Annotated in this window: 110 protein-coding genes and 1 pseudogene (1 of these 111 running past the window's edge); 60 read left to right on the top strand and 51 right to left on the bottom strand. The window is 42.8% G+C overall.

Going from position 1 to position 115,343, the window contains the following annotated elements:
* Positions 1 to 501 carry the 5' end (the start) of an outer membrane beta-barrel protein gene (locus BM202_RS26805; protein ID WP_177236692.1) on the bottom strand. The gene continues 1,935 nt to the left of window position 1, outside the view, so 501 of the gene's 2,436 nt are visible here — the first part of the coding sequence; its start codon is at positions 499 to 501; its stop codon lies beyond the left edge, outside the window.
* A gap of 101 nt (positions 502 to 602) precedes the next feature.
* A complete protein-coding gene (locus BM202_RS26800; protein WP_093832002.1) occupies positions 603 to 1,154 on the bottom strand; it encodes a hypothetical protein in 552 nt (183 codons plus the stop codon).
* Positions 1,155 to 1,838: 684 nt separating this feature from the next.
* Between BM202_RS26800 and BM202_RS26795 the strand changes: the two genes are divergently transcribed.
* Positions 1,839 to 2,426 (top strand): hypothetical protein, encoded by a 588-nt coding sequence (locus BM202_RS26795; protein WP_093832000.1) that lies wholly within the window; start codon positions 1,839 to 1,841, stop codon positions 2,424 to 2,426.
* Between the two features lie 26 nt (positions 2,427 to 2,452).
* Here BM202_RS26795 and BM202_RS26790 read toward each other — a convergent pair whose 3' ends face one another.
* From BM202_RS26790 to BM202_RS26715, 16 genes are all read right to left on the bottom strand, one after another.
* Complete coding sequence (locus tag BM202_RS26790; RefSeq protein ID WP_093831998.1) at positions 2,453 to 2,860, bottom strand: TraQ conjugal transfer family protein; 408 nt, start codon at positions 2,858 to 2,860, stop codon at positions 2,453 to 2,455.
* A gap of 12 nt (positions 2,861 to 2,872) precedes the next feature.
* Positions 2,873 to 3,460, bottom strand: a complete 588-nt coding sequence (locus BM202_RS26785) for a conjugal transfer protein TraO (RefSeq protein ID WP_093831996.1) — start codon at positions 3,458 to 3,460, stop codon at positions 2,873 to 2,875.
* A gap of 2 nt (positions 3,461 to 3,462) precedes the next feature.
* Entirely contained in the window at positions 3,463 to 4,473 is a 1,011-nt protein-coding gene (traN, locus tag BM202_RS26780) for a conjugative transposon protein TraN (protein ID WP_093831994.1), read from the bottom strand.
* A gap of 57 nt (positions 4,474 to 4,530) precedes the next feature.
* Positions 4,531 to 5,946, bottom strand: a complete 1,416-nt coding sequence (gene traM / locus BM202_RS26775) for a conjugative transposon protein TraM (RefSeq protein WP_093831992.1) — start codon at positions 5,944 to 5,946, stop codon at positions 4,531 to 4,533.
* Positions 5,947 to 5,952: 6 nt separating this feature from the next.
* Complete coding sequence (locus BM202_RS26770) at positions 5,953 to 6,252, bottom strand: hypothetical protein (RefSeq protein ID WP_093831990.1); 300 nt, start codon at positions 6,250 to 6,252, stop codon at positions 5,953 to 5,955.
* The gene (traK, locus tag BM202_RS26765) at positions 6,252 to 6,908 is read right to left on the bottom strand and encodes a conjugative transposon protein TraK (protein WP_093831988.1); all 657 of its coding nucleotides are present in this window, start codon (positions 6,906 to 6,908) and stop codon (positions 6,252 to 6,254) included. The genes BM202_RS26770 and traK overlap by 1 nt, the downstream gene beginning before the upstream one ends.
* A gap of 32 nt (positions 6,909 to 6,940) precedes the next feature.
* Complete coding sequence (locus BM202_RS26760; protein WP_093831986.1) at positions 6,941 to 7,957, bottom strand: TraJ family protein; 1,017 nt, start codon at positions 7,955 to 7,957, stop codon at positions 6,941 to 6,943.
* Between the two features lie 18 nt (positions 7,958 to 7,975).
* A complete protein-coding gene (locus BM202_RS26755) occupies positions 7,976 to 8,899 on the bottom strand; it encodes a hypothetical protein (RefSeq protein WP_093831984.1) in 924 nt (307 codons plus the stop codon).
* 28 nt (positions 8,900 to 8,927) lie between these two features.
* Positions 8,928 to 9,719: a hypothetical protein gene (locus tag BM202_RS26750; protein WP_093831982.1), complete on the bottom strand. Its 792-nt coding sequence runs from the start codon at positions 9,717 to 9,719 to the stop codon at positions 8,928 to 8,930.
* 21 nt (positions 9,720 to 9,740) lie between these two features.
* On the bottom strand, positions 9,741 to 12,248 hold the full coding sequence (locus BM202_RS26745; protein ID WP_093831980.1) for a TraG family conjugative transposon ATPase: 2,508 nt from the start codon (positions 12,246 to 12,248) through the stop codon (positions 9,741 to 9,743).
* Between the two features lie 46 nt (positions 12,249 to 12,294).
* Positions 12,295 to 12,621: a DUF4133 domain-containing protein gene (locus tag BM202_RS26740; protein WP_018622902.1), complete on the bottom strand. Its 327-nt coding sequence runs from the start codon at positions 12,619 to 12,621 to the stop codon at positions 12,295 to 12,297.
* A 7-nt stretch (positions 12,622 to 12,628) separates the two neighbouring features.
* Entirely contained in the window at positions 12,629 to 13,189 is a 561-nt protein-coding gene (locus tag BM202_RS26735; RefSeq protein ID WP_093831978.1) for a DUF4134 family protein, read from the bottom strand.
* A 57-nt stretch (positions 13,190 to 13,246) separates the two neighbouring features.
* Positions 13,247 to 13,579, bottom strand: a complete 333-nt coding sequence (locus BM202_RS26730; protein ID WP_018622904.1) for a DUF4134 family protein — start codon at positions 13,577 to 13,579, stop codon at positions 13,247 to 13,249.
* A gap of 117 nt (positions 13,580 to 13,696) precedes the next feature.
* Positions 13,697 to 14,671: a hypothetical protein gene (locus BM202_RS26725; protein ID WP_093831976.1), complete on the bottom strand. Its 975-nt coding sequence runs from the start codon at positions 14,669 to 14,671 to the stop codon at positions 13,697 to 13,699.
* A gap of 12 nt (positions 14,672 to 14,683) precedes the next feature.
* Positions 14,684 to 15,280: a DUF3408 domain-containing protein gene (locus BM202_RS26720; protein ID WP_093831974.1), complete on the bottom strand. Its 597-nt coding sequence runs from the start codon at positions 15,278 to 15,280 to the stop codon at positions 14,684 to 14,686.
* Positions 15,281 to 15,325: 45 nt separating this feature from the next.
* A complete protein-coding gene (locus tag BM202_RS26715) occupies positions 15,326 to 16,024 on the bottom strand; it encodes a ParA family protein (protein ID WP_143100764.1) in 699 nt (232 codons plus the stop codon).
* Positions 16,025 to 16,948: 924 nt separating this feature from the next.
* On the opposite strand from BM202_RS26715, the gene BM202_RS26710 reads away from it, so the two are divergent.
* The 4 genes from BM202_RS26710 to BM202_RS26695 all read left to right on the top strand — a co-directional run bounded on the left by BM202_RS26710 (position 16,949) and on the right by BM202_RS26695 (position 23,953).
* Positions 16,949 to 17,440 carry a plasmid mobilization protein gene (locus BM202_RS26710; RefSeq protein ID WP_093831970.1) on the top strand — a complete coding sequence of 164 codons (492 nt, stop codon included), beginning with the start codon at positions 16,949 to 16,951 and terminating at the stop codon, positions 17,438 to 17,440.
* A 24-nt stretch (positions 17,441 to 17,464) separates the two neighbouring features.
* Positions 17,465 to 20,938: a relaxase/mobilization nuclease domain-containing protein gene (locus tag BM202_RS26705; protein ID WP_177236691.1), complete on the top strand. Its 3,474-nt coding sequence runs from the start codon at positions 17,465 to 17,467 to the stop codon at positions 20,936 to 20,938.
* A gap of 334 nt (positions 20,939 to 21,272) precedes the next feature.
* The gene (locus tag BM202_RS26700) at positions 21,273 to 23,408 is read left to right on the top strand and encodes a YWFCY domain-containing protein (protein ID WP_093831966.1); all 2,136 of its coding nucleotides are present in this window, start codon (positions 21,273 to 21,275) and stop codon (positions 23,406 to 23,408) included.
* 143 nt (positions 23,409 to 23,551) lie between these two features.
* On the top strand, positions 23,552 to 23,953 hold the full coding sequence (locus tag BM202_RS26695; RefSeq protein ID WP_093831963.1) for a helix-turn-helix domain-containing protein: 402 nt from the start codon (positions 23,552 to 23,554) through the stop codon (positions 23,951 to 23,953).
* A 75-nt stretch (positions 23,954 to 24,028) separates the two neighbouring features.
* Here the strand turns inward: BM202_RS26695 and BM202_RS26690 are convergent, their stop codons facing one another.
* Positions 24,029 to 25,063, bottom strand: coding sequence for a M23 family metallopeptidase (locus BM202_RS26690; RefSeq protein ID WP_093831961.1), 1,035 nt, complete (start codon positions 25,061 to 25,063; stop codon positions 24,029 to 24,031).
* An 80-nt stretch (positions 25,064 to 25,143) separates the two neighbouring features.
* Between BM202_RS26690 and BM202_RS26685 the strand changes: the two genes are divergently transcribed.
* The 20 genes from BM202_RS26685 to BM202_RS26590 all read left to right on the top strand — a co-directional run bounded on the left by BM202_RS26685 (position 25,144) and on the right by BM202_RS26590 (position 46,106).
* Positions 25,144 to 27,234, top strand: coding sequence for a DUF3945 domain-containing protein (locus tag BM202_RS26685; RefSeq protein ID WP_093831959.1), 2,091 nt, complete (start codon positions 25,144 to 25,146; stop codon positions 27,232 to 27,234).
* A 48-nt stretch (positions 27,235 to 27,282) separates the two neighbouring features.
* Positions 27,283 to 28,152: a DUF3945 domain-containing protein gene (locus BM202_RS26680; RefSeq protein ID WP_093831957.1), complete on the top strand. Its 870-nt coding sequence runs from the start codon at positions 27,283 to 27,285 to the stop codon at positions 28,150 to 28,152.
* Positions 28,153 to 28,204: 52 nt separating this feature from the next.
* Complete coding sequence (locus tag BM202_RS26675) at positions 28,205 to 29,725, top strand: toprim domain-containing protein (RefSeq protein WP_093831955.1); 1,521 nt, start codon at positions 28,205 to 28,207, stop codon at positions 29,723 to 29,725.
* Positions 29,726 to 29,772: 47 nt separating this feature from the next.
* The gene (locus BM202_RS26670; RefSeq protein WP_093831953.1) at positions 29,773 to 30,060 is read left to right on the top strand and encodes a hypothetical protein; all 288 of its coding nucleotides are present in this window, start codon (positions 29,773 to 29,775) and stop codon (positions 30,058 to 30,060) included.
* A gap of 148 nt (positions 30,061 to 30,208) precedes the next feature.
* Positions 30,209 to 30,622, top strand: a complete 414-nt coding sequence (locus BM202_RS26665) for a hypothetical protein (protein WP_093831951.1) — start codon at positions 30,209 to 30,211, stop codon at positions 30,620 to 30,622.
* A 117-nt stretch (positions 30,623 to 30,739) separates the two neighbouring features.
* Positions 30,740 to 31,093: a hypothetical protein gene (locus BM202_RS26660; RefSeq protein ID WP_143100763.1), complete on the top strand. Its 354-nt coding sequence runs from the start codon at positions 30,740 to 30,742 to the stop codon at positions 31,091 to 31,093.
* A 118-nt stretch (positions 31,094 to 31,211) separates the two neighbouring features.
* Positions 31,212 to 32,057, top strand: a complete 846-nt coding sequence (locus BM202_RS26655; protein WP_093831947.1) for a DUF5131 family protein — start codon at positions 31,212 to 31,214, stop codon at positions 32,055 to 32,057.
* Between the two features lie 5 nt (positions 32,058 to 32,062).
* Positions 32,063 to 32,395: a hypothetical protein gene (locus tag BM202_RS37395; RefSeq protein ID WP_093831945.1), complete on the top strand. Its 333-nt coding sequence runs from the start codon at positions 32,063 to 32,065 to the stop codon at positions 32,393 to 32,395.
* A gap of 33 nt (positions 32,396 to 32,428) precedes the next feature.
* On the top strand, positions 32,429 to 32,680 hold the full coding sequence (locus BM202_RS26645) for a hypothetical protein (protein ID WP_093831943.1): 252 nt from the start codon (positions 32,429 to 32,431) through the stop codon (positions 32,678 to 32,680).
* 8 nt (positions 32,681 to 32,688) lie between these two features.
* Positions 32,689 to 34,641 (top strand): type I DNA topoisomerase, encoded by a 1,953-nt coding sequence (gene topA, locus BM202_RS26640; RefSeq protein WP_177236690.1) that lies wholly within the window; start codon positions 32,689 to 32,691, stop codon positions 34,639 to 34,641.
* 24 nt (positions 34,642 to 34,665) lie between these two features.
* Positions 34,666 to 34,890 (top strand): topoisomerase C-terminal repeat-containing protein, encoded by a 225-nt coding sequence (locus BM202_RS26635; RefSeq protein ID WP_093831939.1) that lies wholly within the window; start codon positions 34,666 to 34,668, stop codon positions 34,888 to 34,890.
* A gap of 265 nt (positions 34,891 to 35,155) precedes the next feature.
* Complete coding sequence (locus tag BM202_RS26630; RefSeq protein WP_093831937.1) at positions 35,156 to 35,539, top strand: LytR/AlgR family response regulator transcription factor; 384 nt, start codon at positions 35,156 to 35,158, stop codon at positions 35,537 to 35,539.
* Between the two features lie 36 nt (positions 35,540 to 35,575).
* Positions 35,576 to 36,184 carry a phage replication initiation protein, NGO0469 family gene (locus BM202_RS26625; protein WP_093831935.1) on the top strand — a complete coding sequence of 203 codons (609 nt, stop codon included), beginning with the start codon at positions 35,576 to 35,578 and terminating at the stop codon, positions 36,182 to 36,184.
* Positions 36,185 to 36,373: 189 nt separating this feature from the next.
* Positions 36,374 to 37,858 carry a type IV secretory system conjugative DNA transfer family protein gene (locus BM202_RS26620; protein WP_177236689.1) on the top strand — a complete coding sequence of 495 codons (1,485 nt, stop codon included), beginning with the start codon at positions 36,374 to 36,376 and terminating at the stop codon, positions 37,856 to 37,858.
* A 35-nt stretch (positions 37,859 to 37,893) separates the two neighbouring features.
* Entirely contained in the window at positions 37,894 to 38,472 is a 579-nt protein-coding gene (locus BM202_RS26615; protein ID WP_093831931.1) for a YWFCY domain-containing protein, read from the top strand.
* Between the two features lie 147 nt (positions 38,473 to 38,619).
* On the top strand, positions 38,620 to 38,946 hold the full coding sequence (locus tag BM202_RS26610) for a DUF6922 domain-containing protein (protein ID WP_093831929.1): 327 nt from the start codon (positions 38,620 to 38,622) through the stop codon (positions 38,944 to 38,946).
* 160 nt (positions 38,947 to 39,106) lie between these two features.
* On the top strand, positions 39,107 to 39,892 hold the full coding sequence (locus BM202_RS26605) for a nucleotidyl transferase AbiEii/AbiGii toxin family protein (RefSeq protein ID WP_093831927.1): 786 nt from the start codon (positions 39,107 to 39,109) through the stop codon (positions 39,890 to 39,892).
* A 105-nt stretch (positions 39,893 to 39,997) separates the two neighbouring features.
* Positions 39,998 to 40,264 carry a hypothetical protein gene (locus BM202_RS26600; RefSeq protein WP_018621604.1) on the top strand — a complete coding sequence of 89 codons (267 nt, stop codon included), beginning with the start codon at positions 39,998 to 40,000 and terminating at the stop codon, positions 40,262 to 40,264.
* Between the two features lie 128 nt (positions 40,265 to 40,392).
* Positions 40,393 to 40,677, top strand: a complete 285-nt coding sequence (locus tag BM202_RS26595; RefSeq protein WP_093831925.1) for a hypothetical protein — start codon at positions 40,393 to 40,395, stop codon at positions 40,675 to 40,677.
* Positions 40,678 to 40,994: 317 nt separating this feature from the next.
* Entirely contained in the window at positions 40,995 to 46,106 is a 5,112-nt protein-coding gene (locus BM202_RS26590; RefSeq protein WP_093831923.1) for a DEAD/DEAH box helicase family protein, read from the top strand.
* A gap of 614 nt (positions 46,107 to 46,720) precedes the next feature.
* Here BM202_RS26590 and BM202_RS38370 read toward each other — a convergent pair.
* From BM202_RS38370 to BM202_RS26555, 6 genes are all read right to left on the bottom strand, one after another.
* A complete protein-coding gene (locus BM202_RS38370; RefSeq protein WP_245776796.1) occupies positions 46,721 to 46,843 on the bottom strand; it encodes a hypothetical protein in 123 nt (40 codons plus the stop codon).
* Between the two features lie 561 nt (positions 46,844 to 47,404).
* Positions 47,405 to 47,941 carry an IS3 family transposase gene (locus BM202_RS26580; protein ID WP_093831921.1) on the bottom strand — a complete coding sequence of 179 codons (537 nt, stop codon included), beginning with the start codon at positions 47,939 to 47,941 and terminating at the stop codon, positions 47,405 to 47,407.
* Positions 47,942 to 48,304: 363 nt separating this feature from the next.
* Positions 48,305 to 48,700 (bottom strand): hypothetical protein, encoded by a 396-nt coding sequence (locus tag BM202_RS26575; protein ID WP_093831919.1) that lies wholly within the window; start codon positions 48,698 to 48,700, stop codon positions 48,305 to 48,307.
* A gap of 270 nt (positions 48,701 to 48,970) precedes the next feature.
* Positions 48,971 to 49,672 (bottom strand): class I SAM-dependent methyltransferase, encoded by a 702-nt coding sequence (locus BM202_RS26565; RefSeq protein ID WP_093831914.1) that lies wholly within the window; start codon positions 49,670 to 49,672, stop codon positions 48,971 to 48,973.
* A 204-nt stretch (positions 49,673 to 49,876) separates the two neighbouring features.
* A complete protein-coding gene (locus tag BM202_RS26560) occupies positions 49,877 to 50,851 on the bottom strand; it encodes a M43 family zinc metalloprotease (protein WP_245776795.1) in 975 nt (324 codons plus the stop codon).
* 658 nt (positions 50,852 to 51,509) lie between these two features.
* Positions 51,510 to 52,241 (bottom strand): hypothetical protein, encoded by a 732-nt coding sequence (locus BM202_RS26555; RefSeq protein WP_093831910.1) that lies wholly within the window; start codon positions 52,239 to 52,241, stop codon positions 51,510 to 51,512.
* 282 nt (positions 52,242 to 52,523) lie between these two features.
* Between BM202_RS26555 and BM202_RS26550 the strand changes: the two genes are divergently transcribed.
* Both BM202_RS26550 and BM202_RS26540 read left to right on the top strand, forming a co-directional pair.
* Complete coding sequence (locus BM202_RS26550; RefSeq protein WP_093831908.1) at positions 52,524 to 52,916, top strand: hypothetical protein; 393 nt, start codon at positions 52,524 to 52,526, stop codon at positions 52,914 to 52,916.
* A gap of 223 nt (positions 52,917 to 53,139) precedes the next feature.
* Positions 53,140 to 53,691: pseudogene (locus tag BM202_RS26540) on the top strand (plasmid recombination protein).
* 305 nt (positions 53,692 to 53,996) lie between these two features.
* Here the strand turns inward: BM202_RS26540 and BM202_RS26535 are convergent.
* The 5 genes from BM202_RS26535 to BM202_RS26520 form a co-directional block, all read right to left on the bottom strand.
* Positions 53,997 to 54,461: a hypothetical protein gene (locus BM202_RS26535; protein WP_093831902.1), complete on the bottom strand. Its 465-nt coding sequence runs from the start codon at positions 54,459 to 54,461 to the stop codon at positions 53,997 to 53,999.
* Between the two features lie 283 nt (positions 54,462 to 54,744).
* Positions 54,745 to 57,864 (bottom strand): lantibiotic dehydratase, encoded by a 3,120-nt coding sequence (locus BM202_RS26530; RefSeq protein ID WP_093831900.1) that lies wholly within the window; start codon positions 57,862 to 57,864, stop codon positions 54,745 to 54,747.
* A gap of 77 nt (positions 57,865 to 57,941) precedes the next feature.
* The gene (locus BM202_RS37390; RefSeq protein WP_177236688.1) at positions 57,942 to 58,082 is read right to left on the bottom strand and encodes a hypothetical protein; all 141 of its coding nucleotides are present in this window, start codon (positions 58,080 to 58,082) and stop codon (positions 57,942 to 57,944) included.
* A 377-nt stretch (positions 58,083 to 58,459) separates the two neighbouring features.
* Positions 58,460 to 59,224, bottom strand: coding sequence for a LytR/AlgR family response regulator transcription factor (locus tag BM202_RS26525; RefSeq protein ID WP_177236687.1), 765 nt, complete (start codon positions 59,222 to 59,224; stop codon positions 58,460 to 58,462).
* Positions 59,225 to 59,228: 4 nt separating this feature from the next.
* A complete protein-coding gene (locus BM202_RS26520) occupies positions 59,229 to 60,515 on the bottom strand; it encodes a sensor histidine kinase (RefSeq protein ID WP_093831896.1) in 1,287 nt (428 codons plus the stop codon).
* Between the two features lie 8 nt (positions 60,516 to 60,523).
* Between BM202_RS26520 and BM202_RS26515 the strand changes: the two genes are divergently transcribed.
* Positions 60,524 to 63,010, top strand: coding sequence for an outer membrane beta-barrel family protein (locus BM202_RS26515; protein WP_093831894.1), 2,487 nt, complete (start codon positions 60,524 to 60,526; stop codon positions 63,008 to 63,010).
* Positions 63,011 to 63,106: 96 nt separating this feature from the next.
* Entirely contained in the window at positions 63,107 to 64,648 is a 1,542-nt protein-coding gene (locus tag BM202_RS26510) for a serine hydrolase (protein WP_093831892.1), read from the top strand.
* Positions 64,649 to 65,239: 591 nt separating this feature from the next.
* Here the strand turns inward: BM202_RS26510 and BM202_RS26500 are convergent.
* The gene (locus BM202_RS26500; protein WP_093831888.1) at positions 65,240 to 66,391 is read right to left on the bottom strand and encodes an acyltransferase family protein; all 1,152 of its coding nucleotides are present in this window, start codon (positions 66,389 to 66,391) and stop codon (positions 65,240 to 65,242) included.
* 219 nt (positions 66,392 to 66,610) lie between these two features.
* On the opposite strand from BM202_RS26500, the gene BM202_RS26495 reads away from it, so the two are divergent.
* From BM202_RS26495 to BM202_RS26470, 6 genes are all read left to right on the top strand, one after another.
* Entirely contained in the window at positions 66,611 to 67,093 is a 483-nt protein-coding gene (locus BM202_RS26495; RefSeq protein ID WP_093831886.1) for a hypothetical protein, read from the top strand.
* A gap of 66 nt (positions 67,094 to 67,159) precedes the next feature.
* The gene (locus tag BM202_RS26490; protein ID WP_093831884.1) at positions 67,160 to 67,660 is read left to right on the top strand and encodes a hypothetical protein; all 501 of its coding nucleotides are present in this window, start codon (positions 67,160 to 67,162) and stop codon (positions 67,658 to 67,660) included.
* Between the two features lie 175 nt (positions 67,661 to 67,835).
* On the top strand, positions 67,836 to 68,480 hold the full coding sequence (locus tag BM202_RS26485; RefSeq protein WP_093831883.1) for a DUF2306 domain-containing protein: 645 nt from the start codon (positions 67,836 to 67,838) through the stop codon (positions 68,478 to 68,480).
* A 373-nt stretch (positions 68,481 to 68,853) separates the two neighbouring features.
* A complete protein-coding gene (locus tag BM202_RS26480) occupies positions 68,854 to 69,051 on the top strand; it encodes a hypothetical protein (protein WP_093831881.1) in 198 nt (65 codons plus the stop codon).
* 34 nt (positions 69,052 to 69,085) lie between these two features.
* A complete protein-coding gene (locus tag BM202_RS26475) occupies positions 69,086 to 69,913 on the top strand; it encodes a Fic family protein (protein WP_177236686.1) in 828 nt (275 codons plus the stop codon).
* 38 nt (positions 69,914 to 69,951) lie between these two features.
* Positions 69,952 to 70,938: a site-specific integrase gene (locus BM202_RS26470; protein WP_093831877.1), complete on the top strand. Its 987-nt coding sequence runs from the start codon at positions 69,952 to 69,954 to the stop codon at positions 70,936 to 70,938.
* A gap of 705 nt (positions 70,939 to 71,643) precedes the next feature.
* On the opposite strand, the gene BM202_RS26465 is transcribed toward BM202_RS26470, so the two are convergent.
* Genes BM202_RS26465 through BM202_RS26455 form a run of 3 tightly spaced genes read right to left on the bottom strand, consistent with a single transcriptional unit; the run spans position 71,644 to position 77,205 of the window.
* Positions 71,644 to 74,115 carry a hypothetical protein gene (locus BM202_RS26465; protein ID WP_093831875.1) on the bottom strand — a complete coding sequence of 824 codons (2,472 nt, stop codon included), beginning with the start codon at positions 74,113 to 74,115 and terminating at the stop codon, positions 71,644 to 71,646.
* Between the two features lie 13 nt (positions 74,116 to 74,128).
* On the bottom strand, positions 74,129 to 75,682 hold the full coding sequence (locus BM202_RS26460; protein ID WP_093831873.1) for a hypothetical protein: 1,554 nt from the start codon (positions 75,680 to 75,682) through the stop codon (positions 74,129 to 74,131).
* Positions 75,683 to 75,693: 11 nt separating this feature from the next.
* The gene (locus BM202_RS26455) at positions 75,694 to 77,205 is read right to left on the bottom strand and encodes a S8 family peptidase (protein WP_093831871.1); all 1,512 of its coding nucleotides are present in this window, start codon (positions 77,203 to 77,205) and stop codon (positions 75,694 to 75,696) included.
* 549 nt (positions 77,206 to 77,754) lie between these two features.
* Between BM202_RS26455 and BM202_RS26450 the strand changes: the two genes are divergently transcribed.
* From BM202_RS26450 to BM202_RS26395, 12 genes are all read left to right on the top strand, one after another.
* Positions 77,755 to 78,408 (top strand): recombinase family protein, encoded by a 654-nt coding sequence (locus tag BM202_RS26450; protein ID WP_093831869.1) that lies wholly within the window; start codon positions 77,755 to 77,757, stop codon positions 78,406 to 78,408.
* Positions 78,409 to 78,472: 64 nt separating this feature from the next.
* Positions 78,473 to 79,555, top strand: a complete 1,083-nt coding sequence (locus BM202_RS26445; protein ID WP_093831867.1) for a phosphoribosyltransferase-like protein — start codon at positions 78,473 to 78,475, stop codon at positions 79,553 to 79,555.
* 11 nt (positions 79,556 to 79,566) lie between these two features.
* Positions 79,567 to 80,406: an NADAR family protein gene (locus tag BM202_RS26440; RefSeq protein WP_093831865.1), complete on the top strand. Its 840-nt coding sequence runs from the start codon at positions 79,567 to 79,569 to the stop codon at positions 80,404 to 80,406.
* Between the two features lie 149 nt (positions 80,407 to 80,555).
* On the top strand, positions 80,556 to 82,661 hold the full coding sequence (locus BM202_RS26435; RefSeq protein ID WP_093831863.1) for an AAA family ATPase: 2,106 nt from the start codon (positions 80,556 to 80,558) through the stop codon (positions 82,659 to 82,661).
* A 127-nt stretch (positions 82,662 to 82,788) separates the two neighbouring features.
* Positions 82,789 to 83,127 (top strand): helix-turn-helix domain-containing protein, encoded by a 339-nt coding sequence (locus tag BM202_RS26430; RefSeq protein ID WP_093831861.1) that lies wholly within the window; start codon positions 82,789 to 82,791, stop codon positions 83,125 to 83,127.
* Between the two features lie 5 nt (positions 83,128 to 83,132).
* Positions 83,133 to 84,098, top strand: coding sequence for a PD-(D/E)XK nuclease family protein (locus BM202_RS26425; protein ID WP_093831859.1), 966 nt, complete (start codon positions 83,133 to 83,135; stop codon positions 84,096 to 84,098).
* The gene (locus tag BM202_RS26420) at positions 84,073 to 86,502 is read left to right on the top strand and encodes an argonaute/piwi family protein (protein WP_093831857.1); all 2,430 of its coding nucleotides are present in this window, start codon (positions 84,073 to 84,075) and stop codon (positions 86,500 to 86,502) included. The genes BM202_RS26425 and BM202_RS26420 overlap by 26 nt, the downstream gene beginning before the upstream one ends.
* An 11-nt stretch (positions 86,503 to 86,513) precedes the next feature.
* Positions 86,514 to 86,879 carry a hypothetical protein gene (locus BM202_RS26415; RefSeq protein WP_093831855.1) on the top strand — a complete coding sequence of 122 codons (366 nt, stop codon included), beginning with the start codon at positions 86,514 to 86,516 and terminating at the stop codon, positions 86,877 to 86,879.
* A complete protein-coding gene (locus BM202_RS26410; RefSeq protein ID WP_093831853.1) occupies positions 86,880 to 88,013 on the top strand; it encodes a hypothetical protein in 1,134 nt (377 codons plus the stop codon).
* A gap of 11 nt (positions 88,014 to 88,024) precedes the next feature.
* A complete protein-coding gene (locus tag BM202_RS26405) occupies positions 88,025 to 88,297 on the top strand; it encodes a hypothetical protein (RefSeq protein WP_093831851.1) in 273 nt (90 codons plus the stop codon).
* Positions 88,298 to 88,300: 3 nt separating this feature from the next.
* Positions 88,301 to 88,627 carry a hypothetical protein gene (locus BM202_RS26400; protein WP_093831849.1) on the top strand — a complete coding sequence of 109 codons (327 nt, stop codon included), beginning with the start codon at positions 88,301 to 88,303 and terminating at the stop codon, positions 88,625 to 88,627.
* Positions 88,628 to 88,728: 101 nt separating this feature from the next.
* On the top strand, positions 88,729 to 89,487 hold the full coding sequence (locus BM202_RS26395; RefSeq protein WP_093832053.1) for an abortive infection family protein: 759 nt from the start codon (positions 88,729 to 88,731) through the stop codon (positions 89,485 to 89,487).
* 419 nt (positions 89,488 to 89,906) lie between these two features.
* Here BM202_RS26395 and BM202_RS26390 read toward each other — a convergent pair whose 3' ends face one another.
* From BM202_RS26390 to BM202_RS26375, 5 genes are all read right to left on the bottom strand, one after another.
* On the bottom strand, positions 89,907 to 90,695 hold the full coding sequence (locus tag BM202_RS26390) for a hypothetical protein (protein WP_093831847.1): 789 nt from the start codon (positions 90,693 to 90,695) through the stop codon (positions 89,907 to 89,909).
* Positions 90,696 to 90,794: 99 nt separating this feature from the next.
* Positions 90,795 to 91,121, bottom strand: coding sequence for a hypothetical protein (locus tag BM202_RS26385; protein ID WP_093831845.1), 327 nt, complete (start codon positions 91,119 to 91,121; stop codon positions 90,795 to 90,797).
* 66 nt (positions 91,122 to 91,187) lie between these two features.
* A complete protein-coding gene (locus BM202_RS26380; protein WP_093831843.1) occupies positions 91,188 to 92,864 on the bottom strand; it encodes a hypothetical protein in 1,677 nt (558 codons plus the stop codon).
* A 32-nt stretch (positions 92,865 to 92,896) separates the two neighbouring features.
* Positions 92,897 to 93,091 carry a hypothetical protein gene (locus tag BM202_RS36770; protein ID WP_143100761.1) on the bottom strand — a complete coding sequence of 65 codons (195 nt, stop codon included), beginning with the start codon at positions 93,089 to 93,091 and terminating at the stop codon, positions 92,897 to 92,899.
* Between the two features lie 11 nt (positions 93,092 to 93,102).
* Positions 93,103 to 93,720, bottom strand: a complete 618-nt coding sequence (locus BM202_RS26375; RefSeq protein WP_093831841.1) for a hypothetical protein — start codon at positions 93,718 to 93,720, stop codon at positions 93,103 to 93,105.
* Positions 93,721 to 93,832: 112 nt separating this feature from the next.
* Between BM202_RS26375 and BM202_RS26370 the strand changes: the two genes are divergently transcribed.
* Positions 93,833 to 94,018 carry a hypothetical protein gene (locus BM202_RS26370; protein WP_093831839.1) on the top strand — a complete coding sequence of 62 codons (186 nt, stop codon included), beginning with the start codon at positions 93,833 to 93,835 and terminating at the stop codon, positions 94,016 to 94,018.
* A gap of 901 nt (positions 94,019 to 94,919) precedes the next feature.
* On the opposite strand, the gene BM202_RS26365 is transcribed toward BM202_RS26370, so the two are convergent.
* Together BM202_RS26365 and BM202_RS26360 are read right to left on the bottom strand one after the other, a co-directional pair.
* On the bottom strand, positions 94,920 to 95,408 hold the full coding sequence (locus tag BM202_RS26365; RefSeq protein WP_093831837.1) for a hypothetical protein: 489 nt from the start codon (positions 95,406 to 95,408) through the stop codon (positions 94,920 to 94,922).
* A 187-nt stretch (positions 95,409 to 95,595) separates the two neighbouring features.
* Entirely contained in the window at positions 95,596 to 96,723 is a 1,128-nt protein-coding gene (locus tag BM202_RS26360; RefSeq protein ID WP_093831835.1) for a replication initiation protein, read from the bottom strand.
* A 1,575-nt stretch (positions 96,724 to 98,298) separates the two neighbouring features.
* Here BM202_RS26360 and BM202_RS26350 point away from each other — a divergent pair.
* From BM202_RS26350 to BM202_RS26340, 4 genes are all read left to right on the top strand, one after another.
* A complete protein-coding gene (locus BM202_RS26350; RefSeq protein WP_177236685.1) occupies positions 98,299 to 99,213 on the top strand; it encodes a hypothetical protein in 915 nt (304 codons plus the stop codon).
* 617 nt (positions 99,214 to 99,830) lie between these two features.
* The gene (locus BM202_RS37385; RefSeq protein ID WP_093831833.1) at positions 99,831 to 100,028 is read left to right on the top strand and encodes a hypothetical protein; all 198 of its coding nucleotides are present in this window, start codon (positions 99,831 to 99,833) and stop codon (positions 100,026 to 100,028) included.
* 84 nt (positions 100,029 to 100,112) lie between these two features.
* Entirely contained in the window at positions 100,113 to 100,268 is a 156-nt protein-coding gene (locus BM202_RS38365) for a hypothetical protein (protein WP_245776794.1), read from the top strand.
* Positions 100,269 to 100,502: 234 nt separating this feature from the next.
* Positions 100,503 to 101,738 carry a hypothetical protein gene (locus BM202_RS26340; protein WP_093831831.1) on the top strand — a complete coding sequence of 412 codons (1,236 nt, stop codon included), beginning with the start codon at positions 100,503 to 100,505 and terminating at the stop codon, positions 101,736 to 101,738.
* 371 nt (positions 101,739 to 102,109) lie between these two features.
* Here BM202_RS26340 and BM202_RS26335 read toward each other — a convergent pair whose 3' ends face one another.
* Together BM202_RS26335 and BM202_RS26330 are read right to left on the bottom strand one after the other, a co-directional pair.
* Positions 102,110 to 102,661, bottom strand: coding sequence for an ImmA/IrrE family metallo-endopeptidase (locus tag BM202_RS26335; RefSeq protein ID WP_093831829.1), 552 nt, complete (start codon positions 102,659 to 102,661; stop codon positions 102,110 to 102,112).
* Positions 102,658 to 103,011: a helix-turn-helix domain-containing protein gene (locus BM202_RS26330; RefSeq protein ID WP_093831827.1), complete on the bottom strand. Its 354-nt coding sequence runs from the start codon at positions 103,009 to 103,011 to the stop codon at positions 102,658 to 102,660. Before BM202_RS26330 ends, BM202_RS26335 begins: the two co-directional genes overlap by 4 nt.
* A 672-nt stretch (positions 103,012 to 103,683) precedes the next feature.
* Here BM202_RS26330 and BM202_RS26325 point away from each other — a divergent pair.
* The 7 genes from BM202_RS26325 to BM202_RS39105 all read left to right on the top strand — a co-directional run bounded on the left by BM202_RS26325 (position 103,684) and on the right by BM202_RS39105 (position 109,931).
* The gene (locus BM202_RS26325; RefSeq protein ID WP_093831825.1) at positions 103,684 to 104,196 is read left to right on the top strand and encodes a Pycsar system effector family protein; all 513 of its coding nucleotides are present in this window, start codon (positions 103,684 to 103,686) and stop codon (positions 104,194 to 104,196) included.
* Between the two features lies 1 nt (position 104,197).
* Positions 104,198 to 105,307 carry a hypothetical protein gene (locus tag BM202_RS26320; protein WP_093831823.1) on the top strand — a complete coding sequence of 370 codons (1,110 nt, stop codon included), beginning with the start codon at positions 104,198 to 104,200 and terminating at the stop codon, positions 105,305 to 105,307.
* Entirely contained in the window at positions 105,288 to 105,791 is a 504-nt protein-coding gene (locus tag BM202_RS37380; RefSeq protein ID WP_093831821.1) for a type II CBASS E2 protein, read from the top strand. Before BM202_RS26320 ends, BM202_RS37380 begins: the two co-directional genes overlap by 20 nt.
* 513 nt (positions 105,792 to 106,304) lie before the next feature.
* On the top strand, positions 106,305 to 106,727 hold the full coding sequence (locus BM202_RS26310) for a hypothetical protein (RefSeq protein WP_093831819.1): 423 nt from the start codon (positions 106,305 to 106,307) through the stop codon (positions 106,725 to 106,727).
* Positions 106,728 to 106,761: 34 nt separating this feature from the next.
* The gene (locus BM202_RS26305) at positions 106,762 to 107,676 is read left to right on the top strand and encodes a hypothetical protein (protein WP_093831817.1); all 915 of its coding nucleotides are present in this window, start codon (positions 106,762 to 106,764) and stop codon (positions 107,674 to 107,676) included.
* Between the two features lie 104 nt (positions 107,677 to 107,780).
* Positions 107,781 to 109,409, top strand: a complete 1,629-nt coding sequence (locus BM202_RS26300) for a P-loop NTPase fold protein (protein WP_093831815.1) — start codon at positions 107,781 to 107,783, stop codon at positions 109,407 to 109,409.
* 249 nt (positions 109,410 to 109,658) lie between these two features.
* Positions 109,659 to 109,931, top strand: coding sequence for a GNAT family N-acetyltransferase (locus tag BM202_RS39105; protein WP_093831813.1), 273 nt, complete (start codon positions 109,659 to 109,661; stop codon positions 109,929 to 109,931).
* Between the two features lie 511 nt (positions 109,932 to 110,442).
* On the opposite strand, the gene BM202_RS26290 is transcribed toward BM202_RS39105, so the two are convergent.
* From BM202_RS26290 to BM202_RS26260, 7 genes are all read right to left on the bottom strand, one after another.
* A complete protein-coding gene (locus BM202_RS26290; protein WP_093831811.1) occupies positions 110,443 to 111,639 on the bottom strand; it encodes a rhomboid family intramembrane serine protease in 1,197 nt (398 codons plus the stop codon).
* A 276-nt stretch (positions 111,640 to 111,915) separates the two neighbouring features.
* Complete coding sequence (locus BM202_RS26285) at positions 111,916 to 112,176, bottom strand: transposase (protein WP_093831809.1); 261 nt, start codon at positions 112,174 to 112,176, stop codon at positions 111,916 to 111,918.
* 283 nt (positions 112,177 to 112,459) lie between these two features.
* A complete protein-coding gene (locus tag BM202_RS26280) occupies positions 112,460 to 112,864 on the bottom strand; it encodes a hypothetical protein (RefSeq protein WP_093831807.1) in 405 nt (134 codons plus the stop codon).
* 13 nt (positions 112,865 to 112,877) lie between these two features.
* Entirely contained in the window at positions 112,878 to 113,348 is a 471-nt protein-coding gene (locus tag BM202_RS36760) for a transposase (RefSeq protein ID WP_143100760.1), read from the bottom strand.
* Positions 113,326 to 113,649, bottom strand: coding sequence for an integrase core domain-containing protein (locus BM202_RS38360; RefSeq protein WP_245776793.1), 324 nt, complete (start codon positions 113,647 to 113,649; stop codon positions 113,326 to 113,328). Before BM202_RS38360 ends, BM202_RS36760 begins: the two co-directional genes overlap by 23 nt.
* 31 nt (positions 113,650 to 113,680) lie before the next feature.
* Positions 113,681 to 114,070 carry an IS3 family transposase gene (locus BM202_RS38355; protein WP_449448521.1) on the bottom strand — a complete coding sequence of 130 codons (390 nt, stop codon included), beginning with the start codon at positions 114,068 to 114,070 and terminating at the stop codon, positions 113,681 to 113,683.
* 209 nt (positions 114,071 to 114,279) lie between these two features.
* Positions 114,280 to 114,513 (bottom strand): transposase, encoded by a 234-nt coding sequence (locus BM202_RS26260; RefSeq protein ID WP_093831799.1) that lies wholly within the window; start codon positions 114,511 to 114,513, stop codon positions 114,280 to 114,282.
* 90 nt (positions 114,514 to 114,603) lie between these two features.
* Here BM202_RS26260 and BM202_RS36755 point away from each other — a divergent pair, with 90 nt between their 5' ends.
* The gene (locus BM202_RS36755) at positions 114,604 to 114,795 is read left to right on the top strand and encodes a hypothetical protein (protein WP_143100759.1); all 192 of its coding nucleotides are present in this window, start codon (positions 114,604 to 114,606) and stop codon (positions 114,793 to 114,795) included.
* A 261-nt stretch (positions 114,796 to 115,056) separates the two neighbouring features.
* On the opposite strand, the gene BM202_RS26255 is transcribed toward BM202_RS36755, so the two are convergent.
* Positions 115,057 to 115,343, bottom strand: a 287-nt coding sequence (locus tag BM202_RS26255) for an integrase core domain-containing protein (protein ID WP_143100758.1), incomplete at its 5' end; no start/stop codon positions are given.

Raw genomic sequence — 115,343 nt, 5'->3', positions numbered from 1 at the left:
AAGCAGGGATATTGACTGACTGATTTTATCTACTCGTATACCAGGAATTTTATCAAGTAATTCCAATAAATTTAATCCACTAGCCAAGGAACTATGTACTACATTATAAATTACTTTACCATTTTCAACGTTTATAAGGTTCTTATTAGCTACTACCTGAACCTCTTTTAACATGAGACTGCTTCTTTTTAAATAGACTGGCGAAATTGTTTTCGTTGTATCATAAAATTCAAACAATATATTTTGCGACTCGAAACCCACCATTGATATGAATAAATAATAAAGGCCAGCTTTAGGCCGATTAAATTCATACATGCCTGTTGAGTTTGTTACACTCCCCTCCGATGTTAAGGAGTCTGGTTGACTGTATAGTAGTACATGGGCAGATTGAAGCGGCGAATGGCTTTCGTCGTATACTAATCCTTTAATTTTGTGTTGTCCAAAAAGAGAATGACTTAAAAAAATTCCTAAGATTAAACTATAACAATGCAGTAGGCTCATTCTTGTTACTGAATAGAAACATTTGCTAAATGTATTAATAAATATCAATTGACACATATATACATATTAATTGATATTTTGTGCTACAAAATAGTTTTTTCTTACATCAATTCATTACTGGAATCGTCAGGATCATCTTCATAGATGGAATATTGGCCATTCTGGTCAACATAATGTAAAAAAGCCTGCGTGCAAGAACCAAAATTATTTATTTCTCTTCCATGGAGAAGTTCAATACCATTAAAGACTGCCGCATCTCCAGGCTCTAAATAAATAGGATGTCGAACATTTTTTTTATCAATTATCCATAGCGGCCATATACTGCCTTCGTAACCAAGAGACAGACTCACTGTGATTTCGCAGGATTTTCTATCTTTATGAAATTTAAGCTCATCTCCTAAATGATATATTCGAGCATAACTATATGTTTTATAAAGTTTTAATTGCGTAATTTCTTCGACAAAAGGAAGAAGATATTGTAGCAATTTTTCAAAGATAGGCTCTTTGTAAAAACCTAGGGCACCTGGTATCGACGGATCCGCCTGACCATAAGATTTAATTTTATGTAGATACGTGTTTAATTTCGCTGGATTAATCAGTTCCTTAATCAAAGTAAAGCCTTCATCCTTAAAGTTATGTACCAAGGTCGTCATGGAATTAAACTATAAATATTAAAAATCTTGATTTGCTTATGAAAAATTCTAAAAGTGCCTGTTTAAAGTTTATGATACCAACTGCGTAATGCAAATTATTGATTAGCCAAAAAATTAATTTAGGTATTCTTATGTTAAATAGCAATTTATTGAATAACTTTTAGATAGTCAGTTAATACTTGATCATTTTTCTAGTCACATTCATATATGTAAAGTTATAACATTTCTGTATTTTAATAAATAACCTAATTTGATTCATTTGAAACCATTTTCAAATCATTTCGGATTGTAAGATTTACAAGGTGGATAGGAGGGGGGAGCTAATAGAGGGCTTAAATGTAGTTCATAAGCGATATTGCTTGACAGTTGTAGTTGTCTTGTGTACCTTTCGAATGAGTTAAGTTATAGGTTTATCTTAGTAAGTTATGTTCATCTTTGGATTGTTTGCAGTGGGAGGATTTTTGGCCGTTTCGGGCTTCATTAGCTTAATTTTCAACGCGATCAAGCCGGATTTACCTCGAAAAGTCCGTCATTAGGCGAAACTAACGTCTATTTGTGTGGCTCTCCTATGGAGTCCAGACGTTGGTATATGCTAACGGGTTTGGCAGGAGCTTCAAGCTGATCTTTCATAATTGACCCAGCCCAGCCAGCTTGGGTCATTTTTCTTTTATCCATACGGTTTCAATGAATCAATTGTCAACGAATTTTTACCAAGAGGTTGCTCAAGCTTTTTCAAAACTTGAAGAGGAGCTAAGAACGATGCTTGTAAATTCCTCTTACTATGATTTTGCGGGTTATAAGTGGCCATCAATGGCCGCTTACCAGAATAAACGAAACGGACACACCCGGTTTACCATGGAAGAAGTGACAGCCATTGTGAAAGCGACGCCAGAGTTGGGGGAACGCATGCTCATCGTTAACAATTATGATAAACTACGGCGCCGGTTGGCTGATGATTTATTGGCCACTCAAATACAACTCAAACTCCTGTTTGCGAAGACACCCAAACAGCCAGCAATTATTAATACCTGGAAAGGCCCTGCAGTCATCTCTTATAATCAGTTTATTTTCAGAGTACTAGATTACACACTATGGACACCCGATGAAATAAGTGCTGTAGTCATCAGACTTGAAGAGTTCGGGAAGGCTCTATCCACCCTTTATAATCCTGCCAATCATCTAATTACTGAGCCAGATCCCTCACTTCAAGAAAGTAATCGGGCTAGGTATAAAAAAGGAAACAACAAAAAAAAGTCAACGAGTTCACGTTGACTTTAGGCTATGCATGCTTAATTAGTTTATTGAGCGTTGGTAGTGACTGTCACATTGAGCGTTTGGCTCACATTATTCTGATCCGTGATGATCAACTCAAAGTTATTGGAGCCGGCCACCGACGAGGTAAAGCGCAAGGTGGGTGTTAGCGTTTTTAGCGCGGTTGCTTTATTTTCGACGACATTGGAATAATCAATATACAGCGTACCGGGCGTATTCGTTTGATTACGCCAACGTAGCGAATACTGGCTTAAGCTCGTCAGTCGCTCGGGCGTAATGGTGATGCCAAACGTCGCGGGTGCACCAACTTTAACGGTCGTTGGCAATGGTTCATTGGTGATGGTAAAGGGAAACTGAGTCTGAATAGTAAGAGAATCCGTATTACAGCTCAGCATGAGTAGACTTACTAGCAGGGACAATAAGAGTGGTCGCATTGGCGTAAGGGCTTAATGTTTGAAAAAACTGAATCGTACTCCGATCGTACCATAGGTGCGAAAGCTGCCAACTTCTGAATAGGGAAGCCACCGCTCCGAAACGGCAAGAAACAACGCGGTTCGTTCCAGAAAGTATAGTTCCCCCTCCAGACCCGTCTGCAACCCCATCGTGCCCGTCGACCTATTCAGGATTGTACCTTGGGCCAATTCCAGGTTATTACGATTGACCATCTCAACGCCTACATTAGCCCCAATCAAAGGCATGATGTAGTAGTTTCGGCGCAGGTCATGAAACGTGATAGGAGCCCAGTCGAAGGAAAGCAGATGCCGCTCTGTCATCAGCCGGTCATCAAAAAACTGGTAAAATTTCCGGTCATACTGATAGGCAACCTTCCAATACGTTTCGGTTTTGGTGTAGCGAACCAGGTCGATACCGCCAGCATAACCCTGGCCATCGCCGTTGAGGGGTTTTGCCGGAAATTTATCAACGATGCCTACGTAAGGCGTGAGGGCCAGCTGTCCTTTGATATGACGCTGAGGAAAGGCCTGGTGAAAGGAAATCACCAGCAGGAAACTGAATAGAATGAGTCGCAGGTTCATAATTATAGCTTATCAGCGTTCATGATGTCTTCGTTATTGATGACAAACGAGAGGGTACGTCCCCCGTTTATCTCCCCGGCCATGACCAAAATCCGTTTCTCGTCGGGAATAGTAAATTTTTGAAAAGCAAATACGCGCTCGACGGCCATATGCCCCTTAATTGTCTTGATTGCGTCGTTGTAGACGTAGAAAGGCAAAACTTCTACTTCCTGAAGCGATGAGCGTTTAGCAACCGTCTTGTCGACGACAAAAAATCGGATGTAGTCTACGTCATAATTGATGTTAGACTTATTTTGCATGTTCATTTTATAATAAATGACATTATCCTTGACGTACACACCCCTCAGGGTTGCTTCCATGCGGTTGGCCTCCATGCCCAGATGCCGGATATCACGGCTCTTTTTAAGAATCGTCGTGCAGTTATAGACCACCTCAGACTGCGTAGCGTTGACACCCGAAAATTGAATGATACCGCCTTTGGGATCCGATCCGTTGATCGATACGTTACTGGCCGATTTACTGATGGTTTCACCCGTCAGCGTGTTAGCCGCCAGGTTTAGCGCCAGCACCGTGGGTTGCTCGTTGTAGTTGGCCACGAATGACCAGAATTTTCCATCCGTCGTGATAACTGAGAAGTTGGTTTCATTAAAACCGTTGCGGGTAGCCTTGACCTTCAGAACATTCTCAACCTCACTTGCTTTGTCAGCGATAATATCCCGACTGCCTAAATCGACAGAACGAATCGTGGTAGGGAAAATGACCGATACCGTCTTGTTGAAGGGCAGCTCCACGTAATACGAGCGTACAACATTATTTTCCTGAATGGGTATCGCTGGGGCAGACGGAGTAATGATGGTCGAAATAGGGGAGGGTACTGACGGCATTTCCCCGACTGCCTTGGCTGGCACTGATTGGCTCGTATCAGCTACCGTTTTATGGAAAACTGTTTGGGCAAACACCGGCGCGGTGTTCAAACCTGCGAAAAGGAGTACATTAATGATGGAAATCTTCATAGTCCGAAATAAATTTTAGTTTTTTATTGAAATTTTATTTTGAGTAGATCAAAAAAATTACTGGTTAGATGAATAGTCATACCGACCGCCGGGCGTATTGATAGACGCTGGATAGCCATTTGGCGGGCGATTCACCGGATAATTTTGGGGAGCCTGCTGATAATTTGAATTGGTAGTGGTCGGAGTTTCCGTCTGACGCAGATAAATAATGTGGTTGTTTTTCAGATGAGCCCGCTGAAGCGTTGTTTTTTTGGTTGCAATGGCTCGAACGCCCTGAATGCCGGCCTGCGCTGCCGATGCACCGGCCATTGCCGCTACATTACCAGTTGTTGCGCCATAGGTGTTCATGTTGATGTTGCCTACGCTCTGACCCAGGGCTTGACGGGCTTCGGGCAACCCTTGAATTTCGGGTACATACACGCCGGCGATCCCGTCGATGTCAAGGGCCGTCATGTTAACGGGAAAGATATGATCTTCATAAACCACATCCGTAATTTTTATCTGAACTCGCTGCGTAGAGAAACTGCCTATTCCAAACAGAAGTGTATTTTCGGGAATAACAACTCCCCGTACTTTGATGTACTGTAGCAGCCGTAATTTGATTCGGCTACCGCTCATTATATCCTGATTTCCGTACACCATTGCCCGAATGGTGCCGACTTCAGCTTCCAGTAGTCGGCGTTCGTTTTTTTTCTGATCTTCAGAATATAGTCCATAAAAGGTATTGCCCCCCTCTGAGCGGCCGTTCAGTGAACTGATTACTTCCGACTGATCAACTTTGTAAACGGTTCTTTTTTCTTCCTCCGCAGTTTTTTGATTCGCTTTATCCCGGTTGTATTGCTCCAGTAAGCCCGTTAACCGCTCCTGCTTGCGAAGCGCTTCTTTGTATTCCGCCTTTTTACGCTCCTCCTCACCAGCTGAGACTGTACTCCGACGTTCGGATGGTTCGTCAGCGAGCATCACATCCTTTTCCGAAAGAGGAGGTCTATTAACAGACGACCGAGATCCACCTGGTCGGAGTGACTGTGGCAATGACGGATTCCCCCGACCATAGCCGGCCGATACTTCGTTGGGACTAGTCACCGGGTTGTAGGTGGAATCAATACGTCGTAGGGCTTTTGGATCATGAACAGGCCTATATTTCTGCCCATACATATACCCATCTAATTCACCTGGTACGGTTGGGTTCATGGCCTTGCCTGCAGCGGCAATGGCGGTTTCCGAACTTGGATTGCGGTCCAACGCTTGCTGCTGTAAATCCAATCGATTATTAGCATGGGATGTATCGGTTCGAGCCAGAGGGACGGTACTATTCATGGCTGAAATGGGCTGGTTAGTAACGGCCGACGAGGTATCATCTTTCAGTACGTACCACAGAAACAGACTGGTAACAATCAAAAGCACCGGAAGGCTCATCAAGAATTTCTTGTCCTGGAACAAATCCTTGATTGATTTTTTTTCTTGCGTATCCATAGGGACTTAGCGGGTAGGCGTTAATTTGTGAGTATGTAATTCGTTCATATAAAGCTGGTGGTGCGCGGTAGAGTCCGCTAGCCTGGCTGGGGAGTACTCTTTAGCTGACGCTGGAGAAGGCTTTAACTGTTGACTTAAATTCGCCAACAAGACCAAAAACAAACTGCCAAAGAGCAGCAAGACCTCTCGTTTGCGCTGGGTCAGCGGTCGTTTTTCCCACACTCTTATCCAGCGCGTGAATTGAATCAGGCTGTAGCGCCGAATGAGAGCCACTTGATGAACCGGATTGCGCAGGTGTAATTTCATTAGTAAGTGCTCTGGTTATTTCGGTTAACCGTTTCGATGTCCGTGTTATCAACCGGCAGAAACCGTTCGATCTGAAATCCGTGGGGATTGTTATCGGTCCGCGCAACATCAATCAGGTAGCCTTCAACGACCAGATTTCGAACGGTTATTGTCGTTTCCCGAATTAGAATTTCCCGGCCTTTAGCCCGAAACTTATATGGGCTCTGCGTGAAGTCTACTATAATGTTGTTCTTGTCAATTTCGACTTTCTGATGCACATTACCCTGAATCAGGTTTTGGTAATAGCCCTTCTCGGACAAGTCTTTGTACAGCCGCCCGACGGATTCGTCCCCCAAGTAAGAAGCCTCTTTAATGCTATTTTTGATTTGGTTTTCGTCGGGCTCTAGTTCAAAGAAAGCTTTCATAAACACGCGGATGTGATCACGAGCTTCAGCGGGACGGTTCATATTGTGTTCCTGAGCCATGGCCAGCATAATGCTTTTGCCCCCATCCATCACGTAAACCTTTTGCCGGGATTTCTCAACGGCATCAAACGCCCAGAAACTGATGGCCGAGGAAAATCCCAGACAACCGATGATAACCACAAGCATAAATAAACGCATCAGGCTAAAGCTGGTGTCTATATCCTTGAGGGACTTAAAGTTTGGTGCTTCCATAATGAAAATGATTGATTAAAGCGTTAAAAAAGTTAAATGGAACTAACCGGAGATGGTATGGATGAACCCGCTCTGGCGACGCCGGACACGCCACCGGTGGCCGCGCCAACTACGGCGCCAGTACCTGCACCCATTGCCTGACCACCGCCTGCCAGACTTTTCACGGCTGAATCAGCCCCCGCCGATTCAATCACCCAGGAAGCTACTTTGGGTACCATAAAGTAGGCTACCGTACCGATGATGTAGAAAACGATCAGGCCGAAGTCGGAAGACGAGAATGAATCCTTAGGGGTGTTGACAATCTGAACGATGTCCGCTTTAAGCATGACAATGTGAATTTCTTCCAGAATGCCGCCCAGTACGTTGACAATTGGTATCCAAAGCAGTAAGTGGATCACCCGACTAATCCAGGCCGCCAGCCCCCCGTAAAACCATTCGAAGCAGGCTAAGCCAAACGTAATAGGTCCCATGATGAGGAGAACCAGTAAAAAAAACGTCATCAAAAATTTAATCGTTAATGACGCCACGTTATAAGCCAGTTCTCCCAGCGTTAAGAGAAACTCATCAAAGTATTTCTGGATAGCATAGGATATTGCATTTGAAGCATACACACTTATCGAACCCGCCGGTAAATAATCCATCAACTTCTCGTACATAGTCAACTCACCATCACCATTCAGATCCGGGTTGGCATTGATGATATCCTTTTTCTTTTGTTCCAAGGCCTGGTCTTTTTGATCGTTAAGTTGTTGGACCAGGGCAGACTTGGAGGTAACCAGGGGCTTGGTCCCTTCATTAAGGTAACCCGACAGGATAACGATGGAGCCGGCAATATTACCGTAGAATAGCAGGCAAAGCCCCATGGCAAATGGCCGCATCAGACCATATATGTCGACCTTTTCGTTCCGGGCCAAATGCGCCCACACCCGGTAGAAAATGTATAAAAGCGATCCAAGACCGCCAATAGCCTGCCCTAAATCAATAAACGTTGAGTAATCATCGGCCATTGATTCGAGTACGGCAGCTAACGCTTTCTCCATTGAATCCATACGAGTAATAGGCTCTGGTTAAAGTTTAGTGGAGGGTAGGGAGATCTGCTGGGAATAGCTTTTCTGATTCAGCTTTCTGAACTTGTACTTCATGTTTGCGTTAGAGCTCGCGACGATGGCCATCAAGGCCCGCTTGCGCTTCATCACTTCTTTTGACACCTGTTGACGTAACTTCATCCGTTCGTAGGGAGTCATCGCTACCAGTTCGGTCGACGTCCGGTCGGAGGGGTCAAACTCCGCTGACGACAAGGCTTGTTTTGACCTCAGCGCATCCCCATTGTTCAAGTCGATAGCGGCCGCCGTCATCGCAAACGTTAGGGAAGGATCGACACCCTGTTCAAAAATTTTCTGATTCGAGGAAGGGTAGTAGTATACACCTGTCACCTTGGCGAAGTCGCCGAACAGGGTGGTAATATCCTGTTTCAGACCCGCATTTCGAATGCTGTTTTTAATGGCCTCACCCTGACGAGCTTTGGAAGCGAATTTTTCGTACTGCACTGCGTATTCCTGATACTTGGACTTGATGTTACGTGACATCGCGTCCTTCATCAAGCGCTTGACCTTGTCAATCTCTTCTGCCAATTCGTTGTTTTTCTCGGAGATAAAGGCATCGTACATTTCCATCGTCACCGGTACCCCCACCGGGGCATAAACCAGCGCTTCACCCACCGCTTCGGCAATGGCTTTACGGATTTCTTTCTCTACGTATTCGCTGATTAAATCGCCTACGTTTAGATCGTACCCACTAATGCCAGCCATCATTTCTCCAGGACCGGCTTTTAACAGATTGTCAATTTCACGGGTGACCCAGCCAGTACCCGTCGACGTATTGTAGAGTGTATTGGGAGCGGGAATGTTAGTATTTTGCGCCCGGCAGAGGGGTGGTCCACTTAACCCTGTTACCAATAGGCAGACCAGTGTTGTCTTTATGTTCGCTTTCATACGAATGTTAGGTTACGACGAAGTAGTATTAATAGCTTTTAGGTGCAATACCGATCGTACGGTTGAGCGATGTATTCTTATCGTATAGATTGCCCAGGGTGGTATTATGGGCTAATTGCCGCACCCGGTAGGCATACGCATTCACGATCTGAGATCTGACGGCCATGAGCGTTTTTAAGCGGTCCGAAATTTCTTCCTTAGCGCCGTCGAGCACATTCGCACGCTCGGCATCGGACATCCACACTTCCCCCGAATTCGATAAGTTACAGGCTGTCTTTACGTCATCAACGATGTCATCCGTCTTTGCCAGTTCACTCAGCGTTTGACTCATTACGGACTGTTCACTAGCGGTAAAGAGTCGACTTTGCACGACTTTATTGACACCCTGCTTCACCTTAACCAGCTTGTCGAGATCCCCTTTCAGGTTTAAATTATTGTAGTAATCAACAAACCCGTTTGACAGCGTAGTAGCCGCCCGTTTCTCTTCGTAACCAACCTTGTACTGCTGATAATTTATTTTCTGCAGTTTTGAGTGAGCATCCTTTAGCATGTCCTTCAGCTTTTCTACTGATTTGACGGGCGATACGCCTAAGGCATCGGCCACTGCACCTATAGCCATATTGATAATAGCATCTTTAATTCCCTGCATGATATCCTGTTCTGACTCCCCTAAAATGGATTCAATTTCGGACTGCAGGGAAGAGCCTCCACCAGTTGGGGTCAACTGATTCGGCAAGGATTGGGCCAGTATTGTTCCGGGAGCCAGAAGAATAGCCAATCCCGCTGCCAGCGAAAAGAAGCGTTTACTAATTACGTTCATGATATAAGCTGATTAAGATTACTAAAGTGAATCTTTGTCCATAGCCACTTGCTGACGAATAGCTGAATCCCAGTCTCCACCGTTAACAAGCACGCGATCGGTAATTTTCTTTTTTTGCGTTTGTTCGGTGGTGAAGGCGTACTTTTCGGCTGCAGAAGCTTCTAGCCCATAGACTGCACAATGATCACCCTGAAAAACCGCAAATTCCTTATATATAGGACCGGGCCGATTATCCCGATTAATGGAAAGTGCCAGGTTCTTTTGCTTAGGCGTCAGCGATAAAAATTCCTGCACCTTATCGAACTTATTGGCATATTCCCGCATGTCCATCAGGATCTTGGTGGGCGCATTATTAATAATGGTATCCTTGATGATGGGCGATGAGGTTAGATCATCGACCTCCTGGGTCACGAGCCAGGCTTCGCCAAAATGTTTCCGTACCGTTTTATAGAGGTACAGAATATACTCAGCCATGTTGGGCCGCATAATCGCTTTCCATGCCTCTTCGATTAGCATTATTTTACGAATACCCTCCAGTGTACGAAGCTTGGTGATGTAGGTATCCATAATGATAATCGTGATTATGGGCATAAGGACCTTGTTATCTTTGATATTATCCAATTCGAAGACCACAAACCGATCGTTAGTCAGATCAAGATTTGTTTTCGAGTTGAGCAGATAATCATATTCCCCACCCATGTAATACGGTTCCAGACATAACCGAAAAGAGTCAAACTCAAAATTTCGTAAGTTGACCTTCTTATCATCCAGAATTTTTTTGAAACCGGTATTGATGTGTTCGAAGAACGTATTGAAACAAGGCTCTATGTTATGATCTGCGTCGAGCAGTCGGAAATAACTGAAGACACATTCACCGATTAGTGTCTGTTCCGCCATAGATATGGGGTCGTTCTCTTTTTTCCACAGCGTAGTGATGAGCCCCTTTATGGCTTCAATTTTCTCCTCCTCAGGGTACCGTCGTCCATCAATGTAAAAAGGATTAAAATGAATGGGTTTTTCCCGTGAGTAAGTCAAGTACTTCCCCTTCATCATCTGGCATAATCCCAGGTAACTGTTTCCTACGTCGACAATGACAACATGGGAGTCCATCATTAAATAAGAACGAACCAAATGGTTTGTCAGGAATGATTTGCCGGAGCCACTAGGGCCAATCACGAATTTATTCCTGTTGGTGATGATCCCCTTATCCATTGGTAAATCTGAAAGATCTACAATAATTGGTTTGCCATACACCCGTTCACATAGGCGTATTCCTTTCTCCGAAAGAGAATCAGTGTTCAACGACTCCTGATTCAGCATGCAGCAAGCCTGGGGAATAAACGTTTGAAATTTCTCCTCCGATGGCAAATCCGCAGCATTGCCAGGAATGGCCGCCCAGAATAAACTCATTCCTTCAACCGCCGAACTCTCACGGGGACGAATACCCATTTTAGCGATTGCAGAGGTTGTTAAATTCCGGATCGCGTGCATCGACGACCGGTCATTGGTCCAGACCATCACATTAAAATGCGTTCGAACGGGTGGGTAGCCCGTATCAGCTTGGTATTCCAAATACTGGGTAATCTGACGAGCATTCGATTCATTGTTTTTTGAGAAGGATGACAATGCCGTCATCTGGGTCATCCGCTGCTCTAGTTTCGGCAGTATATCATGCTTGTTCTCTAAGAAGATGTACTGATTATACACATGATTAACTTTCAGCATTAGATTTACCGGATAAGCAAAACATACGGAAACCGCTGAATTTTCGGTAGAAAGTGCATCAACTTTAGAGAATGTATACACTTGTTCGGGCATATCATCCACGTCAGTTAGTCCATAAAACTGTATAGACTTATTGCCTAATGACAATTCCGGATCGCGCATAAGATCGCAGAGAGGAACAACCGGATCGCGCATTTCTAAACCCATGTAGCGTTCCAGCAATCCGGGTTTGCCCGTTTCACCGCAGAGGTCGTCGTCACGCAGCCGGGTTAGCTTGATCTTGCGAGTTGACTCTAAAATGGAAACAAACTGCTCCAGACTAGAAAAAAACTCGTTTAGAACTTTTCGATCCGTAATTGTTCTGGGGAGAATCTTTCCCGTGGCAAGCGTAGTCTGGAGGGAGGAGATATCCTTTCGGTTTGGATGTGTTTTGGTAATATTGACGAAGCAATTGTGGTACAAAAAAGGGCGCTCGTTAAAATGTAGCTGTCCCGCCTGATCAAGATAATTATCAACCGAATAATCTGGCTTATACTTTTCCTCCGTATACCAATCTTGTTTGTGAATAATCACATTATCCGGTAAGACGCTAATGGCCTTTTCCCAACTCTGAATCAGATCCTTAAACTCCCCGCTTTCCAACCGGTCCCGGCCGTGCATTTGTACATTGCCAGTCAACGTATAAATTTCCGGTAACGATACCTTATATACGACAGTGATATCGCCGTACCCAGATATTAAACAATCGTGGTAAACGGATTTAATTGGAAAGACTTTTAGTAAGTCTGTTGCTTTAAACACCATATTGCATTTGAGATTTCAGTGAAGCGATGTCAAACCGAGGACATCCTTATTTCTTCGTCGATTGGCGTAAAGCCTTGTAAACCGACGAATCGCGCGCAGTAATTAGTGTCGGCATCCGTTTGTGAGCCTGATTTTTTTTGTATCCTCGTTCACCGTGCTTTTTCGATAAGCCAACCAGTTTCGTGTACAAAACCATGACCAGGGTCAAATAAATACCAAAACCGTACATAGGAGTAAGGCCCGAAATACCGCAGATAATGGCCGTCAAAATAATCATGATGACGGCCCCCGCCCCGAGGATTGTTAAATACTGCATACCCCGGATGCCCATCACTTCCGGGGGTCGATCGACGCCCTTGTTAACTTTGTACATGATCTACTCAGAGAGTACCAAAAATTCCTGATTCTAAAATTCCTAAAACAAGGCCCCCAAAAAACAGAGAACCAATCCAGTAAAGCGCTAACCGTTGTGTATCAGGATCGCCGGCCTGCCACCGTGAATAGACGGCGATTGCTCCCAAACAGGCGTAAATGCCAAAAAAGGAAAACATGATTTTGGTCATATGGGACCACCCATTTCGGATTGCTGTATTCGAAGTACCTAATTCAGAAGCCAGTTCAGACGATGCGTGAGGACGGTAAATAACATCAAGTACCGATGGAAAAAGTGCAGTAATAAAAACGGCGCTGGACCAAATGATCAATGAGCGTTTTGCATCATGATCTCCATGCGAGAACTTCGAGAATACTTCAGTTGCGCCGATGACGGCACAAATCCCCGCTACCCACATGCCTATAGGCTTGAATTTTTTATAGACGTCCGAAACTTGTCTGGTGGCGCTTGAAACATCAGCCCCACCCGCCAAAGCGGGTAGGGCGATGATCAGTAGTAAGGCTAGTAGCAAAAGCGACGGAGTGTAGCGGTGCCAGTTGTTATGCATGTGCTGAAAATGAATTTTGATTAATTAATTTAAAATTCATTTCGACCGCTCAAAAAATTAAGCTACGCCGAAAACTGCTTTGATAACTAACAGGACTAAACCAGCAAAGATGAGCGCGCCAAACCAGCTAGCCGCAGATTTACGGGTATCTGGATCACCATTCGACCATTTACCGTACACGGCAATGGCGCCAACAACAGCTACAATAGCCATAACAGCGAGCATAATCTTGGAAACAGGCGCAAAGGAGGCCCGAATCTCCGTATCCGCTCCAGTTAAAGCAGAACTCACGGTTCCAGAGGCATACGTTTGCAAAACAGTGACCAACACGAGTGCCAAAGTAGCCGCTAAAACACGACCGTTTTTGCTAAAGAAAACTGATTTTTTCATGGAAATAGAAATTGCTTATGGTTGAAAAATTATTTTGACGAACTAAATTACAAATTAAAATGAACACACAAAAAAACTTTTTTAAACTTTCGAAAACAAGTAGGTCAATCTAGTACACTAAACGTACGCAGCTTCATCAACCATATCGGTCACTTCGCTTTCTTCCTCATTGGTTTCTTCATCTTCCTCCTCCTCAAGGCCCATACTCTCACGCTGCACCTGCATGAATAAATGGGCGTAATCACTGAGCTGCTCGGGTTTCAGGACATTGTTTAACCGGGTAACTACGTTTTTATCGTTGATCATGCCATAGTATCCAAGAACAGCAGTGAATTGAGTACATAATTCTTCGACTGATTGTCTAGACTGTTTTCGTCTTACTTGTTTTCGGATATCATCTAGTATCGATTCCACGGTTTGGAGCTGAGAAAAGTACTTATCAAGTGGCACGTCGGTCGCGGCCGTTTCTTCGTCCATTAACTCGTCCAGCGAAACTTGCTCTATTCCGTTATCTCCCTCAGTCGGTAAATCAAGCGGAATCATAAATTCATTGGGTTGTGTTAATGACTCCCCTTCAGGATACGAATTGAGTTGATCACTAAACGTGTTGAGTACGACTCCTTCTGACCCATTTATCAATTCATCATCAGCATCCTGGTCTCCATCTTCTGGTTCGGTTGAGTCAGGGTCCGATTCTGTAGCATCAGGATTAAAAGAATAATCTGGCTGATCGCCAGCTCGCTCACCCGGCTCATCCCCGAACTGGGTGAATTCGGTTGTCGAGGAGTTTTTAGTTGAAGAGTCGGGACTTTCCAGAAGTTCATGTTCCTGACTACCTTGGCTTTCCACTGGGGGAGGGGCAATACTTTTGACAGGTGGAGACACATCAAACACCGTTCTTGACTTACCCAATAATGAATCTTCCTCGACTGGCTGGGCGACAGGTATTAGCTGGTCTGCTTTTGCCGGATCACCTGAAGTGGGAGCGGACTGCCACCGTACTTTAGGCAGTGTAAATTCCAGACGATTTTTTAGCAAAAGCTGGGCTAACCAAACCACGCCAACAATAAATAAAAGGTAGGCTACTAACATAGCTTTAAGGTTTTAATCGCTCATTTGTTGGTTTAACAGGCGCAACAGCTGCTGATCAATTTGCTTGATGTCCGAGGCATACTGCTCAAAATGATGATGCAAAATATTGTCGAGTATAGCCTGTAGACTCACGCGTCGGTTCTTACTCTCACAGTACAAAGCCAATCGTTTTAAGGATCGTGCATGACTTGGATTAATATAGAGCCGTTGATCGGATGTGAACTGATTGCTCTTTATTAAAAAGAGATCTTCATAGAGCCCTGCCAACTTCTTGGATTTTCCCGTGGTAGGGACAGCCCGTTTTGTTAGGGAGGCCGATTCAGATTGATCACCATTACTAGCTTTGGTCGATTCTATTTGTTCGGCTATATCTGTTAGACCTATCGCCTCTTTAGCCTTTTGTAGCACTTCTTCCAGGCGGGTACCTGCCTGGACTTGATCAACTGCGGATGGGGTGTCACTCGTACCATTTACCTGCTGATCATCGCTATTGGTTTCAGTAGGTATAGTTACAGTAGTCTGCTGGAGGAATTTATCAAAAGCCGGCGGGCGAGTAGACATAAATCCTGCAGCCAAATTATCTAAATCGTTTTTTTTATTACCTGCCATAAGTTGTTGTCGTTAAATGGCCTTAGGAACGGATTCAGGAGCAGTCTAATTCAAAGCCATTGACGTATGTGTAGGCGCTTTATTCAACAGTTCATCCACAATGTTTTGAGAAAAGTGCTTTAACGGAAAGATGGTTGATATTTGCTTGGCAATCGAACTTCCCGCTTCTTTTAAAACCGACTCAAAAACGTACACCCCTTTCCCCTTTATGGCCGATTCTAGCTGCTCTTTCATTTTGACATTATGGGGCGTTTTTAGCTTGGTCCAGATGGCACTGATTGGTATGGTTGAGTTATGGAGTTGATAAAAATCAATCGTATCCATGCCGGCAACAAACGACTTAAACTCCAATTCAAATGGAATGATAACCTGGTCAATTTGCTTGGCCAGCAAGGCAAAATTATCGACGTTGAGCGTGCCTGGTAAATCCAGGAAAATAACATCAATATTGGTTGAGGTTCGAATATGCGGCAACACCCGAATTAGATCATCCATCGTCATGGTTTCAATAGGATAGGGAACAATCCCTTTTTCAGCCATTGATGCCAGTAAATCAGGACTTGTTATCGATGGTAACAAATCCCGTTGTCGACTTCGGGAAAAGCTATGCTGGGGAAAGTCGGTATCAATGACGAGTACTTTGACCTGCTGGGAGAACAGATAGGTCGCCACTAATTGGGTTAGGGTTGTTTTGCCAGCTCCTCCTTTTTGAGAGGAGAAGGCAATTACTTTTGATTGACTCATAATTAAATAAATTTTAAATAGTGATTTGACAAATATATTGAAATTTAGAAATACAAAACCTATTCAAATACTGAAAAATGTTCAAAAAAATTATGCTTGGCATTGAGAGAATTATTAACTATCAACTAATCAGTTAATTACCCTACCGCCCAGCATCCCTACCGCCCAGCATCCCTAACGCCCGGCATCCCTAACGCCCTAAAGCCCAACCACCTTACCGCCCAACCGCCTAGCATCCCTAACGCCTTACAGCCTTACAGCCCTACAGCCCTAACGCCCGGCATCCCTAACGCCCAACCGCCTTACAGCTCAACATCCCTAAAGCCCAACCACCTTACCGCCCAACCGCCTTACCGCCCAATAGCCCTACATCCCTAACGCCCAACCGCCTTACATCCCTAACGCCTTGCAGCCTTGCAGCCTTGCAGCCTTGCAGCCCAACCGCCCATAGCACATATATAATATATTGAATATCAGAATATTATATGAGAGGTAAGCGATTTTCTTAGTCTGTTGCTGACAGCTTAAGTGTTGTCTTGAGGTTAGTTAAACCAATAATTTCTTGACATACCTACAATAGAGTATAGCCCCATTAGCGACTAGATCCAGATTATATATTCGGTCAGCTAGTGGTAAATATAAATTTTATTTAGAGAAACTATATTTTATTTAAAAAGACGGCTATATTCGCTGGAAATACTCTTCGTGAGAAGAGAGCAAGATATGTTTTCCTGGTAACAAAACTCCGGCTATCGCCTTCGTTTTACTCCCCAGAAAACGGTCTTGCCCTACGGGGTTATCAGCGAAAAATGCCCTACGCTAACGCATCCGGGCATTTTCGAGTCAATCCAGCGAGTTAAGACATCGCTGTAGGAAGAATTCTTTCGAGAAAAAGCAGGTAAAGGCGACAAAGCAGGAAAAAATATGGTCACCAAATCAGAAACTTCAAACGCTGATCAGCGAAAAAAACGAACTAAAGGCGGTAGGCCTAGCAAGGTGGCTGATGAAAAGATTGAAAAAACTAAATCCATCGGAACCACCGAAGCCGAACGAATCCGGTTAAATCGGATTCACAAAATCTACACTGCGGGTCAAACCAAGTCGTTTAGCGTCTTCGTCAAGGAAGTAATTTTTGCCTTAGAAACTTCGGCCAAACTACCGACTACGTCCAGCAAAGACCCCACCTATATCAACACTGTTATCATTCAACTTACGCAAATTCGTCAGGACATACGATCAGTAAACACCTTGCATAACCAGGTAGTCAAACGAATTAACAGTTTGTTAGTGGCCGCTGAGTTAAAAAAGCAAGTGCATGAGGCCAACGATATAATCAGACAGTTGGCTCCCTTGGTACAACAATTAACCAGCTTGTTGGATGACCTAACGAGGCAGCAAAATGGAACGGATAAATAGATAATTTAAACAGTTTGGATGCGAATGATTGTCAGAATTAATACGGGCAAAAAACCGGCTGGTGCCGTTCGATATAATGAAGAAAAAGTGTCCAACGGACACGCTCATTTAATTGGAGTTAGTAACTATCCAAAAGATAATCCGGATGAATTAGGCATGCGATCAAAAATAGCCATGCTAGAAACTTATGCCGGTTTCAATCAACGCGTGTCAAACCCAACATTACACATTTCAATTGCCTTTCATCCGTCAGAGAAATTGGATGATGAACAACTAAAAACGATGGGGGAGGAGTATATGCAAAAAATGGGGTATGGTAATCAACCCATGTTAATTTACCGCCATGAAGACACTCATCATCCGCACATCCATATCGTGTCGGTTTCAGTCGATATAGATGGTAAGAAAATATCGGATTCTAATAACAGGCCTCGTTCCAATGCCATCCGAAAAGAAATGGAAATTGCCTATAAATTAGTAAAAGCTGAAGAACAGGGAAAACAACAGCTCCTGACAATTCCCTTACCCGAACAGATGCTTTCGTACAGCGAAGGAGAAACCAAAAAAGCAATCGGTTCTATCGTTCGTACTGCCTTTACCGATTATAGCTTTTCCTCCACCGAGACATTCTCGCAATTTCTATCCAGCTATAACATTCAGCTCAATCAACTGCAGGGTGAATCCAAATCAGGAAAACCCTATCAGGGAATCAGTTTCCAATTGACCAATGGGGACGATGCCATCAGTCCCGCGATCAAAGCATCGAGCTACAGTTTTGCCCCCACCCAGGAGCGATTGAACAACCGGTTCAAACACGGCCAAAAGCGAATCGAACAGGCCAAACCCCACCTCCTTCAGAACGTACAAAAAGCGCTGGAAGGGTACCAGAAAGTGAGTGAAGTCGATTATAAAAATCAGTTGCGTTCAGCCGGCATTCAAGTACTGGATACGGGAAAAGAATTTATGTATGTCGACCACCACCGGCGAACAGTCTATGGCGAATCTGAACTGGACTCGCGCCTGAGCCGAAAGCATTTGCTGGGAGCCTTTGTTGAAACGAGCCAGGTAAAATTAGCTCAGCCATTACCCCCTCAACCGGTTCATACGGTGAACGAACCGAAACCAGTTGCCCAAAAAAGCCATGCGGCAAAGACCCTTTCCGAAAAAGAATCAATTTCTCTTCGTAAACAGGTCGGACGTCATTATCAGACCTATCGCAAAGAGGCTGGCCAGTATTTCGAGAGTCAAACCATCGAGCGGTTTCCTTTCGAAGTGCTGGTGGGAAAGCTCCAGCAGGAAGGCATCGAGCGGGGCCACGCCCAAACCGCCGTGCGTTTATTCGAGCACTACAAACAAAGTCAACTTGCGGAGATAAAAAGTAAGGAGGAGAGTTACTTTTTGCAAACAGGTGGGATTTACGTAAAACTTGCCACCCAGATGCCCATTACTGCCCAAAGCCGGATAAACTTTCTGGAATCGGTAAACCTGCGAACAGCAAGCAACGAGGAAGGGCAGACGCAGCTGGTCCATCGGCATAACCCCGCGTTTAAATTAAGTATGACGGCCGACCAAACGCAGGCGCTTCTAACAGGAGGCAGCCGAGCCGTGGCCTTCCCCGCCACGCTGGGCAAAGCCGATCGGGAGGTATTTTTGGCTGCGGCCAGTGGCCAGCTACCCGAAACCGCATCGTTTTACGAGATTAACGGATCCTTGCTCAAAGGCTGTTTACCTCCTCCACTCTATGAGTCGATCAGCACGGTCCTCAACAAGAATTACCTGCAGCAGGTCATGGGCCATTGCCAGCATTCGGATCGAAGCTTAGCCGAGCAGCTTCTGGATCGAGGCATCATCGTGGAAAAGAATGAGCAGGGTTTCCGGGCAGGGTTCAGCCAAACAAATCCGGCAACGTTTACCCCCCTACCATCCGTTTACAGCCATCAACTGGAACGGGAGGGTCTGCCCAACGAGTACGCTCAGTTGGCAGCAGGTCTTCATACCGTAAATGGACGGTTATTAGTTCAGGCGGCTCAGAGCGCAGACACCGGCAATCAATCCCGTCTGGAGCGCCTCCGACGCCAGTTGCCCGAGTCGGTAGGAGGAAACTCCCTGCCGAATGCGGAGGTCATTGCCAACCTACGCGAGCAGTTACTTAAACCAGCCGCCCCAACCTCCATGCGTTCCCCGCAACAAACGAAGCAGGGAATTAATCGATCGGAATCTGATTCCACAGCCAAAGCCTTACAGGATGCATTATGGAAAGATTATTTTCAGTTTCGAGGTCGCAACGGTTATTTCTACGAGAGTGCCCTGTTACAAAAGCCAGCGGAATTTCCCATCACTCGATTGGTCCAATTGCTGACTAGCCCTCCCCACCAGATAGAGCCCATGGACGCTATTCATCTGGTACAAGCCTTCCAGCAAAATCGACTGAACCGACTCGACTCGATCATCAAACGAGATCAGGATCATTTTGCCCTGACAAGTCAAGGGTTTCTGACGATGATTAATCAGGCTCCGCTGAGTGGTTCGGATCGACAAAAAGCCCTGAAAGCGTTCTATCTGGATATCCACCGGAATGCCAGGGGTGAACTGGAATTGGTTCACCATCAACACAAAACGTTTCGAACTCCTCTTTCCGAAACGGATACCCAGTCGCTAATAAAAGGGGCTCCACCCGATCAGATCAGATCCATCGCCTTGCCAACTCAGGAATTTCCGCGTCATGAACGGGCACTGTATGAACAAATTGTCCTGGGTAAAAACCTGACAAAATCAAAAGTTGATAAAGAGAAACGAGTGGAGAAACCCAGCTTCCGAAATATAATGGGTGAGCGAGCGAAAATTTTGTTGTCTGATGAACAGTGGGAGCGGGCCAGTCGATTATTAAATGAGCATACAGCCGAGAGTTTGCTTAAAGATGCTCCCCTGGCAGTGGAAAGAAAAGCGGACTGGCTTTATCAGCGCGGAATGGTCATTGCGCCAACCAGGGAAGGCTATAGAATGGGTCACTACTTGACGGATCCTAAATTCTACCATCCAGTGCCGGAAAGTCTGGTGAAGCTCCTGGAATCACACCGGTCCGCCGGAGCCCATGCAGACCACCGTATGGAAGCCCTGTTGCAAACCGATCGTCGACTTACGGGCCTGACCACTGAGCGGGTAAAAGCGATGCTTAATCTGGCTCAGGCGCTGGATCAAAAAAATAATAAACGGGTTGACTATATACTCCATCAATTAGTTCATAAAGTACCCTCATTAGCGCCGTTGGCTACGCAGCCCGAAAAAGTCCTGGATTATCTATCCAACTCCTACGGTCCCCTCCAGGAGAATAAAGTGAATAAAACCGATGCGGTGACGAATCAACCAGCGATGCCGGTTCCAGCTCAAGATCAACCGGGAGGCTTACTTGAGGCGCTAGCAGAGGGTACGGATACGTCACAAATGCGGAAGAAACAGCGGGTAGGACAACCCCTTCGTAAGCTCAGACCAAGGCGGTAAGCTTAAAAATCAACGAAATATACGTGCCTGACTGGTGATCAACTTAACCATTTGATAACACTTTTATCCGTTTGAAAAAATGAATTATAAATTGTTTGCCGATTACGGTGCTTGATGACTTTTCTAAATACGGTCGAATTTTTCACCTTCATTCCAGGGTCAAGCTTCCATAGCCGGATGAAGAGTTAAAAATTTACCGTTATGGAAGCTAATTTTTGCCATGCAAAAATGTATTTTAGCGTTTTCATCGGTAAAAATTTAAAAATTAGCTTATTCTGTGTAACTAAAGGGCATCAGGTTCCGTACTCATGGACATTCTAAATTTATAACTGCTATGAGCCAAACAGAACATGACAAAGACTACCGGGGGATCTTAAACACGATCCTCTACATTGGGTTTGCTATTCTTTTATTTCATCTCTACGTATTCTGCCACAATGTCTTTACTAAGCTGGGAATTCCGTTATCGATTTTAACCAATTTTATCCGCTCACTTAATGATGTAACGCATTTATTTAACAATACCTGGGCCAGTAAACTCGCTGCACTGGCTATACTGATTCTCTACTGTTTCGGTAATAAGTCTAAGAAAGACATTGGAGCTACCTGGAGTGAAGTGTATTACCTGGCCTTAGCTGGGTTGTTTTTTTACTTTGGCAATTCCCTCTTACTAGACATGCGACAACTAAACGTCGACACCGTCAATATTCTTTATACGGTGACTACGTTTGGGGGGTATCTGTTACTTATGAAAGCAGGTTCCAAAGCAACAAGCATCATACCTATTACCATTGGCAATGATGCATTCAATGAAGTTAATGAAAGTTTCATGCAGGAAACGGAGTTGATTGAGAATGAATATTCAATCAATATTCCTACCTTATTTACCTATAAACAGAAGGTTCATCAGGGGTGGATTAACGTCGTTAATGCTTTTCGGGCGACAATGGTGCTTGGCACGCCAGGGTCCGGGAAAAGCTATGCGGTGGTCAATAATTACATTCGCCAGATGATCGAGAAAGGATTTTGTTTATTTATCTATGACTTCAAGTTTCCAGACTTATCCAGAATAGCTTATTTCTATCTTCAGAAGAATAAAGACGTATACCAAAAACTGTATGGTAAAATACCACAGTTCTACATTATTAATTTTGACGATCCCCGACGGTCTCACCGCTGTAATCCGTTACTGCCTGAATTGATGACTGATATCATCGATGCCCAGGAAGCCAGTTCTGCCATCCTGTTAAATCTCAATAAAGTCTGGATACAAAAATCGGGTGAATTTTTTGTGGAATCTCCCATTAGCTTTCTGACAGCGTGTATCTGGTATCTAAAACGGTACAATGATCGCAAGGTGGAAGAATACCTGGACACACTATCCGAAGAACAGCGAAATGAGCCAAGAGTAACCGATCATATCAATTACTGTACGCTGCCGCATGTAATTGAATTTGCCTGCCATCAATATGATGAAATTTTTCCTATCATGAAGGCAGAGCCAGAACTTGATCTGGTCATCGAACCTTTTTTCAGTGCCTTAAAGAACGATGCCAAGGAACAGCTGGAAGGGCAGATTGCTTCGGCTCGTATCCCCCTTTCCCGAATGGCATCACCGACCTTATACTGGGTAATGACTGGGAACGATTTTTCACTGGATATCAATGACCCAAACGATCCAAAAATTTTATGCGTTGGCAATAACCCTGACCGACAATCGGTGTATGGCGCAGCATTAGGCCTATATGCGTCTAGACTTATTAAGCTTATTAACAAAAAAGACCGTATCAAATGCGGCTTTATCATTGATGAATTGCCTACCGTCTTATTACGTGGGCTTGATAATTTGATAGCGACCGGTCGGAGTAACAAGGTAGCTGTTGTGCTAGGTCTTCAGGATTTGAGTCAATTGATCCGTGACTATGGAAGAGAGGTTGCCAATGCCATATTCACAACGATTGGTAATATTTTTACCGGTCAGGTAAAAGGAGAAACCGCTAAAAACCTAAGCAGCAGTTTTGGGAAAAATGTGCAACAGCGTCAAAGTTTTAATATCACTGATAAAGAAACAACAACCAATTTATCGACGCAAATGGATTCAGTGATACCTGAATCCAAACTCAGCAATCTATCACAAGGCCGTTTTGCTGGTGCCATAGCTGACAATGTAGATCAGGAAGTAAAACAGAAAATGTTCCACGCTAAGATTGTCATTAGTAAAACTATGGAAAAAGAACTGAAGCAGCTGCCCCAAATACCTCCGCTGCCACATTACCAACAGTTTTCAGATCAGCAAATACGCCTCATGGTGGACAACCAGTATAAGCAGGTGAAGCAAGATGTTCGAAACATCATAGCCGAGCAACTAGGGGTTATACGAACTGGACCTGATAGTCATTTATTACGGGGTTTGGTAACGGCCAATCCCAATTATCTTATGGACAGTATTCAGGAGCCGGTGAATGCCTGATGGGTATCAATACAACGCTGAACCGGCGGCTACAAAAACGTGAAATATCTGTGCTATGGCCAGAGGCTGTCCCATTAATTTAAATGATTGACGAGCTCCTCGCTGGTTGACCAAAATCATACTTAACACGAACCATTACTTACATGAAAAAGAAAAAAGATTCGGAAGTCGTGAAATGGAAATCACAATTTGCTAAGCGATTTGAACTGATTCGGGAAGCATCCGGAATGAGTCAGGTTGAGATGGCCGATACGATTGGCATGAGCCAAAATTTAGTTTATCGCTCTGAGAAAGATTGTGACATTTCGTTGAATTCATTTTTGCTCCTGTTCGTCCATTACATGAAAAATTATAAGATGAACCCGGAATGGTTCTTTGCCGAAGACAATTCCGGGTTTACCCCTTATGAGATGGAATCGAAAAAAACAAAACGAGTGTCCTCAGCCGTCGAACGCAGGCGGAACAAAATCATTCTGGACATGTTCAACATGTTGCAGCGGGATGGCCTTATGCCGCAAGCTGAAACCAATACGACTCAGGAGTAAACTTATCCTAGTAAGAAAATAAAGCCCCCAAATAGACTAAATCCATATTGGGGGCTACGTTTTAATGCCTGGTTATTACCGCCCAACGGTTAGGATTCGTTTGCCCAAACCCGAGGCCATCAAGCTGGAAGAGCGCGGCATGGTTACTTGTTTTATAGGTTCGATAAACTCGGCCTTAATTAGGCTTCTAGGAACGTTCTGGGGTTTGAAGCCCGTACTAGCCAGGCGTACTTTCCCTACATATTTCCGTTGCTGAGTAACGGTCAGGGGAGTTGTTATCAACGTAGCTGCCTGTAACCGTTTCATTAAGAGAAAACAATATTCAGTTGGATCAACCGGCTCATTTCCCCAAAGTACACTGTAATGTAAGTGGGGCCCTGTCGTCATGCCTGTTTCTCCGATATGGCCAATAACCTGCCCCCGAGTGATCGACTCACCCACAAGAACCGAATGGTCTTCTAAATGGCCATAGCCCGTTAAGTAGCCAGAGGCATGTTTAATATAGATGGCTAAACCCATGCCATCCGGTTGCCAAACCACCCTGTCGACAATCCCATCCGCAGTAGCATAGACTGGTGAATACTTTGCCTGGGGTAAATCTATCCCGGCGTGATTATGAACAGTGCCCCGCACGGGATGGTACCGAAGCCCAAAACCACTACTAACTCTATAATCCGACCAGGAGCGAATACGAATGGGTAGGATCGATGGGATGGTCCGTAATAAGTTGTCGGGTGACAGTGATTTAGGGGTTGTGAAGTTTCGCAATTGAGTCCGGATTTTACTTAGTGAATCCTCCAGTAACAGGACTACTAAAGAGTCTGATTGGCTCAGACTTTTGATGTTGACGGCTTTAAAATGAGATGGTGCCGTCGCCGGTGGCATGGCTGCTTTTTCCGTGACTGGGTATATCGATTGGCCCATAAAGGTCACTACAAAAGAGGCTTTATCGGGTTGATTAAGCTTAGTCGCTTGATTAGTCATTAGACTATCTGAGTTCCCAAGCTGGATAGAATGGCGCACGGGCCTACTGAACATGACCTGACCAGCGGCTGAATGGATAGCGCCGGTCAAAGCGATTGAGAAAATAAATCGAAAAATATTTTTCATTTCAAATACAGTATAAATAATATTAATTTTAATATTACATAATAATATTGTCAGGTCAAGAGAAAACTAAAAAAACACGTATGGAATCTACTGCAACTAAAAATCCTGATACCCATAATAGCTCCTATAAGTTAACTACTAACGATTTAAAGCAATTTGCTGCTAAGGGTATCGTCCCGGCACCCGTGTACAAAGCGTACAAAGAAAATGGTAGAAAGCTGTTACCCGAGCATAGGACGCCCTTAGTTAATGAAATAGTTTCTAGATATTTAAAAGGAAATACGAGTTTCTCGACGCCCGAATTTGCCGATATTCTAATAAATGATCTTGACACGAAGCGCCTTGTTGAAAGCCAATATAAGAATGCCCAAAACTCCGTCCCTCCTGTAAGTACCGACCTTGGACAACCTGGCCAACCCGTAAAAAATGAGATCGATTCAGGGACTAAAGCCCAGCCAACTTCTGAAGTAATTAGTTCGCAGGCTCCTCAAAGGGAAGAAGTTGTCCAACCCAGTTATCAACCCATTGGGTTTACTGTTGGTGCTACCGAGCGTGCTGACCAGTTGTCAGATGCGGACTCAAAGTATGGACAGACTGTTGAATTTCGCTTTAATCCGGTATCTCACGAGACTCCCTTAAATCAACCAGGCGGATCGGATACCGAGGCTTTGAAGGTATACGAACAGATTGAAGCGACCAGGTATGAGTTGTTGCTACCTCCTGAAGCCGAAGAGATACGGCAGTTTTTACGCAATGACGGGTATTTGTCCAATGAGGAAATTTCCAAGGCGTTGTACGATGCCGGTTTGAAACGGGAGGAACTGCAGCATACGGTAGAAACGCTGGATTCGTCAAAAAACCCGGATATCATCGCCAAAGTCACCAATTACCTGTGGGACGTCCACGAGTCCGTGATGGACAGCCCCTTGCGCGAACATTTAGCCCCGGATGGTAAATATGAGCTGGTTGCCATTATTCATAATCCGGATGGCCTTCGCGAGCAGGAACAGCTTGTCCAGAGCGCCGATGAACTTACGCGTCGTGAAACGCAACGGGAAGACGGTATCGTGTCTAAACTGCTCTCACTGAAAACGTTCGATGGAGGGATGGTAGCTAATATGCTCCACAACCACCAGATGATGCAGGAAATCATTGAAAAACTTTTAGGTGTACATAATCAATCTCAATCACAAACAAGTATGGAAATTCCAACCGCTACAAGGTATGACTGGAATCAGATTAAAGATCAGATGGAGAGGAACGGAGTTACTCGGGAAAGCCTGGAAAAATCTGGTAATCTTGATAACCTGTTGAATGGACGGCGGACTGAAACGCTGCAACTGAGTCGGCGTGATGAACAAGGCGCTGAAACGCCGGTTTCCGGTCGACTCTACATTGCTGAAGTCCCCAGTAAAGGGCCAGTCGTATACCTCTCACCGGAACGGCAGGAGCTGAAACTGCCAGTCAGCTATCAGGGCCATGTATTCTCCAAACAGGATCAGGAGAATTTGTTGAAGAATGGCGAAATGGGACGTGTCGTCACACTGAAAGACAAGATTACCCAGGAACCCTATCAGGCGTTTATTGGTGTGGACCCGGCCAACAAATCCCTGACGGTGATGAGACAGGAACGGTTTACGCCCCCAACCAAGCTGCTGGGAGCAGAACTCAGCCCAGATCAACGCGAGGCCCTGCGTAATCACCAGGTGGTACGCGTCCGCAATATGGTTGGCGATGATCAAAAGCCTTTTACGGCCGATGTGCAGATTAACGTCAATAAACGAAGCTTCTCCTTTAAACGCGTCAATGAACAGGACGAAAAAATTAAAGCGGCAAATCAAAAAGACGTAAAGCAGGCCAGCCCTAAAACCAGAAAGAAGGTAGATCCCAACCTTAAGCCTGAGCAGGCGACTCCAGCCAAGCAAACAAAAAAGCAAGTCCAGCCGGCGGGAGCAGGCAAAGATGCCGATACCAAGCAAGCTGTTAGTGTAGCGGCTAAAAATGGTCAACAGCGCATTACAGTGGATAAATCAACCAATAGTCCTTCGCTTACGATAACTAATCCCACGAAAGGGCAGCAGGCTGGAAAAAAAGAAACCCAGACGATGGTCAATGGCACGGGTGTTCAAAAGCAGGACACGCCTAAAAAGAAAAAAGGTCCAAAATTATAGTCGATTCCATAACCACTCCCTTCGTGTATACCAATCCATAACAGCCACATGAGCGCCATTCGTACACCGGGCCCATTGGTCGACAACGCTGTCGATCGGGTAAATCTGAATTCCATCGTTGGCAAACGCTATCAGATGGATTCATTTAATAATATGATCTGCGATAAGTTTCAGGTAATTAATAATTCAGTTTACCCGCAAACGGCCCAACAACTGGAAAAACTGCTGTCTGGAAAGCAGACCGATGTAGTGATACTTAACGATGGATCAACCGCTAAACTGGTAATACTTAGTACGCCGGATAAAGGTCCTAGAATCCATCAGATGGATGTACGAGCGGAACTAACCCTGGGTAAGACGTACCTGGGGCATACCTTCACCGAACAGGATAAACAGTATTTACATAAGTACGGTGATATGGGCCGTCCCGCTCAACTCATTGATCCGAATGGAGGGCAACCCTTTAAGGCTTTGATTGGTGTCGATCAGGATACCAAACGGTTGAGACTCCTTAACATCGATACGTTTAGAATGCCGGATGAAATCCTGGGTAAAAAATTAACCCCTGTTCAGAAACTGATGCTACTGGAGGGGAAAGCTTTACGGTTAGATAATATGGACTACAAGGGAACAAAATTCTCAGCGTATACCCGCCTATCGGCGGCCAAAGGTGGGTTCAAATACAATAAGATTCAGACCCAGCAAAATAATCTACCACTGGCCAGCCTGCCATCTCAAGTCCTGTCGGTAAGCTCACCAGCCCCCCAGCCCTCGAACCAGAAGCTGACGCCAGCATCCCAATCTAAAGAGTCATTCTTATCAACTCGCCAGTCGAACGTTACTGCCAATACCCAAACGGCTACTGGTGACAAACCAAAGCCAGACGTCAAAAAGTCAAAAGTCAAACTTCGTCGCTAACCTAAAACGTGCGAGGGGAAATTGTACCACCCTTTTCTTATTGTAAATACGTATGGCTGATTCAACTAGCATCTCATCTAGACCCCTAAATCGCGAACAGGTAGAACAGAAAAAAGCGGCTGATGATGAATTAATTCGGCGCTATAAATCCGATATAAACCTGGCCACGTTTGCAGAGAATCTTGGTTATGCCTATGATAAAAAACACTCAACCCGCAATGTTCCAGTACTGGATAATCCAGCCACTGGGCAAACCATCATCGTTCGAAGAAACTCAGCATCGGGCGAGTACTTTTACACCAATCCTAAGGATAATTATGATAAGGGAAATATCATAAACCTAGCTAGCCGGCACTATAATCTTGATTTGAGTACTCGATCCGGCTGGGACGAGCTGCATAAAAAATTAAGTGACCGGCTGGGAAATGTGTATTTTACCAAACATGAAGTCATTCAACCCCACCGGTTCAAACAACTTGAACAGGGCAGCGAGTCGCTCGTAAAATATTTCAATCTAAAGCCTTTGACGGACACGTCCTATCTGGAAAATGAGCGTAAAATCGATAGAGCGACCATTGAGGCACCCGAATTTGCGGGCAAAATTTTGAACAAACCATTCAATGATACCAAAGCGGGTATATCAGGAACCAATACGGTATTTCCCCTAGAAAACGAGAAGGGAATCATTGCCATCAGCACCCGGAACACCGACTGGAATAGTATGGTCGGCGAGAAACAGGATGGTATCTGGGTATCTAACATCAATCCGGCTGTAAAACCAAAAGAGATAGTTATTCTGGAAAGCCCGATCAATGCGCTTTCCTATCATCAGTTGCATCCGCCCAAAAATGAGTTTGACCGCGTTTATATTGCCACGTGTGGAAATGCATCCGCAACCCAACCGCTTACGATTCAAAAGTTAATCAATAAACTCCAACCGGAAAAGCTTATTCTTAGTAATGATAATGACCCGGCGGGCATTCGTCATAATATTAATATGATGAGTAAGCTTCATATGCCGCAGCAACCGGTAACGGGCATCTCTGTGGCAATCGGGAGCAGTAAATTTCGAAATACGCTCTACGTTGAAGTGAAACCCGAATTGCCAACAAGCCCAACGCCACCAGTTGAGCAAATCAAACTGCGCATCGGGGACGTACTAAACCGTCGTTTACATAATGAAGGTGACCAGGCCACTTTGTCCACTATTACCAGCCGGGATGACATTACACAAATACGCGCTGATTTCCCCAATCAACGGCCACTGCTTATCCGCGCTGAAAACCTGACGAAAGAATTACGTCAGTCCGGAGCGTCAATCGAAATAAAACGCTCAATGAATAAAGACTGGAACGATGATTTAAAAGAAAAACAAGCCCGTTTACTGAGCCAGAAACAATCCGCCCCCACACTAAATCATCAACCCGTCCTAGTTCAGCCGCAACGAAACCAGCCAGGTGTACCCAGTTTACCCACTCCGGTTAAACCTGCCATACCCAAATCGATAACGCAGCCAATGCCCGATCGCTCAGCTGGTGAGGATAGCCGACGGAAAACTAAACTTAAACCCTAGCGCACACTGTAGTTCAAAAATTTTACGGCTTTAACGCATATATCCGTATGAACCCGATCGTACAATCGAACGCAAATCCACTTCAAGCGGCAGCCATATCGTATTCATTGACAATTCCGGCAGCTATTCCGAACCTTTCCGGCTCAACCTGTTTGTTTGTTCAAAAAACATTGACCGACCTGCCTGACCGGTTAAAGGCACTGAACCAGAGTGGCCATCTTAATAACTATGAAGTTGTTTTCTTACAACAGGCCCTGTTACTGTTACAGGTTGAACTATCGCTCTTGCCGGAATACCAGGTCTCATTAAACTACCAAGAAGTGGTTGCAACCTAGCTAGCGCGGACTAAGGGGGAAAAGACCTACGATTATTATCTTGTATTTGATTTAAATATTAATTTATTGAAAATAGACGTGTATATTTAACCATTAAGAACTAGGCATGACTATTAACTGATAACTGGCTGAAAAGTCCTCTGAACTTATGGAAGAATACTTCATTAAGATCGACCCCTATTCCGAAACGATCGATCAAATAATACGTTCGGATAGTTACGCTTACCTGGCTCATCAACTGGGGTGTCGGCACATGGGCATATATGCCAAGCAGCCATTTTTGGATGCCGCCATGATGAACGCGGAAGCCTTGGAAACCGATTTACTGCCAGCCGCCTGGCGTTACCTACCTACTGGTGAAGTCTACTTTGGACCAGCCGTCTGGCTTAACATTTCAGAGAACGGAGAGCTGCGAGTGCCGCTTCGACGAATTGATCAGTTGGAGGATGAGATTGAGTTTTTAGGCTTTATAGAAGCCTGTACTGATTTCTTACCCCTTGGTGAAAACCTGCTGGATGATTCGGAATGTGGAGACGAACAATCTCCCGATATTGAGTTCTGACTATAAGTGGGTTTGGCAACGAATGATAAGCTGAGTGTTAGTTTATCAGACTTATTTACAATGAAAAGTAAATTAGTTTTTTCGCAGACTGTAGATCGATATTACGTTAAACATTATATGGAGCTCGTCATCAAACCATATATACCCTTTACCAATTCGGGTACATTCAGACTGGGTGCATTACTTCGATTTACAGAACCAATCTACCAAATTTCACCGGGTACGGTAGGGCTTGTTTATGAATCGGTTCAGGAGAACGGGATCGACTACTGCGGGGTCATACTCGAAAATGGGATGGATATTGGTCTGGTAATGAGTTGTGATTTGGATTATCTGGCTGAAAAACTACTTCAGATACCCACCACCTATCAATTTACAACGCCGGCCGAACTAATGCGGCATTACAAGCAGGGGACATTCAGAAAAGCATTTTCACTGGTGTATCCTCCCTCTTCGACGGTTCAGGTTTAGGTTGACTGCTCCTGCGAAGTATGTCCAGGCCGGAAAACCCGTTCAACGAGTGGACGGACTTTTTTTGGGCTTTATTGATTTAAATTATAGTTTTTTAAGCTAAATTTTATTTAATCTAATGGGTGCAAATACATTAATCGGTTGGGCCAAACATTCGTTTAATCCCTGGAAAGGTTGCGAGATGAAAAGCCGGGGTTGCGCCCGGTGCTATATGTTCAGGCATGCCAACCGCTGGGGACAGGATCCTACACTTGTCAGTCGAAGCAGTGAAGATGTCTGGAAGTCGCCCTACCGCTGGAACCGGCAATTACAAGGCAATGAACCGGTAAAAGATCGAATTGTATTCATGAATTCGATGAGTGACTTCTTCATTCCTCATGCGGATGCCTGGCGTGAGGAGGTATATCCCATACTGGAGCAAACCTCTAAGCTATTATACCTGATTCTAACCAAATATCCTGAGCGCGTGATGAATCGGTTACCCCAAAACTGGAGTACAAAGGATCATCCAAACGGCTATCCCCACGTGATTATAGGAACCTCAGTGGAGGATCAGAAAGCCGCTGACTTGCGAATCCCAGAGTTGATAAATATTCGGGCTAACTACAAAGTCATTTCGTTTGAACCGCTTTTAGGTCCGATCGATCTGAACCCGTTCCTTCAGCCCTCAACCTCCGCTTCTTCCAAACGGTTACCCTTCGACTGGGCCATACTGGGGGGCGAGTCAGGCTATAAAACCAGGCAGCCAGGAAAAAAAGATTTTCGCTATCGAAGGTGTCAACTTGAATGGTTGATTTCACTACGTGATCAGTTGGAAGCGGCTGGCATACCGGTATTTGTCAAGCAACTTGGCTCACATCTGGCTCACGAATTTAAGCTTTCCGCTAAAGCTGGCCAGCATGTCGAAGAATGGGAACAACTATCATGGCGATTTCCCCAGGACTACTTAACCGTAACTCATTAAATACTATGGTAAGAACTTTATATCAAACGGGACATGAACTGATGAATCTTCCACTATGGGCGCAATTTATGCTCATTGGTGTTTTGCTTCTCGTTGGTAGATTTTGGTTTTCTCAAATTGCCGGCCGACTGTCTGCAGTACAATGGACTGGTAGCCGAATGAGTGATCTGTTAAAATGTTTGTCGGCTGCTTTACTACTGGCTTTCCTGTTGGTCAACTTCTGGCTGGGCACTTCGCCCACGGGCCAGCGCTATGAATGGGGTCTCTACGGACGGGGGGCTTTTATCGGACTAACCCTTTTTCTTACCCAGTTTCTCACGCGTTTTTTTGCCCGCTGATAATCAGCAGGCAATCACTTCTATCGTTTAGTCATGCATAAACAAAAAAAAAGCTCGGATTTGCTGGCGCCCATGCCGCTGTCCTTTTACCGCCTGGGACAGGGGGTTACGTCTCCACCCGTTTATGATCAGCAGCAGCTGCTACACTTACCCCGAGCGTTGATAAACGCCGACCAGCTCGTTCAACTTGGCGGGGGGATCAAGCCGATGGCTACAATCCGGCTGGCCGACCGGCCATCAACATCTTTACTGATGTACACATTGCTTTTTCGAACCTGTAACTAACCGTGCCCGTGAAAAAACTGCTAATTGTTGAATCGCCGAATAAATGTAAAAAAATCAGTTCCATTCTCGACAAACTCTACGGAGCTGGCGTTTGGAAAGTCGTCGCTTCAGTGGGTCACTTTCGGGATCTGCCCCTCAAATCATTGGGCGTCCATCGGGACCAGGGATATGGCCTGAGCTATGAGCTGCATCCTGATAAACTGAAGATCGTTAAGGACATCAAAGGCCTGGCTCAGCAGGTCGGGATTGCCAACTGTTATCTGGCAACGGATTTGGACCGGGAAGGAGAATCTATATCATTCCACTTAGCTCAAATCCTCGGTATTCCGATTCCCCAGACCAAGCGGGTAACCTTCGACGAAGTCACCGAAAAAGCGATTGCAGCAGCTGTTTCAAACCCGCGGGTACTGGATATGAAACTGGTAAGTGCCCAGGAGGGTCGCCGGGCAATAGATCGGTTGACAGGCTACGAGATTTCACCACTCATGAGCCGCAAGCTAGGCAACCGGCTAAGTGCTGGCCGGGTCCAATCGGTAGCCCTGCGTTTAGTTGTGGAACGGGAGCGAACCATTGAAGCTTTTAAATCAAAATCGGATATCAGACTTAAGGGGGAATTCCTGACACCAAATGGTGAAGGGATCAAGGCAACCTACCATCAACCGTTTCTGACGGAAGACGCTATTGTTTCGTATTTAAAAGCATCGGTACAGAAAACCTACGCGGTGGCCAACATTGAGGTGAAACCGTTGGTGCGTCAACCCAGTCCACCTTTTACCACCTCCACCCTGCAACAGGATGCAATCCGGAAGCTCAGTAAGAAAGCGGGACGCTGGTCAGCCAAAAAAGTAATGGAGGTTGCCCAGGAGTTATTTGCTAAAGGGCATATCACGTACATGCGTACGGATTCTCCTAATTTATCTCAGGAAGCCGTCGAGGCTATTAAAGAACAGGTGAATACCCGTATAGGCGCATCCTATTTTGAGGCAAGAACCTTCAAGGCCAAGCAAGCTGCACAAGAGGCTCACGAAGCCATTCGACCAACTCACTTTTACCATCAACAAGCTGGTGATACACCGGATGAACAGGCGCTTTACGAACTGATATATCGTCGGGCTATGGCTTCCCAGATGAAACCGGCCTTGTTTGAACAGACTACTATCTTCATCACCTCAGCTGATCCACAGGATTTATTTACGGCCGTAGCTAAAGTGGAAAAGTTCAATGGATACCTAGCCGTTTATGCCGAAGAAGCCGATGAAGAAGGGGAAGAAGAAACAACATCCCTTAAAAAAATTGCCAAAGGAGATAAACTACGCTGTCAGAAACTCGTTGGCCGGCAAACCTACAGCCAACCCGCCAAACGATATGACGAGGCCAGTCTGATTCGTGAACTGGAAAAACGGGACATTGGGCGCCCATCTACGTACGCCAGCATTGTTGGTACAATTCAGGCTCGTGATTACGTGCGTACTGATTCTATCCCAGCCTCAAAGTTGCCATCAGTTATTCTTACCCTGGAAAATAATAAACTGGAAAAAAAAGTAGAGCAGCAAACCGTTGGCGGTGATCAGAGCAAATTAGTCCCGAGTTCAGTGGGCCATCAGGTAACTGAATATCTGGAAGCTAATTTCAGCAAACTGGTCGATTACGCGTTCACAGCTTCCATGGAAAAGCGTCTGGATGAAGTTGCCGGTGGAAAAGCTACTTATAAACAAGTGGTAAGTGAGTTTGATACGGATCATCAGCATTTGCTGCAGTTAGCGGATGCATCTCAGCAGGACGTCGTCCGAACCCCATCGACGCTTGAAGTTGGAGAACTTAATGGAGAACCCGTAAAAACCGGCAAGGGGAAGTACGGTACTTACGTCCTGTATAAAGGGGAATTCCTGGATGCACGCCAGTATGAACCAGATCAAATTACGCTGGACCTGGTCATGCAATTACTGGAAAAGAAAAACTAGCAGCTCCAGCAACGTCAGGAAAATTTGATTCACAAAGTAGGAAAGTATGAAATCCGTCAGGGTCCACATGGCCAGTACGTGACTGATGGTAAGACCAATGCCCGTTTACCTCAGCAAATTACAACCACCGAGCAGATCAAGCAACTGACAAGCGAAAACTGCCAGGCAATACTAAATAGCTATCAAACCTGGAAAAAATCGCAGGCAGGAGGCAAGAGCCAACCAAAACAAGTTGCCAAAAAAGGTTGATCGCTTGGTCTAGCCACTCGGTTTGTAAACTAATCACTATTTACTCTAAAACCCGACTGCCTATGGAAAAAGGCCGGCAGCGATTGCCTTACTTGCTCTGATCGACCCGGTCATCATGCCCACATGCCTGAAAAGTCAAATAATGAAAAAATTCGTCGACTTTTTTCATTATTTGATTTGAATTTCATATCATTAATTTGAAAATTATTTTATAAGAATATCTTTGCGTATAAAAAGACATTAGTTAAGTAATGATTACACTACGATGAAAAAGGGTAAATCCACTTCTACGGGATCCTACTTGTTGATTGCAGGATACCATGGTCGCGAACTGATTGAGGCGGACCAGATCATTCGTTTGCAGGGCGAACGTAATTATACATGGTTATACCTGGCCAATGGAGAAAAGCATATACTGGCTAGTACGCTGAAGCGAATCGAAGCGATACTTCCTCATTTTTTGCGCATCAACAAAGGCCATCTAATTAATCCAATTTACATTAAACGGTTTCATGATTCATCGCCACCGACCGGCAGAAAAATCAGTGCAAGCTGGGCCAGTAAAGGCATGATGCTCCTCCACAGTGGCGACCGCCTGCCCTGGTCAAGACGCCGGCTTTACCACTACCTGGAAGCCTTTGCCAATTAATTTACCCCACTTGGTTTACGTAAATCTGTTTCAATCATGAGCTTAACCACGATCATCAAAAAGAACCAACTTCGGGAGCAACTACCTGATGCGGCTCATCCCTCTTTACTACGTCGAATTATTGAGCTTGGTAGTTTACCAACCGTTTGGAACAACGTCACTACCATCCGGCCACGTATCTTACTGACGTGGGTAATTCCGTCAATAACGCTAATGATTGGCGATCAACCCCGGCCCGCTCTAGTTCACAAAGAATACCTATTCTCACTTCAAAAAAATGCTCATCTATACAAAGACATCGTTGCGATGCGAGGGCACGAATTTGGGGAAGAGTACGATAATACACCTTTCGATATTTTATCGCTACTGGGTATGCCCTGTCTGGTAACGACGAAGCAGGAAACGGGTAAAAAACCCGTCATTTTAAAACTTGACCCCTATCCGGAAGATGAGTTTTATCCCGAGACCGATCTGGCTTTTCAATCCCTGACGTACGCCCACTTTGACTGGTCTTTATTCAATTCACTGAGTAAGACAATTCAGGAGAAAATGGAGCGGACAAGGCAGTTTCAGCAGGTACTGGCAAACAATCCTACTCGTCAATCCAACTCCATAAACGAAACTCCCCTAAACCTGCCTGTATAATCCAGGCCCCGCATTGACGCTCTACCAACTCTACATTAAGTACATTATAATCCCAAAACATATTGACACATGGACAACTTAATCAATGATTTCGACGAATTGGAGCATACGTTTACTCCGTATAATGAGTTTGTTGGCAACGATTATTCCATTAATATTCCCCTGGTTGCCAATGGGATTTTTTACGGAATGGAAAAAGGTTGGGTAAACATTTTAAATCCGTTTCGGGGGGGGCTGGTGCTGGGTTCCCCTGGCTCTGGTAAAACCAAAACAGTTTCTCACCACTTTGTCAAACAGTTAATTGAAAAGGGATTTGTTACAGCACTCTATGAATATACCGATGACTATTTAAGTCAAGTTGCCTTTCATACGTTGCAAGCTAACCAACATGTCTTCAAAAAAGAATATGGGGTCAATGCTACGTTCCATGCCGTCAATTTTTTGTCTCCAGCCCATTCCGTGCGTTGTAACCCCTTTGCTGGTAATCAGCTACGGGATATTATCGATGCTCAAAACATTGCAACAACAATTCTTTGTAACCTGAATAAGTCTTGGATTGAGCAACAGGGAAGTTTTCTAGTTGAGTCAGCTATTACTTACCTCACTGCCTGCTTGTGGTTTTTAAAACGATATTCGGATGCTCAACCTGAATTTTCCCAAAAAGAGGAGACCGATAAATTAGCTGCCAAGTACAACAATACACCACCAGTTACTTACTGTAGTTTACCTCATTTTATTGAATTTGCGCTTCAGGATTATCGTACTGTGCTAGCCCTATTAGGTACCCTCCCCGAACTGGCCCTCCTTATTGAGCCATTTCAGCATTATCTTGAAAAAGGTACCTCGACGGGTTCATTTGACCATTTGGATGGTATTCTGGCGGTGGTACGACTACAACTCCGTCATCTGGCAACCCCCGAACTTTACTGGATTATGACTGGTGAGGAGCCCTTAGTAGATATTAATAAGCCGAATGATCCTAAAATAGTAAGCCTTATTAATAATCCGGCCAGTAGCTCAACGTCCGGCGTAGCCTTGGCTTTGTTAGCGGGCCGGGTAAGTAGGCAGATTAATAAACCTGATGGCGGTAAGAAGGCATTAATCGTCGATGAGTTGCCAACCGTTTATATCGATGGACTTGACAGTTTGATGGCAACTGGCCGCTTGAATAAAGTAGCTACCCTCTTTACGGCTCAGGACATGATTCAACTAGAACTAACCTACGGTAAGCGGCAAGCAAAATTTATTCTAGACGTTCCTGGGACGATAATAACGGGCCCCTGTTTGGGTATGTCAGCGGAGCGAGTAGCCAGTCGTCTTAACGAAGTAGAAGAATCAATTAGGAATGAATATGGATCAAAAAAGGCTCCGGTGATTACGGGCAAAATGTTGCAATCAATGCCGTATGGGTACTTTGCCGGTAACATAGCACCTTCACTCCCTGAAAAGGTGGGACAATCTAAATTTATCTCCCAACTTCCCCAACCGCCAACACCCTGGCAAACAAATCGTCAACCGGCCATCTTACCAGTTCATCCCGCCTTGGAGGGCTTAACAAACGAGCAGATTGAGGTACGTTTCCAGGAAAATATCGAGGTAGTAAAGAACCAAATCGGTGATTTAATTCGGAACGCAGGTAGCCAGCCTAATTGGTCTCCAGAAGGCCGTTATTAACGCTTCTTCAGCTTAAACTATACAGTCAACTACTTATGAGAAAGGATCTTGATCAAGAATATAGAAGTTGTTTAACGAGTCTACTAGGGATAGCCTATTTCCTGTTGATTCTTCACTTCTACAAAGTTGGCCACCCATTATTCCAATCAATGGCCCATCAACTTTCCTTCGTTGATGGGTTTATGGTAAGTATTGATAAAACCTACTACATATTTACCCATAACTGGAGTATAAAACTGTTCATTCTCTTTCTGGTCTTGATACGAGATTTTGCTTATTTAAGAATTAGTAATGGACCAGTCACTAAAAATAAAGTCAGAAAAGGACTCGCTCTCTGTTTGCTGGGACATACAATTTTTTTTGGGAGTAGCTGGTTTTTATCATTTTTGCCCCTGGTCGAAGCGTGTTCATTTATGCTCTACGTCAGCTTAACGACCATGGGTTTAGTTCTGATAAAACGATCCATGACAATCTTATTACCTATGTTAGGGAATGAAGATGATAGGGACAGTAATGATTCATCCGATTGGGATGGAAACCCCGGTGGATCTACCGACCCGATTAAACCACGGGTAAGAGGGACCCATCAAAACCCGTATGCATTTACGCAATAACTTTAAATTATTGGCTAGTAGGGCCTTAAGCCGTTACAGGCTCAAAGTACTTGACTTAAACACTCATCTCACTTATTTTTAAATAATAACGGTTTTTGATTAAAAGGCCCGTACCAGTGAATAAATCAGATTTAAACGACAAAAACGATGAATGTCTCCACTGAATCCAAACCCGTTTCTCTGCAATTCAATAAACGTAGTTTTTGGGGTTTAGATACTCAAAAGATGGATATCAATAACCCCATCGATGCGGATACGATTATAGCGAGGGTAATGGACAATGGTACGCATGAGGACCGAGCCATGGCAGTCCGTTATTTTGGTATTGACCGAATTAAACAGGCATTATTTAACGCCCCCGAACTCCAGTCGACTACCATTTCTTTCTGCAGTTTGTGGTGGGGTGTTGAGCCAACTGCTTTCCTGAGCTACCGTAAAAAAGCCGCAGAACCCATTCAATTCGTCAGTTTTTAAGAACATACTCGTAGTGAAAGATTTCGAAAGCCTAGTAATGAGCTAATATAATTATCTCATTACTAGGCAATAAGCTATTATTAACGATAAATATTTTCTATATTGTCTATTGAAAATTCATTTTATATTGACAATGCGGAGTGTTTAACCCGCGTAGAAAATGATGCTGCATTATCAGAGCCTGGATACCAGTACGTTCAACGTACTTCATGAATTAATGGCGAACCCAACCCTTAAGGAGGCTGGATTTGTCCTGTGCGGAGGAACGGCACTAACGCTTCAACTGGGTCACCGCATGAGCACTGACATTGACCTCTTCAGTACCCTTAATGTAACAGCGCCCAAGATGAAATCCTTTATGGAGAAAACCTTCGGGGACCGGTTGGATATAACGTCTATGGGTGACCTGGGGATCAGGGGCTTTTTGGACGGTGTTAAACTGGATATGATCAAGTTTCCTTACCCAATGAAGCACAGCCCACTTGAGGTCAATGGGTTGAGAGTAATAGGTCTCGATGATGCATCGGCCATGAAACTTCATGCGGCCGCTAACCGGGGAGCCCGTCGGGATTACGTTGATTTAGCCGAGTTGCTCCAGAAAATGCCATTTGAGAGAATATTAATTAACTATCAAAATCAGTTTAACCCTTCACCACAAGCACTTGAGCATACGCGCCGGGCAATTACATTTTTTGATGATGCTGAACGTACCACTACTGCCATTGATATGCTAAATGGCCGCAGGTGGGAAACGAGTAAACAGATCATCCGGCAGAGCGTCGCCAACCCACGACATATTCAACTGCTTCCCCCGCCCAAACCACCCCTGGCCGCTAATCCGCATCAACAGGGTATTCTAACAGTAAACAACTCAACGCCAGCACTGCCAGTAACATTTCACCAGAAAGGGACTACTACAAAGCCAAGGCAATCCCCGAAACATTAATGGAGCAGTTTTCCTGAGTGAAAGCCAATAGGTAGTATATTTGATAGGATGCAGGATGCACTCCCAGACTAGTATAAAAAGGATAAACCTTACAGGGCTAAACTCATGACGGTTCACTTTGACGCAGTTAACGATTTGTACCCACAGGCTCAAATACTGGATTTGTACGAATACTATAAAGGCAGGACAAGAACCGCCGTTGCACCACTTCAGCAACCATCGGACCAGCCTCAACAGCGGGAAAAACAAATTCAGCAACTGGTTTCATCAGTCATCCAACAGGGTGCAACCCGTATCGTGCTCACCGTTCAAGACCCAAATGGGACGGTCTATCATCCGGACTTTAAAACAGATGAATTAATTTGGCACTGAGTCAATTTCCCGGTATAAGTAACGGGATAGAGGGGATAAGTCTTTTGTATTAGTCTGACTGTTAGCTGTTTAACTTCGGTTGACGCTAATAATTTACTATCTTTAGTAAATCAATAATCGTGACCGCTATGACTACTCAACAAGCCTCCCTACTTAGTGATGCCAACCAACACGGTATTCAATACATCAACAATAAACTGGTTATGCCAACCGTAATGATCGGTGAGGGTAAGTATTATGTGGCCTTCAATGAGTCAGTTGATGTTGTCCAGAAAGCTACGGGTAGCTTTTTCTGCGTAGGGGAAGCGGATGTTTACACGGCGTTTCCCAAAGCCTGGCTTATTGATCGAAATTTGCTACACATCATCGGAAAACTTTCGAACGGTAAAGTACTCGTTGTTGATTCCTTGTAAGAAATTACCTGAATCCCATCATAGCAATGAGCCTGCTACCAGGCTCATTGCTGCTTTATTCAAACGCTACCGAATCTACTGACAGTAGTACGTGCCAGGCCATAGGGATTAAGCAAAGAACTACTGCACCACACCTGATTACACAATACCATCTTATCAAACGTATAGTTATTACCGTTAGTCACAGACACTTCCACCACAACAGGGAATAAGGGGAAAAGAGTTTAATTGCTTTCTCATATTTGATTTTATAATTGATATTTTGAAAATAAAGGCGTATTTTAGTAATAGATAATCGCAACAAATACGCCCTTTTAATGAACCGCTCCGTAAAGAAAAAAACGACGGCTGGACAATCTTTGTATCAGCAGTTGAGCATCTTTGATTCCATTGGGTTTGATGCCCTGACTAAAGAGGTCGTTAGCCAGCTTACCCAGCCAACCGCGCTTGCGGCTTCTGGACTGCTTGACGCAATCCCCCCCCTGCATTCCTATTTCCGAATTAATCATAATACGGTATTAACCCCTTTTGGAGAAAAAGCCAAATTAATTGCCAACGTCACGGCTATCCGGTTAGCCAAACAATTACTGCGGGAAGATCGACCGGCTACCGACGACGAAAAAAAGCGGTTAGTTCAGTTTTCAGGCTGGGGGGAACTGGCAAACGTGTGGAATCAGGAAGCCTTTGCCGAGTACGGAGAAGCTACCGCCCAGCTCTCGCCCATGAGCGCCGAGGTGGAACGTTGGGGTAAACGCTATTATAAAGCACGTTTGGAACTAGGGGAACTGTTATCTGATGAAGAAATAGAACGTGCTTCCCAATCAACGCTAAATGCGTATTATACCAGTCATACCGTTATCAAAGCTATCTGGCAAGCCGTTGTTTCAATGGGATTTACCGGAGGGCGAATAGTAGAGCCCGCGGCGGGTAGTGGTCATTTTATTGGTGCCATGCCGGACAATTTACGTCAGCAAAGCCGCGTAACGGCTATCGAAAAGGATACGCTGACGGCGCAAATTCTAGGGTTGCTGTATCCTGAAATTGAAACCCACGTGAGCGGGTTTGAGGACGTACAGATTCAGCCTGAAAGTATTGATTTAGTCATTGGAAATGTACCCTTTGGCAACTACAAAGTGTACGACCGTCACAATCGGGATTTATCCGATCTACCAATTCATAATTACTTTATTGGCCGTTCAGCCCGGTTAATTCGGGAAGGGGGGTTACTGGCTCTGATAACCTCAGCGGGAACGCTGGATAGTGGAAGCCGTAAGTTTCGCCAACACTTGCATCGGGAAGGAATGGAACTGGTAGGGGCTATCCGGTTGCCAAGTTGTGCGTTTGAGCAAAACGCAGCTACAGAAGTAACGACCGATATTTTATTTATGCAAAAGTGCGTAGCTAGTGTACGCCGGTTTAGCCAATTTTCATTTGTCGGAACAACGACTGTACGCACGATAGCCCCGGTCGATGAAGAAACCGAAATTGCGAAATCGATTATCATAAATGAGTATTTTGCCGAGCGGCCTGCAATGATGCTGGGTGAAATGTTTCTGGCCGAAGAAGTAGGAAAAGGCGGTTTATACCGGGGAGATTCCCAAACGTTATTTCTGGCTAATCCCAACGAATTGACCACTCGTCTTGACGGCGCATTAACCCTTTTGCCAACAGCCATTTTTAAACCCCTTAACCGGAACCCATTTGGCGAATTGGGCCGTATGGCGGTGAATGGCTATGCAGGACGCGTAAACATCAAAGGGCGCAGTTTTACCCAATCCCTGATTATCCGCGAGTACGAGACCTTAAAAGCCGCCTTCTCTGCGTTGCTACGTGCGGAACTGAACGCAGAAGCCGACGTTGTTACCGACCCATTGCGGCAGGCATTAAACAACGAATATTACCGCTTTACGGGTTGTTTCGGTAGGCTTAATAAAAACCGCTCAATTGCTTTTCTGGAAGGGTACGACCCTAAATTTTTGATGGTTCAGGCCCTTGAACTGATTGAAAAAGGAAAGGACGGAAAAGATGTCATTAGCAAATCGGCTATTCTGACCGAGCGGGTTTATCCGCTCCGTCCCTTGTCAGTGGTCGAAACCGCCGAGGATGCATTACGGGTTTCCCTTTATGAGTGCGGACGCATAGACAGCGCCTTTATAGCGGCAAAATTAACCAAAACAGTTTCCGAAGTTGAGCATGAATTAATCACAAAACGATTGGTTTTTCGACACCCGGCAACTGATAAGTTGATTGATCGTGACACGTATTTGTCAGGGGATATTCGGGAGAAGATAGTACAGGCAAGATTATGGCTGGATCAGAAACCAGCATTACAGGCCAACATTCTTGCCCTAGAAGCTGTCATGCCCCCAACGGTTCCGCTCTCATTAATCACTTTCCAGTTAGGTTCCGTCTGGCTACCAGCCGAACTAATTACGGAGTGGATAAAGCACGAACTTGAACTGGATATACGCTTACGGTATAACGATCAGTCCTGTGCGTATGATCTTACGGTCAATAATCCGTACGCGGTGAAAAACCGATCTATGGGAACGGCAGAGCGTAAAGCATCTGATTTGATCGAATCCGCGCTTAATGGACGTAGCGTCGTGGTTACAAAAACCATTCTTGACGCAGAAGGTAATAAGCGGGAGGTTAAAGACATTGAAGCCACTTCACAGGCCGTACAAGCGCAGGAAGTCCTACAGGAGCTGTTTATTGACTACTGCCGGACAAACTACGTGGAACGCATAGAAAAAGCGTTTAATGACCGTTTTAACGGCCACGTATTTAAAACGTACCACCGGCCACAGGTTGCCCATTATCCCGGTGCCAGTCCGTTCATTTTTTTGCGGAACCACCAGTTTAAAGGCGTTGAACGGATAAAAGATGAGGATACCATGTTGGCCCATGAAGTAGGTACGGGTAAGACCTTTACCATGATTTCAGCGGCAATGGAAATGATACGGCTAGGGCGATTGTCGAAGGTTATTATTGCCGTGCAAAATTCAACGGTAAGGGATTTTGCTAGAGCGTGGCGAACGTTGTATCCATCCGCGTTAATTTATGTACCGGAGAAATCCGATCTGGAAACCACCAATCGAAAACGGTTTCTACAACGCATTGCCACCAATAAATTTGATGGAATTGTTTTACCGCAATCGTTCTTGAAATTAATACCTTCCGACCCGACCGCCGAGGAGGAATTGATCAGTGAAGAAATTGCCCGAATTGAAGCGCAGGGCAGTTCATCCAGAGAAGACCAACGCGCCAGTAAAAAACGCATTAAGGCGCTGAACAAATTAAAACTGAGCGTTGAGGTCAGGCGCAAAGCGCAGGCCGACCGCAAGCAGGACGATATTTTACATTTCGCGCAGTTAGGTGTAGATGGTTTATTCTTAGACGAGGCCCATAAGTATAAGCGCTACGGCTTCCACACGCACCGCCGGAATATCAAAGGTATCGATTCGGAGGGGTCACAAGATGCGTTTCAAGCAATGGCAAAATGCCGGACAATTCAACGCAAAGGGGGGCGGGTTGTACTGGCTACGGGTACGCCTATCAGTAACACAATGGCCGAGGCATGGACAATGCTACGCTACCTTGCCATTGAAAGGTTGGAATCCCTGCAACTGACTACTTTTGACCAGTTTGCGGGCACCTTTGGACAAATTATTCCATCGTTTGAGTTAACACCGGGCGGCCAGTTTAAGGCAATTGAACGGTTCGCAAAGTTTGTGAATGTTCAGCAGTTATCAGACCTCTACCGAAGTCACGTTGACGTCGTGCTGAATGAAGATGTAATTGAGTTTAAGGAAGACGCCACCTTACCCGTTCTTAAGGAGCAAACCCAAACCCAGGAAGACGGTAGCCAGCGCATAGAACCCGGCTATACCCGTATTTTATTGCCCCAAACAGAAGGGATTGCGGCAGAATTAAACGTGGTCCGACAGACGCTATCCTGGTACGAAAAATTGTCGGGCAAGCAGAAAAAGGAAAACGCTCACGTTCCGTTAGTCATGTTCGGGCAGGCCAAAAAAGCCACGCTCGACATTCGGTTACTATCGAGAAGTAATCCCGACGAAGACGGTTCTAAAGTAAACCGCGCCGTAGCTGAACTATTCAGCCGCTATGTTCAGACCGCTTCTTATAAAGGAACGCAACTTGTGTTTTCCGATTTGTACCAGAGCCCGGCCACTACGGACGAATTTTGGGACGACGAACAACGCTACCCAAATCCTGATTTTGGCAAACCTCGTTTCAACCTGTTTGAGGATATAAAGGCTAAATTAATCGCATTAGGCGTAGAAGCTAATCAGATTGCTATTGTTCCAGCAGACGCCAATAAGCGGGAACCTATCTTTCAAAATGTAAGAACCGGCGACGTACGGATATTATTAGGGTCATCGGAACGCATGGGCGTAGGAGTAAACGTTCAGGAACGCCTATACGCGGTTCACCACCTTGACGCCCCCGCACGGCCAACGGATTTCGGCCAGCGTAACGGGCGAATCCTTCGCCAAGGAAACTTACATGCGCTTTGGAAAATACCAGTAGAAATTTTGACCTACGGCGTAGAACGAACCCTGGATGCAACCGCTTATGGCCGGTTGGCAATCAAACAGAAGTTTATTAATCAGGTCCTAAAAGGCACCAATTTAACCGATTCCATCAGTGATGTTTCGTCCGATGATGATTTTTCGTCCATGTCATTTGACCAGATGATGGCAACGCTTTCGGGTAGTCAATACGCCTTGATGTACACGGCACAAAACCATGAGCTTACCCGCTTGAAACAGCAGAAAAAGAACTGGCAACGGACGTTGATAGACGCGCAGGGAATGATTGAACGAAACCGAAACGTAGTAAACAAACTACTTGCCCGGCTCCCTCAACTGGACATGGAAGCTGAGATAATAGGCGGTAAATTTCCCAATGGATTTACGGTTGACAGCGTAGAATTTTCCGGTAAAATGTACTCGGAGAAGTGGGGCCATGATTTAGAAGATTATTTTCTTCGGTTAAGACACCTTGCCAAACGGGGAGCCGAAGCGCGGGGAACGCTGAAAATAAATGGATTAACGATTGGCTTACAGGGACTGCTTATAGTTGACGATTTTACAGAGCCTTCCTATGGAATTGAGTACAGTTGGGGATTGAGTTTAATGGTTGCTATAAAACACGCCAGCGGCTTAATTCCATCCCTACGAGCTAATTTAGAACGGATTACGGATGCGCCAGTATCGGCCCGGCAGTCTATAGCGTACAGTCAGCAGGTAATCGATGAATACAGCCCCCGACTAACGCAAACCTTCAAACGGCAGGCTGAATTAGACGCGCTCGAAGAATCCGTGCAACAGCTACAGCAACTTTTAGAGGCCGAAAGTAACGCGAGTAATCTACAGACGGAAGCCTTACCCGTTGGGGCTTAACTACCCTTGTCCGTTGTGTATCCCGGTGGGTATACAACGGACAACAACCGCCCTACAACACTACACCGTTACTACACAGACACTCCTCAAACACAACACGAAATTCACAACGAGATAAAGGGGGGAGGACGAGCTTAAAAGAGGGCTAAGCCATTCTTTCCGTTGCTCCTTCTAATTCGATTGATTATATTTATATAGCTGATAGACACAAGTTTATCGTTTATAAACAGTGTCAAGCGGTCCTGGCTCCGTTCATTTATCCGGTCGATCAATTATGGCTTTTTTTCTCCTTCGGTTGCTTTAAACCCAAGCGAGTCAGCAGATATCCAGCTACATTATTTTCAACTTTGACTTTCCCGTCTGCAACTCGTAAGCGAACTTGTTGACCTCCTGAATCAGTTCGGCAGAGTTCATGATCTGGTTGACTACATCAGCCCGTTTGATATTCCACTTCTCCAGTAAGAGTCGGGCGTTCTGGAACTGACTGTCAAATATTCCTATGGGAGTGGTTTAGTTTTTGGCAACTTCCTCTTTGATAGGCAGGACGACAGTTAAGGGCTGTGCTTAATCATCGAACGTGATGCTGTCGAAGCTATGTCCTCGTTTTCCAAGGCTTAATCTATCTCTAAATCAGTACGTTGATTTATTTTATTGACTAGTGAATCTAATACGTAACGTTTAAAATCTGATAGTCGCTCAAACTGTTCATTCCCCTTGTCATCGAGTAAGTACAGCATCGTTTTGAACTCATTTTGGCTAAACGTTTGGCTGTAGTAATAGCATTGTGTTGACGAATTTCTAGGGCCTGATTCATTCTAAATGAAGATTTTAGAAATAATTTCAGCTATAACGATAAAAAACTTTTATCGTTATAGCTACTCGTTTTTCTGGGATCAAAACTCGTTTTTCGCTTATATATAGGATAACAAATAGAACAAATACTTCAAATAACACAAAGATTGTGTTGTCGAAAAAAACGGCATTTAGGGAGCTGACGCGAAATCCAAAAAGAGCTGACGCCAAATGAGTATCAAAGGGAAAAGAAAAAACAGAAAAAACAAAAACACCAAAAAGGGCAGGAGGGGGTAAACTATAAATTTAGTTAGCAAACTGAAATCCGACGAAATTTTTAGTAATCCCAGTCCTATTTGCTAAGTGGTGACATCGTATGTCACCACCTTCACTTGCCCCTGTGTAAATTGTACTTTTCTAAGGGTCGTATGCTACTGATTGAGTTGGACAGATATTAAAATCAGCGAAATAAGCCCTCATATTGTACATTTCCGTACCTGACTTTTTTATAAGGGTACCATCGCAGCGGCGCCCCGCCGAAGTTTGGGTTTTCGCTTACGTTGATGCATCTGATGAGGGGTTAAGTAGTTCAGCGATGCATGCGGTCGAACAGTATTGTAGGCATTGATCGCCTTTTCAACCGCTTCTTCGGCTGCTGAAAAAGAAGAAAACCCACGAGCCAACTTACAATCGTCTTTTAACGAACGAAGTACTCGTTCAGCCATCGCATTTTCATTAGGATCGCCTGATTCGGTCATGCTAATCGTGGCATTTGCTTGCCGTAAGCGTTGTACGTATGCCCACGAACAGTACTGAACGCTACGGTCTGAATGGTGAATCAAAGGCTTACTGATGTCTTTACGAGCTGATAAGGCCATTTTCAAGGCGTTAAGCGCACCCTGCGCATGCAGGGTCTTCTGAAGTGACCAGCCCACTATTTTGCGGGAAAAAGCGTCCATAATCACATACAGATAAGCAAAATTGGCTCCTACAGGAATATAAGTCAAATCACTGACCGCACCGGCGGCCCGGCCACAACTCATTAATCCTAACCGGCTTTAAATCCTTAGCCTTGTTAGGGTATTTGTAGTGTGGATGATTAGAATCCGTGGTGGCTACCTTGCTCGCTTTCTTCTTGGCCAACATACCATGTTCCTTCAAGAGCAGATGCAACCGATCCCGACCCAATTTTATCCGGTGTCGCAATAAAAATGTTTTCAGTTCACTATGCAACTTATGGGTACCCATACCAGGTACTTCACGACGTATCCGCCTGACTTCCTGTAAGATAGCGTCAGTCTGAAAACTCGTTCTCTCTTGTCGCCGGGTAGCCGCGTATCAGGCTTGACGTACTCTGCCAAACAGCTTACAGATTGACTCCATGCCCACTAAGGGGTAGCGACGAGTTAATTTTTCAGCCGCTTGGCGCCAGGCTTTTTTACGATAGGGATATGAAATTGTTCTTCGGCAATCTGGATTACCGTTTGGTAGGCTTCTGTTTGTAGCCGTAAAAACTGGTTCTCCTTTTCCATATCGGCCAGTTTCTTCTCTAGCATTTTGACATAATCGGCATCTCGTTTCATAGCTTTTCGGCGATGTCTAGGATATAACAGGGGAAGTAAACGGTAGCGAAAGTAATTGCGGTTAAGACGGCGCAGTTCCGTCTTGGAGATGCCCAAGGTTTCTTCAAGCTCAGAAGCCTGGACTCGTTCGGCACGGTAGGCTTCGACAACCTTCCATCGGAATAGGTGTCGAGTTTTCTTTTTCTTATAGCCTACTAAATCATTAAGATACGTATTCATACTGGTTTCTGACTAGAATTTCCAGTAGCATACGGGTTGTTGTATAAAGAATGTGGCTGTTGCAAAAGTCGGTTCTACTGCGGACAGGCTCAAAAAATCAGCCATTTTTAGCCACTAACTGGGTCGTGATTGGTTTACATTTTTTGCCTATTAAACCCGGCTCAGACTTTTGCAACAGTCACCGTAGTTATGCATCGAGTCTGAAAAAAGTACAAGGTTTGGCCGTTTTTGTAGGTGACCAGACTTTGTACTTTAACTAAGAGAATCCTGTTACTTCAGTGAGGATGGTTGAAGGCTAAAGTACTCATAAGCATAGGAAGCAGGCTTGAGGTTGAGTAAGTTTATCCGGCTCCGATCAAACTCCTGGTAGGACATGGATTGAATTTGCGCTGGGGAAAAATCGAGAACATTTGGGTTTGGGCCTTCTGACGGCTTACGCTTGGTGACGATGCCTAAACCATGATCAGTGTCTAAGACAAAGACGTTTAAGTCTGGTCGCTGGCTCCGCAAATGAACGACGGTACGCCAAACATCACCATTCCAGACTCCTTCTTGCCAATCCTCGAACCGCCCGGCAGCCTGTTCTGATTGCGGGTTACAATCATGCATGATAATGACCCCTTCGTCATTTAAATAACGAAGCGTGTTCTCGACATCTCGTAAAGCGTATTGGTATTCGTGCATCCCATCGACCAGTGCCAATTGCAATTTAGTGCTGGTAAACACACGGTCAGCATCTTGCTCAAAGAAGGCATCAGAAGTCTTCTCAAAGTATTGATTCGTCAGGTTATAGGGATTAAGTATTGTCTTCCCAACCTTTCTCATTGTATCGAAAATGAACTTGGGATCAACCGATACTTTAAAAGGACTTTTCAGACGAAAGAATATATGCCCATTTTCCACCCCAATTTCTAGATAATTCCGTAATTTCTTTTGGGAAATAAGTAATTGAATAAGTTCTAAGCGATCCATTCAGTAATTGAGACCCAAGGTCCGATTAAATTGCAGACTTTTTGATAAAGTGAGAGAAGGATGCCGAACTAGAAAATTTGGCTCTCAAACTGTAGCCAAAATTTAACCTAGTCTCAAGATGTTCTATTTTTACTTCAAATGGGCACTAGATACAGGCCAAAAATACTCAGTGTAATTCTTTGTCTACATCTAAGAAAACCCTGTTTATTGAACTAACAGACGTTTTGTGGTTCTCTCATTGCTTGTCGTGACTTGAACTAAATACAGCCCCTTTGGTAACACGTAGGTAGGTATTGTGATTCTAGAGCTAGAAACATTGTCATAATGCAATGTGTAAACTCTTTGACCGGTGTTGTTAACCACACTAAGTGTAAAGGATTGCAAACCCTTAAACTGAATTTCTGCAGTCGGATTAGTAATTGCTGGATTGGGCAATAATGTTAATGTTAACTGATTAGTCTCCTCTAATACCGTTTGTGCTTTAATTAAGGCTGCCCGACGCGGACTTACCTGTAAAACGGCTCTCATACGTTCTTTTTGACCCACAGTGAACAGATTCATACAAGCATCTGGAGAATACATCATGTAGTTCTCAATGAGCTCTCGGGACAGTCTTCCAGAACAGTTAGCGTATAAGTCGGTGCAGGAAGACGTTTGATTTAAGTTGTCGGTAGGCGGGGTGTCACTTACGTAATCATCGCCACAGGGCGTGTCGCCATTAGGATGAAGTAGACCCAGCCAGTGACCAATCTCATGGGTTAGGGTACGTCCTAGATTGTAGTTTTTGTAAAGTGAATAATTACCACTGCCAAACGCCCGATAGTTGATAATAGTACCATCAATAAATTCACTAACTCCTCCAGGCACCAAGCCGCTTATGGTGTCAACCGCAGCCGGAAACTGTGTATAACCTAAATAGTTATTTTCTAAATTAGTAACCCAGATGTTGAGATATTGGTTACTTGGCCAATAAGCTATCTGAGACAAAAGAACGTCGTCATTGCTGCCATCACCAACTCGAAACGACGATTTCTGTGCATAATAGTGCCGAGTGATACCATTTGTCGCGTTACCCTGCGGATCAATCTGGGCCAGGAAAAATTCGATTTCTGTATCAGCTCCAAGTGTTGACGTATTAAATCCATTTGTGTTCAACAATCGACGGAAGTCTTCGTTCAAGACCCTAATTTGAGATACAATTTGGTCCTCAGATATATTTACGTTCTGTGCGCCTCCTACACTGTTTGAGGCGTTATTGTGCACCACGTGTACGACCACTGGTATGCGATAAACTATTACATTGGTTGCTAACCGTGACAGTCTATTCTTCTCTATAGTTTGGTTAACCAGTTTATTGAACCGCTGAATCTGGATCGAACGAGTGGGGTCTCGGGCCTGTAAAACCTTTTCGTATTCGCTCAAGCCACATCGTATATAAACGTTATTTAGGATAGATTGAGCAAATAAACTGCCAACAGATAATGCGTTTAAACACATAATTATTGCAGTGATTTTTCGTATAACTCTACTCATTTCTGGAAGGTGTAACTGGCTTTAGAACTGCCCGAGTTGATATATCGACTGCCAAATTTCTTTTTACTTTTATCTTGCCTGTCTGTAGCTTTGCACATACCTAAACAGTGTGACTACTCGCTCTCTAGAATGAATGTTAAAATTGAACCGTCGATGCAACATATGTTTTCTAATAAGGCACTGAAAGGTAGTTAACTATATTCGTTTGGTGGGAAAAAATCGGTTTTGGGTCTACTGGTTTGCTGCATAGACTTGTGAAGTTAAGCAAGTCTATGCAGCAAACCAGTAGACCATCTCATACTTTTTAGTAATAAACTAATGAAAGTTGAAACGCTTCCAATTTACGATTTTGCCCTGTCGTTCCTGCTACATCTTGATTACCTACCCATGGTAGCCATCCAATACCCGAAACATGAGCCCTGTACGAAATAGAAACGCTCCAAGCTGGATCAATAAAAAATCTTATTGCTTCAATTGAACGATGTTGACCTACTGTACCTGCAGGTGAGGGAGGATTATCAGCGTATTGTGGAGCTTGCCAACCAATACCCGAAACATGAGCTTGGTATTGCATCCAAGGCGAGCCCGGAACTCCAGTAATATAAAATGCCTCTAATCCTAATGCTTGCCCTGTGGTTCCAGCTACTTGGCCTGCAAGTACAGGGTCCATCCATCCTATGTTTTGTACGTGTGCATATTGAAGAATGGGGTCGTTAGGAAAAGGCGGTTGTGCACTACTGACGAGTCTTCCACCATTATATGTTTTTGCTCCGGCTAATAATTTGCCAGTCTTAAAGTCATATGTGTCACCCAATTTTGACGCGTCGTCTTTTCTATCCTTATTTATTAGATCATTTTTGACTAAAGCCAATATGTCGGGATCAACTTCTTTTAGTATTTCTCCTCTAACGTTCTTTAAAAGAAAGTAACTTTCATGTGTGGGGTTAACGTCAACATTAGTCGATTGGCAGCTATCTAACAACCCAACAATGCATATCGTGAGCAGAAGGTTAAATATGATGTGTATTGTTTTCATAATATTTTGAATTTGGAGTTAAAAGGTTCGGGTAAATATAGCTAACACAAATAAGAAGTAATAGGTAAGTATGACAATAATTGTTGCTTTGTTTAGTACATAGTTAACGCGTGCATATTCTGCCAATGACTTGTTATTACACGCAAGCGTTCTAGGAATCAAAAATTATTCCTGATACAGAATTGTATTCAGTCGGACAAATACTTTGAAATATCCGACAGGTTGTAGAAGGCTAGAATCTTGCCTAATTATGTGTCGGACAAAAAGTCCGACACACCTCTAATGGATCAAGCACCCGATCTAGACCCGCAGACAACAGGGCAGACAGAAACCCAAAAAAGTCCGACAGCTCCCACAGCTGCAAAATCGACTGAACCGGCTAAATGGACCATACGTGGTATTGAGCCTGAAACCCACTTAGTGATCGAAAAGGCAGCCACCCGATCGGGCAAGACACTCGGCCAATTTTTTAATGCCGAGTTACGGGAAGCCGCTACCAATGTACTTAAAAAAGGCAATCAACCGCCTGCTTGCCCAGAAGACTTGGTCGGTGATTTGGTGGAAAAGTTAAAGGCCGAATTGCAGGCTAGCCAAGCAACCGAATTGCAATCCATTCGAGAAGCCATCGAACGCCGCCCGGCCAGTTTACGGGAGTGGTTATTTGGTAAGCGGTAAGGCTGGCCAGCCCCTTAACTGATTACCTCGTTATAAAACAGGGAAAGAAAATCCGCGCCCTCTTGTTAACATTTCAAAACGTTTCTTAGCTTGCCGTTGCTTTCGCGCGCGTACCACCTTTAAAAACAAAGGTGGAACTCACTCCACGAGTGAACTGCCCCACGGATCAGATTCCCTCGTTCCATTCGCCTCGCAGGGCGCACCCTAAACGCTAATTGATACTATGGCTATGGCTTATGCTATTCTACGCGTGGCGAAAATGAAAACAATGGGTAACGTGGGTGGCCACGGCTCCCATGTCGAGCGCCAACGGGAAACCTTAAACGCCGATTCGGAAAAGCTCAAGTTAAATCAACGGCTGGACGGCACCGACGATCCTATGACCGATGTGCAGGTACGCATCGACTAAGCCGGCGCCGAGCCCCGCCAAGGAGCGGTGGTGTCCATCGATGTGTTCATCTCGGCCAGCCCTGAACACTTCCAGCAGAATCATCCTAACGACCCCAACTGGAAAGCCTTCCAGGTCAAAGCGATGGACTTCCTACGCCAGGAATACGGAGCGGCTAACATAGTACATGCTATCGCTCACCATAACGAGACCAGCCCCCACCTGCACGCTATCGTTACGCCCATCCGCAGCAAGAGCGTAAAGGTTGGCCGAGCGGTCAAAAACGAACGGGTAGAAAAAACGCATCGAGGCTGCCATACCAGCATCTCCTCTACAAAAAAGGGTGGTCGTTGGTGCTGCCGTCACCAATTGAGGCTCAAAATTTAGCCTGCGTACGAAACCAGATTGCTAACCTACTGGAATTGTCAATTAATTACGTTGATAAGCAGACAATACTGGATCGCTACCGATTTCTAATGGATGAGAAAGACCGAAAAGGTATACAACAAAAAAACGAATCATTGAAATCGTTCATCCTATCACCGGGTCTGCTGATGGATTATTTTTGCCACTTGAGTAGACTCTCTGGTGTGCTCCCTAAACAGAAATAAAAAATACCCGCGACCTAATAAAATCACGGGTATCGATTATCTATAAACTAGATTATAAAACTTTTTACTTTCAGTTACTGCTCAATGCCATTGAGCGACTTTAATTTTTTCCAGTACAACACTCAATAAGTGTAAGCCACAATAAAGGATCGATACTTCATCTTTAGATATCAATTTTTCCTGGCTACACTGGGTTAGGATTTGTTTAACTCGTTCAATTTCAGGCAAGATTGTATCTATACCCGCCATTTCATTGAGTTGCCAAGCCTGAAAGAGTTCATTAGGTTGTAATTCAATGGAATTATCTTCCTGCTCAATGAGCTCCATTTCCAGGCTAAATAAATTTAAACCACTTCGTAAAAGGATCGTATGGAAGGAATTTAGGCGATCAATTACACGCAACCCATTTATTCGTTCTTCCGTGTAACTCAACAAAATCTGCCATTGGATATTGACCGTGCCGGATAAGCGCTGATTAGTTAAAATTTGTTGCGTTAACGAAAATTCAGCGTTTAAATTTACAAAGGGATAAAGTAAGGAAGTCATAAATAAGCCTATTTTGTGATGACTGAAAGTAAGATTTACAACTCTAAATTGCGCTGAAAAAAGAATTGCGAAAAATAAAATCCGCGAACTTGATGAATAGTTGGTAGGTGGGTGAAATTCGTTTAAAAAAGGCTTTAAACGGGGGTGAAATTAATGATGGCATTGTGAGTAAATGTATTCCTGGCTGCTAGTGAAAATTCTTCAGTCTCGTCAACTCGTTTAGAAAACTGACAAGTTTAAGAGTTTACCGATTGATAGTTAGAGTGTTACTTTGGAGATAAGGTCATTCAATGGGTTGCGCTTTCTTTTTCCGGGCTACCTTTGAGGCATAATACCGGGCTAAGAAATGGTAGGTAACCATTTCATGCTGTCGATTTTGGCCCGTAAAAATTCGGGTTAAACTCATGTGATTCAGCTGGGTTAACCAATCCCAAAGGGCTTTCGGATTTGGCTGGCTAGTAAAAAAGTTCTGAACAGAAACTACCTGGTGATGGATTGCCTGACTACGCATTTCTAACAGGGGGGCCTGCGTCTGCATGGTCTCGACTAATGATGTTTCCCAGGAACGATAGATGTCGTTGAGCTTGCCTTTAATTTCTTTATCTGATCCCTGCTCTTGCCAGAATGTTTTTTGCAAGGTGGCGCTTAAATACGCTCTGACCTCCATAGACAGGCCAAAGTCCGCGTACAATTGATCAATACTACCCATACTCAAGGCGTAGCGATCTAGTTCTTCGGGTTGTTCAGCCTGGTGTAAAAACTGAAGTACAAGTTGACTGTCTGCCGCAAAAATTGACTCCGTGTCAGGCATTAGTTCGGGGTAATATCGTTCTAGTTCGCGTTGATATGTATCGATCTGATAGCGTTCAATTAATCTGGAGTCTAAAAAGGGCTTTAAAAAGGCGGGCAGTTGCTGAAAAATCAAGTCTACTTTAGTTGGATCGCACAAAAACCGAACCCGGATATGGTACCCAGGATCCGTATACCGGATAAAAAACAGTTGCGTACTCCATCCCTTTGAATGGATATGCTGCCAAAAAGGTTTGATTGCTTTAGATAGTAAGAGATCACTGGCGAGTTCCTGACAGTAAAGTTTAATATAAAACCATTCCTGACCAGGAAAATAATTTCGACTTGTGGCCGAAAGTGGAGGTAACCTAAGTGGTTCAGTAAAGCTATTTTCAGTACGTAAAGGAATAATAAATTCGGATTCATAGCGGTCTGACCCGTTTTGCACCCAATGATCAAAGTAATCCCCCAGCCATTCGTACAACAGCACTTTTCGCTTGCTAAACATGTCGAGTAGTATTTGCTGAGTAGGCACAAATTCCAGATCGAGCAGTAGCTTATTATCGCCATCTATCACCTGAACGTAACGGGGTAATTTATAAAGGCCGCGCAGCTCGTCAATCGTTGCAGTTTGCCAGTCTGATACGGCGGCCCGGTCAAGGGTCCACTGAGCAGGCGAGACTATTAAATTTTTATAGACAAGTCTGGGCATAAAAGGCATCTGTTCGAAATGTCCCCAACTCCAGAAATGAGCGTTGCTTTCGGCATGCTGCAGGTGAGAAATAAACTGATAGACTTCATCTCCACGGAGGGAATTATGGGCCGTACTATGACGGGGACGTACGCGCTTCCCTGTCGGTTTATGCGTAAGAATGACCTGGTCCTCGGCCGTTACCGTCACGTATAAATCTGAAAGCAAAAGGGTATGTTGTGGGTCAACCGCAGCTGGATTCAAGTACGGTATTTCGTAGGGCCGCAGAACTGGCCGTACGATCAGATTACCGGTTGATGTTGATTGAGTTGGTAGGTGGACAAATTCAGCCAGAATATCATTCGGGAACTGGGCTTGCTCCCAGGCGCACAGACTTTGCAAAGCGTCCGTGAGTGCTGAATCTCCTAAACAAAATCGTCCCAGCAAAGCTGTTGGATTAGGTGCCACACTGGGATTAACCAAAAATGTCCAGTTAGCCGGTGAGCCACTGGTAGGTGCTTGAATGTTATCCCCCTTGATCCGATACAGTTCACCATGTACAAACCAGCAAGCAGGTAATGGCTTTGGCATTCGTTTTTCCCGAAGCTGTTTAATATCCGACTCGGTGATGGCTATTTCATGGCTGTTACTAAGGAGATGCCGTTTGAAGAGAGTTTGGCGAAAATCGTCCAGATCCCTCGATAAAGTACTGGGTAGAACCGAATTTTTTTTCACGTGAGCCAATTCGGCCAACAGCGGATATTTAGCTAAATCATCCGTGTTATATCCAATCCCGATCTCTGGGTCTAGCGCTTCCAGCAATGCCACGGTTTGGTGGCCATAGCGTTCTTTGAACTGCGATTGGAATGTTTGAAAAGGAGAATTGGCTGTTGCTTGAATCGCAGGCAAAACCTCATTAAACTGACGGGCAATGGCTAAGACAGTTGACTGATCGAGTAATAGACGCGCTGGTTTGAAATAGAGGTCAGTCTGGATTAGTGATTTTGGCACAGTCGTCTCCTGATTCGTCTCTACCGAAAGTTGAGATAACGTTTCCTGAGCGCTGATAAGTCTTTGTATTGACAAGGGAGGAGTTAACCATTGTAGCGCCTGTTCCAGTTGGCTGGTCCATAACCTAACCGGCTCCAACACACTTAATGAAACCAACTGTTTCAGCAGCGAATTATGCATACTGGCCCCTGTAACCGGCAATTGTAAATTGCTCGTCAATAATTGGGCATCGATTAAAGCATCTATTATCTCGGGAGTTAAATGAAGGCTATTCGCTAGTAGCAGAAGCTGAGGATAGGACTCAAAGTGCGTCGTTGACAATTGGCCCAGTAAGCTTTCCAATTGAGGGCTGCTTACAACGGAGGATAAGTTAATCTTTGTATCATCACCCTCAAAACTTGTTTCTGAGTACCTGAAGGACTGCACCGCCTTGTACACACTGTTATTGATACGATATGAAAGTGTGGACCTACTTTGAGGGTGTGATTCTAAGGCGTGTATAATACCAATTATAACCGATGCATCCGGTCGACTGTCAGGCTTCCAAGGGTCTGAATCGAAAGTCAACTCAGACAAAGTTGAAATAGTGCCTATAGCGGTACCCGCAAATAACCCAAAGGGAGTAGAGCGGCTATAGGCTCTGAATACGTACCGCCACAGGGCTTGCTCCACGGCTTGGCTGGGCTTTTTGCCCGTTTCGATGGCGGTTAACCAACTGGTATATAAGCCAGGAGAAGCCAGATACAACGCTTCTTTTAACCAGGGCTGATGCAAAATATGCTGTAGAAGGGTACCTGTGTCCAACTCGGAGGATCCTGTTCGAAAAGCATCAATACTGTCGCGCAGATAAGTGATCGGCTTTTGGGCTACTCGCAGGCAAAAAAAGTTAAAATGATTAAAAACGAATTCCATTAGTAACTGATAAAATGAAAGAATCCCGCTTAATCGTTGATCAAGCGGGATTCTTCAGGTAGAAAAACGTAGCAGTCTTAATCCCAGGTATGAACGCTGCCAGTCGATTGCTTTGTAACGGCTTTAGGATTGGTGCAATTCTTAACGCGGGTCATCCGTGAATTAAGCTTCTTTATACCAAGAAGTTGCTGAGCTGAATAAGGCATTGAGTTTTCCATAGAACTTAAACGAATTATGTTTCAACCGAGGTAAAAGTACTAAATTTCCATTTTTGTTACGAAATTTTTGACGCTAGCCTAACGTAAACTACATAAATCCCGATAAAAACTCATTTTTATCCAGCTTCAGCAAGCAACTCATGCTACTCAGGCAAAAGTGACAACAATGGTCGAGCCTGAGTTAATTCGCCCAGCGCCTTTTCTGATAGTCTGGCGGCTTGCAATTTGACGCTTCACTATGCTGAAGCCTACTTCCGGTTGCGTTTGATCTATTTTCATAAGCTTTTTTTTGCCTGCAAGTAGTTAAAAAATCAATCAGGTACAGCCAAAAAGTTGGTGAACTTCATGAAAAGTTGGTGAGGGGATGATTTCAGGGCTCAAATCGAACTGGTCAGGTAGGCAAAGAAATCCTTCACATGTGATTTGTATTTGGGGCCGACTGGTAACTCCTGACCCGAGAACAATTTAATACTAGCCTGCGTAGCCTTACTAACCTGATCAACGCGAACAACATAACTACGATTAATGCGAATAAACTCCTCTTCTGGCAGTAAAGACAGCAGTTTAGTCGTTGTATTTTTAGTCATAATGAAACCTTTGGCTGATTTCAGGAGATGAATTTTTACATAATTATCATCAGCCTCTAAGTAATCGATTGACTCATATGGAATTTTTTTATCAACACGACCTTCCTTTACAATTAATATTCTGGAAGTCTTTTCCACGTAAGCTTCATCGATGGTAGATTCAAAATCGGATCGCGAAATACCCATCTGTCCTTCCACCCGTTGAACAGCCGCTGCGAACTTCTCATAGGAGACGGGCTTTAATAAAAAGTCAATCACCGCATGTTCATAGCCCTTTATTGCGTACTTTTTATGAGCCGTTGTAATAATAACCAGCGGGACGGGCTTGGGAAGGACATCCAGCAAATCAAAGCCGGAAAATCGGGGCATCTGTATGTCAAGCAGTAGTAAATCAGGTTTTTGTTCTATGCAAAGTTGGATAGCCTCTTGCACATTTGACGCGACCCCAACAAACGTTAGACTAGGCGTTAACTCGATATGATCCTGTAACAACTCCTGCGCGTTCGGCTCATCTTCTACAATCAGACACTTAATTTTTTTGAGCGAATTATTCATGGACTTAAACCCGGTTAAGTGGAATGCTAAGGTTGACATGGTATTCATTTTCAGGTTGTATAACCCGCAATGTATATCTGTCATGGAAGAGATAGTCCAGCCGCTTGGTGGCATTTTTCAGGCCGAGTCCTCCAATTTTAGGCAGTTGATCAATAATAGGCGTACCATTTAAAGAAGGCTCATCAGGCGAAACGTAATTTTTGATTTCGGTTTCTAAACAATCCTTGGTTGTGTTAATGACGATTCTGATTCGGACCCAGCCTTCCAGGTAACTATTGCCTAAACCATGTTTGAACGCGTTTTCAATAAAGGTTACTAACAGCAGGGGAGGCACCTGATAGGGTTTAGGATCCCCTATGATTGTAATTTCAATCCGCTCCGGAGAAAAAACACGCGATTTCTCAATGTCGATGTAATTTCGAATGAAGTCTAACTCAAGAGCAAGGGAAACGAAAAGATCGTCTGTTTCGTAAAGCGTATAGCGCATCAGTTTCGACAAATTACCGAGAAGCGTACGCGCCCCAGCGTTGGTTGTATGAATCTGAGCGTAGATAGCATTAAATACGTTAAACAGAAAATGAGGATTAATTTGGTCTTTAAGCGTCTTTATCTGATCCTCCAGTAAATGTTTATTCTCTTCGACAACCTTCAATTGATCGGTAATCAGCTGCTTGTTTTTTTCCGTTACCGAAATACTGAAAACCCCCCAGGATATAGCTTCACGGATGATACGTAGCAGTAAGGGTAGCAGAACGTAGGACACGTTATAACCCGATATGAACGTATACGTAAACCAGTCGGATAAGAAGCCCAACGGCCCCCCCTTTTCCAGAATGGTATAAACTCGGGTTATGTAACCAGGAACGGGCGTAAAATGACGAATGGCATACCCGAAGGAATAATAATCCGAAATGTTAAAAAGACACAACATGATAAACCACGAACCCGCCACAAATAACAGGTTCGGCAACAAAATTTCGTTTTTTCCCCGTACTGTCAGTAGCAACCTCATAAACGATGGAACTACCTGGTAGCCTATTACGTAGAAGGCAATCCAGGTCGTTATGATATGGATTCCAGCGATATAGACTAGTAAATCAGTAGAAGTTGGTACACCCGGAGCAGGTTCTAGCTGTTTATTCAGGGCAATAAGCGACGTCGAAATGTTATACCCCCAAAATAAGGCATGATAGAGCCTACGTTCCCAGTTCCATGCCCTTTTGGGTTGCGGATGATCTGGATCATCGGCAAATAATAATTTTGTAGTAGTTTTAAGTTTGAAATGCAGCATAAATTAACATGATAAATTTTAGATTGATCAATGCGCACCAAATCTGCCTCGCCAGCTTTTTTATGCTGATGAGTTTACCCGTTCACCGAATTAATGCACAAATGAAAGGGGTAATTAGTGATACTACAATTATCCCCTTAAAAATAATTGCTGGTGCCTTGAAAACCACCAAAGGGGAATTCATCCCAAATGGTTTAGTGTCACTGTTGAAAAAGGATTCCAGCTTGTTAAAAGCCACATTTTCCGATGAAAAAGGGGCCTTTAGCCTTAGCTATCGCTCCCGAGATACCCTTCTGCTGAAGGTCTCACATATTGGATACCTGTCCTTTCAGAAAACGGTAGTAGATCAAGATTCGCTAGCCAGCGCTCCGCTGATGTTAACCTTACAAAGCCAGGCTGTTACGTTGAAGGAAGTAACCGTTAAGGATACTAAGCCCCTGTTTGAATTGACTGGTGACCGCATCCTTATAAATTTGGAAGATAACGCGGCTTATGCGGGCCGGACTACATTTGACGCACTGGGAGCAGCCCCCCGACTCACAATTGATCCAATCGCCCGTACCATTGCCATAGATGGAAAAACAGGATTGGTGCTTTACCTAAATGGCAAACAGGTGAATAAATCTTCGAACGAAATTGTATCCTTTCTCCAGGACCTTCCCGCCAGCAACGTAACAAAGATTGAAATATTAACGTCTCCATCCGCAAAATACGACGCGGCCGGTGCCGGTGTTATTCTTATCCAGACTCGGAATCTGATTCGGGAAGGGCTGACGGGTGAATATAGCCTGACCGGTGGGGCCGGTCGCTACGTAAAAAGTAACGGGTCTCTTTCACTCAGTCTGCAAACCAAAAAACTACAAGCGACTTTCTTCATAGCCCCAAATTATCAGCCAACCTTTTATAGTTGGCAGCGGCAGCAGACATTAGGAGGTACGAACACAGCGGAGGGCTATTCAAATAGTAATCAATTCAACTACGTGGATCGGTTTAGCCAACTCGTCCGGACCGGCTGGGATTGGACAATCAGTAAAAAAACGGTGGTTGGAACCGTGCTTCAGCTATCCCACACCAACGAAACGCAAAATCCAGCGGCTTCACTGGATTACCGGTTATCTCAGCTCAATGCGCCCCTGGTGCACATTGATGCAACCAATCAGTTGCAACAGAAGATTTGGAACCTGGCCGCCAACGTAAACTTTCGCACCAATTTTTCGAGTACCAGGTCCCTGAGTGGCGATGTCGATATGGCTAGCTATGATGACAATTATCGGTCAACTGCTCTGTTTGAGGAACGAACTAACAACTTCCCATCAACCGAATCATTTAGTATAACATATCCCAACCGAGTTTCCATCAAAACCGCCAAAGTAGACTATCAATCGACCTTTTTAAAGAAAGGGAGTTTCGAAACGGGCCTAAAATTTAGCTCGATTATAATGAATAATCATCCAATAGTGAACGCCATTACAGCGGGTTTTTTGCCTGTAGAATCTAAACTGGTTAATGGCTTTCATTATCAGGAGAATACCAGTTCAGCGTATGGTAACTTTTCATTTAGGGTGAACAACGTCAATGTATCGGCAGGCTTGCGACTCGAGCATACAACGTATGATGGGCGATCGACGGGTAATCAAACCATTGCCCGAAATTACACAAATCTATTCCCGTCATTGAATCTGAATTACCGTGCCAATAGCAAATACGGAATAAGCTTATCCGTTAATCGACGCATTGTTCGGCCGGCATTCGACCTGCTTAATCCCGCCTATGTTTACTATGATCCGTTGACTCTGTACACGGGTAACCCACTATTACTACCCCAATATACAACCACGGTTCAATCCACACTGACCACACCCAAGCGCTTAAGTTTGACACTATTGTACTTCAATACACAAAACCGCATTACGGAAGTAATTTACCGGATCGATTCAATCCAGGCCACAACGTTAAACACGAATATAAATTTTAACTGGGAACGCCGTTGGTCGATGACGCTTTCCTACCCACTGTCCATCAACAATTATTGGCAACTACAGGCTGCCTTAACGGCGCATAATACCCGTTATTTCTCAAATTATAATGATTTTGACAGCTACACCGGTCAGTCAACTGCCATTCTTAGACTTTTTAATACGTTCAAAACAAAGTATTTTACGGCCAATCTTAATTTCATTGGCAGAACCAAAGCTGTGATCGGTTATTTTCAATATGATCCACTCTGGAGTATAGACGCTGGCCTACAGAAATCATTCGGAGAACGGTCATCACTGAAGTTAGCTGCGTCTGATATTTTTCATTCAATCCGCATCAAAAATCATGGGGTCTATTTAAACAATAGTATTGCTTTTTCGCATCGGTACGAAAGCCAGCAAGTACTCCTGACGTACACGTATCGTCTCGGCAATCTAAAAGTCAAAAGTGTTGAAGAACGAACCTTTGGCTCTCAGAATGAACAGGACCGCCTGGAGGGAAATGGATCTCGCAAATAGTTACAAAAACCCATTCGTGGGAATAAACTCATATAAGGGGGTAGAGGCCTCTGCCCAACTTAATAAAACAACCTGAATTATTGCCTCCATATATCTATGAAACGACCCACTTACTTCCTCTTCTTGACTTATCTGCTCATTCAAGTGAAGCTCCAAGCTCAAACCCCAGCCTTTGTTACAGACAGTCTTGATAGGTACATTAAACGAAATATGGCGGAGGGAAAAATACCGGGATTAGCCATTGCCATCGTTGAAAATGGTAAAGTGATTGTATCAAAAGGATACGGTGTCAGACAACTTGGCAAACCGGATTCAGTCGATGCCAACACGCTCTTCTATGTTGCCTCCAATACAAAGCTTTTTACGGCTACAGCCCTAGCCAACTTAGCCGAAGAAAAGAAATTAAACCTCGACGATAAAGTCCTTAAATATCTCCCCGATTTTGCCTTATATGATACGCTGGCTACAAAAATGGCGACGATTCGAGATCTATTGGGCCACCGACTTGGTGTAAAAGCATACGAAGGCGACTTTGTCTACTGGAATTCCAGTTATAGCCTGCAGGACGTGATGAAGAATCTTCGCTTGTTAAAACCAACGGGCCAGTTCAGACAAGATTATAGTTATTCAAATGCCGGCTACGTGACCGCTGGGTTAGTCATTCCGAAGGTAACCGGGCAGCCCTGGAATTCCTACGTTGATCAAACCATACTCAAACCCTTAGGAATGACCAACACGTACTTGTTAACCGCTAATTATGCCAGGCGAAAAAATATTGCCTACGGCTATACAAACTGCTGTACGAGCGGAGGGGAGTTGATGGAAGTCGCTTTCGATAATCTGGACAATTTGGGGCCCGCCGGGGGCATGATCTCTTCGGTCAACGATATCAGTAGGTGGTTAGTCATGCAGGTCGACAGCGGCCGCTATGCAGGGAAGCGGATTTTACCGTATTCCGTTCTGGAAGAAACCCGGCGTCCCAATACGATTATTTCCTACCAGAAACACCCAGTTGCTCCCTTTACGTATGATTTTTATTGTTTGGGAATTGGCCTGGTCGATTATCAACACATGGATGTGTATTCCCATACGGGAGGAGCCTTTGGTTTTCACACGAACACCACCTTTGTTCCTTCTCGAAAGCTAGGGATCGTTATTCTGATGAATCAGGATAATAGTAATTTTCATGAAGCACTCCGCTTTCAAATTCTAGATGCTTATGCCAAAGCCCCGTACACGGATCGGGGGAGCTACTTTATGCAGCGTACCCTTCGCCGGGATAAAAAACAAAACCAGGATATTAAAGACCTGGAGATTCGCGTCGCTAAAAACAATCAGACACCCATTCCTTTAGCGGCTTATACCGGTACATTTATTAATCCAATATACGGAACAATAAAGGTTGATATAGACCCTACCAGTAAGGCAAAAAACAGTTTACTTATCCACTTTCAACATCACCCTGATTTAACCGCCAGACTGGATTACATGGATAAAGACGAATTCCGGATCACGTTTTCAAATCCTCGTTTTGGAACGGCGCCTGCATTATTTATGACAAAAAACGGAAAAGGTGTAAGCGTTGACGTAAAAGCAACTGATTTTGTCGATTTCGAACCTTACCGGTTCACTCGCTGATATAACCCCCTTCATTAATAAAAAAGGAAACCAGATCTGGTTTCCTTTTTTTTATATTACCTTAAATTGAGACATTGGTCGTCCCAACTTCTCAGTTTTATACGTGTGTAGTGGTAAGAAACAGAATAAAGGATAAAACAGATACCCATCAGGAAGCGATCAAGCGGGTGAACAAATTAACAAACAGTTGCCTATTTGGAACTGCACCCGGTTTGATTTCTGATCGGTAATGAACCAGGGAAGTATATAGACTGGTAAGCCAGCCAGAGAAAGCAGATCCCGATAAGGACAACCGCTCCAATCTCCGAAAGGATGACCAGTTGACTAACCAGCTGTTGAATCATACCCAATAGAGAGTGACCTTGGATCCAGCCCTGTTTGCCCCTGTAAGCAGTTTCGTTCACATGGGAAAGGAGCGTAAGGGGGGCTTTTAGCACGAGCCAAGACCACCCATTGAAAGCGGTGGTTAGCAACATAAAACCAATAAATTGTTTTTCGCTTCGAGTCATCATAATAGTTAGCGTTTATATGTTGATTTACGTGGAAACAATTTATTAAATAGAATTTAGATAAATGAGCTAATTTTTATTGCTAAGAGGACAAAATAAGGGACGGTTTACGTTTACTTGTATAACGATTAAGGAGCGGCTTTTCTAGAGCATACCAAGATATACTGGCTAGACAGACAGTCAACAGAAAGTAAAAAGTTAGTTCAAGGGTAGGATGCTGGATAGTGGTCGTCGAATTACTGGAAAAAAGAAGCTGCTCAATCTCGCGCCAGGCGTAACGCGTCGGGTATGTTACGGACATATGCGCGTTATAAATTAGATTGTGAACTATATAAAGTCCGTAGCTGATAGACCCCAAATATTGAAAAACTGGGTTTAATAACAGATATTCCCCCCAGCGACCTAAACTCTGATGACAGTACCCGATCAGGTAACCGCCGAAGAGCGCAACCGCCAGCCGCACACTCACTGCCGTGACGGGATTGCAATAAGCCCCAAATCCACTCACTTCCCAGTAAATTCCCAGCAGGAGCACCGTTAACCAGAGTATAAACAGGGTTCTGAGAATAAGCGCCGAGGAAAAAAACTGTCTTGCCCACTGTGGTTTGATTAGTTGTAGATAAGCAACCAACAAGCCAATGCCGTAACAATCTAAACATCCCAGAACGGACTCGTAGCTGAATGGCCACCAACTGGGTACACCTTTCCAGTAATAAGCGGCCCCCCGAAATACACAGCTGCAGCTGACAAGGAAGAGGGCCAGTACTGGCAACCGATTGAGGGGACACAACCAGAGTAGAAGTGGTATGAAAATATAAAGTTGTTCTTCAGCAGATAACGACCAGAAGTGGTCCAGGAGCGAGTTAGGGTTGTTAATTAAGTAATAGTTTGCCGTAAACGTGAAAAAATAAACCCACTTCTGACGCACTACGTCATTTCCTGCTAACAACAGGATTAATAGGGTCAGAAAATAAAGCGGAAAAATTCGCTGAGCCCGTCGGCGGTAAAAGTGCAACAGATAATCGTTAAAGCTGGTGTTAGTCAATTTTGACTTGATTAGGAGCCGACTGATTAAAAATCCACTTAGTACCAGAAATAATGAAACGCCCCCATTTCCAGCCATCAACATGTGGTGAAAAATAGGTACCCAGTGATCAAGCAATACTAAACCAAAAGCCCAGGCTCGAAGACCGGTTAACGCAGGAATGTGCCTAAGGGTTAGGTGTTTATGCATAGGTAAAGCTGTTGAACTGCGAACGAAATACTAGGATGATAAGGTTGATAAAAAGTCAGTACAATTCTAAAAATAAGCTATGTTTTATTTAAATTTGCTAAATTGATGTGAAAATTATTTCGATTTGACGAAAGTCAGCGGAATCTAAATGCCTGACATTCGTCAAAAAAAGTGAAGATTATTCAAAAAATATAGAATCATTTATACCTGAATATCCCTATGCAAGCAGCAACAATGAGTCTTGATCGTCCTTACACTGATCTTATGCCCAAGGACATATTTATCTTTTTATTATATGTCGCTTGTTTCACCATGCCTCCAGGAAGTGCATTCTTGAATTTTGTCATTGCCTCTTATTGGCTGTGGCATTCTCCAGTATCTCACACGGCCCGGCTACTGCCAGGATTATACATAAACGTGGAGAAGGAACCGTATTTCAAGATCATTATAGACCGTTATAAAGTACTTAAGTCGATAAAAAAGCAGGGACTAGCCACGCTTGAAGAGAAGAAAGAATTGAAGCAAATTGAGCAAACTATAGACGAAATAAGCCCTACACCTCGATTGTTATTATCGAAATACTATCCAAATGTGCTGCTTGGGGCAGTTGTATTAGCTTTTGTAAATTACCGGTTGTACAGGATTTTTCCTGAGACGATGAAATTATTATTCGGTGAAAGCATCTGGCAACATTTTCAATAAAGTTTTAAGAACTTAACTCAAATCATACGTATTAAAAACTGATTGTAACCGACAAAATCTAATCACATGAAGCTCTTTACACAAACCCGTTACTATCAATATTTTTCCCCATTCATCTGCCAAATCATTCCAGCTCATCCAGCCCGAGATTTTTGGACCAGGATTTTACTGGCTTTTCTGTTAAGCCGTAGCCTGGAGAGTTCAATTGACCTGGTAGAACCTGTACTGGGATCACCAATCGATAATACCTGGCAATACTATACGTATCTGGGTCTGGAGACACTTAGGTATGGCTCGTGGTTTTGGGGAATCTGGTATGGCCTGGTACAGACTATAGATTTTGCCTTTCACCCGCATCCGAAATCGCTATTTTCAGCTGCTAACTCAGCCTTTGTGCTGACCTGGATATTGGTGATGGGTGCCATTCAGTTTGTAAACCGTACCGTTGAGGCAACGTACGCGGAGATCATAACCGTTTCGCTACTAATTGCCTTTCTGGTCAGTGTAATTATTCCCACTTGCTTCGGCCCCCGTCGGTCCTTCAGCCAAGGCGAGTCCGTAGATTAAATCACTAAATAAGAGAAGCCCAGCCGTGCGCTAGCCAAAATAACGGCTAATGAATTGTCTGCCTAAGTAGAATTGGCGGCCCCACGGTCACCATCCTAAATTGATTACTTACTGCCAGGTTCATCGACTAGAGGCTGGTTATCTGTCAGCTACCCAACAGGGGCCATCAAAAACCATGCTTTACCAATCTTTTTTACTGGTTCATATTCTGGCCGGCAGTATTGGCCTGCTAACGGGGCCCCTGGCTATAGCGGTCAAAAAAGGCGGGCTAGCTCACCGCCGCCTCGGTATCGTCTTTTATTATGCCATGCTCGTGGTGGCTAGTTCAGCCCTGGTACTGGCCATCCTGCATAACATCCCGTTTCTGTTTGCAGTGGGTATTTTCAGCGGCTACATGAACATTACCGGCTACGCCATCCTGCGCCAAAAACGGCAGGGATTTCTCAACCAAACGGGTCTACTAGAGCGGGTCACTTCCGTTTTAATGCTGCTGTTTAGCCTCTATTTCCTGGGCTACGGAATTTACATTCTTTTTCAGCGCGATTATTTTGGGTTAGTCTTCATCTTTTTCGCCCAAAGTTCGTTTCGCATGTTGTGGCAGGACTGGCGCTTATTCAAACAACAGGGAGTAGCGCCATCCACCTGGTTGCTGGTTCACCTAACGCGCATGATCGGTACGAGTATTGCCGCCTACACGGCGTTTCTGGTCGTCAACAGTTCATCCAGGGTGAGTCTGGTGGGCTGGTTTTTGCCCACCCTGCTGGGCGTACCCATTATCATGCACTGGAGCTGGAAACTAAAGAAAAAAAGAGCCCTATAATTAATTCTTATGGGGATGATTTTAAGTCGTACGCTTCACTTCTCAAGCGCGAAGTCGACGTTGCTTACGGCCATAAGCGAACCGTATGTGAGTAAGACTGCCCGGCGGCCCCCCGGTACGGTTCACGCGGATCCAAAAAAATTCGCTCCATCAGGACGTGTTCAAACTATAACTACAGGTATCGTTATCTACGATAACACTTAATTATCGTAGGTAATCAATTATTTACTATATTGCCAGTACATTTGAACGCATTAGTAGAAGGAAGTCACCGTAACTACTGATTAGACAGGATTTCGCTTTGGCGGTGATTTGAATTTGCTAGAAGCAAAGAAGCTTCTGTTTACCGCTCGAATCAACCCTAAATTGTATCATGGAACTAAATCAAATTCAACTGGCAATTGCCAACTTACCAGATGCCGAGTATAAGCAGCTCACCGATTGGATCACCGAACATGATTTTGCCCGGTGGGATAAACAGATCGAACAGGATTTAGAGAGTGGTCGCTTAGATCCGCTCCTGAATGAACTAAAGCAGGAGATTTGTGATGGCAGGACGAGTCCATTGTAATATAAACGGACGATACATTAAACCCCGGCAAAGCATGAAGCAGTTGAAGGTGCAGGGCGGTGAAACGGCCAGCCTGCCGAACTTGATACATCGCTATCAATTGGAGCAAGCGCAGTCTGATACGTTTCAGAGGGCTCAGTACCTGGCCCAACTCTATCATTCAACAGCGTTGGATGGTCATTCCCTGACGCTGAGCGGAATAGCTTCTTTGTCGGAAATAGAAACAAATAGGTCAGCCTGCACGCCAGCAGAGTGGATGCTACTCGATTATATACAGGGACAAAAAGTAATTACCGGATGGGCAACCCGTCGGGAACCTCTTACGCTGGGGAATGTGCAACTGCTTGGCGCGTGCGTGATGCAACATACGGGAGGGATTACCAACCACTTCCTCTATCCCGTTGACTCACGCCAAGGCGAGTGGCGGACGCACGAATTGTCGGGAGCAGGTGGGGTATATGAACGGCCACATAAAATTCAGAAAGCACTGCAGGAGTTAATCAAACATACCAATACGAATCTTCAGCAGAGTCAAACCATTCGGCAAGTCTATGAAACATCCTTTAGGCTACATGCCGAATTGATTCGGATTCATCCCTTTGCGGAAGGCAATGGCCGGGTAGCCAGGTTGCTGATGAATTATGTTCAGCAGTTTAATCGTCTTCCCCAAAGTGTCATTTTCATCGAAGATCGGCCTGCCTATTTGGCGGCTTTAAGTACGACCTTTCGGACAAAAGTAAATGAACCCTTTTATGCATTCATGTTTGGGCAACTGACCAAACTAGTGACTCCCTGTCCGAGTTCATCGGTTTCGCTCTACTCAGAAAATCCTGGTAAAGATTCAGGTTTAAATAATCAGTGAATGCGTTCTAGCTGGTCCAATCCCTAACTGATAACTTTATGGAACTCGATAGTTCTCCTGCGTCTTCCAATTCGCTCATCCCTACTACACAACAGGGCCTCACTACTTTAACCGATCAACAACAAAAAGCACGTGATTTTTACCATTCAGGCCTCTATGGGGCACTCAACTCGCAGAAAGCCTATCTATCGGATTTAGGGCACTACCTCGATTGGTATGGCCAAAAAGAGTACCAGGCACTGCCCTCAACCCCCCAGACACTGGCTGAATATGTGACAGACTTAGCCGAATCAAAAGCTTTTTTCACCATTCAACGTCGGCTGGCTAGTATCGCTAAATACCACAGGATCAACCAGCATCTTTCACCGACGACGCAGGAGCCGTTTAAGGTATTTATGAAAGGGGTAAAGAAAAAGATGAGCGTTCGTCAGAAGGAAGCGCCAGATTTTACCCTCGAGGAATTTCGACAGGCCCTCACGATATTACCTGCCACACCGACCGGCATCCGGGATCGATTGCTATTAGTGCTGGGATTTACGGGAGCCTTTCGGCGAAGTGAATTGGTCGCCCTCAATCTTGAGGACCTAACTGTCAAACCCAGTGGCCTACTCATTCAAATCAGCCGATCTAAAACCAATCAGGCCGGGGAGCGGGAAGAGAAATACGTAGCCAAAGCGAAAAATGCCGCCTATTGTCCACTGACAATTTATCAAGAGTGGCTGTCCTTTATAAATCGCTCCGAAGGTCCCCTGTTTGTCCGCATACGAAAAGGGGAGCGCCCAACATTGGAGCGCTTATCTGACGATTATGTCAATTTGCTGACGAAACGAATGTTTCAACAGGCGGGCAAAAATTACACGGCTCACTCACTTCGGGCGTCCTTTGTCACCATAGCCAAAGATTCCGGTGTTGATAATCGAAAGATTCAGAATCAAACCAAACACAAAACAACCAGTATGTTGGATCGCTATGATCGACGGCGGGATGTGATTACTCAAAATGCATCAACGGAACTAGACCTGTGAGCGTACATACGGGAGGTAACGTGAGTCACGTCTTAGAATATAAAATAGAAACGAAGCCATTGCCTTACGCTACCTACAATGGTTAAATGCTAAGGCTTCAACAGAATCTTAAAAATCTAGCTTAAGTAGCCTTTTCGTAAACGATTTTTTTGGAATATACAAAAAGAAGTTAATTGGCTGTACTAAAGAAATTTGCGCGTCCAAAAAACTCAACATATCGATCCTTTAAATGAACGATTATGTCGTTGACACGTCCGGAAGTGAGCCGATTGTGAAGGCACCATTGAACCATGATTAAGGCTCAAGGCAATGGTAGGATTTCGAATCAGCCGAAAAGAAGTAGCTTACTTTACAAACTAACTCACGTGTCTATAATACCGCGGGGGAGGTCATATGGTATAGATTTCGGACGAGTATTGATGAGATCGAAGCGAAAACTGGACCAGATTTTTTATCCAGTATACCAGCACCTATTCAGAAAACGCAAGAAGCTAGGGTTGACATAACTTCGATATAGTTGATATTCCTGACATGTAAGTCAAATAACGTATTTGAACTTATAACGCTAAGTAGAGTTCATTTCAACTATAGAAACTGTTATTGATTAGTGAAGTTGTTCCTAGATCCATTAATTCAAAGAAAAGCCTAGCCCTATAGAAAGCCAAAACTGCCTCTTAAAAACATTATAGATTATTCGCGCATCAATTATGGTGTTCTTGGTTTTCGGGACTCTTTGAAATAACTAATGTCTATAGTATTTATATATTTTTTCATTATCTGAATTTGTTTGCCTGTTAAAGCTCTTGTGAGAGGAACTCTTTGGCCGTTTGTATCCGAATTAAAGTCAAAGATTTTAAAATTATTTTTACCATATATTCTCCTAGCATCTTCTTGAAAATGATTAGCATGGCCAGTGAACGGGGCGTTGATAACACCAATAAGTGGTGCGGCCAACTGCCCTTTTTTAGCAGAATCTTCTGGTATTTGCAAACTATTTTTAATAAGCACAATCTTTATACGGTCTTTAGAAACAATATTTTTTTCAATTAAAAAATTGGCTACATTCATTCCTGTAGCCAAACCATAGTTCTCAAAATATCCGCCATCAACAAACTGATTTGGTGAACTATCTCCTATAGTAGAAGCCGCACTTACTAGAGGAAAAAGTTCGGATAAATTAACCGCATCACGATAGCTAATATCCTTTTGTAAAATAAGGGGATCAAAAGCTTTTTCTTGCAAAGGCAGAATTGTATTAGGGAAATATGCACTATCTTTTATAACAAATGGAGATATAACTGTACGTCTGCCAGAATTTATTTCAAAAGTATTTATAAGATGAATAGGTTCTTTTTGTGAAATTCTTGTAGAAGATGCTTTAAATAGTTCAGGAACTGTGTCTTTAGATTTATATCCAAAAGTTCGTTTTATGTATTTTTTCCAATCAGACTGCGGTTGATTGGTTGGATCATTAGCATCAATTAAGGCATTGTTCATTGCGATGTCATACTCTAATTTTATCCTATAATTACGATCATAATATTTAGGTTTACTATTTGTAGATCTGAGTGCTTGTTTAATAATTCCAATCGAGCCACCAATCAAAGCCTCAAAAGGATCTCCTAAAAGCAAACCAAATATTCCACTTGAATTATAGTTTTGTGAGTAAATACTATCTATCAAATTCACCGTTGTTTTATTTTTTCTTTTAGCCGTTAAGTAATGATATATACCTGGTGAACTGCCTGAGACTGTACTATAACAAATTGTTTGTTCCCATATATTAGGATATAATTTATCGACTTTTTGTAAAAAATAACTTGTAAAATAACCGGCTCTGCTTCCTCCACCCATGCCACATACTATATATGCATATCTACCACTGTCCAATTCACTGCTGTCTTGATTGTTAACGTAGTACATTCTATTGATAAGAGCTTCTTCTAAATTATTGGCATTAGGATAAGGCAACTTAGACTGAGAAGTATCTACATTAGCTACTTTATCAAATTTGTGAAGTGGCACTTTGAATTGTTCAGGTGGAGCTAGAAATGGAGCCCAAAAAAAAGTAACAAAAGCAAAAATTGATACTAGTTGTTTCCAACGAACCTCTGTTTGATAAAGGCGTCTAAAAAAATCAAGATAAAATATATACAAACTAAAAATAGACAATATAATATATAAGCTATTGGTAGCAGTAAGTGATGGGACACTATAATAATAAAAGTTGATCAGAAAAACTAATCCAAATATTGTCAAATATAACCTACGATTTTCTATTGTATTTTTTAAACTAAGCATCTCTTTTACGTTTAATTCGATTTCTTCTTTAGTGTCTCTTGATTCGTCCGTAAAGAATAGAAGACGAAAAGAAATTGCGCTGCTTATAAATAAAAACAGTGACACTACATAATCTGCATTTTTTTCATTAATAATAATAGATGTAATAATTATAATAAACATTACCCAAAAGAAAATATAAAGCAAAATATTAATATATCTATTTTTAAATATAATATTCAAACTCGATTCAGTTCTTTTGTATAAAGGAAAATATTTCAGTAAACTATTTATTAAGCGATTAGCAAAAATAAATACTGTAATTACTATAATATTTAAAATAATGTAATGAATTGTCTTTGGACCATAAGTATATTGCTTAAAAAAATGCTTAAAAAAAGCATTTGCTATTATATAAAATGGGGCTATGGATAGAAAAGCTAATAATTTAGTGCCTATGTAAAAATTCATGGAATCACGTATTGTATTTTTTCTTTGCTTTACTGTAAACAGGAAAAAGGGGATAAGCCAGATAGCTAAGCAAACTGATAGGATACATATAAATAAAGACCAAAGCGAAAAAAAGCGAGCGTTGAAGTGAAAATATATTATATTACTTAAGTAATCTTCAATGAGATCTTTTCCAATATCAATTTTAAATAAAACTACCCAAAACAAAATTAAAATAAACAAAATATACCAATTTAATATTATCACCTTGAATAATACCTTAATTATCCTATCTTTTGAAATATATGGCATTGCAGAAAAAGTTCGTACAAAAGAGCTAATTTGTATACTTAGCCAAATTCCGAAGCCTATTTTTATTAGCCCGAAAATAGCTAACCCAATAAATGCAGCCTTAATTATAAAAGGAATATTTGCTAACTTATCCATATTCAAAATGAAATCATTTATTAAAACGAGAAACACTATATGTTAAGGAAAAGAAACAACCAAACTTGGGAAATACTTTATAAGTAGGTACAGCTTCAGGAAGTAATTTTGGATCATAAATTGTACCCACTTGGTAATCTGTATTAAGCAATACAGCTTCACGGCCAGTTATTCCCAGGCTAAAACAAAATCGATCTTTATCTCCAAAAATAAAACTTGGCCCTAGATGCAAATTCAACGCATCAAAGCTAACGGTACTACTTACCCCTACTGCGAGCCCTACTTTAAAATTAGCTGGAGATCGTTTGTAAATGTGCATAAGTGCTCCTATGCCTAACAATCCTCCTTTTCCTTTCTCAGATGTAGCAATAGAGGATTCCGTTTCACTTATAGGTTTATAATAATAACTTTCACCGAGGAAATCGTTGTTACCCACCATGTAGAATGCTCCGGTGCTAAAATCTAACTTCACCCCGCCTTTTGTTCTGAGTACAACTTCTAGCTTTTGTTCATTCGGTTTATTACACACCAGTGGGCCATCTGCTGTTGCACTTATATTAAATTTATATTCATCTTTTTTCATGACAACTGTCTCAGAATAATAGGTGTAATTTGATACATTCACCTTTCTTATATCATCAACCAGTTTGAAAAAATTACCATCTTCTTTGTATTTATTGATTTCAGCCATTATTGATTTTACTTTTTCGAGAATGGCTTCATTCGCTTTGTTAGTGCCTTGAAAATCATCTTCATTTTGCTTGATTATCCTTGACTGGTCTCTTATCTGCTTTTCTTTTACAATAATATTGCTTCGAATTGTATTTATATCTGCCCGATTAGCTGTTTGTAATTTCCCCTTCAATATATCTAAATCATTATTATATCGTGCAAGTAGATCATCGTCAGTAATTACACTGCTTCTAAATTCAATTAATGATTGTTTTTCCCAAGCCTTTAATATCTCTTCTATCTCATCTCCAATCTTATTAACAAGCTCGGCTTTCCCCTCTACTAATCTGCTCATCGTAGTGGCTAAGTCAGGAATTGTATTGTTACCACCAAGAAAGGGAAATAATTCACCTTTAACATTACTTTCAATAACTGCAAATGTGGCATTACAATCTTTGCTTAACTGAACAGCGTTATTATGTTTTTCGATCGCTTTATTTATTACACTATGTGCTTTGATTAAAACCTGCAAATCTTTATCGAAATCTGCCTGCAATTGAGCAGCTGTCTTAGTTGCGTTTACAAATTTTGGGTTGGCATTGGGTGTTGCCGCATTAGGTAATTGAGTTGTAAGAAATGATGGCAGTTTTATTGCGGATAAGATTGAAGGAACTGTAACATTAAAATCTGTTTCTGTCTTCTCTTCTGTAACCTTATAAATAAATCGATTAATATTTGTGATCTGAACCCTTACCTTCTCTTTGTAAGAGAAAGTTTGTTGTAATTCAGCGCTATTAATCGCCAAAAAATTTACAGTTGCATTCGTTTGAGCATTAGCAGTAGAAATAACTTTCAGTACTAAAATCAAAACCAGTAATAGGATGTAGTTTTTCATATTCTAATGGTTTAAGAAACGAATGAATGAAGCTGAGCTATTAATTGCTGAAGGTTTGGTCGATTGCCAATTCTTTGCGTACGTGGTTTAGGCGGATGCTGTTGAGGATAACCGCTGCCGGCCATATCCGGTATGAAATTAAAGCCAGGTGCATCCTGTTGAGGAGAGCCTGAGTTTCTTAACAGCTGTATGGCTTGTTGCGAAGTGAGTAGTGCACTTCCTCTTGCTTTTAATATACCCTGCAAACAAGCTAAAACACCGACAATTACTGGTGAGGCACTTGAAGTTCCACCAAACTGATCGGTATACCAGAGATCTTTATCATTTCCTCCTTGTAAGTCTCCATACCCTGTAGTAGTAACTTCCCAACCCCATCCCTGTACATCAACTCTGGCTCCAAAGTTTGAAAAAAAGCACCGGCCTCTATCCTGGTATGCGTCACCATAACCAGTATCATTCGTTCGGCCATGCGTACCTATGGGAGGTAATCCTGCTCCAACCAGGACAGCCCCTGATTGTCTATTTGTCATATTAAAGGGATTCCGCCAATCCGGTGGAAATGGTCCCCGATCATGATCATTGAGTGGGCGTATATTATATATCGCATTGTCAAGGTCCTGTCCCCCATTTCCGGCTGCTTCAACTACAATGATTCCTTTCTGCACAGCATATTGAATAGCGGCCAGATCGTCTGGCCACCATTCAATACCAATATAGCCAAACTGGTCGATGCCAAGATCACTTAATGGCCCACTTCGGTGGACTTCAATCAAAATAATATCACCTTTATTCAGTTTATCTGCGGCCATCCTAATAGCCTGCGAGGTATCAAATTCGTCTATGATTGAAATGGCGCTAACATTAGCCTCGGGACTAATGCCTACTATACCAAATCCATTATCATCACCACTACATACACCTAAAACGGCGGTACCATGATCATCATCATCAAAATTAGGTCCGGCTATTATACCCCCCTGATTTGAGCGCAAATCCTCGTGAGTAAAGCGCCAGGACCTTTCTATATCTATAATGTTTACTCCTGTTCCCTTTCCACCAGGTAAATTCCAAGCATTCTGAACATTAATGCCTATAGGTGAGCCATCCAAATAATTTTGACGATTTCTAAAATTTCCAGTAGCAACTGATAACGCTGAAAAATTGGTTGGTTGCATATTATTCAACCTCATTAGAGCAGGTACTGCAGGAGGCTTTATATAAGCAGCTTCAACCACATCCATTGCATTCAGCCGATTCTTTAGTTCGAACAGCCTTTCTTCTGGCCCGTCTACTTTATAATATTTATAGAGTTCTGAGTCAACGGTTGGTATAGCATTTAAATGTATTGCAGATTCATGGCTCGCACGATATCTTGCTATTGATTTCAACGCAATGCCTTGGCTTATAAAGTCATTGAGTAAATCAGGCGCAAAAATCATTTCAGCTGCGGTATCCCGAAAACTCTCTGATGTTATTACCTGACGTGTTTTAACAATTAGGCTATTTTTATTACTAAAAGGCATATTAAAACGCTTTACATCAAACTTTTAACAATCACCCCTAAAATAGACAAATGCTTTTTTGATAAAAAAGGGTGTTTTAACGGTTTTTTCGTATGTCGATACGAAAAATGTATCTGATCAATTTCTCCCAGCCTACTCCAGTTAAGACCCAGAAAAAGCGGGTTAAAATCCGTTGGTGAATTTTCAAACATCTGTGATGACACCAGCCATAGCCACCCGGCGCTTTTCAACTGTCACGTCACTGGGTATTATTGGAACGATGTTAAACGAGCTCTGCATATTGTTGTAGGTTTAAAGAAATGGCTAAAATAATTCCCCAAAAATGTACTTCCAGATATTTAAGCCGATAAGTAACTTATGTTGAGCCAATAGCCAACTTATTAGTTTTGTAACATTTTCACAACACACGTTGTGAAAATGTTACAAGTGCCCGATTTTTCCTATATTTGACCGTGGAACACTTGCAAAAGGAAATCTTATGGGAAAGGGAATAGAAATTTATAGTTTTTATCCCCTTTTCAACGCTTATCTATATACGTATAAAATCGAATGAAGTACGTTCCTTACTACCGAGTCTCGACAGCTAGCCAAGGCAAAAGTGGATTAGGGCTTTCGGCCCAGCAGGACATTGTTCAACGATTTCTAAAAGTGGGCGATGTCTTACTCGATGAGTTTGTTGAAGTCGAATCGGGAAAGCGAGCTGATCGACCTCAACTGGCCGCAGCCATCACTCATGCCAAACAGCATAAAGCGCGCTTACTTATTGCAAAGCTAGACCGACTCAGTCGGAATGTGTCTTTCATCTTCTCCTTGCGTAACTCAGAAGTCGACTTTGTGGCTTGTGATATTCCCGATGCCAACACCCTTACCGTAGGCATCATGGCTGTATTAGCTCAACATGAACGGGAGCTGATCAGTGAACGGACCCGAGCTGCCTTAGCCGCTAAGAAAGCTCAGGGACACAAGCTAGGTATGCCTAACATTACCCCCGAAGTGACTCATCGAGGTTTAGTCATCCGCCAGACTAATGCTGAGGATAATTTAGCTAATCGGCAAGCTGCGGAGTTGATTCGTCTATATCGCAAAGAGGGTTTAACATATAGGGCCATCGCTGATCGGTTGAATCAAATGGGCTACCGTACCCGACGTGGTCAGGCATTTTTGGCCATGAGTGTCAAACGATTAGATGGATGGCCTACGTAGCAATACCCAAGGTGAGTATGCATATTCTTCTGAATGCTTTGTCGCTTAAATAACCACATATAAAATGGAAGAGTTAATACAAAGTATCTACGAAACATTAGAAGATTATCGTGCGGATGAAGATTCAATAGAAGTTAGAATTACAAAAGATGGAATTCAGAGTTGGATTAATCAGTTTGATGAAGTTGATCGATTGATAATCCTCCAAGAATTGCAGCAAATATTTGTAAAAAGATACTGTTCAAAAAATAAGATGAAAGAATTCTTAAAATCTATTGTTGAAGAATTAACAAAGCATTTTAAATGCGATTCTCCCGTAGAATTTTTAAGAAATTCTACATTTTTGGATTTACAAGCCGAAGGGAAAAGCCAAAAGATAATGTTACAGCTTTTTAACGACTTTATATTTGAAACATATAATATGGAACTTACCGATTGTGGTACAGTGTCAAAGAAATATTCTATTTATATAGATGATATATTGTGTACAGGTAACACGTTAGTAAGGAATATAAAAGATTGGTCTGAAATAGAGTTTTCTGCGGGTAAAAGCAATAAACAAGCAGTGTCAGATAATTCTACTATTCTTGTAATTGCATATATGTTTATACATGTTAAAAATTATTACAAGAAGAAAGCAGAAATGAAACATAATATCTCTCAGGATATATCCAACAAGCACTGTATGTATTATGAATTAGATGTACATAATAATCCAGATTCAACTCTAGACATTATTTGGCCTCTTGAAGCTAACCAGCCTGAGATAGTTCACATTTATAAGAATAAAGTAATGCAACTAGTTGATGAATATACCAAAAGCAAGGGCTATGGTACTAGCGTGGATGAATTTTATCGTACAGTTGGAACCCCGAATAATGAATCTCTTTTCACGAATAGCGAAAATAGATCTACAGTTGAAAATGCATTTTTAAAAAAAGGAATAGAGATTTTAAATGCTTCTGCTGTAAATGTATCTAATATGCGTACTCTAGGTTTTTCGCTTCCATCACATAAAAATTTTGGATTTGGCACATTATGCTTTACTTGGAGAAATGTTCCTAATAATACCCCACTTGTTTTTTGGTATTTAGGTGGAGGTTTCATCCCTTTGTTTAAGGTTAAGCGTGGTAACAGTATTTTTTAACGTATACGATTATGGAGACGTCAAGAAAACACGAAGGTAAACTCTATTATGCAGATGAATGCTGTGTTTTTAGGAAGACAAAGGAACTATATGGAGGCCTATCAAATATGGCTTCCGGTTTCCCACTGATCGTGAACGGCGTTCATATTTTGTCATCAGAAGCCTTATATCAAGCTTGTAGATTCCCAGATCGTCTTGATATTCAAGAAAAGATTATAAAAGAAAGAAGTCCAATGACGGCTAAGATGATATCTAAGCCATTCAGAGAACATACAAGAGATGAATGGGATAGTATTCGAATAAAAATAATGCGTTGGTGCTTAAGAGTAAAACTAGCTCAGAATTTTATTGAGTTCGGTAGACTACTTGAAACAACACAGGATAAACCAATAGTTGAAGATAGTAAAAAAGACGATTTTTGGGGTGCGATACGCGACAAAGAAAATCCTAATATTCTTTATGGAGTTAATGCCCTTGGAAGGCTACTCATGGAATTAAGGCAATTTTATAACCAGAATCGTTACTCATACGAAATTTTTGTAGTAGAACCATTAAATATAGCTAATTTTGATTTGTATGGTCATCCTATTCTTAGAATAGATGAGAGACTTAAATTTTTATCATTTATTAAAAAACACTTATGCATTGACGAAAACAATAACAATATAAATATAAAGAACAATACTTCGGTAGTTAATAAAAAACAGGCTGAAGCAAAAGTCGAATTAAATACCATCAATGCTGTTAGTGAGAAGAGCAAAAAGCCTAAACCCAAAAAAAATACCAATACTAATATTAAAAATAAAAAGATAGCTACTAATAAAACACCTCAGCTCTTTAGTGATTATTAAATCACTTATTTCTTATCAATCACATAAATCGAAAAATATTTTTTTATTTAGTATTTTAATCGAGTTGATTTTACTTTTTACGTAAAGTTATCTTTTCAAGCTTTGAAAGGTCGCCTTATCTCTTTTGATGATTCTTTGCTACAAGACAAATGGAGAATAGAATTTTTAATGATATAGGTACGCTTGCTTTAGACTTTATTAACCACACAAGCAGGAATGTATTTTTAACTGGCGGAGCAGGAACTGGTAAAACTACGTTTCTCAAGTTTTTAAAAGGGAATACACATAAGAAAATGGCTATCGCAGCCCCTACGGGTGTAGCTGCCATTAATGCGGGTGGAACTACTATCCACACACTTTTTGGTTTACCATTGCGCCTACTGGATGATGCAGCTATAAAGAACATTCGCCTTACTGGGGATTCCAAATTGCTGTTACGTGAATTAGAGTTGCTGGTTATTGATGAAGTGTCAATGTTGCGCGCGGATGTGCTAGATGCCATGGACTATCTGCTTCAAGAGGTGCGACAGGTACAGCGGCCGTTGGGCGGTTTGCAAGTTGTTTTTATTGGCGATATGTTTCAGCTACCACCAGTTGAAAATCAGCAGGACGCTGAACTATTGCAGGGTTTGTATCCAAGCTTATATTTTACCGATGCCAAAGTGTGCCCCACTTTAGATATACTCATGCTGGAACTGACCGAAGTACATCGTCAGTCTGATCCTGTTTTCATTGATTTGTTAAACGCGATACGCAAGGGGAATCTATCAGGTAATGAACTGGATCAGCTTAATGGGATGTATTGTCAGGATTGGACTGAAAAGAATGCAATTATTTTAACAACACATAATCGCCATGCTTTACAGTTCAATGAACAGCAAATGAGCCGCTTGCCAGGCCTTGTTCACAGCTTTACAGCAGAAATCAGTGGTGAATTTTCAGATGATCGATTCCCCGTGGACAGGGTTCTTAATTTGAAGTTGGGTTGTCGAGTAATGATTATAAAAAATGATCATTCTGCCAACAGACAGTTCTTTAATGGCAAAATTGGTTTAGTTACCGCCATTAGTGATAATGAAATTGGCGTAAAGTTTGACGACAGTATAAGCGTTGTTTTGGAAAGAGAAACTTGGTCAAATGTTTCATATACAGTTCCTAGAGAAAGTTATATCCTGAAAGAAGAGATACTTGGGGTTTTCAGACAATTTCCTTTAAAGTTAGCCTGGTCGATCACTGTTCATAAAAGCCAAGGGCTAACTTTTGAAAAAGCAGTTATTGATGTGGCCGATGCATTTACTTCCGGGCAAGTTTATGTTGCTCTCAGCCGGATCAAATCCATTGAGGGTTTATTTCTCAAATCAAGAATTCCGTTATCGGCCATTATAAAACCGCCGGTAGTAGAATCAGTATTTCAGAGAGGGCAGGACATAACTGCATTAAACATGTTCCTTCTGGAAGGCAAGAAAGCTTATATAAAGAATTTGCTGTTGAATACATTTAATTGGCAATCTTTAAAGGTCGCCATTGAACAAAACATACTTCTTAATCCGACTTTTAAGAGTTTGCGAGAACCTTTAGAACGATTGGACAGATATGCTTCTAGTTTTTCCAAAGAGATTAGTAAACGGATTGTTGTAGAAGGACACCCAGACTGGCAAGCACTTGGCAGCCGTGTTGCTCAAGCTGAGGGCTACTTTATTAAGGAGATTAATGCGACTTGTATAGACCCGTTGAAGGATTTTGTAAAAAAGAATAAAGATGACTTTATATTTCGGGGAGAGGTTAATCTTGTGAAAAGCAAAATCCGGCTTTTTCAGAACAAAGCTCAAGGCATTATTTTAGCCAAAAAGGTAGTTGAGGGGATTGGCGAGAAAATTTCTTATGCTCCCATTGATACAGTTGAGGCCTATACAAAACAAGTCTTGATTGATAAGATTAAACAAGATCTGCCGCAACTCTCTGGCTCTGTGCCGACGGAAGCTCAAAGTCTACAATTTTTTCAAATGGGCAAATCGATTCCAGAGATTGCCGCAGCTAGGTCTTTAGGCATTCCCGCGATCGAATATCACCTCGCATCGTATTTACCGACAGGAGAAATAAATCTAGTTGACATAATACCCCAAAAAATACTCGATGAACTACTTCCACACTTAGACGAAATGCCATCCTCTTCGATTGCGCAGCTGCGTCCGATAGTAGGTGGTAGGCTCTCAATGGGTCAGCTACAAGCACTAAGCATTTATCTAAGAAGATAATACAAATAAACGTCTGATTATTAGACACATATAAGAATTTTGCTTTTTGCTTGCAAAACTTAGCAAAGAATACTAAATTTGCTTGCAAAACTTAGCAGTTGCGCAAACTAAGCTATAAAATTGACTGATGGAGAATTACGGTGGATACTTCAGGGCTTTGAGAGAATCAAAGCAGCTAACATTAAGGGAGGTAGAAAAAGTAACTGACGTTTCTAATGCTTACCTAAGCCAATTAGAGTCTGGAAAGATCAAACAGCCATCACCTCTGACGCTTCATAAATTGGCTACATTTTATGGAGTAAGCTATGAGATCTTAATGGAAAAAGTAGGTTACCCTATGCCCAAAAAACAAGAAAGGGAAGCAAAGACGGAGGTTAACGCTGCCCATCGTATCGGGGAAATTACAGAGGAAGAGGAGGTAGAGATTTTGAATTATTTGAAATTTATCAGATCTCGTAAAAAATAAAGAGCATGTTCACCCACACAGGATATAAGCTTTTTCAGCGGTGCGAGCTACAATGGTACCTTAAGCATATTGTCGCTGATGGACGGGTTAAGAATGACTCTTTTCGCAGAGAAGTTACGATTCTCTCCAAGCTCGACACTGTAGAAGCCTGGAGAGGGAAAATTGTTGATGAGGTTGTTAGTCGTCAATTGGTAAATACAATCAATAGAAAGCATCCTATTGATCGAGCTTATTTGTTAAAAGAGGCAGACCAGCTATTTGACAGTCAACTGGAATACGCAGCATTCCAAAAGTACCGGGAGCCGGGTAGAAAATTTACAGACAAAGATTTTGCCGCCTTGATCAATTATGAGTTCGGACTGGATTACAGCGAGGAAATTCTGGATAGTGCGCGAAACGACATTCACTTTGCACTAAACAATTTGCTGGACGATACCGAATTCATAACATATCTCCAATCAGCAACATTTCTGGCAAGTCAGCGGTCTTTGCATTATCAATTCAGTGGGTTGCCTGTTTCCTCAAAACCTGATCTTATTGTTTTCTTTGCTGATCGACCGCCACATATTATTGATTGGAAAGTGCATACCTACGGTATTCACACCTATGACGAGCAGTTAATAGCCTATGCAGTAGCACTCTACAAAGTAGCAACAACCCAGCCTCATAGTTATTTTCCTGCCAATCTCGGTACTTATTCAATCTATGATTATCGATTAACAGAATATCAACTATTGCACCCTGAGCGTATCCGAAGGGATTATGAGGTTACCAAGGACCGACTGGAAGAGCTTAACGATAAGATGTCAAAAGGCATTATTGACATGTACATGAAAGGTTGCCATAAAAAATATGGAGAAGTTGATCCCGAAAACTTTGAAACAACCTATTATGTAGAAAACTGTCACACCTGTTCACTCAAAACAATCTGTAAATCAAAAGACTATGCAAAGATACCAGCATCATATTGAGGAATACGAAACCGATGTTTTCTCTATAGAAAACCTGCATGAGTTATCAGCAAACTATGTTTTGTTTGAGATCAGCGGTCTGCACGATTCAGATGAAGACTATGACAACAACATTCAGTATATCATCAAGAAATTATCGTATGCATTGAAGCATCCGGCAACAGTTATCATTAGGGATAATCAACCTTTCTTAGTCGTCCGCGATGAAGCAGAAATAATTGATAAAGTGCCAGCAGAATTTCTGATAAAACGGGATAACATTGTCTATCTAAAACGAATTGATGAATCGTTCCCAATCGATTTCGTGAATTATAGAGCAGTTAGAGAAATCGTTATAAGATTTCTGCAATTTGATCTGCAAACCGAATTGAATAAGCTGTCGAACCTGTGGCAACCCGGTTCTGGTGATGCTTTTTTCAGTCAAGATCCATATAAAGTTAGGAATGGCGTTTCCATTTATAATGGGTTCTTTGCACGAGTAGTTGAATTACCAAGGGGTGGGTTCGGCTTCTCGATTGATGTAACCAAAAAATACGTGTCAGAAGGTCCTCTAAATGTTCATCTAACTAGACGTGATTTTGAACGATTAGGCGGATCAAGACCGCATTTCATCTATCAATACGGTAATCAAAAATACGAAATCAAGGCCGATCAGTTCAGTGATTTGAACGCAACACAATTTAAATTTCAGCGACCAGAGGACGGGGCTGTAGTCACATTATTGGAAGATGTGCGTTCAAAATTCGGCCAATCAATGCCACCTGAAGTAGCCAAATTACCGGATAATGCCTCCGTTTTACTTTATAAGACGAATGATAATCAAGAAAGGAGAGTTATAGCAGGCCTTTGCTACCAAGTTTTCGACACAGAGGACCCTAGAGTAAGCAAACTGCATAAACTATCTATTCTTGATCCATTTTATAGAAGAAGGCTTATCCGAGCCGCTTTTCAACGGTATTTTAAAAACATCTCGTTTGGGGGTATAAAACTAAAAATCAACCCAGAACCCCTTGAGGTGCCTAAGAAAAAATTTAGGAGTCCGGACTTACTCTTTGGAGATGATACATTATTAACTGTAAACCGTAACCTTCAGGATGCACAGGTAGTATCGATGAATGCACTAGGTAAAACTAGGAAAGCTTTATTGACCGATAAAGGATTCTACACTGTTGCTGCATTCGAAAAACAATATTTCGTTGTTCCGGAAACTGTGTTTAACATGTATGGTAACAAAGATTATTTCTTGTTGCACTTGATAAGTTTAGTTAATCGTATGCATCCCAGCGAAATTGGTTGGGATCCAGAGATTATTACCTATGATAATAGAAACAAGAAAGATTCAGTTGCTATTGGCTTTGAAATCCTGAAAAAAATCAAGGAACGAGTCAAGGATAAAAAAGGGGGTTATGCTTTGGTTATGCTACCATCTGATGTCGAGCGTGTCAAACGGCAACATGATAAATTAGCTGCTTTAGTAGTATCTGAATGCTTAGAGGAACACACGCTAACTGCGAGCATCATGCACAATGAGACGCTAGAAGAATGTTTTGCATACAGAAGTTCTAACGGTAAAAGCACGTATCATGTAAAACACGAACTGGAAAAAAAATATCAAGGATACTTGTTTGGTGTTGCTGTAAATCAAGTTCTGTTAAATAATGAGCGCTGGCCCTATGTTTTGCACTCCCCTTTAAATGCTGACTTGACAATAGGCATTGACGTCAAGAGACAAATTGCCGGCTTTACGTTTGTGGATAAATACTCTAAAAACATATTAACCCGGTTTGAAAAATCAAAAAACAAAGAGAGACTGAGTACAAGCCTAATGATCAAGATGCTTGTGCAATACATCACGCACTTGAAAAAACATCTTGATTATCCGATTGAGCAACTTGTCTTTCATCGCGATGGCAGACTTTTCCAGCCAGAAAAGGATGGGATTATGCAGGCTATAGAAATTCTGAAAGAAAAGAAGGTGATATCAGCAAACTGCTCTGTCAATATTGTGGAAATACCCAAGCACTCAATTGTTCCATTCCGACTCTTTGAGGTTACTAAAAAATTTGACATTAATACGGTAAGGGATGACAATGGAGATGTGTTGAATCCACAAATAGGGTCTTATGTAATGATTAATAAACGGGAGGCTTTTTTATGTACAACTGGGCGGGAGTTCCGGCATCAGGGAACTTCAATACCCTTATACATCAAATATAATTCAGGCGAGATGGATTTTGAAAAGGTTTTACAAGATCTGTATTTTCTGTCCTGTTTAGCTTATACAAAGCCTGACGATTGTTCGCGATTTCCAATTACTATAAAAATTACCGATCGCAGGATTAATACCCTAGGCGAAGAATTTGACTTAGATTCCTTAGATATTCTCAGATCAGTTGATTTTTAAACCTTAAGACTATGAGCAGCATTGGATTAAATACCAACACCTTTCGAATCACGGGTAAATACCTTGATTTATTAAATGACTTCGTTGTAAAGGCAAGAATTAATCAGGAAATTGAGGAGGGGCAAAAAGATCTTTTAGTTGGGTTTATCAACCAATTAAAAGATGAAAATAATCATCAACCGCAATTTCTAGTCTTATCAAATATTATTGAAAGGGAACTTCGATCAACAAATGAAAACTATAGACATTATCTGGAATCAATTATGACAGAAATTGAGGAAAACAACATAAATGCCTTTCTGCCCAAGATCGAATTTCTTACTGATATCTTGGATATGGAGAATAGCGAAGCTTTATTAAAAATTATGGGCGAATAGATGGTAAGATATATTGACGGCGCAATAAGAGAAGCAATTGGGAAAGGAAGAGCGTTGATGATTAAAATCCCCGGAGCAAGGACATTAGGCATACATTTTGCGTCGCTTGCGAATTTTGCGAACACAGAGATTGGTGTCATAATCGATGCGCTTGACCTCCTTTTAGTGGATTCAGATTACAGTGATCCTAAAAATCTTAAATCGAAGTTCTCAAAATTTAAGAAACTGTCGGGTGTGCTTTCGAGTATAGAGAATGTCGTCATTGCAGCAATGAGCCGAAAAACCGATGATGATGACTTTGTAAATAAACTCGTTCACGAAATATGTAAGGAAATAAATTATCCTTTACCTCCTCCAGTAGCATCGTGTTTATCCCAAAAATATTATCACATTTATTCCGATTATGGCTTAATCTGCATTCCTCTTTTGGAATCAGAGTTTGTATTACATATTCCAGACCTTTATCATGAACTAGGGCATCCACTTATTGAGCGTGATAATCCCAAGATAGAAGCTTTTAAAAATAACTTAGCCTACTTTATGTTGGAAGTTAGAAAGCATTTTGAGGATGAGATAAAAAGGAGAGAAATTAATAAATTAGGAATAAGTGAAAAAGATCCAATTTATACCTATAAAGATTCTTGGTTAGAAAAATGGGCAGAGGAGTTCTTTTGTGATTTATTTGCGACATATACATTAGGCCCCGCTTATTTATGGTCTAACTTACACATGTGTGTAGAAATGTCTTGGGAGGTTTATAAAACGCCAACGCAGGTAATCACTACTCATCCTGCTAGCGATGCGCGAATGCGGTGTTGTCTGTTAGCTTTAGAAATACTTGGTTTTAAACAAGAAGCTACTGATATTAGAGAAAAGTGGGATGAGTTTGTGAAAATTATTGGGCAAAAACGTACCGATGATTATAGTATAGCTTTTCCTGAAAAAATCTTAAAAAGAGCCGCAGAATATTGCTACATAGGTATACAACAAATTGGTTGTCAACTAGCAACAAGCAGCACAAATGATAAGGTTAATAAACTTTTGAATCAAGCTTGGAAGCAGTTTTGGATTGATCCTCAAAATTTTATTAACTGGGAGCGACAAGCAGTGATTGATTTTAAACGAACCTTGTAACGACATTTCATATGGATAAGATACTTGAAGATAAAAAAAGAATAATCCTTGAGTTTTTTGAGACACAAGATCAGGATTATTGGAAGACACTAGAAGAAATTACGAACTCTACTAAAATAGATTCAGCTTCGGTTGCAGCAATTGTGACTTCATCAGGAGATTTTGTGCGTTCGTCATACCGAGTAAAACAAGGCGAACCATTGTATACTTCGCGAGAACTATTTCGGGATAAAGCTCCACTTGTTGATAAAGTAATAGGTGCATTTAAAAATAGAATTGATTAAATTATGCAAGTTCCACACTCTGTTTATTTATGCTTACTCGGCGGTGCAACCCTTCAACTGTTAAATTTAATTGATGCGCTCTCTGCTCCACCTGATAGACGCCCAGATTTTAGATCCGTAGCATATTATTTAGCTATTGTATTCAATCTAGCCTTGAGTGCGATATTGGGTTATGTCTATTTTGATGAAACGACCCAGAAACTCAATAAAATGGTTTACTTCCATGTAGGCCTTTCTGCTCCTCTAATCTTGAGGTCACTTGCAACAACAATTCCTGAGATTGTAAGGAAATCTAATCCTGAAATTGTAAAAAAAACTAGTGAAGATTAGTAGTATGGACATAAAGACATCATGTCTATTTTAGTGGGTTAGGTATGGGTTTCATAGCCTTGGGAAGCTTGCTCGGTTTGTTTGATTATGTCCATAATGCTATGAACTCGAAAGAACTGTATGACAAAGTTGAGTACGTACAAAATATGCTTATATCGCGGGCAACCGGTGGGCATGCGGCTGACTCTGACTATAGGAATATAAGAAATGAATTGTCAACTAATCAATTGATAAACAGGTTTTTACCTTCTTACTTAAATACAAACAGGTCATTAGGGCAATTTTGGCAGTTTATTAAGAATAAATTTGGGTCGTACGAAGAAAGGCGAAACTTCATCTGGGACAGTTTCAAACCTGTTTTAGAGCTATTGGAAAGAAACTCAAATGCGCTTATTAGCCCAAATGACGAATCTGTTAGTAGTACGCTCAACGATTTCAATGCTGAATACGTAAACCTACAATGGCAAAAAGCATTACAAAGACGGTTCGATGATCCAGAAGCGGCAATTACTTCATCAAGAACTCTAATAGAGTCAGTTTGCAAGCATATACTTGACAAACAAAGCGTTGAATATGACAATGAGGCAGACTTATCTAAATTGTATGATAAAGCCGCTGAGAGTCTGAACTTAGCACCTAGCCAACATACTGAATCTATTTTTAAACAAATATTGGGGGGATGTAAATCAGTTGTAATTGGGCTTGGATCTATTAGGAATAAATTAAGTGATTCTCATGGAAAAGGTAGCATACAGGCAAAACCATCAGCAAGACATGCTGAACTAGCTGTTAACTTAGCTGGTAGTATGGCAAGCTTTTTAATTCAAACTTATAAAGCTAAAGCTGACGAGAAAGAATAGCCTGATTTAGCTTAGCTATCACTTCCATTGACTCGTGGCTGCCAGACTTATTAATCTGGTCTGCCCAACTCCTCCGATTTTTCAACGAAGCGTATTTGATATATTTTGATTGTTCTCAGCTCATTGGAGGAATATTTTAAAGCCCAATAGTACATAAAAAGCAAGAAATGGTCAAAAGTAATGAACTACCAAACTGAACGGGATTATTGAACGCAAAAAGAGCCGTTTTTAGCCCCTTCCTTCCTCCCAGACCACCGTTCAGAAAAACCTCAGATTAATAAACATAGGTCTCGTCGATTTTATCTTTAATAGAGTTAGATACGGGGATCAAATCACGACTAAGCCGTTGGGCGTTCGGAAATTTGCCCTGTATGTTTGATTATGCCCTACGTTAATGGAGTGTAGTGATTAATAAGTTCTTAGCCTGGCGGATTCGCTGAATCCTGAGAAGTCTCCCTGTTAGGAGCGAAAAATTCTTCGGGACGGGGAGACAAGGTCAGGCTTATTGATTGCTGCCAGGGTAAATGCATGAGGTGATACCCGACAAACCCAGCCACCAACAGACAGCATAAACCTGTAGTACAGTAGTAGAAAAAGATTAGTAAAGACCCAAGCAAATCAATCAGTGATTTATAGGGTATAAAGGTCGAGCCTGGTAATAAATCTACTACATCAGTACCACCGACTACGCCCCGTAACGGACTGCTTCCCGGTAGATAATGGGTTTGGTTAGAGGGTACAGACATTACATCGGACGGCTGAGCAAGCTCTTCGGGTAGCGATTTATGCAGCAAATGGCATACCGAAAGTCGGGAGGCATACTGGTTGGCTTTTTGGGGTTGTTGCCGAATGAGTGTTATCCCGTACAGTATAAGCCGGTTGAGATCGTCCTGGCTTAAGCATTTAGCGACGTAGGTAAAACTTTCTTTAGGCAAATCGAATAACCCCTTAAACTGATATTTATCCTTTCTGGAGAGCTTAATGTGATTTGGAAAAATCGTTGCTGAAACTAGATCAGACTCGGTAGTAAGGGTACTACCTGAAGGAGAATACAGATAAGAGGCAGCAGCCTTACTGTATCGAAATGGTTTATAGGCAACTGAGTTAGCCGCATGGTGATCCGCTTTTTCAGATGGATTTGACATATAGCCCATGTAGCCAAGAAAACCCAGGGTTCCGGCGCAAAAAAGGAAAAGCAATGTTTTCATAAAGGTCTTTTATTCAGCATTATGCTGTTTTATGAGGTGGTACGTTGACAACTGGGGTACGAGTAGACAGCAGGGCTTTAGTAAGCAGCTGCTGGTAAATCATGTAGGTTTACCCCTGGGTAGCCAAAAACAAGGCAAGGATTCTTCACCACGTACCCAGATCTGAACCCCATCACTCAGCCGTTCAACAACCGTAAGCGGCTTAAATTCAGGTTTATCATGTAATTCAAGGGCGTACCCCTGGGAATCACTAATCAGCTTGTGACGAATTTTTCGAACCGTTTTAATGAGCATGACCGAAAGCACACCATCATACGTCTGGGGCCGTCGGTTGCGGCTTCGACTGATTGTGACCAAGAATTGTCCTGGACGAGGCTGCTCATCATCAGGATGGAGATAATAGGTTATCTTTTTGAGCGCTTCCATAACTAGCGAATTTTAACGACTGTATTCGGCCTACGGACAATAGGTCCGAAGGTGGTGCGAATGTGTTTAGGACTGAGCCATCTTACCGGCAGATATCTTATCGAGCTGCTCTAATTCAAATCGACCGAAATACACGTCTCCTCCTTCAGCAATCGTTGCAATTTGTTGGCCGTTCAGGCCCAGCGATCGACAGAAAGCAAGCGATTCATCGCTATGGGTTTGATCCGACCAGTCGAGTACTTTTCCGCTCTCCAGCACGTATTCAACCGTGCGGGCTAAATGAAACATACCAACAGCGTGTGAGGCCAGTGATTTAGGGCAGTTCAATGAGAAATAAAGTCGAAAGGCTGCACTGTAGAGTACGTCGCCAGTAACTGTTGTATAATTCTTATGGGAATTGATCAGGCTAATCAGTCGCTTTACCTGAAAAACGCTACCCCCTGTTGAGCATATCTGAATAGATACCCGGTCTGGACTGACCCGGTTGAGCGGAATTCGCTGGGCATAATCCGCTAGAAACTCACTGTATTTAGCTTCCAAGCCTTTATAGGTTTCCTCATCGATGATCGCAATGCTAAAAAAGTAAGCCTTCGAAGCCGGAGGTATTATAGGTTGGGATGAAGGTGTCGACTTGTATGACACCTCCGGAGCGAAGTAGCGGGTCTGCAGCCGATCGACTAAAAACTGACGATGGCGAGTAATGGCAACCGCTGGATTAGCCGTGTAGGATTGGTAATAATAAGGTCCATAAACCGTTTCGACGCGTGTACGGCAGGTCTGGCAGTACGTTGTCATCTCGTTTACCGGTCGTTTACGCTCGACTAGCGACCGGCCAAAACACTCGGGGCATAGCTTAACCTCACGGGTAGGTAATGAAGTAAGTAATTCAGAATCCGTTAATTTAAGCCGATCTAAATACTGATTTCGGGAATATGTATTTAACTGATTATTGGAAACAATCTCATCCATGGGAACTTCGTCTGTTAAATGATCCCGATGGGTTATTTCCCCTGATAAATCGTAAATAGAATACTCATTTGCTTCAGATACTGGTTCTGCAGTTGCCTTCTGAAGCAATGAAGTAAAATTTTGATTAGCCAGGATTAGAGAATCCCAGTCTACAGAATTACCCTTATTCTGCTCATTGAAAGCGACCTCAATGCAGTCGGCTATGGATGTAAGCGCTGATTCGTAGCTAGCATCAATAGTATTCGTTGACAAATCAACGGCTAAATCTACCTGATCGTCATTTTGCGAGCGGGTATCCAACTCAGTCAGCATTTGGTCCAGCTCAGGTGAATCAGATACAAGCCATCGGTTTAATACCAGGTACGCGTAACGACTTAAGGTATAATTGAATTGATGGGCCGGTATGGCCCGCCTGCCATCGTTTTCAAAATAGCGTTGAACGGTTGGTTTCGCTTTGGCTATCATTGATTTCAGGTGGTCAATACACTCGTTCTCATCATAGGCCAGTTGGGTTAGGTCAACCAGAAACTGCGCTACCTGATAGCGTAGTAAGAAAGCGTTTGCCGGATCGTATTCTGTTTGGTTTTCGAGCGTTCTGCGTTTGGACTTCAGAAAATTGCCTACGTTCCAAGCCGAGTGCTTAACCTCAACCGGCGAAGTCGACGAAAGAAATAGCCCTTCGTTGATAAATCGATTTATTACTGTATCAGCCCTGTTTAACTGCCGTTCCGTGAACTGCTTCAACACATCAAATTTTTCCTGTAGAGAATCCATAGTCGTCGGATCTAGTGGTCAAACGACCCTGGTTAAAAAGTCAAGTGAATCCGGTAAAGCGTCTGAACAGGGCGTTTAGCAGGTGGGGCAGGATGCTGCTTGGCACACACATGGACAATAAAATGCGCAATGCTTACCCCCCCGAGCAGGCAAAACAGAACGATGGCAACCAATCTAAAAAGCCAGACCCGGTAAGGCCGGTTTTGGGTAAGTGAGCTGGATTTCATTATATAGCTAGTTAAGTGGTAATACGGGCTGATATAGGCGTAGATAGGTTTGTTTCCAGCACTTGGAAGAGCCAGGCCAATCGATTATCCTGACGAGTCAGTAAATTGATCAGGCGGCTGCCCGATAGTAGGTGTATCGAGCAGGCACAGCTAAGGTGTACCGTGTGGCAGCGGTTGGTCACCCCCAGATGGATAAAAAGACCACCGACTTGATTGAGCTGACACAGGTGGCCGAACTCGTTGGCCCAGGTAGGGTTTTTGCGGAGGGAACCTTGGCAACAGGCAACCAGCATCCGTTCCCCATTAGTCCCTTTTAGGGCAAAAACAGTGAAGGCTAATTTGTCAGTAGCTAGCTCAACCTGTAGATCGTCGGTAACCAAACGGCGAAAGCCAAGCTTGACAATTTCAACGAAAATGGGATAGTCTACCTGTTTTAAAAACCTCAGACGCCGGGCTTTCAGGTTAGGTTTAGCCAGGGTCAGGAAATCAGAGTAAGCCGCTGAGCTGGCAAATTGCAAACTCCTGGGGTTTTTGGTCAAATCGGGTTCGAAGCCAAACCAGACCCAAAGTAACCATATCCCCAGCAGAAGTAGCAGTATACCGATAAGCCAGTGTTGAGCCAGTTCCATTATCTAAAATTCATTTCTTTTGTGACTATTAAAATAAATTTTAAATATTCTTACATCCTAATATTTTGTCGTTTTTAACGCCATAATTTTCAGAAACCGGCCGACTCATATTATGACTACTGGCTCAGAATTCATTCCGGCACTCCCTAGGGTACGTCTGCAGTTGACCATATATTTTGCGTATCAGGGCCAGCAACGGCCTGATTATGCGGCCTATACGACTACCTTCGAAGCGGTCAAAGCGGGTAAACGAACCGCCACCTTACGGAAGAAAGAATGGTATAAAAAAACACCCTAGCATTATCAGGCGCTCTTAAGGCTTCAGCCGGGGAAATTACTGGTAATCTGGTCGGGGAAAGTGGTAGGTCAGGGCGAGCGCCTTATAGTTAAGGTGTTACAAAAGCCTGTAGAGTTAGTCGGCAGTCTAACAGATGATAGGTTAGAAGACCTGTCACAATGTGAAGGATGGACAGTGGATTACCTTAAGCACAATGGATACCAGCAGCTCCAGGGTTGCATTCAACTGCGATATACAGTCATGAAAGTCTAAAATTGTTGGGTCGCAAAAAAAAGCAGGATAATACTATCATCCTGCTTTCTGATTCTATCCACACCATATCCGCCAACGCAAACCAGCGGTTTAACGTCTGGCAGATTAAGTGATTAAAAGTACTATTAATTCGATTAAATTAGTTTAATTTAAATGAAATTTAAATTATATTTTAGGTCCGATCAAATTGCTATCGCACAAATCAAAGTCTAATTTTTAGGGATGTAGTTGCATTTATGACCGGGCCACCACAGGCCAAGCCGAGCGCAACTCCGAGGCGGTCCGCTCAGATGGCCCCGGCCCTCTCCGAAGAACTACCCAAGGATCAAGAAAAAGAATAGAGCAATGGCCAATACCAGTACTAACCATGAACCCATACTGGACGAACTTTTAGAACGAGGAGTTGAGGGCCTCCTGTAAGCAGCTGATTTGGTCGACCTGGCCATCGAGCGTTGACCTGCTTTCGTTAGGGCCTTGCCTATCTTAAAAGAATTGATCAGAACCGTTCCCATGATCTTGGCTCCGCCATCAAACCCTTTGCCTGGTGATAAAGGGGATCGGGGTCTTCTCCTGGCCATAATGAATTGTCTGTTCTGTAGCGGTTCCTTTTTTAGACACCCTTCTTTGCTACCCCGTGCAGTCTGGTTATTTATTGGTTGGGGGATACGCGGGCAAATAAAGCAGGCCGTAAACAGGTTAACGCCCAAGCAAGCACCAACACATAGCGTTCATGTTGATTCAAATCAGTGTTAGAACTATCACTCACTGATAACATCAGCCACATCAGCATGACCCCACTGATCAAAAACGGTCCGTAGCTACTGGGCAGATAATTAATCATGATAGATAAGCGCGTCAGTACCAGCCAGGCTACCCAGAAATTAGCGCATACCATTGCATAAAGGGCGCTAGTATATAGAGCAGCTCCTAATAGATTATCTGGCAGTACATTGGCTACCAGGTACATAATTCCCCAGGCGGTAGCTAAGATGATAACCATCAGACAGGCGGCTAAAAAAGAAACAATCCGCTTCCTGGCCACTTCTGGAAATTCATAATAGCGGTCAGATTGACTTAAAGTGGAGGTAATAAATTGACAGAGTTGTTTGAATAGAAAGGTTTCTTCAGAGGGCTTCATGATACGTGAAAGTAAGATGCGTTTGACTAAGTTAAATAAATAACAACGTTCGCCAAATCGCCCTTTCAAAAGTAATCAAACGGCCAGCTTACATACTATTGTTAATCAGAATCTTACCAATATTCAATTGAGTTTTACTGCTCTGGCGGCCAGGCCGAAACTTGTTAGCGACCTGATAATGGGTCCATTATTTGACCCTTCCTGTGGGTTGAGCGTCGTACACCAACTCTTTGGATTTTCTGCCTTTATCCTTAAAATGAAAGACCGCTTCAGCCATGTACGCATCTGGATTGTTAACGTTGCCCGTCTGCACATATAAATTAGCCCGTAGAAAAGACATTAACTTCTCTCCGCCAGCGAGAATCTGATTCTTCTGGTCTTGAGTCAAACTGGAATAGTAAGAAAGTTCGCGGGCAACGTAGTCCGCAGCGGCTGTGGGTTCCATTCCGAGAATAAAATCAAGTTGCTGCGCAATATCCTCTTTGCTAACAACTTCTTCCGGCTCGGTTAACGTTGATGTGTAGCTGATTGAAAATTCCAGGCCAATAATGGCTCGACCCTGCAATTTTGTTTTCACCTTGACTTTGTAGTCCGTCATTGCATTAATTTGCGCTAGAGCCGGATCAATTACGTTCTGACGAAGATGGGCGAAGTTCTTGTATTTGTCCTCTGCGCGAACAATCCGACGGAATTCATCAATGCTTATTCGCCAAACTTTTGTTTTACGGAATCGAGCGATATATGGATAAATAACCTGGGCATAGTCTGATGTTAAGGCGAGTGCCAGTTCAAGTTGGTAGGTGGAAAAACCACGGCTCAAATCTAGAAATAACGGTATCACCTTATGGTACATGGTTAACATAATCGTCCCTTTATTGCGTTGATACTCCGTTTCCGGAAAGATTACAACGCTTTTGTAGGTTTGATTATCATGATCAGTCCAGCTTATGTCTCGCATACGTATTTTATCAACCAGCGCTTTGATTGAGGCGTTTGTGTGACCATTAATGATTTCTGAATAATGAAACTGAAAACGTAACTCCGTCCATGGCTGAATTTGCTCACGCTCAATTTTTTGAAGATTTTTCAGCTCACGCAGTACCAGAATATAAAGCCTACGTTCCAGCAGAGAGAAATTTTTGGTAATTTCCAGTAACAGTAATGGCTCCCGAATCAACGTATTGGAGGAGTGTGGTACAGTTGCGGGAGTAGGTTTACCAGGTTTAGGGTAAGAAGAAACTGTAGTTGAAACAAAGTCTAAAGTTAACTGAGTACCACGCTCCTGAACTGCCGGGTCCTGTGAAATCTTAGCCATCTGCTTAACGCTGTGTAACTTGACTTTACTAATCGGGACAAATCTACTGAAAATTGTAAGGCAACCCAAAAAAAGTACTTACATTAATATTATAATTTATTAAATGATATATAAATAAAAGTTCACACGCTTTATATAAAATAACGGTTAAAGGCTCGGCAACGTGAAACGCATCCTACCATGCATAAAGGCTTGATTAGCTATATTTTGAATGACTATAATTTCTTACAATAGAATTTAAAAAAATATTTATTTTACTGTATATCAAACTATTGAACATTTTTTTTTAGAAATTTCATTTAATTATTGCCGTACATCGCTTCATTTCGCTTGTCTTTCCACTTAATGCCCTGAATTTCTGCGTATTTAAAACGACTATAATTCCTTACAATAGACTACTATATGACCTTACAATAGAACCATAATCGTTTGATAAACAGACGATTGATTATTACCTATTGGGAAACTAAAGCCTTGAAATTTGTAGATCAGTGGCGGCTATATAGACTCGGCTAACTCATAAAGTTCTTATCAAGCTATGATTATAATTCCTTACAGTAAGGGTAGTATATATCTGATAATTAAATAGTTAGGCTACATTATGGAAGTAATTACATTGTCATCCTTGCAGAGTAACGCTACAAAAAGGTACTGAAAATAACCGATTCTGAATACTAAACTTCTTAAAGTCAAACAGTTACCATAGTTAAATTTATTGATTCATTACCTATACTTAACCTGTCCAGCAATAAAACGAACCAATTGAAAATTGCATTTTATTAATTTTATCACGACTACAATTCCTTACAGTAGGATACTATAATCCCTTACAGTAGGGCCGATTTGTGACTATAATCCCTTACTTTCAAAACTATAATTCCTTACAGCCCGACTATAATTCCTTACCGAATCACTATAATTCCTTACAATAGACGAGTTATCCACATTGTAAATACTTGATCATCAGGCTTTAGCAAAACTATTTCGGAACCTATTATTATCATATCTAAATCATTATTTAAAAGATTTTTATTATTTTCTCTCCTCTATTATAAAAGATCAAAAGGCCTATAGGGTGAAAAAACTAAAAAAGGACTATTGATTGGAGACAAAAAATAATAACCTTCGACCGAAGGTTAGCAAACAAATAGTTAAGTTTCGTTTCAAACGAAACTTAATATATAGATATTTGTCTTAGGAAATTGCCTTTCACCCTTAATGGAATCAGTAGACAATTCAAGCATCGAGCCAGATAAGCAACAATTAGAGGAGCAGCGACGATTCGAATCAGCCAACGACTTCTTGGAGATTTGTGACAGCGCCGGCTGCCCGGCGGCTCAACAACGGTTATGAAAGCGGCTTATACTGGGAGGATGTACAACGAGCCTTACATATGGCAGCTGAATTAGAGAAGTGACGGCAGCGGCCGACCGACAGACTCATTTATCCGTAACAGCCCATTTAAATTTTTACAGTTACTTTATTAAATAAATAAGTAATTAATCCATAGCCAAACAAACAGGCCGAGCCCGCAATGGCCGACCGTGACGTTTCGGCAAAATTTCGATAATTACTATGCCACAGGTGAAAAGAAAACACTATGACGCGGCCTATTACGCGCTCATGCTCCAGGATCTGACCCAAATTATGAATCAGGTTCCCAAACTACGAGCGGACCGGGATAGCTGGGACATTGAGGGCGACTGGGCCGATACCGGAACCATTCATTTTGTGGATGCGGCCTACCAGCCGTATTTTACCCGCTTTACGGATTTTGATTGCCGTTCCATCAAAATCGTCAATTTCGGCCGTCCCGCCGTCCGTATGAGCTTCTTTAAGGAGCATAAATTCTGGGTGATTAAAGATAAAGACCTACCCAGGGATGAGAAAATTGACCGGATCCAGTTATACCTCAATGACCTGGGTGCCAAAGAAGATCGGATGCGGAGCAAACTGCATAAACTCTCCGGATCGGAGCTGACCCAGGCCAAAGCCAACATCGCGCTCTGGCAATCGGAACAAGCAGCCTGGAAGGAACTAATGGCTCACGTTGATACGATTGAAATGGCCATCTCTAATTACGAAAGGGTGCATAAGTATGTAACGCTCAACTACAAGTTTATCCTGAATGAGGAGGGGGATTTTGCCAATGAGCAGGAACACATGCTCAATCCGCAGAAAGATAGAACCGGTACTATCAATCAACCACGGTATAACATCATTTTTGTTGACACCGATCATATCCGACGGGATCATCCGTACCAAAGCAAACAAATCGATAAATATCTGGCACGGTTTGGGCTTAAATCGCAGGCTGGTCTTTACACCTTGTACGCCCATATTCGTCCCGAACTGGATAGCATAGCGTCGTTCGAAGTATTGACCCAGCCCCTGAAGGCTCAGTCCATTATTGAACCTATAAGCGCAGTATCCCGAAAACGGTCAAAGCCAAAGCCCATACCCTTATTTGATCAACCAGGCGACCAATAATATTAACTCACTAAAACCCATTTGCCGGCGACAAGTAAGCCTAACTCCCCAGTCATATCAACGTTGGAAACTCGGGTTATCCTAAATAACTGGTACATTACTTTCGTGTAGAGTAATTAATTGACTATTATTCAACGGCTTGACGATGTACACCCACAGCTCTCTTGGTGGCTTAACCCCAGATGTAATGGAAAGGGAAAGCCAACAAATGAACGACCGATCCTTAATCTTTGAGCAGTACTCTTTTCGGGAGGACCTCATAACAATGCCGAAGATGCGTTATTGGTTAGTGCGTTACAGCGTGGATTAAGTATTCCCAAGATGAGTTGTTATGATGTGACTATCGAAATGAACGGAGCGGGTACGTTCATTAAGTTTTACATCAAAATTCCCCATCAGCTTCAGGAGGATATGAAGTTGATGGTAGACGAGTAGTAGGTTAGCAGAACAGTCTGGATTGGATATAATCAGATTTTTCAATGAATCGATTTCACTTTGCCGAAAAGTTTGTCACTCAAGATCAAGCAAATATCTATAGAGACGAAAGCAAAATAGACCCACCATCTGAGAAGTAAACAATGAGACTTATTTGAATACATTTAAACACTCTTAACTCTATGCCAAATCGTAAACTAGTTATTTCATTGGGCGAGCTTCAACACGCTTTTGATAGGCTTCCTAATAGTGGGGAAACGCCCGAAGTTATATTGCCTATTGAGTTGATGAATAGTCCAGAGATAGGTTTGCGTTTCATTTGGGATACTGTCACCGACAAATGGCAGCTGTCTGCTGATAATATAATTATCACTATATAGATCAGCTATGAGACATCCCATTGAATCCTGTAACGTAAAGCAGGCGAAAGTCCTGGCCAGCTTGCCCGACCACATGCGCGAGTTATGGCCAAAACATTCCGGCTGGGTAATGCCATCTATTGCTATCAAAAGCAATTCAAACAGTTTTTGGGCGATACCGAAGAGACCACTTTAGAATGGCTTGAGCGTCAATTAACAGGCACGCCCGATCCTGAGAACCGAGCTGAACGTCTATTTTGAGGTGTGGTTAGAAGGGCTACCGGAAAACGTCCGGGCAGTCGAACAAAAACGGGGTATTGACGAGGCAAAGCGTATCTATCTCTTCCGTCGCACGTTCTGGAGCGTAACGATTTGAGAATGGATAAATTTCTGAAAAAAAACCTCAGCGCGCAGGACTATGCTTCTAACAGGGAACTGGGCTATAACGGATCACTTAGTTGATAGGTAATCAAAAAAGCTAAATCATTTTTATCCATGCTAGACTCTATCGCCATAAATCTTCATGCCAGTTCACGTAAAAATCAACGTTTTACAATAGGCCATTTGGCCGAATGCCTGTTATTTTATGGCAAAGTAGATGCCGTTATTTCCCGAATTGAACTGGAGGAAATAATTCGAAAGTGCTCAGTAGAGCATCTAGTCGAATTACTGTCATCCGGCGCATTAAGCTTACACATCAATCTTGAGTTTTTCGGTTCAAATCAGACACCTAGGACGGCTCGATTGAATTATGCCATTTATAAAGTAGTGAATCACAATGTTGAAACTACACTGTATAAAGCTCTATACGGAGTATACAGAAGCGCCTATAAGTGTAGCCAATATGTTAAACAATTAATGCCCTTTTTGAATGAATATAAATATGAATTTGATTTGGTTGGAGGCTTTTTAATTGATGAGCAATTTACATCAAAGGCTTTTCGTGAAGTCGTCAGATCGGTGTATGAAGAGTATCCCATTCCTACCGATTTAAAGTTTCAACTTCATCCCGTTCCCAAAAGCACAGCTATTGAAGAAATAGGAACCCAGTTCACGTTCGAAACAGAAACCAATTTCGACCTTAGCCAATTCGAAAAGCATTTAGAAAAGTCGGGCATCAAAGGCTATAAAGATTTTGGAGTGAATTTTATGATGCGTGCTTCAGCTGCCATTCAGGACGTGGACGTGTCATCCTATTTTAAATCTGAATTATCCGCTGAAGAATCAAATGCATCAATAGTCCAGAAAGCCATTTTAAATCTGGATCAATATCAAGCTAATAACGGAGAGGTTATAACCGAGTTTCATCAGTTCGTGATTCCAGAATGCCCTTCAATAGCAGACGCTATTGACTTAGGAATGAAAACGTTTGCCGACTTCATGCATCTTTATCGTCACGCCCAACAATTTAGAAAATGGCTAAGCGAGATGCCAGATGATGGAGACCATTCCATTATTAATGAATACATTAAGTTCGTTGAAATGACCCCGTTTACGAATAGTAGTCTCTTTAAATGGTTGAAGCTGATATTCGTTTCGGCGCCGATCGCGATCAATCCGATCAACTTAGCTGGTCAACCAGATCTGGTCAACAATATTGTAAACTTTCTGGCTGGAACGGCAGCGGATCAGTATGTGGATCTTTTAGCGCAACGCTTTAATCACTGGAGACCAAATCAGTTTGTCCAGGGACCGCTAAAGAATTTTCTTAAGAAGGAGGAATCCAGCTAACCTACAACGATAAAGCCCTCACTACTTCTAGTGGGGGCTTTATGCTTCTATCCACACCAAAAGGTGTTTGCAACCACATCTGATTCTAGTTTTAACAGTCCTTTGACCGTTAGTTTTAATGTCGTTTTAGTCGATCTAAGAGCCCCAAATTCAGTAAGGCGGTTAGTAGAGGTTCTTCTTCTAAGCGTCTGTCGTGCAATTGATGCCTTAAACAAAGGTCTAAGCTTAATTCGCCAACTGTATCCATTAAGAGAAATAACCCCGTAAATCGGTTACATAATCGAGTAAGTTTATGCTTAACAAGAAAGCCTGCTTAAATTTAAGCAGGCTTTCTTGTTAAGCATATCTATTTAAATCTTACTCTGTGCTAACTACCATAACGTATTAAGATTCGACAATCGGAATCCCATAGCTTGGGTACTAACCTCAAATTTTTTGGCCAACTCTTCTAAAAGGTCCTCGTCACTTCTGACGTTGAAGCTTGATTTTAAGTCTTCAATAACTATAAATATTAGATCCCTAGGCATAAGAAGCGATGCTGCAAAAGCATTGGCTTCTCTTTCCTGAATGTGTTCTCCAGTGGATGAGTTGGAATTCCGAAAATTAAACATGGTAAAATACCGTTCAGGCGTGTCAACGAACATGCCGTTTCGCTGATGTCCCAGGGAATAATGGCCTAATTCGTGGGCTATTGTAAATCTCTGACGAACGGTTGAATTATCAGGATTAACCCCAATGGTTGATTTATTATTCTTAGTAATTAGTACCCCCGAGACTTCTTCCCCAAAATGGAAGTCAATGATATCAATCCCTTTTCGTTTTGCTACTTCTATAACGTTAATGGGAGGGTACGAGTAACAATTCGTTTCGGTAAGTAAGCCCTTTGCCAGTTGTTCGATCTGATTCTGTCTTTTGTGATTCATAATTCAGATTCGTTCGCTTTAAGGTCACTAACAAATTTAACCAACAAATCATAAGTTTCCCCTTTTTTAATCTCGTCAGATGCAGAGGGAAATATCAATCCATTCGTAGTAGCCTCTACTTCTACCCGGCTAGGTATCAACTCTTTCATTTCAATATTCAACGCTTCAGCTATTCGCCATAGCAAAATAACTGATGGTTGCTGTCTGCCTTGTTCGATGTTGACTAAAGAGGTTCGGCTCAACCCTATTTGGCTCGCAAAGTGAACCTGATTAACCATTGCATTATTTCTATGACTTTTTATCTTTTTTCCTAAAGCCTGGAACAGCGTTTTTTCATTTGCCACATTCATGTGGCAAAGTTAATGCTTCAATCGGAGAATGTCAAGTATGACTTAACATTAGTAAAAAAACTTTCGATTGGTATATTTGAAGTTTTATAGATACTGACTTACCTTTGATGTGAGTCACGCGAGGTGATCCACCGTAAAACATAATCATAAAGAGGCTTATGAAAAAAAAGCCTTATGAGTTTTGGCTCGTAAGGCTTAGAAAAGAACACTACTTTAGGGGATAATGGGAAGATAGTCAACGGGTTTGGACGGCCTCTGTTGATTTCCGGAAATGGTCAGCAAATTAGACTGGTTGAGATTACTACGCAAATGTATCCAGGTCTCTTCAGTACCTCCTTCTCACCTCTTCTGTTACTCCTCTTCTCCAACCCTAAGCTGGTTGGACCCGGTTGCTTTCGTTCGGTGCTTACTATATATCCTGAGCACTTATCAGCATTTAGCCGATCTATTTAACATTTTAAAATGCCTACTACTGTGGCTAGGGGAGGATGAATCTGCGTAATAATAACGCGTTCGCAAGTCCATAAAACACCTGAATCAAGGGTAGTCATGACGATAATTTTATAGATCATATGTTAGGTAGTGACCCGTTAAAATCGGTTAGAAAAGAGAAGTAAAGCGAAGTGAGGGTCCATATACTAGGCACCCCTTAACTCAACTAGTTCAATAGATATGAGTGATGAGGAATTGATTGAACAGGCGCGATTTATAATAGGTCGTTATGACCATTACTATGAATCGGTTAATACGAAGGGAAATTTGTACCTGGCTATAAATGCTATTCTGATTGGTGGAATTGCTTCTAGCTACTCATTTTTGGAACAGAAGCTAAAATTCACCTCAGCCCATAACCTGGTTATTGCTGGCGTAGTCATTTTGTGCGCATTTTCTCTGGGCTTTACCATCTTGGCAATAAATCCTTTCACTAGATCCAGTTCGCATCCAGGTAATGTGTCGCTTATTTTTTTTGGACAAGTAGCCTCACTGGAATACAGGTACTTCGCCCGGAAATTTCGGAAACGATCTGCCTCATTGCACCTTCAGGATATGCTTCGGCAGATGCATATCCTCTCCATTGGCCTTTCTCGAAAATTTAAACGATTGAACTATGCTGGCTGGCTTTTATCAGGCAGTCTAATGCTGCTCGTTTTTCTGAGTCTCTATTTTATTTTAAATGGCAAATAGCATGCGATTATATAGCAATTATCTTGATGCAATCAGTCAAGCTGTACATAGCCCTACATTAATGAAAGGGCATGATTTACAAGTGCTGAGTACTTTAGCTGAAGCACGTTCAACACACCGGATTATAGATCCTAAAGCGTACGCAACTACCGCCAGCTTAGAGCCTGCTACATCGATGAAGACTTTAGCGGATCTACTAAAACGACCGGTGAAATTGCCAGTCAGTGGCGATCACCCAGACTTTATCCATCTGCGGGCTACTAACGGTGTTGAATATCATCATATCACGTCCATGTTTATGGATGTAAAGAATTCAACTAATTTCTTTAAAAAATATACCACTGAGCAAATTAGGGTCATTATCCAGGTGATAGTAACGGCCGCAACCCACACCTGTGCCCTGTTTGATGGTCATATCCAACGCATGCAGTATGATGGCGTTTTCGCCTACTTCGGGGGCCGGGGTGTTTCGCGTGAAGAAGGTGTACGCAATGCCATTCAAGCTGCCTCTTTCTTTAGCTACTTCGTGAAGTATGAATTACCAGAAGTATTTGAAGCGATGGATATTGATGACATCAATGCCCGAACTGGAATTGACTTCGGTGACGATGACGATACGTTATGGTGCATTTATGGTACCGGAAATTGTACGGAGTTGACGACAACAAGTCTACATACAAGTTTAGCACCCAAAATGCAGCACAATGCTAAAACGAATGGCATTATGGTTGGTGCCAATGTCCGAGACACAGCCAAACTGAATCCAGAATTTTATGATTTGACCCGGGACAAAATCGGAAACGTAGATGTGAATGAACGGTATATCTTCAAAGATCCAGACAAAAAGTTTTTCTACACTCAGTATCATTTTGACTGGAAAAAATACTTGAAGGAGACGTTTCACTTCGTTCAAACTGATTCAAACGGTAAGCTATCGATAGGTTATACGCCAAACCTGTCTGAACAGGAACGACAACGTCGGCAGCAACTATCAGATGCCAATCGAAAAATTGAGTCAGGGAATTATGGCTATGACAAGAAATTTAATGTTGTTCCTGCTGGCATTCAGGCCCCGCGGGAGAGAGATTTTTATGATACCCGGAGAGATTAATCGTGATTCCTCAGCCTTCGAACTATTCATCCAGCGTCAATTGCTGGATGAATATTGGCCTACTTGTCGGGTAGAACAACTGATAAATAACCAGAAACAGCAGTTTCTAAAAGTTGACTTCACCGTCAAACAGCCTTATTTCACGACTAGCTATCAGATTGAGCTACGGTATTTGTCGCAAGAAATACACCGAGTCTGGATACGAAATCGGAAGATAAAGCCATCATTGGCGATTCACATGTATTCTGACCGTGCCCTATGTCTTTATTACCCGGCTGACATTTCGCCATTTCGTCGACTGTGGATTGCTACCGACTTAATTCCATTGGCCGCAAAATGGGTTGGACACTATGAAGAATGGCTGTTCAATGGCCATAAATGGCCTGGGATTGAAGCCCCAGGGCACGATTTTCTAATGCAACGACTTCAATATCGAGAACAACATCAATTCCAGCAACTAGTACAAAATCATTCGCTTAGTTAAGGCCGATGTGCATAGTAGCCTGCCAGGGAGTATAATTTGATTTAGCGTAGTTAATTTCATGGAATCGGTAGACGTGCACGAGAACCATGCCTCCTTCAGCCCTATGGCTATAGCACCAAACGGTGCCCTCTTTAAATTTAGTCATCTCCCGTATTATTTTGAATATATGAGCCCACTCAGCATCGTATAAGTAGGTACAGTATTTCTTTGTTCTAACTATTATAAAAATAGATGAAAGCAAAGTAGGAAATTAAGTTATTAATCAGGAATATCTAAGCAGGCCTGGACACGGCTGAGGCGCGTGGACAGCCGATTCTTGTACTTAACTCACGGCTAACATGAAAGTTGAAGCGCTAAAACGCTTTACCTAAATGGTAACAGACCTGCCATGGTCATGAAGCAGTTGGATATCAAATATAAAAAACTATACTCCGATGGCTTCGATTGAAAGACGTCCAAATTGGAGATTAATTAAATGTATTGAGTAAAACCACTTTTCAAAAAACTACAATAATGCCTACAATCTCACAGGAACACATTAAACAGATTCGCCAACTAATAGAATCCATTAAGGCACATCCAGATGAATACAGATATGGGACCGAATCAGAACTTTTCGAAGCAAATCGAAAAAATATTGCCGATCTGTTCCAGTATTTCGGAAAATTTGATAAGCCATCACCAACTCGTAAACGTCGGGCAGATTATGAGCTTCTCGAAAGGGCAGTTAGCGATGTTGATCTAGGGGCATCATTCTTTTTTGAACATGCCCAAAACAATACATTTTTGCCTTTACTGACTGATGCACTCAATCAATATGAAAAAGAGGCTGCGGTATGGCCCTTGCAGAATGCCCTAAGCACTAAGCTTGTTGATATGACAGGCGAACAATTATTACTGATTCTAATGGAAGCCAAGCGTCAGTCCTTAAAATAAAATTTTAGCGATTAATTTTACCCATAACAGACTCATGCCTCCAACAGAATTAACTGAACGCGACAATTTGCTTTATCGTTTTTTAATCGTCCAAGATACCCTATTATACCTTAATAGAGTGACTTACAAAAAGGATCTTGTGCTTGAACGAAATGTATATGCCGAAGGGCTGGTTATGAAGGCAAGCTTACAGTTATTGACTATTCGCAATGTTTTTGAAGGAGGAGAATGGTTTTCAGCTTTAAGCAACAGACCATATAATTACATAATCGACCCCCTTTCTGTAGCAAGCGTACTTCGAGGAGCCTATGAATGCATGCTTACCTTACATCATGTGTTTGTTGACCCACTTTCTCAAGATGAGGTTGAATTACGTTATTTGTTGTGGGTACTGGAAACATTCATCAGCAAAAATCAGGCGGAACCAACCGAATTTGAAGAAGGCAAACTGGCACGCGACCAGAATCGAAAAAACATTGACGAAACGGTTAATTACCTTATGGAGCTCTCTATCGTGCAGTCATTGGATAGCCAGAGTCAAACAACCATAAAGGGCAAATCTGATCCGCGAACTGGAGATGGCTGGCAGTACTATGTAGAAGGGATCAAGTTGAAGCGAGTCGAGGGCGGATGGCATGGCTTAGCGAATCGGATGCCGGCTCGGGAGAAAGTCTTCACCAATTTATATAAACTGTTTTCGCTCAACAGTCACCCAACTTGGCACAGCATTAACGTCGTCGTCAATGGTTTTGAAGGCGACGATCCAGAAAACTTTCGTATGATGGACACAATGCTGACCATGAGTGCAATGATTGGTATATTCATCCTGTATGACTACTGTACATTATTTAAAGATGTACGAAAGGCTTTCCATCAACTACCCCCTCACATTCAGGAGGTAGTGAATAATCTTATAGTCACTTTTAAAGGCGACGGCTTTATGCTCTAAAAGCGCACGGATTGCCCCCTCTAGGTACGATTCTGGTTACTTGGATTTAAAGGCAATTTGATGTAGCCAATAAATTAGTTCGTTAAGCACAAAAATATCTATCCATGAAAGAAATAGAAATTACACGCCCATTTGAGGCCTTTGCTCAGCATATTAGTCCTGAGGAAAATCAACGGATTCTATTCTCTGCCCCTTTTGGAAGTGGCAAAACTTATTTTCTTCGAGAATATTTTAAGACCGTATCCGAAACGACAAATACTTTCTGGCTATCACCTGTAAAATATGTCGTCAGTCAGAATGAAGATATTTTTGAATATATAAAATATGATTTAGCCCATCAATTGCTCCAGTACAATGCAATTATTCAAGAACTGAAGGCTAAGATTGGCGAAGCGCAATACGCATATCAATACGTTGTTAACAACCCCAAAGACATCTTTAAGCTTTTATTCAGCGCTTTAGAAAATGCTCCCACTGAACTTCTGGTTGGCGATCCCATTACGAAAGGAATCAACAAGATCGGTAAGATGGGTAATGTGCTTGTGGACGGGTTAACAAAATACCAGGACTACAAAAAGAAGTTAGATTCGCATTTAGCTACAACCAACGACGTTCTTGATAACTACTTAAAGGAAACCAGAGATATCAAGGGATCGATCTTTGAAGATGACTTGATATCTCAAATGATTCGACTGGGGTTAGATAAAATAAAGAAACCAGGGCATGAAAATGTGTTGATTGTTGATGACCTGGACCGACTAGATCCCGAGCATATCTTTCGTATTTTGAACATACTTAGTGTTCATCAGGATTCTCCCAGTGGAGGAAATAAGTTTGGTTTTTCTAAAATTATCGTTGTTTGTGACTTGAAAAATATTCGAAATATCTATATTCATAAGTATGGTGGAGAAGTTGATTTCGAAGGATATATTGAAAAATTCTACTCAACTAATATTTTCGATTTTTCAAATGAGCAGGCTGTAGCTATGTATTGCCGATCAGATTTGACTGCGGACTTAAGTGATGACGGTAGAATAATTTTAGGAGAATACTTACACCACTTTGTTAAAATTGGTAAGAGAACAGTAAGGAGTATCGTAAAACATCATCTAAAGCCAAATGTTCAAAAATTTATATTAGTAAGTGGTCCATTAATCAATTATGGCAATGACTCAAAATTTGAATCTCAAATAAACACAGATGGCTTTCATTCAGACGCTTTTTATATAGAAACTTCAGATTTTGAACTTATAAAGATTATCAAAATATTATTAGTGATTTTTGGGGATTATGAGAGCCTTTATAGTGCTGTAAAAGAGGCGGTGAGGGGGCCTAATGACATACCATTGGATTGTTTATTGCCTGCACTAAAAGTAATTGCTCCTATGCAACTTTTAATGGTGAATTTTGATACGCCTAAAAATTTGGCAGTCTCGTTTCATCAAAATGAAGAATGGCCTCATAAAGGTGCAAACGTCGTAAGGAACCCTTACATAGATATATTTGGAGTCAGGGTTGGCTTGCAGCTTAAATGGGATAGGGCTAATCCATATATTGGACAAGAAAGTTTTTATTCAAATGAAGCTGGTCTCATCAGTGAAGAACGAGTAAAACAACAAATTAGCCGCATACCAGATCCAAATTATAAATTTACTATGAGGGATTTATTGAGTGCACTTGATGGAGCAATCGCTTTTCTTAAAATTCGAAATTTTGTCGACAGACTTGCTTAAAAAAAACCTATAAGTACTTGTAGGCCATCGCTTTGTAAACAAACAGCCTTCAATTATTATTTACTAGCTTTTCGAAGCTTACTAACGGTGCTATGCTCCAGCACAATCTCTGATCAAGAAGGGACTGGACGTATTAAACGCCACACTACTCTGGTTCAAGCAATTTCTAATTTGTCTTCGATCCGATTTTGAGGATGTTGGCAAACGTCAATTTTTTTTGTCCAGTAGTCTGAGGATTTTACCCGAAACTTGTTACCTACCCCCTCAGATGAAACGGACACATGTGAAATCGGCTATGAACTTTTGACAACCTTTCAGGGACAAGGCATCATGAAAGAAACTGCAGAGACCGTGATTGAGTATGCATTCAATACACTTACCGTTCAAGCCATTCAGGCCTCCCTTCAACGAGATAATCAGCGTTCCATAAAGCTGTTGGAGAAACTCTCGTTTAGGCATTCACATGAGGCAGATAGCACAGATCCAGATGTACTATGGTATCTTTTGAAAATGACCAATTGACATGCTCCACTACAAAAAGACTAACGGGATAGCCCAAACCGTTGGGCATGCATGTGAAATCATTCTCACAAAACGCTGCTTTTACTGATCATATTTGGCCGTCTAACAGATACGCTACTACTAAACTGATAGGAGGCTACTTAAAAACTAGTCTTTGTGCGGAACCAGTGCTTCAGCGTTCTCTTCCTGACTAGCCTGTTCTACCGTTTCCACGAATTCATCTATTGAAACGTTATGGATATAGGGAGCGTCGAATTTTCCTCCCAATCAGCAATGGTTTCGGCATTATCCGTATTCATTTTGTTTAGACATGAGTGGTTTAAAAAAGCTGGCAATCAGGTCGACCAGGAGTAACCATCAACTACCCCTTCCTTGGGGTTCTTTTTCAAAAGAGCGACTATATATCTTGGGCAATTGAAGACATTGTTCATATTCAGTATCACATCGATGGGCTTGAAAATGAACAATGTCTTCAGTTGCTTTACCGATAGATGCATTAAAGGAGCCCTCGTTACTGCTTTTCCAACTGCTTTTGTATTCCGTAAATCTGTCGGTCAAGATCTTCGATCTGCTGATCGTAGATGTGGGTTGTATCCCTTAGCGAACGTTGTAAAAGAGTAAAACTAGTTAGCCGTAATCGGCCGTATTGACGCAGCAACTTAGTTCGTTGGCGAAGTTCTTCGGGCAGAGCAAGCTGATCCGCCTCGGTGAGTACGTTCAGGGCTTTTCGCCAGGAAACAATCCCCTGCTCGTCAATGGCCTTTGCCACACCCGCAGCTGATGTAGTAGGTGGTAATCGAAAAACGCTCAAGGCCTGAGCTTCCAACAGACTGAATCGTTTCAGCAGTCGGTCATACTCTCCAAAGGGGTTGCCTGTGTTCACATACACGACGATGGTGGTTACGACGGTCAGGATTGGGGGCATTAGTAACAACCACCCCGCTTGTGTCGATGCACGGCTGGGGTGAAGGGCAGAAAAATAATAAGTATAACCAAAAAGCAGACCCGCTAGTAACCCGCCCATATGGGCGGCATTGTCGATACCCGCCTGCAGTCCTATGACCAGATTATAGCCTACAAAGATTAGACTATTCCTCATTAAGTCTCGACGGGTTTGAACATCGAACCAATTGGTGGTTAATAATGCCAGAAATACACCATACAGGCCAAAAATTGCGCCTGAAGCGCCTGCGCCTAGTACTATTTCGTGCCACCATAAACTGACCACACTACCTGCCAGTCCTGCCATTAGGTAAGCAATCACAAATTGGCGGCTTCCCAGGATTGGTTCCAGAAGAAGCCCGATCTGTAGCAGCGCATACATATTAAATACCAAATGAATCACGCCAATATGTAGAAAGCAACTACTCAAAAAGCGCCACGGCTGGTCGTCGAGGGTCAGGGGTGAATAATTGGCTCCCCAGCGAATGAGGTCATCACTGGCTGGATGCAGTAGGTTTACCCCGGTCAGCGCCATCAGCATAAATAGTACTACATTTATCCAGATCAGGATGGGAGTTATGAGGTACCCTTCCCCTGGGATGAAAAGCGCTAACGGATTGGCTCGTTGAGCCACGGGAGGAGACACTTCATTTTCCTTTACAGGGAGATTGTTAGGCTCTATGGCCTGATTCAATCCTGCCGAATGGTCAGAATTGGTCGTCAGTGGTTGGTCGGAATTTGATGGTTTTTCCGATTCGTTATTCATAGAACTGGGAAGTTTCCTGCCCGCAAATAAGCTTGATAATCGTACAAAGCAAATCCCCCAGTCAAAAAGTAGTCGGTGCTGGCTCCTAATTGGGGTGATTAATGACCATCCATAAAAGGGTAACTGAATCATATGCTACTTACGGGTAAACTGTATAATTGGTACAATACTTTCAGATTACTGGACATGAGGTTTTTAAAAAGAAAAGTGGGCAGTCTTTGATAAGTTTAAATTGGCTAAAACTTATTGAGTATTTCGGAGTAAACTGGTTCAGCGTCAATTTGGGGGAGCCGTCCCATTTCGGGTCAACACCCGCAGACGTAACAAATCAAATTTTGCTTTGCTATACATCATTCGCTTGATGGTCTTTAGTCGGTTTACCTGCCCTTCTGTTTGGCCATTACTCCACTTCGATCGGAACGATTCTTCAACGGCTGCATAGTCCTGACGAATACCCCGCACAAACCCGCTCAGAACCGGTATCCCTTCGGCATAGGCACACCAATTAGCTAACTCTTCCGCTTGTCGATTCTGCATGAGCCGCTTGAAACGTAGACTCAACTGAGGCACCAGGCCAATCGATTCAGTACAACGGAGTAAGTGTTATAAAAAAGGACGATCCGTTTCCGGCCAATCGACTGCTGGCTGGCCTAATAATCGACTGAGCCGACTGCTTGAGTAGCTAAGTTCCCCTTGGGCAGGTGGTTGAGTAGGCTCGTGAAAAGGACACGGTTATGTGGCTAAGAAGGCGGCCAAGATGGTATAGCGACCGTTATCACCCTGTGCTTTGATTTCCTTAAACAGCGTTTTGACACAGGTTTCACCGGCTTGCCAACGCTGCCGTAAAATAGGCTTCATAAGTCATCAAATTTGATTTCCTTTTCCTGGTTTTGGGGACAAAATGAGCTTGTTTGAAGTACTTTTTGATTGTATTTCGTGAGCTACCCAGATGAGTTGTAATGGCACGAATACTATGACCTTGCTGCTGTAATTCTTTCGCCCGCTGATAAAGCCCATATCGTTTTTCAGCATAAATGGGTTGTTCCGGCGACTGATCATCAGTTAGTTGATTGCTTACTGATTTTGGCAAATCCATTTCTGTTAACGAAATAGCAGGACTAGTTAGCGAAATCGTCGATTGCTGACTAATGAATTGAGTGGCTTCTCGGATGGCTGGACGTTGGCTGTCTAAAAGGCGTTCGACGGCTTCAGATAAATTCTTCAACAGGTGCCAACGGTCAGCTACTTGAGTGGCATAAATACTGGATCGGTCGCGACCGGGCGGCCGGAGCCGTGATCAGTTCAACCCCCGGATGAGCCTGAAGCCAATGCTCCAGCGACTTACCCTCTCGATCCGGCAATAGATCGATGGGTTTATGTTGGTCCAGCTCAATCAGAATCGTACCGTAGTTACGTCCTTTCTTGAAAGCAAAATCATCGACACCTAATCGCTTGGGTGTCTCTACCATTGGCGGTGGAGTTCTGCGGATGACCCGAAGGACTGTAAAGGCATTAACGGACTGGCCAATGGTATGGCATAAGCGAGCCCCAGGCTTGGAACCGGCCTGTAACTCAATGGCCTGGATCTGCTGGTCCGCTCTGAGTAGCCGCCTGGTATAGGGCTTACAGACCGAGTGGCATGATTGGGCAAATACTTTGCGGGGCAGTCGGCTGAGGTGGTCCGGTTTAGCGGCACACTGAACTTGCAAGTTTAGTGTAATACTCCTGCTCAAACTGTTCAGGGCTTTTGTAGCCCAGCGACGAATGCTTACGCATCCGATTGTAGTACATTTCAATATACTCGAAGATTTCGGTTCGAGCGTCTTCCACACTTAAGAACGTGCCCCCTTCCAATAATTCCGCTTTCAAGCGGCTCCAGAATGACTCCGCAAAAGCATTGTCATATGGATCGTCGGCCCGGCTCATACTGGGACTGATGTGCCACAAATTGATCAGTTCACGCAGATCATTCGACACATATTGACCACCCCGATCCGAGTGGATAATCAAGCCAGGTGAAGGCTGACGAAATTGCAGGGCGTTACGCAGTGGTATGATAAACCAGGTTATCTTCCATATTGTCATCGACCCGCCAACCTACTATCAGCCGGGAAAAAAGTTCCATCCAGGTACTCAAATAAGCCCATTCCCCGCTTGCCAAAGGTAGATACGTAATATCGCTGACCCAGACCAAATTGGGGGCTTGTGGTAAAGGTTGGTCTAACAATAAGTTAGGCCAGTAGCCTTTCCCATGAGTACTATCCGTCGTGCGCGGTACAAACGATTTAGGTTGAATGGACTGTAAACCAGCTAATTTCATAAGCGTTCGTACCTGATGTCTTCCCACTTCATGACCTTGCTCTTTTAACTCAGCTACAATTCGTCGACTCCCATATCGGCGCTTATGACCAGCGAAAACCTGTTCAATCAACTGCTGTTTCTTCCCCTTTTCAACCGTTGGTTTGTAGCTCTCTCCACGTTTGTAGCGGTAGTACCCAGAACGGCTCAGACCTAGTACAGCGCAGAGTGTTTCGACCGTAAACGTTTCGACCAGCGCATGTACAAACTCATAGCATAGCTTCAGGTCTGTCGGCTGAAAATGCTCAAGGCTTTTTTTAGGATTTCGCGTTCAGTTTCCAATTACCGGACTCGATCTTTGAGCTGCTGATTTTCCAGAGCTAGTCCATGTTGCTCACCATTTGCTTTTTTGACTCCTTGATTCTGATTTTTCCAGCGGTAGATTAGATTCTCTGAAATACCTAATGCTTTTGAAATATAGGCGGCTGTTTGGCCATTGGTCAACATTTTGATGACTTCATTTTTGAAGTCAGCGTCATATTTGCGTCGGGTTTTAGCTTTACCTGGTTGCTGCATGATCTTGCTAAGTTAAGCAAGTCCACTGTGCCGATTAATTAGACCATCTCGGCTAATGGGCGGAGAAACTTGCGCAGCCGTATCAGAAGCTTGATTCTTTTACCACTCATGGGTAGGGCGGCTAAAGTGCGTTGCGGGGGCGCCCGTGCGATAGAAACTATGCACTCGACTAGTGGGCCTCTGACAGAGTGGGCAAGTGCCAACCGTATCGGTGGCTATCAGCCCAATGATGAGCGAATCGTGAGTGAATTGCTGGTTGCAGAACAGGAATCCAGACGGTAAGAGCGGGGATAGATCCATGTACACTCAACTAAGAAAACTACCAGGATTCACCTAAAGTGACGCTGAACCAGTTTACTCCGAAATACTCATAAAGGGCGGCCCAGTTGAGTCATGGGATGAAAGGGATCGGACCGCCGAAGCGGCACTCCGTATATGATCAATACCTTCCCCTTTCAAATACGCTACATAATGCCCCATCCAGCTTATTGTACGTCGTCAAGTAAAAGTGGACAGATGCGGGTGAAAAGAGAAGAGATGGTTTTAGCCACTTTGGGCTCGCTGAAAAATATGACTTTTCCGGCGTTGAGACAAACTTAGCTGCTTAGTTTTTTGCCGTTCGGCCAAGATCTGATCCTGGCGGCCCCAGTAAGCATCGGCTGGCCGTACGTTGTCCAGTGATTCATGGTACCGTTGATGATTATAATAGTCTACCCACTCCGTTAGGCGAGTTCTTAGTTCATCCGGACTGTAGTAGTGTTCCAACAACAGAACGTTCTTCATCGAGCGATGGTAACGTTCGATCTTTCCTTGGGTCATAGGATGAAACG

It is taken from the genome of Spirosoma endophyticum (assembly GCF_900112365.1).
Taxonomy (GTDB): Bacteria; Bacteroidota; Bacteroidia; order Cytophagales; family Spirosomataceae; genus Spirosoma; species Spirosoma endophyticum.
This window is presented reverse-complemented; position numbering and strand designations above follow the sequence as displayed.

What these genes read in the sequence shown, in the direction of transcription:
- BM202_RS26800 (WP_093832002.1), bottom strand. Translation starts at nt 1,154, where the DNA reads ATGACGACCTTGGTACATAACTTTAAGGATGAAGGCTTTACTTTGATT.
- BM202_RS26795 (WP_093832000.1), top strand. Translation starts at nt 1,839, where the DNA reads ATGAATCAATTGTCAACGAATTTTTACCAAGAGGTTGCTCAAGCTTTT.
- BM202_RS26790 (WP_093831998.1), bottom strand. Translation starts at nt 2,860, where the DNA reads ATGCGACCACTCTTATTGTCCCTGCTAGTAAGTCTACTCATGCTGAGC.
- BM202_RS26785 (WP_093831996.1), bottom strand. Translation starts at nt 3,460, where the DNA reads ATGAACCTGCGACTCATTCTATTCAGTTTCCTGCTGGTGATTTCCTTT.
- traN (WP_093831994.1), bottom strand. Translation starts at nt 4,473, where the DNA reads ATGAAGATTTCCATCATTAATGTACTCCTTTTCGCAGGTTTGAACACC.
- traM (WP_093831992.1), bottom strand. Translation starts at nt 5,946, where the DNA reads ATGGATACGCAAGAAAAAAAATCAATCAAGGATTTGTTCCAGGACAAG.
- BM202_RS26770 (WP_093831990.1), bottom strand. Translation starts at nt 6,252, where the DNA reads ATGAAATTACACCTGCGCAATCCGGTTCATCAAGTGGCTCTCATTCGG.
- traK (WP_093831988.1), bottom strand. Translation starts at nt 6,908, where the DNA reads ATGGAAGCACCAAACTTTAAGTCCCTCAAGGATATAGACACCAGCTTT.
- BM202_RS26760 (WP_093831986.1), bottom strand. Translation starts at nt 7,957, where the DNA reads ATGGATTCAATGGAGAAAGCGTTAGCTGCCGTACTCGAATCAATGGCC.
- BM202_RS26755 (WP_093831984.1), bottom strand. Translation starts at nt 8,899, where the DNA reads ATGAAAGCGAACATAAAGACAACACTGGTCTGCCTATTGGTAACAGGG.
- BM202_RS26750 (WP_093831982.1), bottom strand. Translation starts at nt 9,719, where the DNA reads ATGAACGTAATTAGTAAACGCTTCTTTTCGCTGGCAGCGGGATTGGCT.
- BM202_RS26745 (WP_093831980.1), bottom strand. Translation starts at nt 12,248, where the DNA reads ATGGTGTTTAAAGCAACAGACTTACTAAAAGTCTTTCCAATTAAATCC.
- BM202_RS26740 (WP_018622902.1), bottom strand. Translation starts at nt 12,621, where the DNA reads ATGTACAAAGTTAACAAGGGCGTCGATCGACCCCCGGAAGTGATGGGC.
- BM202_RS26735 (WP_093831978.1), bottom strand. Translation starts at nt 13,189, where the DNA reads ATGCATAACAACTGGCACCGCTACACTCCGTCGCTTTTGCTACTAGCC.
- BM202_RS26730 (WP_018622904.1), bottom strand. Translation starts at nt 13,579, where the DNA reads ATGAAAAAATCAGTTTTCTTTAGCAAAAACGGTCGTGTTTTAGCGGCT.
- BM202_RS26725 (WP_093831976.1), bottom strand. Translation starts at nt 14,671, where the DNA reads ATGTTAGTAGCCTACCTTTTATTTATTGTTGGCGTGGTTTGGTTAGCC.
- BM202_RS26720 (WP_093831974.1), bottom strand. Translation starts at nt 15,280, where the DNA reads ATGGCAGGTAATAAAAAAAACGATTTAGATAATTTGGCTGCAGGATTT.
- BM202_RS26715 (WP_143100764.1), bottom strand. Translation starts at nt 16,024, where the DNA reads ATGAGTCAATCAAAAGTAATTGCCTTCTCCTCTCAAAAAGGAGGAGCT.
- BM202_RS26710 (WP_093831970.1), top strand. Translation starts at nt 16,949, where the DNA reads ATGGTCACCAAATCAGAAACTTCAAACGCTGATCAGCGAAAAAAACGA.
- BM202_RS26705 (WP_177236691.1), top strand. Translation starts at nt 17,465, where the DNA reads ATGATTGTCAGAATTAATACGGGCAAAAAACCGGCTGGTGCCGTTCGA.
- BM202_RS26700 (WP_093831966.1), top strand. Translation starts at nt 21,273, where the DNA reads ATGAGCCAAACAGAACATGACAAAGACTACCGGGGGATCTTAAACACG.
- BM202_RS26695 (WP_093831963.1), top strand. Translation starts at nt 23,552, where the DNA reads ATGAAAAAGAAAAAAGATTCGGAAGTCGTGAAATGGAAATCACAATTT.
- BM202_RS26690 (WP_093831961.1), bottom strand. Translation starts at nt 25,063, where the DNA reads ATGAAAAATATTTTTCGATTTATTTTCTCAATCGCTTTGACCGGCGCT.
- BM202_RS26685 (WP_093831959.1), top strand. Translation starts at nt 25,144, where the DNA reads ATGGAATCTACTGCAACTAAAAATCCTGATACCCATAATAGCTCCTAT.
- BM202_RS26680 (WP_093831957.1), top strand. Translation starts at nt 27,283, where the DNA reads ATGAGCGCCATTCGTACACCGGGCCCATTGGTCGACAACGCTGTCGAT.
- BM202_RS26675 (WP_093831955.1), top strand. Translation starts at nt 28,205, where the DNA reads ATGGCTGATTCAACTAGCATCTCATCTAGACCCCTAAATCGCGAACAG.
- BM202_RS26670 (WP_093831953.1), top strand. Translation starts at nt 29,773, where the DNA reads ATGAACCCGATCGTACAATCGAACGCAAATCCACTTCAAGCGGCAGCC.
- BM202_RS26665 (WP_093831951.1), top strand. Translation starts at nt 30,209, where the DNA reads ATGGAAGAATACTTCATTAAGATCGACCCCTATTCCGAAACGATCGAT.
- BM202_RS26660 (WP_143100763.1), top strand. Translation starts at nt 30,740, where the DNA reads ATGGAGCTCGTCATCAAACCATATATACCCTTTACCAATTCGGGTACA.
- BM202_RS26655 (WP_093831947.1), top strand. Translation starts at nt 31,212, where the DNA reads ATGGGTGCAAATACATTAATCGGTTGGGCCAAACATTCGTTTAATCCC.
- BM202_RS37395 (WP_093831945.1), top strand. Translation starts at nt 32,063, where the DNA reads ATGGTAAGAACTTTATATCAAACGGGACATGAACTGATGAATCTTCCA.
- BM202_RS26645 (WP_093831943.1), top strand. Translation starts at nt 32,429, where the DNA reads ATGCATAAACAAAAAAAAAGCTCGGATTTGCTGGCGCCCATGCCGCTG.
- BM202_RS26630 (WP_093831937.1), top strand. Translation starts at nt 35,156, where the DNA reads ATGAAAAAGGGTAAATCCACTTCTACGGGATCCTACTTGTTGATTGCA.
- BM202_RS26625 (WP_093831935.1), top strand. Translation starts at nt 35,576, where the DNA reads ATGAGCTTAACCACGATCATCAAAAAGAACCAACTTCGGGAGCAACTA.
- BM202_RS26620 (WP_177236689.1), top strand. Translation starts at nt 36,374, where the DNA reads ATGGAAAAAGGTTGGGTAAACATTTTAAATCCGTTTCGGGGGGGGCTG.
- BM202_RS26615 (WP_093831931.1), top strand. Translation starts at nt 37,894, where the DNA reads ATGAGAAAGGATCTTGATCAAGAATATAGAAGTTGTTTAACGAGTCTA.
- BM202_RS26610 (WP_093831929.1), top strand. Translation starts at nt 38,620, where the DNA reads ATGAATGTCTCCACTGAATCCAAACCCGTTTCTCTGCAATTCAATAAA.
- BM202_RS26605 (WP_093831927.1), top strand. Translation starts at nt 39,107, where the DNA reads ATGATGCTGCATTATCAGAGCCTGGATACCAGTACGTTCAACGTACTT.
- BM202_RS26600 (WP_018621604.1), top strand. Translation starts at nt 39,998, where the DNA reads ATGACGGTTCACTTTGACGCAGTTAACGATTTGTACCCACAGGCTCAA.
- BM202_RS26595 (WP_093831925.1), top strand. Translation starts at nt 40,393, where the DNA reads ATGACTACTCAACAAGCCTCCCTACTTAGTGATGCCAACCAACACGGT.
- BM202_RS26590 (WP_093831923.1), top strand. Translation starts at nt 40,995, where the DNA reads ATGAACCGCTCCGTAAAGAAAAAAACGACGGCTGGACAATCTTTGTAT.
- BM202_RS38370 (WP_245776796.1), bottom strand. Translation starts at nt 46,843, where the DNA reads ATGCTGTACTTACTCGATGACAAGGGGAATGAACAGTTTGAGCGACTA.
- BM202_RS26580 (WP_093831921.1), bottom strand. Translation starts at nt 47,941, where the DNA reads ATGAGTTGTGGCCGGGCCGCCGGTGCGGTCAGTGATTTGACTTATATT.
- BM202_RS26575 (WP_093831919.1), bottom strand. Translation starts at nt 48,700, where the DNA reads ATGAATACGTATCTTAATGATTTAGTAGGCTATAAGAAAAAGAAAACT.
- BM202_RS26565 (WP_093831914.1), bottom strand. Translation starts at nt 49,672, where the DNA reads ATGGATCGCTTAGAACTTATTCAATTACTTATTTCCCAAAAGAAATTA.
- BM202_RS26555 (WP_093831910.1), bottom strand. Translation starts at nt 52,241, where the DNA reads ATGAAAACAATACACATCATATTTAACCTTCTGCTCACGATATGCATT.
- BM202_RS26550 (WP_093831908.1), top strand. Translation starts at nt 52,524, where the DNA reads ATGGATCAAGCACCCGATCTAGACCCGCAGACAACAGGGCAGACAGAA.
- BM202_RS26535 (WP_093831902.1), bottom strand. Translation starts at nt 54,461, where the DNA reads ATGACTTCCTTACTTTATCCCTTTGTAAATTTAAACGCTGAATTTTCG.
- BM202_RS26530 (WP_093831900.1), bottom strand. Translation starts at nt 57,864, where the DNA reads ATGGAATTCGTTTTTAATCATTTTAACTTTTTTTGCCTGCGAGTAGCC.
- BM202_RS37390 (WP_177236688.1), bottom strand. Translation starts at nt 58,082, where the DNA reads ATGGAAAACTCAATGCCTTATTCAGCTCAGCAACTTCTTGGTATAAAG.
- BM202_RS26525 (WP_177236687.1), bottom strand. Translation starts at nt 59,224, where the DNA reads ATGAATAATTCGCTCAAAAAAATTAAGTGTCTGATTGTAGAAGATGAG.
- BM202_RS26520 (WP_093831896.1), bottom strand. Translation starts at nt 60,515, where the DNA reads ATGCTGCATTTCAAACTTAAAACTACTACAAAATTATTATTTGCCGAT.
- BM202_RS26515 (WP_093831894.1), top strand. Translation starts at nt 60,524, where the DNA reads ATGATAAATTTTAGATTGATCAATGCGCACCAAATCTGCCTCGCCAGC.
- BM202_RS26510 (WP_093831892.1), top strand. Translation starts at nt 63,107, where the DNA reads ATGAAACGACCCACTTACTTCCTCTTCTTGACTTATCTGCTCATTCAA.
- BM202_RS26500 (WP_093831888.1), bottom strand. Translation starts at nt 66,391, where the DNA reads ATGCATAAACACCTAACCCTTAGGCACATTCCTGCGTTAACCGGTCTT.
- BM202_RS26495 (WP_093831886.1), top strand. Translation starts at nt 66,611, where the DNA reads ATGCAAGCAGCAACAATGAGTCTTGATCGTCCTTACACTGATCTTATG.
- BM202_RS26490 (WP_093831884.1), top strand. Translation starts at nt 67,160, where the DNA reads ATGAAGCTCTTTACACAAACCCGTTACTATCAATATTTTTCCCCATTC.
- BM202_RS26485 (WP_093831883.1), top strand. Translation starts at nt 67,836, where the DNA reads ATGCTTTACCAATCTTTTTTACTGGTTCATATTCTGGCCGGCAGTATT.
- BM202_RS26480 (WP_093831881.1), top strand. Translation starts at nt 68,854, where the DNA reads ATGGAACTAAATCAAATTCAACTGGCAATTGCCAACTTACCAGATGCC.
- BM202_RS26475 (WP_177236686.1), top strand. Translation starts at nt 69,086, where the DNA reads ATGAAGCAGTTGAAGGTGCAGGGCGGTGAAACGGCCAGCCTGCCGAAC.
- BM202_RS26470 (WP_093831877.1), top strand. Translation starts at nt 69,952, where the DNA reads ATGGAACTCGATAGTTCTCCTGCGTCTTCCAATTCGCTCATCCCTACT.
- BM202_RS26465 (WP_093831875.1), bottom strand. Translation starts at nt 74,115, where the DNA reads ATGGATAAGTTAGCAAATATTCCTTTTATAATTAAGGCTGCATTTATT.
- BM202_RS26460 (WP_093831873.1), bottom strand. Translation starts at nt 75,682, where the DNA reads ATGAAAAACTACATCCTATTACTGGTTTTGATTTTAGTACTGAAAGTT.
- BM202_RS26455 (WP_093831871.1), bottom strand. Translation starts at nt 77,205, where the DNA reads ATGCCTTTTAGTAATAAAAATAGCCTAATTGTTAAAACACGTCAGGTA.
- BM202_RS26450 (WP_093831869.1), top strand. Translation starts at nt 77,755, where the DNA reads ATGAAGTACGTTCCTTACTACCGAGTCTCGACAGCTAGCCAAGGCAAA.
- BM202_RS26445 (WP_093831867.1), top strand. Translation starts at nt 78,473, where the DNA reads ATGGAAGAGTTAATACAAAGTATCTACGAAACATTAGAAGATTATCGT.
- BM202_RS26440 (WP_093831865.1), top strand. Translation starts at nt 79,567, where the DNA reads ATGGAGACGTCAAGAAAACACGAAGGTAAACTCTATTATGCAGATGAA.
- BM202_RS26435 (WP_093831863.1), top strand. Translation starts at nt 80,556, where the DNA reads ATGGAGAATAGAATTTTTAATGATATAGGTACGCTTGCTTTAGACTTT.
- BM202_RS26430 (WP_093831861.1), top strand. Translation starts at nt 82,789, where the DNA reads ATGGAGAATTACGGTGGATACTTCAGGGCTTTGAGAGAATCAAAGCAG.
- BM202_RS26425 (WP_093831859.1), top strand. Translation starts at nt 83,133, where the DNA reads ATGTTCACCCACACAGGATATAAGCTTTTTCAGCGGTGCGAGCTACAA.
- BM202_RS26420 (WP_093831857.1), top strand. Translation starts at nt 84,073, where the DNA reads ATGCAAAGATACCAGCATCATATTGAGGAATACGAAACCGATGTTTTC.
- BM202_RS26415 (WP_093831855.1), top strand. Translation starts at nt 86,514, where the DNA reads ATGAGCAGCATTGGATTAAATACCAACACCTTTCGAATCACGGGTAAA.
- BM202_RS26410 (WP_093831853.1), top strand. Translation starts at nt 86,880, where the DNA reads ATGGTAAGATATATTGACGGCGCAATAAGAGAAGCAATTGGGAAAGGA.
- BM202_RS26405 (WP_093831851.1), top strand. Translation starts at nt 88,025, where the DNA reads ATGGATAAGATACTTGAAGATAAAAAAAGAATAATCCTTGAGTTTTTT.
- BM202_RS26400 (WP_093831849.1), top strand. Translation starts at nt 88,301, where the DNA reads ATGCAAGTTCCACACTCTGTTTATTTATGCTTACTCGGCGGTGCAACC.
- BM202_RS26395 (WP_093832053.1), top strand. Translation starts at nt 88,729, where the DNA reads ATGAACTCGAAAGAACTGTATGACAAAGTTGAGTACGTACAAAATATG.
- BM202_RS26390 (WP_093831847.1), bottom strand. Translation starts at nt 90,695, where the DNA reads ATGAAAACATTGCTTTTCCTTTTTTGCGCCGGAACCCTGGGTTTTCTT.
- BM202_RS26385 (WP_093831845.1), bottom strand. Translation starts at nt 91,121, where the DNA reads ATGGAAGCGCTCAAAAAGATAACCTATTATCTCCATCCTGATGATGAG.
- BM202_RS26380 (WP_093831843.1), bottom strand. Translation starts at nt 92,864, where the DNA reads ATGGATTCTCTACAGGAAAAATTTGATGTGTTGAAGCAGTTCACGGAA.
- BM202_RS36770 (WP_143100761.1), bottom strand. Translation starts at nt 93,091, where the DNA reads ATGAAATCCAGCTCACTTACCCAAAACCGGCCTTACCGGGTCTGGCTT.
- BM202_RS26375 (WP_093831841.1), bottom strand. Translation starts at nt 93,720, where the DNA reads ATGGAACTGGCTCAACACTGGCTTATCGGTATACTGCTACTTCTGCTG.
- BM202_RS26370 (WP_093831839.1), top strand. Translation starts at nt 93,833, where the DNA reads ATGACTACTGGCTCAGAATTCATTCCGGCACTCCCTAGGGTACGTCTG.
- BM202_RS26365 (WP_093831837.1), bottom strand. Translation starts at nt 95,408, where the DNA reads ATGAAGCCCTCTGAAGAAACCTTTCTATTCAAACAACTCTGTCAATTT.
- BM202_RS26360 (WP_093831835.1), bottom strand. Translation starts at nt 96,723, where the DNA reads ATGGCTAAGATTTCACAGGACCCGGCAGTTCAGGAGCGTGGTACTCAG.
- BM202_RS26350 (WP_177236685.1), top strand. Translation starts at nt 98,299, where the DNA reads ATGCCACAGGTGAAAAGAAAACACTATGACGCGGCCTATTACGCGCTC.
- BM202_RS37385 (WP_093831833.1), top strand. Translation starts at nt 99,831, where the DNA reads ATGCCAAATCGTAAACTAGTTATTTCATTGGGCGAGCTTCAACACGCT.
- BM202_RS38365 (WP_245776794.1), top strand. Translation starts at nt 100,113, where the DNA reads ATGGCCAAAACATTCCGGCTGGGTAATGCCATCTATTGCTATCAAAAG.
- BM202_RS26340 (WP_093831831.1), top strand. Translation starts at nt 100,503, where the DNA reads ATGCTAGACTCTATCGCCATAAATCTTCATGCCAGTTCACGTAAAAAT.
- BM202_RS26335 (WP_093831829.1), bottom strand. Translation starts at nt 102,661, where the DNA reads ATGAATCACAAAAGACAGAATCAGATCGAACAACTGGCAAAGGGCTTA.
- BM202_RS26330 (WP_093831827.1), bottom strand. Translation starts at nt 103,011, where the DNA reads ATGAATGTGGCAAATGAAAAAACGCTGTTCCAGGCTTTAGGAAAAAAG.
- BM202_RS26325 (WP_093831825.1), top strand. Translation starts at nt 103,684, where the DNA reads ATGAGTGATGAGGAATTGATTGAACAGGCGCGATTTATAATAGGTCGT.
- BM202_RS26320 (WP_093831823.1), top strand. Translation starts at nt 104,198, where the DNA reads ATGCGATTATATAGCAATTATCTTGATGCAATCAGTCAAGCTGTACAT.
- BM202_RS37380 (WP_093831821.1), top strand. Translation starts at nt 105,288, where the DNA reads ATGATACCCGGAGAGATTAATCGTGATTCCTCAGCCTTCGAACTATTC.
- BM202_RS26310 (WP_093831819.1), top strand. Translation starts at nt 106,305, where the DNA reads ATGCCTACAATCTCACAGGAACACATTAAACAGATTCGCCAACTAATA.
- BM202_RS26305 (WP_093831817.1), top strand. Translation starts at nt 106,762, where the DNA reads ATGCCTCCAACAGAATTAACTGAACGCGACAATTTGCTTTATCGTTTT.
- BM202_RS26300 (WP_093831815.1), top strand. Translation starts at nt 107,781, where the DNA reads ATGAAAGAAATAGAAATTACACGCCCATTTGAGGCCTTTGCTCAGCAT.
- BM202_RS26290 (WP_093831811.1), bottom strand. Translation starts at nt 111,639, where the DNA reads ATGAATAACGAATCGGAAAAACCATCAAATTCCGACCAACCACTGACG.
- BM202_RS26285 (WP_093831809.1), bottom strand. Translation starts at nt 112,176, where the DNA reads ATGCAGAATCGACAAGCGGAAGAGTTAGCTAATTGGTGTGCCTATGCC.
- BM202_RS26260 (WP_093831799.1), bottom strand. Translation starts at nt 114,513, where the DNA reads ATGCAGCAACCAGGTAAAGCTAAAACCCGACGCAAATATGACGCTGAC.